The sequence below is a fragment of the Phenylobacterium sp. genome, from assembly GCF_037968635.1.
Lineage (GTDB): Bacteria > Pseudomonadota > Alphaproteobacteria > Caulobacterales > Caulobacteraceae > Phenylobacterium.
In genome coordinates, this window is the sequence record NZ_JBBKVV010000093.1 from 1 (window position 1) to 105,144 (window position 105,144).

The 105,144-nt window shown below is 66.3% G+C and carries 102 protein-coding genes, 1 tRNA gene and 1 other annotated feature; of the genes, 68 read left to right on the forward strand and 35 right to left on the reverse strand.

Annotation, left to right across the window (positions count from 1 at the left end; all coding sequences use genetic code 11):
* The 14 genes from AAC997_RS11215 to AAC997_RS11280 all read left to right on the forward strand — a co-directional run.
* Window positions 1–240 (forward strand): NADH-quinone oxidoreductase subunit J (locus AAC997_RS11215; protein ID WP_340645785.1); only part of this gene is annotated, 240 nt, incomplete at its 5' end.
* Window positions 240–548 (forward strand): NADH-quinone oxidoreductase subunit NuoK, encoded by a 309-nt coding sequence (nuoK, locus tag AAC997_RS11220; RefSeq protein ID WP_304930304.1) that lies wholly within the window; start codon window positions 240–242, stop codon window positions 546–548. The genes AAC997_RS11215 and nuoK, both read left to right, overlap by 1 nt.
* 2 nt (window positions 549–550) lie before the next feature.
* Window positions 551–2,632 (forward strand): NADH-quinone oxidoreductase subunit L, encoded by a 2,082-nt coding sequence (gene nuoL, locus AAC997_RS11225; RefSeq protein WP_340645786.1) that lies wholly within the window; start codon window positions 551–553, stop codon window positions 2,630–2,632.
* The gene (locus tag AAC997_RS11230) at window positions 2,629–4,134 is read left to right on the forward strand and encodes an NADH-quinone oxidoreductase subunit M (RefSeq protein ID WP_340645879.1); all 1,506 of its coding nucleotides are present in this window, start codon (window positions 2,629–2,631) and stop codon (window positions 4,132–4,134) included. The genes nuoL and AAC997_RS11230 overlap by 4 nt, the downstream gene beginning before the upstream one ends.
* Window positions 4,135–4,144: 10 nt before the next feature.
* Entirely contained in the window at window positions 4,145–5,575 is a 1,431-nt protein-coding gene (nuoN, locus tag AAC997_RS11235; RefSeq protein ID WP_340645787.1) for an NADH-quinone oxidoreductase subunit NuoN, read from the forward strand.
* Window positions 5,576–6,313: a biotin--[acetyl-CoA-carboxylase] ligase gene (locus AAC997_RS11240; RefSeq protein ID WP_340645788.1), complete on the forward strand. Its 738-nt coding sequence runs from the start codon at window positions 5,576–5,578 to the stop codon at window positions 6,311–6,313.
* A gap of 1 nt (window position 6,314) precedes the next feature.
* Window positions 6,315–7,094 carry a type III pantothenate kinase gene (locus tag AAC997_RS11245; protein ID WP_340645789.1) on the forward strand — a complete coding sequence of 260 codons (780 nt, stop codon included), beginning with the start codon at window positions 6,315–6,317 and terminating at the stop codon, window positions 7,092–7,094.
* Complete coding sequence (locus tag AAC997_RS11250; protein WP_340645790.1) at window positions 7,091–8,770, forward strand: ribonuclease J; 1,680 nt, start codon at window positions 7,091–7,093, stop codon at window positions 8,768–8,770. Before AAC997_RS11245 ends, AAC997_RS11250 begins: the two co-directional genes overlap by 4 nt.
* Before the next feature lie 122 nt (window positions 8,771–8,892).
* Window positions 8,893–11,181, forward strand: coding sequence for a CoA transferase (locus tag AAC997_RS11255; RefSeq protein WP_340645791.1), 2,289 nt, complete (start codon window positions 8,893–8,895; stop codon window positions 11,179–11,181).
* Window positions 11,182–11,262: 81 nt separating this feature from the next.
* Entirely contained in the window at window positions 11,263–11,685 is a 423-nt protein-coding gene (gene mce / locus AAC997_RS11260) for a methylmalonyl-CoA epimerase (protein ID WP_340645792.1), read from the forward strand.
* Window positions 11,685–11,948, forward strand: coding sequence for a DUF1467 family protein (locus AAC997_RS11265; protein ID WP_340645793.1), 264 nt, complete (start codon window positions 11,685–11,687; stop codon window positions 11,946–11,948). The genes mce and AAC997_RS11265 overlap by 1 nt, the downstream gene beginning before the upstream one ends.
* Window positions 11,949–12,229: 281 nt before the next feature.
* A complete protein-coding gene (gene proS, locus AAC997_RS11270; RefSeq protein ID WP_340645794.1) occupies window positions 12,230–13,543 on the forward strand; it encodes a proline--tRNA ligase in 1,314 nt (437 codons plus the stop codon).
* On the forward strand, window positions 13,540–14,829 hold the full coding sequence (locus tag AAC997_RS11275) for a lipoprotein-releasing ABC transporter permease subunit (protein WP_340645795.1): 1,290 nt from the start codon (window positions 13,540–13,542) through the stop codon (window positions 14,827–14,829). The genes proS and AAC997_RS11275 overlap by 4 nt, the downstream gene beginning before the upstream one ends.
* Window positions 14,822–15,526: an ABC transporter ATP-binding protein gene (locus AAC997_RS11280; RefSeq protein ID WP_340645796.1), complete on the forward strand. Its 705-nt coding sequence runs from the start codon at window positions 14,822–14,824 to the stop codon at window positions 15,524–15,526. Before AAC997_RS11275 ends, AAC997_RS11280 begins: the two co-directional genes overlap by 8 nt.
* Window positions 15,527–15,571: 45 nt before the next feature.
* Here the strand turns inward: AAC997_RS11280 and AAC997_RS11285 are convergent, their stop codons facing one another.
* Complete coding sequence (locus AAC997_RS11285) at window positions 15,572–15,781, reverse strand: hypothetical protein (protein WP_340645797.1); 210 nt, start codon at window positions 15,779–15,781, stop codon at window positions 15,572–15,574.
* Between the two features lie 698 nt (window positions 15,782–16,479).
* Here AAC997_RS11285 and dnaE point away from each other — a divergent pair.
* The 17 genes from dnaE (at window position 16,480) to lpxB (ending at window position 35,273) form a co-directional block, all read left to right on the forward strand.
* Window positions 16,480–19,920 (forward strand): DNA polymerase III subunit alpha, encoded by a 3,441-nt coding sequence (dnaE, locus tag AAC997_RS11290; RefSeq protein WP_340645798.1) that lies wholly within the window; start codon window positions 16,480–16,482, stop codon window positions 19,918–19,920.
* 3 nt (window positions 19,921–19,923) lie between these two features.
* Window positions 19,924–20,295 carry a VOC family protein gene (locus AAC997_RS11295; protein WP_340645799.1) on the forward strand — a complete coding sequence of 124 codons (372 nt, stop codon included), beginning with the start codon at window positions 19,924–19,926 and terminating at the stop codon, window positions 20,293–20,295.
* 187 nt (window positions 20,296–20,482) lie between these two features.
* Window positions 20,483–21,412, forward strand: coding sequence for a 30S ribosomal protein S2 (rpsB, locus tag AAC997_RS11300; protein WP_340645800.1), 930 nt, complete (start codon window positions 20,483–20,485; stop codon window positions 21,410–21,412).
* Between the two features lie 99 nt (window positions 21,413–21,511).
* On the forward strand, window positions 21,512–22,450 hold the full coding sequence (gene tsf / locus AAC997_RS11305; protein ID WP_340645801.1) for a translation elongation factor Ts: 939 nt from the start codon (window positions 21,512–21,514) through the stop codon (window positions 22,448–22,450).
* Between the two features lie 99 nt (window positions 22,451–22,549).
* Window positions 22,550–23,269: a UMP kinase gene (pyrH, locus tag AAC997_RS11310; RefSeq protein ID WP_304828350.1), complete on the forward strand. Its 720-nt coding sequence runs from the start codon at window positions 22,550–22,552 to the stop codon at window positions 23,267–23,269.
* A 36-nt stretch (window positions 23,270–23,305) separates the two neighbouring features.
* Window positions 23,306–23,872 (forward strand): ribosome recycling factor, encoded by a 567-nt coding sequence (frr, locus tag AAC997_RS11315; protein WP_340645802.1) that lies wholly within the window; start codon window positions 23,306–23,308, stop codon window positions 23,870–23,872.
* Window positions 23,873–23,910: 38 nt separating this feature from the next.
* Window positions 23,911–24,663 (forward strand): polyprenyl diphosphate synthase, encoded by a 753-nt coding sequence (gene uppS, locus AAC997_RS11320; RefSeq protein WP_340645803.1) that lies wholly within the window; start codon window positions 23,911–23,913, stop codon window positions 24,661–24,663.
* Complete coding sequence (locus AAC997_RS11325; RefSeq protein ID WP_340645804.1) at window positions 24,644–25,486, forward strand: phosphatidate cytidylyltransferase; 843 nt, start codon at window positions 24,644–24,646, stop codon at window positions 25,484–25,486. The genes uppS and AAC997_RS11325 overlap by 20 nt, the downstream gene beginning before the upstream one ends.
* The gene (dxr, locus tag AAC997_RS11330; protein ID WP_340645805.1) at window positions 25,474–26,673 is read left to right on the forward strand and encodes a 1-deoxy-D-xylulose-5-phosphate reductoisomerase; all 1,200 of its coding nucleotides are present in this window, start codon (window positions 25,474–25,476) and stop codon (window positions 26,671–26,673) included. Before AAC997_RS11325 ends, dxr begins: the two co-directional genes overlap by 13 nt.
* Before the next feature lie 14 nt (window positions 26,674–26,687).
* On the forward strand, window positions 26,688–27,893 hold the full coding sequence (gene rseP / locus AAC997_RS11335) for an RIP metalloprotease RseP (RefSeq protein ID WP_340645806.1): 1,206 nt from the start codon (window positions 26,688–26,690) through the stop codon (window positions 27,891–27,893).
* A gap of 29 nt (window positions 27,894–27,922) precedes the next feature.
* A complete protein-coding gene (gene bamA / locus AAC997_RS11340; protein ID WP_340645807.1) occupies window positions 27,923–30,322 on the forward strand; it encodes an outer membrane protein assembly factor BamA in 2,400 nt (799 codons plus the stop codon).
* Between the two features lie 5 nt (window positions 30,323–30,327).
* Complete coding sequence (locus tag AAC997_RS11345) at window positions 30,328–30,954, forward strand: OmpH family outer membrane protein (protein ID WP_340645808.1); 627 nt, start codon at window positions 30,328–30,330, stop codon at window positions 30,952–30,954.
* Window positions 30,955–30,994: 40 nt separating this feature from the next.
* A complete protein-coding gene (lpxD, locus tag AAC997_RS11350) occupies window positions 30,995–32,017 on the forward strand; it encodes a UDP-3-O-(3-hydroxymyristoyl)glucosamine N-acyltransferase (RefSeq protein ID WP_340645809.1) in 1,023 nt (340 codons plus the stop codon).
* Window positions 32,014–32,487 (forward strand): 3-hydroxyacyl-ACP dehydratase FabZ, encoded by a 474-nt coding sequence (fabZ, locus tag AAC997_RS11355; protein ID WP_293493195.1) that lies wholly within the window; start codon window positions 32,014–32,016, stop codon window positions 32,485–32,487. The genes lpxD and fabZ overlap by 4 nt, the downstream gene beginning before the upstream one ends.
* Window positions 32,484–33,281 carry an acyl-ACP--UDP-N-acetylglucosamine O-acyltransferase gene (gene lpxA, locus AAC997_RS11360; protein WP_340645810.1) on the forward strand — a complete coding sequence of 266 codons (798 nt, stop codon included), beginning with the start codon at window positions 32,484–32,486 and terminating at the stop codon, window positions 33,279–33,281. Before fabZ ends, lpxA begins: the two co-directional genes overlap by 4 nt.
* Before the next feature lie 7 nt (window positions 33,282–33,288).
* Window positions 33,289–34,122 carry a UDP-2,3-diacylglucosamine diphosphatase LpxI gene (gene lpxI / locus AAC997_RS11365; RefSeq protein ID WP_340645811.1) on the forward strand — a complete coding sequence of 278 codons (834 nt, stop codon included), beginning with the start codon at window positions 33,289–33,291 and terminating at the stop codon, window positions 34,120–34,122.
* The gene (gene lpxB / locus AAC997_RS11370; RefSeq protein ID WP_340645812.1) at window positions 34,119–35,273 is read left to right on the forward strand and encodes a lipid-A-disaccharide synthase; all 1,155 of its coding nucleotides are present in this window, start codon (window positions 34,119–34,121) and stop codon (window positions 35,271–35,273) included. The genes lpxI and lpxB overlap by 4 nt, the downstream gene beginning before the upstream one ends.
* Window positions 35,274–35,339: 66 nt before the next feature.
* Here lpxB and gltA read toward each other — a convergent pair whose 3' ends face one another.
* Together gltA and gltX are read right to left on the reverse strand one after the other, a co-directional pair.
* Window positions 35,340–36,620, reverse strand: a complete 1,281-nt coding sequence (gene gltA / locus AAC997_RS11375) for a citrate synthase (protein WP_340645813.1) — start codon at window positions 36,618–36,620, stop codon at window positions 35,340–35,342.
* 56 nt (window positions 36,621–36,676) lie between these two features.
* Window positions 36,677–38,089: a glutamate--tRNA ligase gene (gene gltX / locus AAC997_RS11380; protein WP_340645814.1), complete on the reverse strand. Its 1,413-nt coding sequence runs from the start codon at window positions 38,087–38,089 to the stop codon at window positions 36,677–36,679.
* On the opposite strand from gltX, the gene AAC997_RS11385 reads away from it, so the two are divergent.
* Window positions 38,058–40,289 carry a ComEC/Rec2 family competence protein gene (locus tag AAC997_RS11385; protein ID WP_340645815.1) on the forward strand — a complete coding sequence of 744 codons (2,232 nt, stop codon included), beginning with the start codon at window positions 38,058–38,060 and terminating at the stop codon, window positions 40,287–40,289. The genes gltX and AAC997_RS11385 overlap by 32 nt on opposite strands.
* A 71-nt stretch (window positions 40,290–40,360) precedes the next feature.
* Here the strand turns inward: AAC997_RS11385 and lexA are convergent, their stop codons facing one another.
* From lexA to AAC997_RS11405, 4 genes are all read right to left on the reverse strand, one after another.
* Window positions 40,361–41,056, reverse strand: a complete 696-nt coding sequence (gene lexA / locus AAC997_RS11390) for a transcriptional repressor LexA (RefSeq protein ID WP_340645816.1) — start codon at window positions 41,054–41,056, stop codon at window positions 40,361–40,363.
* Between the two features lie 84 nt (window positions 41,057–41,140).
* Window positions 41,141–41,929 (reverse strand): indole-3-glycerol phosphate synthase TrpC, encoded by a 789-nt coding sequence (gene trpC, locus AAC997_RS11395; protein ID WP_340645817.1) that lies wholly within the window; start codon window positions 41,927–41,929, stop codon window positions 41,141–41,143.
* Entirely contained in the window at window positions 41,926–42,942 is a 1,017-nt protein-coding gene (gene trpD, locus AAC997_RS11400) for an anthranilate phosphoribosyltransferase (protein WP_340645818.1), read from the reverse strand. Before trpD ends, trpC begins: the two co-directional genes overlap by 4 nt.
* Entirely contained in the window at window positions 42,942–43,532 is a 591-nt protein-coding gene (locus tag AAC997_RS11405; RefSeq protein ID WP_340645819.1) for an aminodeoxychorismate/anthranilate synthase component II, read from the reverse strand. The genes trpD and AAC997_RS11405 overlap by 1 nt, the downstream gene beginning before the upstream one ends.
* Window positions 43,533–43,612: 80 nt before the next feature.
* On the opposite strand from AAC997_RS11405, the gene AAC997_RS11410 reads away from it, so the two are divergent.
* Window positions 43,613–43,816 (forward strand): hypothetical protein, encoded by a 204-nt coding sequence (locus AAC997_RS11410; RefSeq protein ID WP_340645820.1) that lies wholly within the window; start codon window positions 43,613–43,615, stop codon window positions 43,814–43,816.
* A 9-nt stretch (window positions 43,817–43,825) separates the two neighbouring features.
* Here AAC997_RS11410 and trpE read toward each other — a convergent pair whose 3' ends face one another.
* Together trpE and AAC997_RS11420 are read right to left on the reverse strand one after the other, a co-directional pair.
* The gene (gene trpE, locus AAC997_RS11415) at window positions 43,826–45,358 is read right to left on the reverse strand and encodes an anthranilate synthase component I (RefSeq protein ID WP_340645821.1); all 1,533 of its coding nucleotides are present in this window, start codon (window positions 45,356–45,358) and stop codon (window positions 43,826–43,828) included.
* Window positions 45,355–47,286: a SurA N-terminal domain-containing protein gene (locus AAC997_RS11420; RefSeq protein ID WP_340645822.1), complete on the reverse strand. Its 1,932-nt coding sequence runs from the start codon at window positions 47,284–47,286 to the stop codon at window positions 45,355–45,357. Before AAC997_RS11420 ends, trpE begins: the two co-directional genes overlap by 4 nt.
* A 137-nt stretch (window positions 47,287–47,423) precedes the next feature.
* Here AAC997_RS11420 and tpiA point away from each other — a divergent pair, with 137 nt between their 5' ends.
* Together tpiA and AAC997_RS11430 are read left to right on the forward strand one after the other, a co-directional pair.
* Window positions 47,424–48,167: a triose-phosphate isomerase gene (gene tpiA / locus AAC997_RS11425; RefSeq protein WP_340645823.1), complete on the forward strand. Its 744-nt coding sequence runs from the start codon at window positions 47,424–47,426 to the stop codon at window positions 48,165–48,167.
* A 66-nt stretch (window positions 48,168–48,233) separates the two neighbouring features.
* Window positions 48,234–48,286 (forward strand) — a sequence feature (sul1 is cis-regulatory element that is thought to sense ions involved in sulfur or methionine metabolism; They are found in Alphaproteobacteria).
* A 66-nt stretch (window positions 48,287–48,352) separates the two neighbouring features.
* Window positions 48,353–49,834: a SulP family inorganic anion transporter gene (locus tag AAC997_RS11430; protein ID WP_340645824.1), complete on the forward strand. Its 1,482-nt coding sequence runs from the start codon at window positions 48,353–48,355 to the stop codon at window positions 49,832–49,834.
* 33 nt (window positions 49,835–49,867) lie between these two features.
* Here AAC997_RS11430 and AAC997_RS11435 read toward each other — a convergent pair whose 3' ends face one another.
* Both AAC997_RS11435 and AAC997_RS11440 read right to left on the reverse strand, forming a co-directional pair.
* Window positions 49,868–50,275 carry a VOC family protein gene (locus AAC997_RS11435; RefSeq protein WP_340645825.1) on the reverse strand — a complete coding sequence of 136 codons (408 nt, stop codon included), beginning with the start codon at window positions 50,273–50,275 and terminating at the stop codon, window positions 49,868–49,870.
* A 22-nt stretch (window positions 50,276–50,297) separates the two neighbouring features.
* Window positions 50,298–50,813 (reverse strand): GNAT family N-acetyltransferase, encoded by a 516-nt coding sequence (locus AAC997_RS11440; RefSeq protein WP_340645826.1) that lies wholly within the window; start codon window positions 50,811–50,813, stop codon window positions 50,298–50,300.
* A 112-nt stretch (window positions 50,814–50,925) separates the two neighbouring features.
* On the opposite strand from AAC997_RS11440, the gene secG reads away from it, so the two are divergent.
* From secG to rpmF, 4 genes are all read left to right on the forward strand, one after another.
* Window positions 50,926–51,354, forward strand: coding sequence for a preprotein translocase subunit SecG (secG, locus tag AAC997_RS11445; RefSeq protein ID WP_340645827.1), 429 nt, complete (start codon window positions 50,926–50,928; stop codon window positions 51,352–51,354).
* Window positions 51,355–51,503: 149 nt separating this feature from the next.
* Complete coding sequence (locus AAC997_RS11450) at window positions 51,504–53,144, forward strand: CTP synthase (protein WP_340645828.1); 1,641 nt, start codon at window positions 51,504–51,506, stop codon at window positions 53,142–53,144.
* A gap of 27 nt (window positions 53,145–53,171) precedes the next feature.
* The gene (locus AAC997_RS11455; RefSeq protein WP_340645829.1) at window positions 53,172–53,513 is read left to right on the forward strand and encodes an MmcQ/YjbR family DNA-binding protein; all 342 of its coding nucleotides are present in this window, start codon (window positions 53,172–53,174) and stop codon (window positions 53,511–53,513) included.
* Window positions 53,514–53,601: 88 nt separating this feature from the next.
* On the forward strand, window positions 53,602–53,784 hold the full coding sequence (gene rpmF, locus AAC997_RS11460) for a 50S ribosomal protein L32 (protein WP_215340463.1): 183 nt from the start codon (window positions 53,602–53,604) through the stop codon (window positions 53,782–53,784).
* Between the two features lie 165 nt (window positions 53,785–53,949).
* On the opposite strand, the gene AAC997_RS11465 is transcribed toward rpmF, so the two are convergent.
* Window positions 53,950–54,198, reverse strand: a complete 249-nt coding sequence (locus AAC997_RS11465) for a hypothetical protein (RefSeq protein ID WP_340645830.1) — start codon at window positions 54,196–54,198, stop codon at window positions 53,950–53,952.
* Window positions 54,199–54,368: 170 nt separating this feature from the next.
* On the opposite strand from AAC997_RS11465, the gene eno reads away from it, so the two are divergent.
* The 9 genes from eno (at window position 54,369) to AAC997_RS11510 (ending at window position 63,654) form a co-directional block, all read left to right on the forward strand.
* Window positions 54,369–55,649 (forward strand): phosphopyruvate hydratase, encoded by a 1,281-nt coding sequence (gene eno / locus AAC997_RS11470; RefSeq protein WP_340645831.1) that lies wholly within the window; start codon window positions 54,369–54,371, stop codon window positions 55,647–55,649.
* A gap of 179 nt (window positions 55,650–55,828) precedes the next feature.
* Entirely contained in the window at window positions 55,829–56,125 is a 297-nt protein-coding gene (locus tag AAC997_RS11475) for a septum formation initiator family protein (protein WP_340645832.1), read from the forward strand.
* A gap of 171 nt (window positions 56,126–56,296) precedes the next feature.
* On the forward strand, window positions 56,297–57,343 hold the full coding sequence (pdhA, locus tag AAC997_RS11480; RefSeq protein WP_340645833.1) for a pyruvate dehydrogenase (acetyl-transferring) E1 component subunit alpha: 1,047 nt from the start codon (window positions 56,297–56,299) through the stop codon (window positions 57,341–57,343).
* A complete protein-coding gene (locus AAC997_RS11485; RefSeq protein ID WP_340645834.1) occupies window positions 57,340–58,749 on the forward strand; it encodes a pyruvate dehydrogenase complex E1 component subunit beta in 1,410 nt (469 codons plus the stop codon). Before pdhA ends, AAC997_RS11485 begins: the two co-directional genes overlap by 4 nt.
* A complete protein-coding gene (locus AAC997_RS11490; protein ID WP_340645835.1) occupies window positions 58,746–59,147 on the forward strand; it encodes a GFA family protein in 402 nt (133 codons plus the stop codon). Before AAC997_RS11485 ends, AAC997_RS11490 begins: the two co-directional genes overlap by 4 nt.
* Window positions 59,148–59,193: 46 nt before the next feature.
* A complete protein-coding gene (locus AAC997_RS11495) occupies window positions 59,194–60,486 on the forward strand; it encodes a pyruvate dehydrogenase complex dihydrolipoamide acetyltransferase (protein ID WP_340645836.1) in 1,293 nt (430 codons plus the stop codon).
* A 9-nt stretch (window positions 60,487–60,495) separates the two neighbouring features.
* Window positions 60,496–60,972 (forward strand): glutathione peroxidase, encoded by a 477-nt coding sequence (locus AAC997_RS11500; RefSeq protein ID WP_340645837.1) that lies wholly within the window; start codon window positions 60,496–60,498, stop codon window positions 60,970–60,972.
* Complete coding sequence (gene lpdA, locus AAC997_RS11505) at window positions 60,972–62,381, forward strand: dihydrolipoyl dehydrogenase (protein WP_340645838.1); 1,410 nt, start codon at window positions 60,972–60,974, stop codon at window positions 62,379–62,381. Before AAC997_RS11500 ends, lpdA begins: the two co-directional genes overlap by 1 nt.
* Before the next feature lie 19 nt (window positions 62,382–62,400).
* Window positions 62,401–63,654, forward strand: coding sequence for a DUF4010 domain-containing protein (locus AAC997_RS11510; RefSeq protein WP_340645839.1), 1,254 nt, complete (start codon window positions 62,401–62,403; stop codon window positions 63,652–63,654).
* 6 nt (window positions 63,655–63,660) lie between these two features.
* Here the strand turns inward: AAC997_RS11510 and AAC997_RS11515 are convergent, their stop codons facing one another.
* The 4 genes from AAC997_RS11515 to AAC997_RS11530 all read right to left on the reverse strand — a co-directional run bounded on the left by AAC997_RS11515 (window position 63,661) and on the right by AAC997_RS11530 (window position 68,159).
* On the reverse strand, window positions 63,661–64,896 hold the full coding sequence (locus tag AAC997_RS11515) for an acetyl-CoA C-acetyltransferase (RefSeq protein WP_340645840.1): 1,236 nt from the start codon (window positions 64,894–64,896) through the stop codon (window positions 63,661–63,663).
* A gap of 79 nt (window positions 64,897–64,975) precedes the next feature.
* Entirely contained in the window at window positions 64,976–65,371 is a 396-nt protein-coding gene (locus tag AAC997_RS11520; protein ID WP_340645841.1) for a DoxX family protein, read from the reverse strand.
* Window positions 65,372–65,418: 47 nt separating this feature from the next.
* The gene (locus tag AAC997_RS11525; protein ID WP_340645842.1) at window positions 65,419–66,975 is read right to left on the reverse strand and encodes an AMP-binding protein; all 1,557 of its coding nucleotides are present in this window, start codon (window positions 66,973–66,975) and stop codon (window positions 65,419–65,421) included.
* A gap of 98 nt (window positions 66,976–67,073) precedes the next feature.
* On the reverse strand, window positions 67,074–68,159 hold the full coding sequence (locus AAC997_RS11530; protein ID WP_340645843.1) for an alpha/beta hydrolase: 1,086 nt from the start codon (window positions 68,157–68,159) through the stop codon (window positions 67,074–67,076).
* An 87-nt stretch (window positions 68,160–68,246) separates the two neighbouring features.
* Between AAC997_RS11530 and lipA the strand changes: the two genes are divergently transcribed.
* Both lipA and AAC997_RS11540 read left to right on the forward strand, forming a co-directional pair.
* Window positions 68,247–69,206 (forward strand): lipoyl synthase, encoded by a 960-nt coding sequence (lipA, locus tag AAC997_RS11535; protein ID WP_340645844.1) that lies wholly within the window; start codon window positions 68,247–68,249, stop codon window positions 69,204–69,206.
* A 3-nt stretch (window positions 69,207–69,209) separates the two neighbouring features.
* Entirely contained in the window at window positions 69,210–69,653 is a 444-nt protein-coding gene (locus AAC997_RS11540; protein ID WP_340645845.1) for a type II toxin-antitoxin system RatA family toxin, read from the forward strand.
* Here the strand turns inward: AAC997_RS11540 and AAC997_RS11545 are convergent.
* Window positions 69,650–70,141, reverse strand: coding sequence for a CinA family protein (locus tag AAC997_RS11545; protein WP_340645846.1), 492 nt, complete (start codon window positions 70,139–70,141; stop codon window positions 69,650–69,652). The genes AAC997_RS11540 and AAC997_RS11545 overlap by 4 nt on opposite strands.
* An 84-nt stretch (window positions 70,142–70,225) precedes the next feature.
* On the opposite strand from AAC997_RS11545, the gene AAC997_RS11550 reads away from it, so the two are divergent.
* On the forward strand, window positions 70,226–72,520 hold the full coding sequence (locus tag AAC997_RS11550) for a fused MFS/spermidine synthase (protein WP_340645847.1): 2,295 nt from the start codon (window positions 70,226–70,228) through the stop codon (window positions 72,518–72,520).
* Between the two features lies 1 nt (window position 72,521).
* Here AAC997_RS11550 and AAC997_RS11555 read toward each other — a convergent pair whose 3' ends face one another.
* Window positions 72,522–73,667, reverse strand: a complete 1,146-nt coding sequence (locus tag AAC997_RS11555; RefSeq protein WP_340645848.1) for a bifunctional 2-C-methyl-D-erythritol 4-phosphate cytidylyltransferase/2-C-methyl-D-erythritol 2,4-cyclodiphosphate synthase — start codon at window positions 73,665–73,667, stop codon at window positions 72,522–72,524.
* Window positions 73,668–73,759: 92 nt separating this feature from the next.
* Here AAC997_RS11555 and dusB point away from each other — a divergent pair, with 92 nt between their 5' ends.
* The 9 genes from dusB to AAC997_RS11600 all read left to right on the forward strand — a co-directional run bounded on the left by dusB (window position 73,760) and on the right by AAC997_RS11600 (window position 83,867).
* Window positions 73,760–74,770 carry a tRNA dihydrouridine synthase DusB gene (gene dusB, locus AAC997_RS11560; RefSeq protein WP_340645849.1) on the forward strand — a complete coding sequence of 337 codons (1,011 nt, stop codon included), beginning with the start codon at window positions 73,760–73,762 and terminating at the stop codon, window positions 74,768–74,770.
* Window positions 74,767–75,888 (forward strand): ATP-binding protein, encoded by a 1,122-nt coding sequence (locus tag AAC997_RS11565; protein ID WP_340645850.1) that lies wholly within the window; start codon window positions 74,767–74,769, stop codon window positions 75,886–75,888. Before dusB ends, AAC997_RS11565 begins: the two co-directional genes overlap by 4 nt.
* Window positions 75,885–77,318, forward strand: a complete 1,434-nt coding sequence (locus AAC997_RS11570) for a sigma 54-interacting transcriptional regulator (RefSeq protein WP_340645851.1) — start codon at window positions 75,885–75,887, stop codon at window positions 77,316–77,318. The genes AAC997_RS11565 and AAC997_RS11570 overlap by 4 nt, the downstream gene beginning before the upstream one ends.
* Window positions 77,319–77,397: 79 nt before the next feature.
* Window positions 77,398–79,641 carry a PAS domain-containing sensor histidine kinase gene (locus AAC997_RS11575; protein WP_340645852.1) on the forward strand — a complete coding sequence of 748 codons (2,244 nt, stop codon included), beginning with the start codon at window positions 77,398–77,400 and terminating at the stop codon, window positions 79,639–79,641.
* Window positions 79,631–81,022: a sigma-54 dependent transcriptional regulator gene (locus tag AAC997_RS11580; RefSeq protein WP_340645853.1), complete on the forward strand. Its 1,392-nt coding sequence runs from the start codon at window positions 79,631–79,633 to the stop codon at window positions 81,020–81,022. Before AAC997_RS11575 ends, AAC997_RS11580 begins: the two co-directional genes overlap by 11 nt.
* Window positions 81,022–81,885, forward strand: coding sequence for a D-amino-acid transaminase (locus AAC997_RS11585; RefSeq protein ID WP_340645854.1), 864 nt, complete (start codon window positions 81,022–81,024; stop codon window positions 81,883–81,885). Before AAC997_RS11580 ends, AAC997_RS11585 begins: the two co-directional genes overlap by 1 nt.
* A 103-nt stretch (window positions 81,886–81,988) precedes the next feature.
* The gene (gene hfq / locus AAC997_RS11590) at window positions 81,989–82,237 is read left to right on the forward strand and encodes an RNA chaperone Hfq (protein ID WP_215340521.1); all 249 of its coding nucleotides are present in this window, start codon (window positions 81,989–81,991) and stop codon (window positions 82,235–82,237) included.
* Complete coding sequence (hflX, locus tag AAC997_RS11595) at window positions 82,234–83,547, forward strand: GTPase HflX (protein ID WP_340645855.1); 1,314 nt, start codon at window positions 82,234–82,236, stop codon at window positions 83,545–83,547. The genes hfq and hflX overlap by 4 nt, the downstream gene beginning before the upstream one ends.
* 14 nt (window positions 83,548–83,561) lie before the next feature.
* A complete protein-coding gene (locus tag AAC997_RS11600; protein WP_340645856.1) occupies window positions 83,562–83,867 on the forward strand; it encodes a hypothetical protein in 306 nt (101 codons plus the stop codon).
* A gap of 154 nt (window positions 83,868–84,021) precedes the next feature.
* Here the strand turns inward: AAC997_RS11600 and AAC997_RS11605 are convergent, their stop codons facing one another.
* From AAC997_RS11605 to AAC997_RS11645, 9 genes are all read right to left on the reverse strand, one after another.
* Complete coding sequence (locus AAC997_RS11605; RefSeq protein WP_340645857.1) at window positions 84,022–84,888, reverse strand: hypothetical protein; 867 nt, start codon at window positions 84,886–84,888, stop codon at window positions 84,022–84,024.
* Window positions 84,885–85,688, reverse strand: a complete 804-nt coding sequence (gene mazG, locus AAC997_RS11610) for a nucleoside triphosphate pyrophosphohydrolase (protein WP_340645858.1) — start codon at window positions 85,686–85,688, stop codon at window positions 84,885–84,887. Before mazG ends, AAC997_RS11605 begins: the two co-directional genes overlap by 4 nt.
* 96 nt (window positions 85,689–85,784) lie before the next feature.
* Window positions 85,785–86,282, reverse strand: coding sequence for a hypothetical protein (locus AAC997_RS11615; protein WP_340645859.1), 498 nt, complete (start codon window positions 86,280–86,282; stop codon window positions 85,785–85,787).
* Window positions 86,283–86,386: 104 nt separating this feature from the next.
* A complete protein-coding gene (locus AAC997_RS11620) occupies window positions 86,387–86,749 on the reverse strand; it encodes a hypothetical protein (protein WP_340645860.1) in 363 nt (120 codons plus the stop codon).
* 232 nt (window positions 86,750–86,981) lie between these two features.
* The gene (locus AAC997_RS11625) at window positions 86,982–87,191 is read right to left on the reverse strand and encodes a cold-shock protein (RefSeq protein ID WP_215340550.1); all 210 of its coding nucleotides are present in this window, start codon (window positions 87,189–87,191) and stop codon (window positions 86,982–86,984) included.
* A gap of 235 nt (window positions 87,192–87,426) precedes the next feature.
* Window positions 87,427–88,512 (reverse strand): carotenoid 1,2-hydratase, encoded by a 1,086-nt coding sequence (locus tag AAC997_RS11630; protein WP_340645861.1) that lies wholly within the window; start codon window positions 88,510–88,512, stop codon window positions 87,427–87,429.
* Entirely contained in the window at window positions 88,512–91,088 is a 2,577-nt protein-coding gene (locus AAC997_RS11635; RefSeq protein WP_340645862.1) for an ABC transporter permease, read from the reverse strand. The genes AAC997_RS11630 and AAC997_RS11635 overlap by 1 nt, the downstream gene beginning before the upstream one ends.
* Window positions 91,078–91,752 carry an ABC transporter ATP-binding protein gene (locus tag AAC997_RS11640; RefSeq protein ID WP_340645863.1) on the reverse strand — a complete coding sequence of 225 codons (675 nt, stop codon included), beginning with the start codon at window positions 91,750–91,752 and terminating at the stop codon, window positions 91,078–91,080. Before AAC997_RS11640 ends, AAC997_RS11635 begins: the two co-directional genes overlap by 11 nt.
* A 64-nt stretch (window positions 91,753–91,816) precedes the next feature.
* Window positions 91,817–92,470 carry a glutathione S-transferase family protein gene (locus AAC997_RS11645; RefSeq protein ID WP_340645864.1) on the reverse strand — a complete coding sequence of 218 codons (654 nt, stop codon included), beginning with the start codon at window positions 92,468–92,470 and terminating at the stop codon, window positions 91,817–91,819.
* 85 nt (window positions 92,471–92,555) lie between these two features.
* Here AAC997_RS11645 and AAC997_RS11650 point away from each other — a divergent pair, with 85 nt between their 5' ends.
* The 3 genes from AAC997_RS11650 to AAC997_RS11660 all read left to right on the forward strand — a co-directional run bounded on the left by AAC997_RS11650 (window position 92,556) and on the right by AAC997_RS11660 (window position 95,140).
* Window positions 92,556–93,047, forward strand: a complete 492-nt coding sequence (locus tag AAC997_RS11650; protein WP_340645865.1) for a helix-turn-helix domain-containing protein — start codon at window positions 92,556–92,558, stop codon at window positions 93,045–93,047.
* Window positions 93,048–93,219: 172 nt separating this feature from the next.
* Window positions 93,220–94,575 carry an NAD(P)-binding domain-containing protein gene (locus tag AAC997_RS11655; RefSeq protein WP_340645866.1) on the forward strand — a complete coding sequence of 452 codons (1,356 nt, stop codon included), beginning with the start codon at window positions 93,220–93,222 and terminating at the stop codon, window positions 94,573–94,575.
* 103 nt (window positions 94,576–94,678) lie between these two features.
* Window positions 94,679–95,140 carry a hypothetical protein gene (locus AAC997_RS11660; RefSeq protein ID WP_340645867.1) on the forward strand — a complete coding sequence of 154 codons (462 nt, stop codon included), beginning with the start codon at window positions 94,679–94,681 and terminating at the stop codon, window positions 95,138–95,140.
* Here AAC997_RS11660 and AAC997_RS11665 read toward each other — a convergent pair.
* From AAC997_RS11665 to AAC997_RS11690, 6 genes are all read right to left on the reverse strand, one after another.
* Entirely contained in the window at window positions 95,137–95,736 is a 600-nt protein-coding gene (locus AAC997_RS11665; protein WP_340645868.1) for a phosphoribosylglycinamide formyltransferase, read from the reverse strand. The genes AAC997_RS11660 and AAC997_RS11665 overlap by 4 nt on opposite strands.
* Window positions 95,736–96,560 carry an MBL fold metallo-hydrolase gene (locus AAC997_RS11670; RefSeq protein ID WP_340645869.1) on the reverse strand — a complete coding sequence of 275 codons (825 nt, stop codon included), beginning with the start codon at window positions 96,558–96,560 and terminating at the stop codon, window positions 95,736–95,738. Before AAC997_RS11670 ends, AAC997_RS11665 begins: the two co-directional genes overlap by 1 nt.
* Entirely contained in the window at window positions 96,557–97,333 is a 777-nt protein-coding gene (locus AAC997_RS11675; protein ID WP_340645870.1) for a TatD family hydrolase, read from the reverse strand. Before AAC997_RS11675 ends, AAC997_RS11670 begins: the two co-directional genes overlap by 4 nt.
* Window positions 97,334–97,340: 7 nt before the next feature.
* Window positions 97,341–98,339: a DNA polymerase III subunit delta' gene (locus tag AAC997_RS11680; RefSeq protein WP_340645871.1), complete on the reverse strand. Its 999-nt coding sequence runs from the start codon at window positions 98,337–98,339 to the stop codon at window positions 97,341–97,343.
* The gene (tmk, locus tag AAC997_RS11685) at window positions 98,332–98,979 is read right to left on the reverse strand and encodes a dTMP kinase (RefSeq protein WP_340645872.1); all 648 of its coding nucleotides are present in this window, start codon (window positions 98,977–98,979) and stop codon (window positions 98,332–98,334) included. The genes AAC997_RS11680 and tmk overlap by 8 nt, the downstream gene beginning before the upstream one ends.
* A 112-nt stretch (window positions 98,980–99,091) precedes the next feature.
* Window positions 99,092–100,087, reverse strand: coding sequence for a septal ring lytic transglycosylase RlpA family protein (locus AAC997_RS11690; RefSeq protein ID WP_340645873.1), 996 nt, complete (start codon window positions 100,085–100,087; stop codon window positions 99,092–99,094).
* Window positions 100,088–100,297: 210 nt separating this feature from the next.
* Here AAC997_RS11690 and AAC997_RS11695 point away from each other — a divergent pair, with 210 nt between their 5' ends.
* Together AAC997_RS11695 and AAC997_RS11700 are read left to right on the forward strand one after the other, a co-directional pair.
* Complete coding sequence (locus AAC997_RS11695; protein ID WP_340645874.1) at window positions 100,298–101,893, forward strand: PAS domain S-box protein; 1,596 nt, start codon at window positions 100,298–100,300, stop codon at window positions 101,891–101,893.
* The gene (locus AAC997_RS11700) at window positions 101,890–102,264 is read left to right on the forward strand and encodes a response regulator (protein ID WP_340645875.1); all 375 of its coding nucleotides are present in this window, start codon (window positions 101,890–101,892) and stop codon (window positions 102,262–102,264) included. Before AAC997_RS11695 ends, AAC997_RS11700 begins: the two co-directional genes overlap by 4 nt.
* A 2-nt stretch (window positions 102,265–102,266) precedes the next feature.
* Here the strand turns inward: AAC997_RS11700 and AAC997_RS11705 are convergent.
* Window positions 102,267–102,356 (reverse strand) — tRNA-Ser (locus AAC997_RS11705).
* Window positions 102,357–102,368: 12 nt separating this feature from the next.
* Window positions 102,369–102,938 (reverse strand): elongation factor P, encoded by a 570-nt coding sequence (efp, locus tag AAC997_RS11710; protein ID WP_215340680.1) that lies wholly within the window; start codon window positions 102,936–102,938, stop codon window positions 102,369–102,371.
* Between the two features lie 108 nt (window positions 102,939–103,046).
* On the opposite strand from efp, the gene epmA reads away from it, so the two are divergent.
* The 3 genes from epmA to AAC997_RS11725 form a co-directional block, all read left to right on the forward strand.
* Window positions 103,047–104,093 (forward strand): EF-P lysine aminoacylase EpmA, encoded by a 1,047-nt coding sequence (gene epmA, locus AAC997_RS11715; RefSeq protein ID WP_340645876.1) that lies wholly within the window; start codon window positions 103,047–103,049, stop codon window positions 104,091–104,093.
* Window positions 104,094–104,136: 43 nt separating this feature from the next.
* Window positions 104,137–104,517: a hypothetical protein gene (locus AAC997_RS11720; RefSeq protein WP_340645877.1), complete on the forward strand. Its 381-nt coding sequence runs from the start codon at window positions 104,137–104,139 to the stop codon at window positions 104,515–104,517.
* 51 nt (window positions 104,518–104,568) lie between these two features.
* Window positions 104,569–105,144, forward strand: a 576-nt coding sequence (locus AAC997_RS11725; protein ID WP_340645878.1) for a TolC family protein, incomplete at its 3' end; no start/stop codon positions are given.

Consider the following 105,144-nt stretch of genomic DNA (forward strand, 5'->3'; position numbering starts at 1 on the left):
GAGATGTCCAATGTCGAGGCCATCGGCCGCGTGCTCTACACCGACTATGTCTACATCTTCCAGGCGGCCGGGATCGTGCTGCTGATCGCCATGATCGGGGCCATCGTCCTGACCCTGCGCCACAAGCCCAATGTCAAACGTCAGAACATCGCCCGCCAGGTCGGACGCGATGCCAAGACCGCCATGGAGGTCAAGTCTGTGACCACCGGTGCCGGCGTTACCCCTGAGGATCTGGTCTGATGGACATCACCCTGCAGCACTATCTGGCGGTGGGCGCGATCCTGTTCACCATCGGCGTCTTCGGCATCTTCGTGAACCGCAAGAACGTCATCATCATCCTGATGTCGATCGAGCTGATCCTGTTGGCCGTGAACATCAATTTCGTCGCCTTCTCGGCCTATCTCAACGACGTACAGGGGCAGATCATGGCCATGTTCGTCCTGACCGTGGCCGCGGCCGAGGCCGCCGTCGGCCTGGCCATTCTGGTGACCTTCTTCCGCAACCGCGGCGACATCGCGGTTGACGATGCGTCCGTGATGAAGGGCTGACCGTGGATCTCGCGCTACTCGTCACCCTCGGCGTCTTCGCCCCGCTGCTCGGCGCGGTCATCGTCGGCCTGAGCGGTCGCCGGCTCGGTGACCTCGTGTCCAGGTCGATCACCACCGGCCTGCTGTTCTTCTCGTGCGCCGTGGCCTGGATCGTGTTCAGCCAGTGGACCTGGGGCGGGCTCGAGGCCTTCACGGTCGAACTGTTCCCCTTCATCAACGTCGGCGATTTCCAGTCGGTCTGGTCGATCCGCATCGACGCCCTGTCGGCGACCATGCTGGTCGTGGTCACCAGCGTGTCGTCGCTCGTGCACCTGTATTCCTGGGGCTATATGGCCGAGGACCCCGACAAGCCGCGGTTCTTCGCCTACCTCTCGCTGTTCACCTTCGCCATGCTGGCGCTGGTCACCGCCGCCGACTTCATGCAGCTGTTCTTCGGCTGGGAAGGGGTGGGTCTCGCCAGCTACCTGTTGATCGGCTTCTGGTACCACAAGCCCACGGCCAACGCGGCCTCCATCAAGGCCTTCGTGGTCAACCGGGTGGGGGACTTCGGTTTCGCCCTGGGCATCATGACCGTCTACTGGATGTTCGGCACGATCCAGTTCGCCGAGATTTTCCCGCGGGTCACGGAATTCGCGACCACGGGCTGGTTCTTCGCCGGCCAATGGTTCCACGCCGTCGACCTCGCCTGCGCTCTGCTGTTCGTCGGCGCCATGGGCAAGTCGGCCCAGTTCTTCCTGCACACCTGGCTTCCGGACGCCATGGAAGGCCCGACCCCGGTCTCGGCCCTGATCCACGCCGCCACCATGGTGACGGCCGGGGTCTACATGGTCTGCCTGCTGTCGCCGATGTTCGAATACGCTCCGGTGACCAAGCAGATCGTCACGCTGGTCGGCGCCATCACCGCGCTGTTCGCGGCCACGGTGGGTCTCGCTCAGAACGACATCAAGCGGGTCATCGCCTATTCGACCTGTTCCCAGCTCGGCTACATGTTCTTCGCCGCCGGCGTGGGCGCCTATCAGGCGGCGATGTTCCACCTCTTCACCCACGCCTTCTTCAAGGCGCTGCTGTTCCTGGGCGCGGGTTCGGTGATCCACGGCATGCACCACGAGCAGGACATGCGGAAGATGGGCGGTCTTTGGAAGTATCTGCCGGTCACCTACGCCGTGATGACCATCGGGACCCTGGCCATCACCGGTTTCGGCATCCCCGGCACCGACCTGGGCTTCGCGGGCTTCTTCTCCAAGGACACCATCATCGAGGCGGCTTACGCCGCGGGCGAGAACAACCCGGTGGCCTTCTTCGCATTCCTGGTCAGCCTCAGCGCGGCGGGCCTCACGGCCTTCTATTCCTGGCGCCTGGCCTTCATGACCTTCCATGGCAAGCCGAAGTGGGCGCATGACGACCACGCCCATGCTGATGCGCATGGCGCCGACGACCATGCCAGCCACGCCCAGATCGAGACCCACAGCGAGCCGCTGCCGGACGATCATCACGACGCCCATGGCCATGGGGACCACAAGCCCCACGAGAGCCCGCTGGTGATGCTGGTTCCGCTGGTGCTTCTGGCGGTCGGCGCCCTCTTTGCGGGCTACGCCTTCGTGGAATCCTTCGTCGGCGAGGAACGCAACGCCTTCTGGCGCGGGGCCATCTTCAACGCCCCCACCAACCATATCCTCGAGCACGCCCACCACTCGCCGACGTGGCTGCATTGGGCGCCGCTGGTGGTCTCGGCGATCGGCTTCGGCGCGGCCTGGTTCTACTATATCGCCAACGAGGGCATGGGCGCGCGGATCGCCGCCAAGAAGGGCCCGCTGTGGAGCTTCCTCTACAACAAGTGGTACTTCGACGAGATCTATGAAGCGACCTTCGTGCGCGCCACGAGACTGTTGGGCGACCTGTTCTGGAAGGTCGGCGACCAGAAGATCATCGACGGCCTGGGCCCCGACGGGGTCTCGGCGGTGTCCTACGACATCGGTCGCAGGGCGGGTCTCGCGCAGACTGGCTACGTCTATCACTACGCCTTCGTCATGCTGTTGGGCGTGCTGGGTCTGCTGACCTTCGCCGTCTTCCAGTGGCAGGCCTGAGGGGGAGTGAGATCATGACTGGCCTGCTTTCCCTGATCACCTTCGCGCCGCTCATTGGCGTGGCCGCGATCCTGGTCCTGCGCTTCTTCGCCAAGACCGAGGACGAGAAGACCGTCAGCGCCGGCAAGTGGATCGCCTTCGTCACCACCCTGGCGACCCTGGCGCTCGCCATTCTGCTGGTGGCCGAGTTCGACCCCGCCAATCCGGGCTTCCAGTTCGTCGAAGACGCCAACTGGTTCGCCGGCATTCATTATCGGATGGGTGTGGACGGGATATCGATCCTGTTCGTGCTGCTCACCGCCTTCCTGATGCCGATCTGTATCGCGGCGTCGTGGAAGTCGATCGAGACGCGCGTGCTCGAATACATGATCGCCTTCCTGGTCCTGGAGGCCCTGGTGATCGGCGTGTTCTGCGCGCTGGATCTGGTGCTGTTCTACGTCTTCTTCGAATTCGGCCTGGTGCCGATGTTCCTGATCCTCGGCATCTGGGGCGGCAAGCGCAGGGTCTACGCGGCCTTCAAGTTCTTCCTCTACACCCTGCTGGGCTCCGTCCTCATGCTGGCGGCCATCCTCGGCATGATCGGGATCGCCGGGACCTCCTCGATTCCGGCATTGATGGTCTACAAGTTCGACCCGGCTCTGCAGACCTGGCTGTGGTTGGCCTTCTTCGCGTCCTTCGCGGTGAAGATGCCCATGTGGCCGGTCCACACCTGGCTGCCCGACGCCCACGTCGAGGCGCCCACCGCGGGCTCGGTGATCCTGGCCGGCATCCTATTGAAGATGGGCGGTTACGGCTTCCTGCGCTTCAGCCTGCCGATGTTCCCCCAGGCCTCGGAGTACTTCACGCCGCTGGTCTTCGCGATGAGCGTCATCGCGATCGTCTACACCTCGCTCGTGGCTTTCCGTCAGACCGACATCAAGAAGCTGATCGCCTATTCGTCGGTCGCCCACATGGGCTTCGTGACCATGGGAATCTTCTCGGGCAATGACGCCGGCGTTCAGGGCGCGATATTCCAGATGCTGAGCCACGGGGTGATCTCCGGCGCGCTCTTCCTCTGTGTCGGCGTGGTGTACGACCGGATGCACACGCGTGAGATCGCCTTCTACGGCGGGCTCGTGAACCGCATGCCCTGGTACGCGGCGGTCTTCATGCTCTTCACCATGGGCAATGTCGGCCTGCCGGGCACCTCGGGCTTTGTCGGCGAGATCCTGACCATGACGGGCGCCTATGGCGTCTCCACCTGGACCGCGATCTTCGCCACCACCGGCGTGATCCTCTCGGCGGTCTATGCGCTGAGCCTCTATCGCCGCGTCATCTTCGGGGAACTGACCAATCCGGCCCTGGCTGAGATCGGCGATCTCGACTGGCGGGAGGTGGCGATCTTCGCGCCGCTGATCGCCTCGACCCTCTATCTCGGTATCTATCCGGCCGCCGTCTTCGACCTGACCCAGGCGTCGGTCGACAACCTCGTCGCGCTCTACAGCGCGGCCACCGGCGCCTAGGGGCCTGTCCATGACCTTCTCCGCCGATCTCGCCCTCGCCGGTCCCCAGCTCACCCTGGCCATCGCCGCCCTTGTGCTGCTGGTCTTCGGGGCCTTCGCGCCCCGCGCCACGAATCTGATGACCCTCGGCTCGATCGGGGCCCTGGCGATCGCCGCCTACTACGCGGCCTTCGGGACCCAGGGCCGCGGCTTCGCGGGCGGACTGGTGGCTGATGACGCCTCGGCCTTCAGCCAGGTGGCGATCTTCATCGCCAGCGCCATCGCCATTCCTCTGGGCCAGAAATGGTTCGCGCAGCGCGGCATCCGTAACTTCGAGTTCCCGGTCCTGATCCTGCTGGCCGCGCTCGGGATGGCCATGATGGTCTCGGCTGGCGATCTGATCTCGCTCTATATCGGGGTCGAGTTGCAGTCCCTGGCCCTCTACGTCCTGGCCGCCATGCACCGAGACGACGCCAAGGCGTCGGAAGCGGGCCTTAAATACTTCGTGCTGGGGGCGCTTTCCTCGGGCCTGCTGCTGTATGGCGCCTCGCTGATCTACGGCTTCGCCGGCTCCACAAAGTTCGACGACATCGCGGTTGCGGTCCAGGCCGGGGCGGGGACCGGCGTGCTGTTCGGCCTGGTCTTCCTGATCTGCGGCCTGGCCTTCAAGGTCTCGGCCGCCCCGTTCCACATGTGGACCCCGGACGTCTATGAAGGCGCGCCCACCCCGGTCGTGGCCTTCTTCGCTGGCGCGCCCAAGCTCGCCGCCATGGTGCTGTTCGCGCGCGCCTTGAGCGAAGGCTTCCACGGCGCCTCGGCCCAGTGGAGCCAGGTGCTGGTGATCATCGCCCTGCTGTCCATCGGTGTCGGCGCCTTCGCCGGTCTGGCCCAGAGCAACCTCAAGCGCCTCTGGGCCTATTCCTCCATCGCCAATGTCGGCTACGCGGTCCTGGGCCTGGCCTCGGGCACCGCCGAGGGCGTGCAGGCCATGTTCGTCTTCATGGTCCTCTACATGGTCGACGTGACCGGCTTCTTCGCCTGCCTGGCCGCCCTTTCCCGGTCCGGCAAACCGATGGAGACCATTGAGGACATGGCCGGCCTGATGAAGGAACGTCCGGGCATCGCGCTCGCCATGACCGCGTTTGCGCTGTCGGCCCTGGGGCTGCCGCCGTTCTCCGGCTTCTGGGCCAAGTTCTACGTCTTCAAGGCCGCGATTGACTCCGGTCTTGGCGTCGCCGCCGTGCTCGGTCTGGTGGGCAGCGTCGTGGCCGCCTTCTACTACCTGCGGCTGATCAAGGTGATGTGGTTCGACGGCGGCGTCGGCGGCACGGACGCCCCCCCGGCCGAGGCCAGGACCATCGCCATCGCCGCGGCCCTATTCTCCTTCCCCCTGGTGCTGGGCGCCCTGGTCTTCATCGACCCGCTGGCCAAGGCCGCCGCGGCCGCCTTCGGCCTGGTCTAGGTGCCGGTCCCGCCGATCGAGTCCTACGACGAGATTGACTCCACCAATGCCGAGGCGCGTCGCCGCGCCGAGGCCGGCGAAACCGGTCCGGTCTGGATCACGGCGCTCACCCAGACCGCCGGCCGTGGCCGCCGCGGCCGTGACTGGCAGACCAAGGTCGGCAACCTCGCCGCCACGCTGCTCTTCTCCACCGACAAGCCGGCGGGGGAGGCGGCCCAGATCTCCTTCGTCGCCGCCCTGGCCGCCGCCGATCTCGCCGAGACCTGCCTTGGTCCCGGCGCGGCCACGGTGAAATGGCCTAATGACCTGCTGATCCATGGCCGAAAGGCCGTCGGCATCCTGGTGGAGTCCGGTCCGCTGCCGAATGGCGGTCTCTGGCTGGCGGTCGGCATCGGGGTCAACCTCGCCCACGCCCCGCAGGATGTCGAACGCCCGGCCGCCGCCTTCGGCGAGTTCATGTCGGGTCCGCCCCCGTCGCCGCGCGCGGCGCTGGACGTGCTCGCCCAAGCCTTCGAGCGCTGGCGCTCGGCCTGGGAGCGGGAAGGCTTCGGCGCCATCGCCAAAGGCTGGACCGCGCGCGCCCACGGCCTTGGACAAGCTTGTGAGGCGCGCCTGCCAAACCAGACCCATCGCGGTGTCGCCGAGGGACTGGATCTGGATGGAGCGTTGCGCCTGCGACTGGACGACGGCGTGGTTCTGCGCATAACGGCCGGCGACGTTTTCTTTGGAGAGGCCTGAGATGCTGTTGGCCATCGAGCAGGGCAACACCAACACGTTGTTCGCCGTGCATGACGGCGCGACCTGGATCGCCCAGTGGCGCGCCGCCACCGACTCCAGCCGTACCGCGGACGAGTATGCTGTCTGGCTGTCGCAACTCCTGAACATGGCGGGGCTGCAGTTTGGCGTGCTGGACGCCTGCATCATCTCCAGCGTGGTGCCGCAGTCGATCTTCAACCTGCGTAATCTCTCACGCCGCTACTTCCACGTTGAGCCCCTGGTGATCGGCGAGAACGCCGAATTGGGTATTCCCGTGCGCATCACCAAACCCGCAGAGGCCGGGGCAGACCGTCTTGTGAACGCAATTGGCGCGCATATCGTCTATCCGGGCGACCTCATCGTCATCGACTCCGGCACCGCCACCACCTTCGACGTGGTCGCCGCAGACGGAGGCCTGGAGGGCTGCGCCATCGCACCTGGGATTAACCTCTCCATGGAGGCGCTGCATGCCGCGGCGGCGAAACTGCCTCGGGTGGCCATCCAGCGCCCTGAGCATGTCGTCGGCAAGGATACGGTTGAAGCCATGCAGGCTGGCGTGTTCTGGGGGTATATCGGTCTCATAGAAGGTCTCATCGCCCGCATCAAAGCCGAGTGGGCCCGTCCCATGACCGTCATCGGCACCGGCGGCGTCGCCTCGCTCTTTCACGGCGCCACCAGCGCCATCGATCATTTTGATCCCGATCTCACCATTCGTGGGATGCTTGAAATTCACCGCCGGAATCCGGCGAAGGCTAGTCTGTGAAACCCAAATCCGACGACGAACTCGTTTTCCTGCCGCTCGGCGGCTCGAACGAGATCGGCATGAACTTCAATCTCTACGGCTACGGCCCACCCCATGCGCGCAAGTGGATCGTGGTGGACCTTGGCATCACCTTCGGCGATCAGACGACGCCGGGCGTCGAGATCATCCTGCCCGACCCGACTTTCCTGGAGGCGCACAAGAAGGACATCCTCGGGATCGTCCTGACTCACGCCCACGAAGATCACATCGGCGCGGTTGCGCGTCTGTGGCCACGCCTGCGGGGGCCGCTCTACGCCACGCCTTTCACTGCCTTCCTCTTGCGCGAGAAGCTGCGGGAAAACCCGGCCGCCGCCGATGCGGTGATCACCGAGGTGCCGCTCGGCGGCAAGGTGACGCTCGGTCCTTTCGAGATCGACCTGATCACCCTGACCCATTCGATCCCCGAGCCGAATGGTCTGGCGATCCGCACGCCGCTGGGCACGATCCTGCACACCGGCGACTGGAAGATTGATCCGGACCCGGTCCTGGGCAGCGTCACCGATGAGGACGCCATCAAGAAGCTGGGCGACGAAGGCGTCCTGGCCATGGTCTGCGACTCGACCAACGTCTTCGTGGACGGGACAGCCGGCTCAGAGGCCGATGTCCGCGACGCTCTAGGCGATTTGATCAAGGGCCTACACCACAAGGTGGCGGTGGCCTGCTTCGCCTCCAACGTGGCGCGCATGGACTCCGTGATCCGCGCCGCCGAGGCCGCCGGCCGTCGTGTCTGTCTTGTCGGCCGCTCCATGCACCGCATGTCGGCGGCGGCGAAGTCCGTCGGCATGATGGCCGACCTGAAGCCCTTCATCGCCGATAACGAGGCCCGCGACTTCGCTGAAGACCGCATCCTCTATCTCTGCACCGGCAGCCAGGGCGAGGCCCGCGCGGCCCTGTTCCGTATCGCCGACGGTTCCCACCCCTTCGTGAAGCTGGGTCAGGGCGACGCCTGCATCTTCTCCTCCCGCGTGATCCCGGGGAACGAGGTGCCGATCCGCGCCCTGCAGAACCGCCTCGCCGACCGTGGCGTGCGCCTCTACACCGAACGCGACCACCCAGGCATCCACGTCTCCGGCCACCCGTGCCGCGACGAGCTGGCCCAGATGTACGCCTGGGCCCGGCCCGAGATCGCCGTCCCCACCCATGGTGAGCGCCGTCATTTGCTGGAACACGCCGCCTTCGCCAAGGACCTGCAGGTCCCGCAGACGGTCTCGCCCCGCAACGGCGACATGGTCCGCCTAGCCCCCGGCCGCGCCGAGATCATCGATGAAGTCCAGGCTGGTCGCATCTATGTCGATGGCGGCATGCTGACTCCGGAGAACGGCGACGCTCTGCGCGAACGCCGCCACGCCGCCTTCAACGGCATGCTGGCCGTCTCCGTCGCCCTCGACCCACGCGGCAAGATCGTCTCCGGCCCACAGGTCCGGGCCCTGGGCCTTCCCGCCGAGGACGACTATCCGATGGAGGACATGATGGACGACCTGGCCGACGAGGCCGAGCGCGCCATGGATCGTCTGAAGGGCAATGAGCGCGACGACGACGAGGCCATCGAGAAGGCCATCTCGCGCGCAGTGAAGAAGGCCAGCCAGCGCGTCTGGGGGCGGCGTCCCGTGGTCGAGACCACGGTGCTGAGGATCTAACTTCCCGACCGCCCGGACTTGTTTCGAGGCTCGGCTATGGTTTGATGTCTCCCGGCTTGCCGCCTCGCGAGCCTCGCGAGGGCGCGCGTCACGACGCGCCCCGCGCCAGGGAGGGCGTCCAAATGTCCGCATTCGCCGGCGTCCGCATCGTCGACTTCACCCAAGGCCTGGCCGGACCCATGGCCGCCATGCTGCTAGGGGACTTCGAGGCCGACATCATCAAGGTCGAGCCGCCGGAGGGTGACCGGATGAGGGATCACCCGGGCTACCTCACCTGGAACCGCAACAAGCACCTGCTGACCCTGGACCTGGCGACCGAGGAAGGGATCGCCAAGGCCCGCGAGCTGATCGCCAAGGCGGATGTCGCGATCTTCGACCATGCGCCCGGCAAGCTCGAGGCCCTGGGCCTGGACGCGCGGACCATCACCGAAGCTCACCCCCATCTGATCCACGCCTGGATGCCGCCCTATGGGACCACGGGGTCCTGGAGCCAGCTGCCGTCGCATCACAGCCTGTTGACGGCGCTGAGCGGCGTGGCCTTCCGGCAGGGCAGCTATTCCGACCAGCCGATCCATCTGATCCTGCCGCTCTGTCACTACGGGCAGGCGGTGATGGGCGCGGCCGCCATCAGCGCCGCCCTGCTGGAGCGCCACCGCAGCGGCAGGGGCCAGGCGGTCACGGTCAGCGGCCTGCACGGCGTGTCCGAGGTGACAGGACCTGTGCGCGTGCTGGCCGACCCGCCCCTTCCACGTGGCGCGCCGCTGGGAGCCTCGCCCAGCTACCGGCTCTATGAGTGCGGCGATGGACATTGGTTCTTCCTAGCGACCCTGTTCGTGGCCTTCTACCACCGCGCCATCCAGGCGCTGGGGCTCGGTGATCATTGGGAGACCTTCGCCTCCGATCCGCTGCTTGCCCGCGAGGCCCTGAAGGCGGTGTTCAAGACCCGGCCCCGCGCCGAGTGGCTGGAGCTCCTCCAAGCCAACGGCGTGCCCTGCGCCCCTGTGGGCCCGCGTGAGCCCTGGTTCGCCGGCGACGCCGTGGCCGCGGCCGAGGCTCGCGTGACTCTCGAGCATCCCGACTTGGGGCCGGTCCATATGCCCAATGTGCCCTCGCGCCTGTCAGTGACGCCCGGCTCGGTCCGCCACCTGGCCAAGCCGCTCGACGGCCATGCGTGGCCTGAACGCCCGAAGCCAGCGCCCACGGGCGTCAATGAGGGCCCGCAGCCGTTGTCGGGGATCAGGGTGTTGGACCTGGGCACGGTGATCGCAGGAGCCCATGCCGGAGGCGTTCTGGCCAATCTTGGCGCCGACGTTATCAAGGTCGAACCCATTGAGGGCGACCCCTTCCGCAGCAACGGCGGCGGCTTCATGGCCTATAGCCGGGGCAAGCGCGGACTGGGCATCGACCTGAAGCAGTCCGCCGCCCGGGAGATGTTCTTCGACATGGTGCGCGGCGCCGACGTGATCCTGGACAACTACCGTTTCGGGGTTCGCGAGCGCCTGGGGATCCACTACGCCGCCGTGAAGGCCATCAATCCGCGTATCGTCTCCTGCTCGATCAACGCCTATGGCGACAAGGGCGCGCGCGCCGTTCTGCCGGGCTTCGATCCTCTGCTGCAGGCGGAGGGCGGGATGATGGCCGCGCAAGGCGGGGAGGGCGAGCCCGTCCTCCACACCATCCCGGTCAATGACGTGGCCACCGCCGCTGTGGTCGCCTTCTCGATCATCGCCGCGTTGAACGCCCGGGAGAAAACCGGAGAAGGGCAGGAGATTTCCACCAGCCTGATGGCTCAGAGTCTCACCTTCCAGCTTGGCGAAGTCACCACCTATGTAGGTCGGCCGGCCAACGATGTCGGGGCCCAGGACTGCCTCGGCGTCCGCGCCCTGCACCGCTATTACCAATGCGCCGACGGCTGGATCGCCGTGGTCTGCGAGACCGAGGCCGAGGCCGACAGCGTCTGCGGGGTGCTGCGCATTCCCCTTCCGGACAATGCGCTCGTCGCCTCGCGGGACGGCCATCTTGCCCGCGCCCTGGAACTCGCCTTCGCGACGCGCATGCGCGACAGCGTCATTGAGGAACTACTGGCCCAGCACGTGCCCTGTGCGCCGGTCTTGCGTGGTTACGAGGCCTTCGACAGCGAATGGCTGTGGGAGAACGACGTCTTCGAGGTCTGGCGGCACCCGCGCCTGGGGGACATGCTCAGCGTGCGCGCCTATGCCGACTTCGCCCGCGGCTCCAGTGGCTTCCAGCGCCCGACCCCGGACCTTGGCCAGCACAGCGGCGAGCTGTTGGAGGAGATGGGCTATTCGCCGGCCCGAATCGCAGAGCTGCTGGCCGCCGGCGCCATCTTCGGCCCCGCCGCCAACCTGGCCCACCTGCGCGATGGAGGGACGGCGCTCTTTACGCAATAGGCGACGCCGCGTCGCACAGACCGTTCCCCTAACCCGGCGGAAGTCGTCTATACCGCCCTCGCAAATCGCGAGGCGGACGGCATGATTGGAAAACTGAACCATGTGGGGGTCGCCACGCCCTCGATCGACGAAGCGGTGAAGGTCTATCGCGACCTGCTGGGCGCGACCTCCATCGGAGAGAAATTCGCCCTGCCCGAACAGGGCGTCTGGGTCTGTTTCGTCGACACCCCCAACAGCCAGATCGAACTGATCGAGCCCTATGGGGAAGCCTCGCCCATCCACGGATTCCTGGCCAAGAACCCGTCGGGTGGCCAGCACCACATCTGCTTTGAAGTACCCGACATCCTCGTGGCGCGTGACGACATGCGCGCCAAGGGCGCGACGGTCCTCGGAACCGGCGAGCCCCGCATGGGCGCTCACGGCGTGCCAGTGATCTTCATCCATCCCAAGAACATGGGCGGCGTCCTGGTCGAGCTCATGGAAACCCCCAAGGAAGCCCATTGATGACCTGGTTCACCGGCATCGCGATCTATTTCACCATCTGGTGGACCGTGCTGTTCGCGGTTCTGCCCATCGGCGTCGTCAGCCACGCAGAAGCCGGCATCGACAAGGGTGACGGAGGCGATCCGGGTGCGCCCGTCGATCCGAAGATCAAGAAGAAGTTCATCACCACCACCTGGATCTCGGCGATCGTCTTCTCGGGGCTGTGGCTGCTGCTCCACTTCCGGGTGATTCCGCTGCCGAACCTGCCGTCTGGCCTGGGCTGATTGCTCAGCGGGGCAGCGCCGCGCGTCGCGCGCGCTTAAAGATTGGGCGAAACCTATGGGGCGGCCCAGGTCACGCGTAACGCCTTCGCCGGGCGGCGTAACGCAGGTTACCAAGAGTCACATCGCGGGCAGCCAAAAGCCGCTCGTGGCGTTTTCCCCGAAGACGAGAAGGCCGCCCGCCTCCCTGGGCGGCCTTCTTTTCATCCAGCTTCGTTGCCAAGGTCCAAGCGCAGCGGCTATCACGGCCGTTGATCTGAACCTCGTCCGGGAATCTCCGCCAGATGCGTCTTTCGCGTTACTTCATGCCGACGCTTCGGGAAGCTCCCTCCGACGCCCAGGTGGTCAGCCACCAACTCATGTTGCGCGCCGGCATGATCCGCCAGGAAGCGGCGGGCATTTATGCTTGGCTGCCGCTCGGCCTGCGGGTTCTGAAGAAGATCGAACAGATCGTCCGCGAGGAAATGGACCGGGCGGGCGCCATCGAGGTGCTGATGCCCACCCTGCAACTCGCCGACCTGTGGCGCGAGAGCGGTCGCTATGAAGACTACGGCGACGAGATGCTGCGCATCACCGACCGCCACAAGCGCGACCTGCTCTACGGTCCCACGGCCGAGGAGGTGATCACCGAGATCTTCCGCGCCTATGTGAAGAGCTACAAGGACCTGCCCAAGAACCTCTACAACATTCAGTGGAAGTTCCGCGACGAGCGCCGCCCCCGGTTCGGCGTCATGCGTGGCCGCGAGTTTCTGATGAAGGACGCCTATTCCTTCGACGTCGACGAGGCCGCCGCGCGCAAGTCCTACAACCGCATGTTCATCGCCTATCTGAACACCTATGCGCGGATGGGCCTGAACGTGGTGCCCATGAAGGCTGACCCCGGCCCCATCGGGGGCGACCTGTCCCACGAGTTCATCATCCTGGCCGACACCGGCGAGAGCCAGGTCTTCTGCCACAAGGACCTGGTGGAGATGGGGGCGCCCGGCGATGTCGACTGGGACGGCGACCTCCAGCCCCTGGTGGAGCAGCGCACCAATCTCTACGCCGCCACCGAGGAGATGCATGACGAGGCCGCGTTCGCCTTGGTGCCCGAGGACAAGCGCCTGTCGGCCCGCGGTATCGAGGTGGGGCATATCTTCTACTTCGGCGAGAAGTACTCCAAGCCCATGAAGGCCGAGGTGGCCGGGCCCGACGGTCAGAACCACCCCATCCACGGCGGATCCTATGGCGTCGGCGTCTCCCGGTTGACCGGGGCGATCATCGAGGCCAGTCACGACGAGGCTGGCATCATCTGGCCCGACGCCGTGGCGCCCTTCGGCGCGGCGGTGATCAACCTGCGGCCCGGTGACGCCGGGACCGACGAGGTGTCCGAGAAGGCCTACCAGGCCCTGATCGCAGCGGGCAAGGACCCGCTGCTGGACGACAGCGACCAGCGCCCCGGCGCCAAGTTCGCGGCCATCGACCTGGTGGGCATTCCTTGGCAGTTGGTGGTCGGGCCCAAGGGCGTGGCTGACGGCACCGTCGAGATCAAACGCCGCGCCACCGGCGAGAAGCAGACCCTGCCGTTGGAGCAGGCCCTGAAGGTGATCACCGCGTGAGCCAGCAGGCGCTCGGCGGCCGCGGACAACCCTTCGGCCTCTGGGAACGGACCGTCGCGGGCCGTTATCTGCGCGCCAAGAAGAGCCAGGGCGGCGTCGCCCTGATCTCCATCATCTCCTTCATCGGCATCACCCTGGCCGTCGCTGTTCTGATCATCGTGATGAGCGTGATGAACGGCTTCCGCTCCGAGCTGCTCAGCCGGATCCTCGGCTTCAACGGCCACGTCTACGTGGCCGGCGGCGTGCTGCAGACCCCGGCCCGCGACCCGATGGTTATGCGCCTGCGGGCCCTGCCGGGCGTGACTCAGGCCGCTCCGGTCATCGAGGCCCAGGCCATGGCTCTGGGCATGGGCCAGATCAGCGGCGCGATCGTGCGCGGCCTCAGCCCCCCAGACCTCAAGGCCACCAAGATCATCGCCGACAACATCGTCTCCGGATCCCTGGAGGGGTTCGGCGAGGGGGAATACGGCGGCGACCTGATCCTTGTGGGCGACGATCTGGCCAAGACCCTGGGCGTCCAGGCCGGCGATGCGCTCACCCTGATATCCCCCACCGGTGGGGCCACGGCCTTTGGCGCCACGCCGCAGCGCAAGTCCTACACCGTGGGCGGCACCTTCAAGGTTGGGATGAGCCAGTACGACCAGGCCTTCATCTACATGCCTCTGGCTCAGGCTCAGCTGTTCTTCGGCCGCGACGCCGGCGTCGACTTCGTGGAGATGAAGCTGGCCGATCCCGACAAGGCCATGGACATGAAGCCCGAGGTGGCCGCCATCGCCGGCCCGGCCTCCATCGTCACGGACTGGACCCAGAAGAACGCCTCCTACTGGGGCGCCCTGCAGGTCGAGCGGAACGTCATGTTCCTGATCCTGATGATGCTGCTGTTCATCGCGGCGATGAACATCATCTCCGGCCTTGTCATGCTGGTGAAGAACAAGAGCCGCGACATCGCCATCCTGCGCACCATGGGGGCGGGGCAGGGGAGCATCCTGCGCATCTTCTTCATGACCGGCGCCACCATCGGCCTGCTGGGCACGCTCACGGGCCTCGGGATCGGGGTGCTGTTCTGCACCTTCATCGGCGAGATCCAGCAGTTCGTGGAGTGGGCCACCGGCGCCCAGGTGTTCAATTCAGACGTCTATTTCCTGACCCGTGTGCCGGCCAAGATCGACTGGATCGAGGTCGCGGGCATCACCGGCGGCGCCCTGGTCATGACCTTCGTGGCCAGCCTGCCGTCTGCCTGGCGCGCCTCGCGCCTCGATCCCGTGGAGGCGCTTCGCTATGAGTGATCCCTCCAGCCCCAACCAGGTCCTGGCCATCCGTGGCCTGACCCGCACCTACCAGACCGGCGACAAAACCCTGACGGTGCTGGACCAGGCCGATATCGACATCATGCCGGGCGAGGTCGTGGGTCTCATCGGCCCGTCGGGCTCGGGCAAGTCGTCGCTTTTGCACGCGGCAGGCCTCTTGGAACGCCCAACGGCCGGCCAGATCTTCATCGAGGGCCGCGACTGTTCCAACCTCAGCGACCGGGTCCGCACGCGCGTGCGCCTGCACACCATCGGCTTCGTCTACCAGGCCCACCACCTGCTGCCGGAGTTCTCGGCCCTGGACAACGTGGTCCTGCCGCAGATGATCGCCGGGACCCCGCGCAAGGCGGCCCGCGAGCGCGCCTTCTTCCTGTTGGAACAGCTGGGCCTCGCCGAACGGGTCAAGCACCAGCCGGCGCAGCTCTCCGGCGGCGAACAGCAGCGCGTCGCCATCGCCCGGGCGCTCGCCAACTCACCCCGCCTCCTGCTGGCCGACGAACCCACCGGCAACCTCGACCCGCACACGTCAGCAGCCGTGTTCGAGAACCTCTACGCGCTCGCCCGCGCCACCGGCGTCGCGGCCCTGGTGGCGACCCACAACCTCGAACTCGCCCGGCACATGGACCGGGTGCTGGGGCTCAAGGACGGGAAGCTGGAGACGCAGGCGGGGTTTTAGGGGCCACTTGCCGCTATGGCCCCCGTCTATCAACGCTCCGGCTTCCTAGAGTAGCGTGGCGTCGGTCAATTCAGGTGGTGTGCCTTCAGACAACATCGCGTCAAAGGAAATGCGCGTTCCGGTGTTTAGCCCGGAGAGTTGAGCAGACCATTGGCTGTCAAAATAAGCGAAAAAACTGTCACCGCCGGAAGGCGGGTTAATCTGCACCCACAAATTATCGCCACGCATTTCCGCGCCTACCAGCGTACCCGCCAAGCGTATCCGTTTTCCGACGTAGGGACGTACTAGCAGGTCAATCTGGAGACGGGTGCTGTGCTGGCTACGAAGGGCCAGGTACTTATCGGCGACACTCTGGGGCACGTACTCGCCTGAGTTTGGCGGTACGGGAGCTCGCTCCGGTGCCCGACCGGCCATCTCCTTCTGAAGAGGGCCTGGCTCAGCAGTCGAAGTTGGGGCAGATGTGCCTGAAGAGGTTTCGCCCTGGGCCTTATACAAATCTCGCTCTGCCTTGAGCGTTTCAGTCTGATGACTGAAGAGCAACGAAGCAAACCCAAAACCACCAGCGAAGCACAAACTTGCAATGGTCGCTGCTGACCAAGGAGCGGCTCTTACGAGAGGCCATTCCCTTTGAAATTGCCCAAGCATTCGTGCCCCAGCTCGATTCGATCAGCAACCAAGACAAGTCAGTTGGCCTTCTAACGCAAGTCCCGAAGCAGCCGAAGGGGTGGAGTGAGCGCACGGCGGTTTCGCCCCAATGCGAATAGCTGCTGGCTCTTGCCATGAGAACAAAACCAGAATAGGAACATACGCAGAACATTCACAGGGGTGACGTTATGGTTGTTCGTTTGGCGCGGGAATCGCTGGCCTTTGTGTCGGTGGCGGGGTTTGTCTGGATGATGTGTCAGGTCGCGCAACTGGCCGCCTGAGGCTGAGGTTTTAGAGCGGAGGACGGCGTGAGCGGGCAGGGCGAACAAGACGGTTTCGTCCATCTCCGGGTCCGTTCGGCCTATTCGCTGCTGGAAGGCGCCATCAAGGCCGACGCGGTCGGCAAGCTGGCGGCCAAGGCCCACATGCCGGCCGTGGCCCTGACCGACCGGGCCAATCTGTTCGGGGCGCTGGAGTTCTCCGTCGCCACCAAGGAGACCGGCGTCCAGCCCATCGTCGGCGTCGCGCTGCCGGTGCGCGGCATCGGCGAAGGCCCGCCTGAGCGCTGGGCCAAGATCCCTACCATCGTGCTGCTGGCCCAGAGCGAGCAGGGCTATCTGCACCTCTCCGAACTCTCCTCGATGGCCTATCTGGACATCGAGCCCACCGACGAGCCCCAGGTGCCCTGGAGTGCTGTCGTGGAGCGGGCCGAGGGCCTGCTGCTGCTGTCGGGCGGGGTGGACGGTCCCGTCGATCCGCTGATGGCCGCGGGCAAGACCGAGGAGGGCAAGGCGGCCCTGGCGGAAATGCACAGGGTGTTCGGCGACCGCTTCTATATCGAGCTGCAGCGTCATGGCATGGCCGCCCAGGCCGCCGCCGAGCCGGAACTGGTGAGCTACGCCTACGAATTCGACATTCCGCTGGTGGCCACCAACGACGTCTATTTCGGCCCGGCCGAGCTCTACACGGCCCACGAGGCCCTGCTGTGCATCGCCGACGGCGCCTATATCAGCCAGGAGGACCGCCGCCGGGTGACGCCCGAGCACTGGTTCAAGCCGGCCGCCGACATGCGCAAGCTGTTCGCTGACCTGCCCGAGGCCTGCGACAACACCCTCGATATCGCCCGGCGCTGCGCCTTCATGGTCAAGAAGCGCGACCCGATCCTGCCCCGCTTCCCCACGGTCGCCGGCCGCACCGAGGCCGAGGAGCTGGCCGAGCAGGCCCGCGAGGGTCTGCGCAAGCGCCTGCAGGGCCACACCCTCTCCGGCACCGAGCAGGACTACTGGGACCGGCTGGAGCGCGAGATCGGCGTCATCCAGGCCATGGGCTTCCCGGGCTACTTCCTGATCGTGTCGGACTTCATGAAATGGGCCGTGGCCCACGACATCCCGGTCGGTCCGGGCCGGGGTTCCGGCGCGGGCTCCCTGGTGGCCTGGTCGCTGCTGATCACGGGCCTCGACCCCCTGCGTTACGGCCTGCTGTTCGAGCGGTTCCTGAACCCCGAACGCGTGTCCATGCCCGACTTCGACATCGACTTCTGCCAGGAGCGGCGGGAAGAGGTGATCTCCTACGTCCAGCAACGCTATGGCCGCGACCGGGTGGCCCAGATCATCACCTTCGGCACCCTGCAGGCCCGCGCCGTCCTGCGCGACGTCGGCCGGGTGCTGCAGCTCCCGCTCGGCCAGGTGGACCGGCTGGCCAAGATGGTGCCGGCCAACCCCGCCAATCCGGTGACGCTGGCCCGCGCCATCGAGATCGAACCGCGCCTGCGCCAGGCCAAGGACGACGACGAGGCCGTGGCCCAACTGCTGGAGACCGCTCTCCAGCTGGAGGGTCTCTACCGCAACGCCTCCACCCACGCCGCCGGCGTGGTGATCGGTGACCGCCCGCTCACCGAACTGACCCCGCTCTACCGCGACCCACGCTCGGACCTGCCCGCAACGCAGTTCAACATGAAGTGGGTGGAGAGTGCGGGGCTGGTGAAGTTCGACTTCCTGGGCCTCAAGACACTGACGGTCATCGACCGGGCGCTGAAGTACCTGGACAAGCGTGGCGCCCGCGTCGACATGGCCGAACTGCCCCTGGACGACGCCAAGACCTACGAACTGATGAGCGCGGCTCAGACCGTGGGCGTGTTCCAGCTTGAAGGGCAGGGCATGCGCGACACCCTGCGTCAGCTCCGTCCCGGCTCCATTGAGGACGTCACCGCCGTCGGCGCGCTGTACCGGCCCGGGCCCATGGACAACATCCCGTTGTTCATCGACTGCAAGTTCGGCCGCAAACCCGTTGATTACCTTCACCCTTCTCTCGAGGTGGTGCTGAAGGAGACCTATGGCGTCATCGTCTACCAGGAACAGGTGATGCAGATCGCCCAGATCCTGGCGGGCTATTCGCTGGGGGAAGCCGACCTGCTTCGCCGGGCCATGGGCAAGAAGAAGAAGGAGGAGATGGACCAGCAGCGGGCGCGGTTCATTTCCGGCGCGGCGGAAAAGGGCGTCTCGGCCGAGCAGTCGGGCAGCATCTTCGACCTGGTGGACAAGTTCGCGGGCTATGGCTTCAACAAGAGCCACGCGGCCGCCTACGCCCTGATCTCGTACCAAACCGGCTGGTTGAAGGCCAATGCGCCGGCGGAGTTCTTCGCGGCCTCCATGAGCCTCGACATCTCCACGACCGACAAGCTCGCGGTCTTCTACCAGGACGCCAAGAAGTTCGGGGTCAAGATCAGAGCGCCCGACGTCAACCTGTCGGCCGCTGACTTCGATGTGGCGGACGGCGAAGTGCTCTATGCCCTGGGGGGCATCCGCAATGTGGGCCTGCAGGCCATGGAGCATGTGGTGGCCATTCGCGCCGAGGGCGGGCCGTTCAAGGATCTGTTCGACTTCGTCGAGCGCGTGGACCCCAAACAGGTCAACAAGCGCTCGTTCGAGACCCTGGCCCGCGCCGGGGCCTTCGACTCGCTGCATGCCAACCGCGCGCAGATCGTCGGGGCCGCAGATGTCCTGGTGGGCTATGGCCAGTCGGTGGCCGCCGAGCGCGCGTCGTCGCAAGGCTCGTTGTTCGGCGGCGACCAGGTGGAGGCGCAGCGGCCGCGGCTGCCCAAGATCGACACCTGGTCCTCCACCCAGCGCCTGGACGAGGAACTGGCCGCCGTCGGCTTCTACCTCTCCGGCCACCCCATGGATGACATGGTGCCCGCCCTGCGCCGCAAGCGCGTCGACCTTCTGGCCGATGTCCTGCCCAAGGCCATGGCAGGCGCCGAGGCCTTCCGCATGGCCGGCGTCGTGCGCCGCAAGCAGGAGCGGGCCTCAGCCTCCAGCGGCGAGAAGTTCGCCTTCGTCACCTTCTCCGACCCTACCGGCGAGTTCGAGGTGCTATTTCCCCCAGAATCCCTGCGCAACGCCCGCGAGCTGTTGGAGCCTGGCAAGTGCGTCGGTCTGCGCATCCGCGCGAAGGCCAGGGATGGGGAGGTGCGCTTCTTCGGCGACGGCTGCGAGCCCATTGACCGGGCCATAGAGAATGCGGTGGCGGGCCTGCGCGTCCACATCGCTCCGCGCAGCGCAGAGATCGACGCCTTGAAGAAACGCCTCGAAGGTTCGGTGAACGCCCGTGGCGGTGAGGTCATCCTGGTGGCGCCGGTCGAGGGCGGCCGCGAGGTGGAGGTCAAGCTGCCGGGCCGCTTCACCTTGGACAACGCGGTCCGCGGCGCCCTGAAGACCGCGCCCGGCGTGGTCTTCGTCGAGGATCTCTAGGCCTTGCTGGGCCACCTCTCCTTCGGCGTCGCCAACCTGGAGCGCGCCGCGGCCTTCTATGACGCCATCCTCGCACCCCTGGGCTGCGTTCGGGTGTGGTCCCACGCCAAGGGCGCCGGCTTCGGCGCGCTCAACGGTGGCGACAAACTGGCCCTCTTTTCGCAGACTGGCCCCATCACCCCACCTGGCCCTGGATTCCACCTGGCTTTCGACGCTCCCGATCAGGCCGCCGTCGACGCCTTCCATGCCGCCGCCATGGCGCTTGGCGCGGCGGATCGCGGCGCGCCCGGCCTTCGCCCGCATTATGGCGCGACCTATTATGCGGCCTTCATCACCGACCTCGATGGCTACCGTCTTGAGGCGGTTCACCAGTAGGACCGGGCCCGCCTGGCCCCAACCGGCCCTGGCTCTTGTATTTTCAGCCGCTTGGCCCTATATCCGCGCCCATTCCACACGCAGGCGTTTGGCGGTTGGCGGGGAGACATCCCGTCGGTTTCCATTCCGGTCCTCCATCAGGAGGGTTTGTCTGCGGAGGCTAACCGGAAAAAGAGGACCATACGACATGGCGCTTCCCGACTTCTCTATGCGTCAGCTCCTGGAAGCTGGCGCTCACTTCGGCCACCAGACCCACCGCTGGAATCCGAAGATGGACCGCTACATCTTCGGTAGCCGTTCCAACATCCACATCATCGACCTGAGCCAATCGATCCCGCTCCTTCACCAGGCCCTGGTGAAGGTGCGTGAGGTCGCCGCCTCGGGCGGCCGCGTGCTGTTCGTCGGCACCAAGCGTCAGGCGTCCGATCCCGTCGCCACCGCCGCCAAGCGCAGCGCCCAGTATTATGTGAACCACCGTTGGCTGGGCGGCACGCTCACCAACTGGCGCACCGTCTCGGGCTCGATTTCGCGCCTGCGCGAGCTGGAAGGCCTCCTGGAAGGCGGCTCGGAAGGCCGCGCCAAGAAGGAACTGTTGAAGCTGACGCGCGAGCGCGACAAGCTTGAACTGTCCCTGGGCGGCATCAAGGACATGGGCGGCATCCCCGACATCATGTTCGTGATCGACACCAACAAGGAAGCGATCGCGATCCAGGAAGCCCGCAAGCTGAACATCCCGGTTGTCGCCATCCTGGACACCAACTGCAATCCGGACGGCATCACCTATCCGATCCCGGGCAACGATGACGCCGCGCGCGCCATCCAGCTCTATTGCGACCTGATGGCTGACTCGATCCTCGACGGTTTGGCCGCCGGCCAATCGGCCGCCGGTGTGGACCTGGGCGCCTCCGTGGCCCCGATCGAGCCGACCCTGGCCCGCGAGCTGACCCCGGAGCCGGTCGTGACCGAAGCCGAGATGGCCGCGCCTGCCGCTCCGGCGCCTGCCGAGGCTCCGGCCCCGGTCGCTGCTGAACCGACTGCCGTCGAGGCCGCCCCGGCCGCGGCCGAACCGGAGACCACCGCGGCGGAAGCCCCGGCGGCTGAACCGACCGCGACCTAAGAGTAAGTCGGAGGCTCGCCTCTGGCGAGCCGACAACCCTACGACGTGGCGAGGCCCTAGGTGGGTCTCGCCGATCCACTTGATCTGAAGGAGCTCACCATGGCGGAAATCACCGCTGCGCTGGTCAAGGACCTGCGCGAGAAATCCGGCGCGGGTATGATGGACTGCAAGAAGGCCTTGCAGGAAAACGGCGGCGACGTCGAAGCCTCCATCGACTGGCTGCGCACCAAGGGCCTGTCCAAGGCCGCCAAGAAGTCCGACCGCGCCGCCGCTGAAGGCCTCGTGGCTGGCAAGCTGAGCGACGACGGCAAGACCGGCGTGCTCGTCGAACTCAACGCCGAGACCGACTTCGTGTCCAAGAACGACAAGTTCCAGGACGCGGCGCGCGATTGCGCCCTTGTGGCCTTGGAGGTCGACGGCGACGTGGACGCCATCACCGCGGCCAAGACGGCCAAGGGCGAAGTCGTCAGCGATGTGATCACCAACCTGATCGCGACCATCGGTGAGAACATGCGTCTGCGCCGTTCGGCTCGCCTGAGCGTCGCTCAGGGCGCCGTGGCCCTCTACCTGCACAATGCGCAGGGCGATGGCGTCGGCCGCCTCGGCGTGCTCGTCGCGCTGGAAGGCGCTGGCGACCAGGCTGTGCTGAAGGACGTGGGCCGCAAGATCGCCCTGCACGTGGCCGGCACCCCGACCCCGCCGCTGGCGCTCACGGAGGCCGACCTGGACCCCGCCGCCGTCGAGAAGGAAAAGAAGTTCCTCACCGACCAGGCGCTGGAATCGGGCAAGCCCATCGGCGTCGTCGAGAAGATGATCGAAGGCCGGATCCGCAAGTGGCAGGAAGAAGTGGTGCTGCTGAAGCAACCCTTCGTCATGAACCCCGATGTGACGATCGAGCAGCTGATCGCCGACACCGCCAAGGAAACCGGCTCGCCGGTGACCGTGAAGGGCTTCGTGCGCTTCGCTCTGGGTGAAGGCGTGGAGAAGAAGGTCGACGATTTCGCCGCTGAGGTGGCGTCGATGACCGGCCAAGCCTAGCTCAGGGCTTATAAAAAGACGGCCCTGGGGCGCCGTGCGTTCGACGCGCACGGCGCCCTTGGTTTATGTAGATACGCCCAAGATTCTCGAGAGCGCCCCATGTCCGACGCCAAGCCGCGCTACAAGAAGATCCTCTTGAAGATGTCGGGCGAGGTCCTGATGGGCGACGCCTTGTTCGGCATCGACACCAAGACCATTGAGGCGGTGGCCGCGGACATCAAGGAAGTGGTCGACGCCGGGGTCGAGCTTTGTCTGGTGGTGGGCGGCGGCAACATCTTCCGCGGCGTCTCGCTGGCCGGAAAGGGCATGGACCGCGCCAGCGCCGACTATATGGGCATGCTGGCCACTGTGATGAACGCGCTGGCCCTGCAGGGCGCCCTGGAGAAGGCCGGCGTTGACACCCGCGTGCAGTCGGCCATCCCCATGGACGCGGTCTGCGAGCCCTATATCCGTAGGCGAGCTCAGCGCCATATCGAAAAGGGCAGGGTGGTGATCTTCGCCGCGGGCCTCGGCGCCCCGTTCTTCACTACAGACACCCCTGCGGCCCTGCGGACCGCCGAGATGGGCTGCGACGCGCTCTTCAAGGGCACCAGCGTGGACGGCGTCTATACCGCCGACCCCAAGAAAGACCCCAGCGCGCGCCGCTACGAGACCCTCAGTTATCAGGACGTGCTGGCGCAGGACCTGCGGGTCATGGACGCCTCGGCCATCGCCCTGATGCGCGACAACAACGTCCCGATCGTGGTGTTCTCGATCCGCGAGCGGGGGAACTTCATGAAGGTGCTGCAGGGCGAAGGCGTCTTCACCACCATCGCCTGATCACGCCGATAACCTTTGACTTAGGGAGACGCAGCCATGGCCGACGCAGAGAAGCCTGTGCTTTCGAGCTACCGGGACCGCATGGACAAGGCGATCTCCGCCTTGAAGGACGAATTCGCCAGCCTGCGCACAGGCCGAGCGTCGTCCGGCCTGCTCGATCAGGTGATGGTGGAGGCCTACGGTTCGACCGTGCCCTTGAACCAGGTCGCCGCCGTCAGCGTCCCCGAGCCCCGCTCCATCACGGTCAGCGTCTGGGACAAGGGTATGGTGGTGTCGGTGGAAAAAGCGATCCGCTCGTCGGGCCTCGGCTTCAATCCGGTCAACGAAGGCACGAACCTGCGCATTCCGATTCCGCCCCTCACCGAGGAGCGTCGCAAGGACCTGGCCAAGATCGCCGGCAAGTACGCCGAGCAGCAGAAGATCGCGGTCCGCAACGTCCGTCGTGACGCCAACGACGACCTGAAGAAGGCCGAGAAGAACGGGGCCATCAATCAGGACGAGCAGAAGCGCATGGAGACCGAGGTTCAGAAGATGACCGACGAGGCCATCAAGCGCATGGACGAAGCCTTGAAAACCAAAGAGCAAGAGATCATGCAGGTTTAGTCGTCCACACTGACCTGAAGGACGAAACGGAAAACCTCATGGCCTCCGCTCCCACAGAGCCACCCGCCAAGGACGCGCCACTTCACGTGGCGATCGTCATGGACGGCAATGGCCGCTGGGCAAAGCGCCGGGGCCTGCCACGCAAGCTGGGGCACCCAAAGGGCGTGGAGGCGATCCGCCGGGTGGTGGAAGCCGCCCCCGAACTGGGCGTTCGCTGGCTTACTCTCTACGCCTTTTCCACCGAGAACTGGGGCCGCCCGGCCGGCGAGGTGGCCGAGGTCATGCGGCTGCTGAAGCACTATGTGAACAGCGACCTGGACAAGCTGACCCGTGAGGGCGTGAAGGTCCGCATCCTGGGGCGCCGCGAGGGTCTGCCGCCGGACGTCGCCGAGATCGTCGAGCGCGCCGAAGCCCGTACCGCCCACAACGATAAATTCTTCCTGCAGGTGGCCTTCAACTACGGCGGGCGGGCCGACATCGTCGATGCGGCCCGCGCCCTGGTGGTCGAAGCCCTCGCCGGCAAGATCGACGCCGCCTCCGTGACCGACGCGTCCTTCGAGGCCCGGCTGTCCACCGGCGGCCTGCCGCCGCCCGATCTGGTGGTGCGCACCAGCGGCGAGCAGCGCCTCTCCAACTTCCTGCTGTGGGAATCGGCCTATTCGGAGTTCGTCTTCCCCGACGTGCTCTGGCCCGATTTCACGCCCGACCACCTGCAGTCGGCGATTGATGAATTCCACCGGCGCGAGCGCAGGTACGGCGCTGTCGCGGACGATGTCCTTGCCGCCGGTTAAGCGTTTCAACTGGACCAATCTGGGGGTTCGGGTGGCCTCGGCCACCGTGCTGGTCCCGACCGCCTTGGCCGCGGTCTGGTTCGACACGGGCCTGGCCGTCGGAGGGTGGCCCTTCCTGGTGCTGGTCGCCGTGGCGGTCGCTCTGCTCTCCATCGAGTGGGGCGGAATGAGCGCGCCCTATGCGCCGGTCCGCGTCTCCACGGCCGTCACCGTCGCCATCCTGGCCGGGGTCTTCCTGGCCCACCGCGACCACATGTGGCTGGCGTGGGCGGGACTGCTGCTGGGGGGCGTGGCTTCGGCCCTGGTTGCCCGCGGGGTGGCCGAACGGCCGGCGGACGCGGCGTTCGGCGTCTTCTATATCGGCATCGCCTGCATCTGCCTGATCTGGCTGCGCGCCATGCCCCAGGGCCAGTGGTGGACGCTGATGCTGTTCGCCATCACCTGGACCGCCGACATCGCGGCCTTCGCAGTCGGCAGCGCCTTGAAGGGCCCCAAGCTCTGGCCGCGTTTCTCGCCCAACAAGACCTGGTCGGGCTTTGTGGGCGGCCTGGTCTTCGCCATGGCTGTCGGCGCCCTGATGACCCTCATCCCGGCCTTCGAGCTCAACATGGCCGCCGGCGCTCTGGTGGGCCTGCTGGGCGGCCTGGCCACCATGGCCGGAGACCTTTGGGAATCAGCGTTGAAGCGGCGGTTTGGGGTCAAGGATTCCGGCGATCTGATCCCGGGTCACGGCGGTCTGCTGGACCGGGTTGATGGCCTGTTGTTCGCCGTCGTGATCATCGCGCTGGCCCGCCTGGTGAACCATTTGGGATGGGGCCATTGAGTCTTCCGCGTCGTCTCAGCGTCCTGGGCTGCACGGGGTCGGTGGGGGTCTCCACCCTGGACCTCATCGAGAAGTCCGGCGCCGAGGTCGAGATCATCGCCCTGACAGCGGGCCGCAATGTCGAACGCTTGGCCGAACAGGCCCGCCAGTGGCGGCCGAGGCTGGCGGTGATCGAGGACGAAACCAAACTTGCCGAACTGCGCGATCGCCTGGCGGGGACGGGTATCGCCTCGGCGGCAGGCGCAAACGCCGTGGTCGAGGCCGCGGGCATGGACGCCCAGTGGGTGATGTCGGCGATTGTCGGTTTCGCAGGACTGGGGCCGACCCTGGCCGCCGCGCAGGCAGGAGCCATCGTCGCCCTGGCCAATAAGGAGAGCCTCGTCTGTTCCGGGCCACAACTGCTGCGCATAGCCAAGCTGGCGGGCGGGGTGGTGATTCCAGTCGATTCCGAGCACTCGGCGATCTTTCAGGTCTTCGACCCGATGGTCGCCCAACACGTCTCGCGTCTGGTGCTCACCGCGTCGGGTGGCCCGTTCCGGGGCTGGACCCGTGATCAGATGCGACTAGCCAGCGTCGAGCAGGCGGTTGCCCATCCGATGTGGGACATGGGGGTCAAGATCTCCATCGACTCGGCCACCATGATGAACAAGGGCCTTGAAATGGTCGAGGCGGCCTATCTGTTCGCCATGCCGCCTGAACGAGTCGACGTGATCGTCCATCCGCAATCCATCGTCCATTCCATGGTGGAATATGTCGACGGCTCGACCCTGGCCCAACTCGGCGCGCCCGACATGCGTACGCCGATCGCCTGCGCGCTCGCCTGGCCCGACCGGCTGCCCTGGCCTGCGCCCAAGCTGGACTTGGCTCAGGTCGCCCAGCTCACCTTCGAGGCGCCCGACTACGACCGATTCCCCGCGCTTCAAATCGCCAAGGACGCGCTGGCGGCGGGCGGCGCGGCGCCGGCGGTGATGAACGCCGCCAATGAGGTCGCCGTGGCCGCTTTTCTTGACCGGCGCATTGGCTTTCTCGATATTGCCGCAATCGTAGCCGACACACTCGAACGTGTTGAGGCCCAGGGCCTCGCGGGGGAACCCAACAGCGATGTTCTCGAGGGTGCAAAGGCGACAGATGCGATGGCGCGTCGCGTTGCGTGCGATGTCGTCGCCGGGCTTCGTCCGGCGTCGTAGGGAGTAGCCTCGCCATGCTTTCGATTCTTCAGACCGCTGTGGCCTTCGTTCTGGTGCTGACCCTTGTGGTCACCGTCCATGAGCTGGGCCACTTCTGGGCCGCCAAGAGTTTCGGCGTGGCGATCGACCGGTTCTCCATCGGCTTCGGCAAGGCGATCGCCTCCTGGACCGACAAGTCCGGCGTGCAATGGCGGATCGGCTGGGCGCCTGTGGGCGGGTACGTGGCCTTCTCCGGCGACGACAACGCCGCCAGCGTCCCCGACCAGGACGACCTGGAGACCATGCGCCAGGCCATCGTCGCGCGGGAAGGGGAGGGGGCGCTGTCGCGCTATTTCCACTTCAAGCCGACCTGGCAGCGCGCGGTGATCGCCGCGGCGGGCCCGATGGCCAATTTCGTCCTCGCCGTCGTCATCTTCGCCGTCCTGATCCTCGCCCTGGGAGAAAACCTGCTGCCGGCCAAGGTGGCCTCCGTCACCCCGGGCAGTCCTGCGGCGGCGGCGGGCTTCCGGCCCGGGGACCTGATCGCCGAGGCGGATGGCCGCCCGGTCAAGAGCTTCATGGATCTGGCCGAGGTCGCCCAACTGCGGGTGAACCTGCCGACGGAGTTTGTCGTGCGGCGCGGGACCCAGGAGGTTTCGCTGACCGCCACCTCCAAGCTGCAGATGCGCTCGGATGGTCTCGGTGGCGAGCGGATGCAGGGCACCCTGGGCATCGTCCCGGTGCAGGCCCGCGAGGACTATGTCCATGTCCGCTACAACCCCATCGAGGCGCTCGGCAAGGGCGTCGAGCGCACCTGGCGCGTGCTGAGCACCACGGTCTATTACCTGGGCCGGATGGTGACCGGCCAGGTCTCGGCTGACCAGTTGAGCGGTCCGTTGGGGATCGCCCGCGTCTCGGGCCAGGTCGCCCAGGCCGGGGCGGTTGGCGCGCCGGATCTCGGCTCGCAGATTCTTGGCTCCGGCGTCGCCCTCCTGGGGCTCGCCGCCGTGCTCTCGGTCGGGATCGGGTTCATGAACCTGCTGCCGGTGCCCGTGCTGGACGGGGGCCACCTGCTGTTCTACGCCTACGAAGCTGTGGCCCGCAGGCCTCTCGCGGCCAAGGTTCAGGCCGCCGGCTATCGTGTGGGCCTTGCGCTGTTGCTGGGATTGATGTTGTTCGCGACCTGGAACGATCTGCAGCAACTGCGTGTGTTCAAAATCCTCGGCGGTCTGCTTTCCTGACCTCCCCATTTCCGTTGACGGCAGAAACGATGCAAAGAACCCGCGCCCACAGCGCCGCGCTCGCCTCCGGTCTCGCCCTGCTTCTGGGCTCGACCGCGCTTGCCCTGCCGAGTCTCGCCTTTGCGCAGGCTGCGGAGCAGGGCGGTGTGGTGCAAAGGATCATTGTCGAAGGCAATGAGCGGATCGAGCAGTCGACCGTACTCTCGTATCTACCGATTCAGCCTGGGGAGAGCGCCGATCCGGCCAAGCTCGACCTGGCGCTGAAGGCGTTGTTCCGAACGGATTTGTTCTCGGACGTGAAGATCAACCTGACGAACGGTGACCTGACCATCACGGTCGTGGAAAACCCGATCATCAACAAGGTGGTCTTCGAGGGCAACTCCGGCCTCAAGGAAGAGAAGCTTCGCGACGAGGTCACCGTGCGCCCGCGCGGCATCTTCACGCGCGCCAAGGTCCAGTCCGATGTCCAGCGGATCGTCGAGCTCTATCGCCGGTCGGGCCGCATCTCGGCGACGGTGTCGCCGAAGATCGTCGAGTTGCCCCAGAAGCGCGTCGATCTGATCTTCGAGATCGATGAGGGGCCCAAGAGCGGCGTGTTGCGCGTCAACTTCCTGGGGAACAAGGAGTTCTCCGACAACGACCTGCGCGACGTGGTCGTGACCGAGCAGACCAGCTGGTATAAATTCTTCTCGTCCAACGCCAACTACGACCCTGACCGCCTTGAGTACGACAAGGAGCAGCTGCGTAAGCATTACCGAAATCGCGGCTTCTACGACTTCCGCGTGATTTCGGCGGTGGCCGAACTGTCCACGGACAAGAACGGCTTCGTCATCACCTATACCCTCGACGAAGGCCCGGAATACAAGTTCGGCAAAATCTCCGTGGAGACTGAACTACAGAAGCTGGACAAGAACCTGCTGCTGCAGTTGGTGCCGATCCGCTCGGGTGAGCTCTATGAAGACGAGAAGATCGAGAACGCGACCGACTCGCTGACCTTCGCTGCCGGCGCCGCAGGCTTCGCCTCGGTGGATGTGCGGCCGCGCTATGTCGCCAACAAGGACACCAAGACCGTCGATGTGGTCTTCCAGGTCCGTGAGGGGCCGCGCGTCTATGTCGAGCGTATCGATATCGTCGGCAACAGCCAGACCCTCGACTCCGTCATCCGCCGCGAGCTGAATTTGGTCGAAGGCGATGCCTACAATCGCGCCCTCGTGGACCGGTCGAAGAACAACATCCGTGCGCTCGGCTTCTTCAAGGACGTCAACATCACCGAGATTCCGGGCTCGGCGCCGGACCGGACAACCCTGCAGGTAAAGGTCGAGGAGCAGCCGACCGGTGAGCTCTCGTTCAGCGCCGGCTACTCGTCCGTCGACCAACTGGTTCTCGATCTGGGCATCACCCAACGCAACTTCCGTGGACGTGGTCAGGATGTCCGCGCCCGCATATCGGTGGGCTCCCTACGGCAGCAGGTGGACTTCTCCTTCACCGAGCCGCGCTTCCTGGGCCGTAATCTTCGGGCCGGGGTGGACATCTACTCGTACCGCTACGACTTGACTGACTATTCGGCCTATCAGACCAGCACGCTCGGCATGAACCTGCGCGCCGGCTTCCCGCTGACGCTGAACTCGTCGATGAGCACCCGGTATGTGATCCGCCAGGACGAGGTGGAGATCGACGACACCTACTGCGACGTGACCTCGCCGATCGTTTCGCTATCACTTTGCGCCCAGCGCGGGGCGTTCCTGACCTCCCTCGTTGGCTACGGCTTGCGCCTGGATCGACGGAACAATCCGATCAATCCGACCCGCGGCTTCTACGTTGATGTCAGCCAGGATCTGGCCGGCGTCGGCGGCGACGTGAACTACATCAAGACCGACCTTTCCGGCGGCTGGTATCACGGCTTCAACAAGAACTTCATCCTCAGCGTCACTGGCCAGGGGGGCTATATCGCCGGCTGGAGCGGTGACACGATCCGGATCAACGATCGCTCCTACAAGGGCGGTAACAGCTTCCGGGGCTTCGAGACCGCGGGCCTCGGGCCGCGCGACACCAACTTCGCCCGCAGCGACGCCTTGGGTGGCCGCGCCTATGCCATTGGTTCGGTGGAAATGACCATTCCCACCTTCGTGCCCGAGCAATACGGCATCAAGGCCGCCCTCTTCACCGACTTCGGCACCGTCGGCCTGCTCGACGACGTGGACAAGGAATACCAGCCTGGCTCGATCAACCCGGTCACTGGTCTTCCCTATCCCGCGGGCACGCGTGATCCGCTGATCTTCGATGACCTGTCGCTGCGCGCAACGGCTGGTCTGTCGGTGTTCTGGAAGTCTCCGATGGGCCCCATTCGTTTCGACTTCAGCCAAGTTTTGGCCAAAGAAGACTACGACAAGACCGAAACCTTCCGCTTCTCCACTTCAACGAAGTTCTGACCCTCATGACGATCAAAAACATTGTTGCGGCGACCTGCGTCGCCGCGCTCTCGCTAACCGCCAGCTCGGCCTTCGCCCAGGCGGCTTCGGCGCCGGTCACCTCTCACGGGCCGGCGATCCCTGGCGTCTGCGTCATGTCGATCGAAGGCGTCATCGGCGGGTCAACCGTCGGCAAGTACGTCCAGACTCGCCTGCAGCAGATCGCGGCCCAGGTCGGCGCGGAAATGAAGTCGGAGGAAACCACCCTCCAGAACGACGCCAAGACCTTGGATGGTCAAAAGGCGACGCTGGATCAGGGGGCGTTCGAGAAGCGCGCGGCCGACCTTCAGGTCCGCGCCAACGCCTACCAGCGCAAGTCGCAGCTGCGCGAGCGGGAGTTGCAGGCCACCCAGCAAAAGGCTCTTGGCAGGGTCGGCCAGGAACTGGACCCGATCATTCGCCAAGTCTATCAGCAGCGTCAGTGCAGCATCCTGCTGCAGCGTGACGCCTTGGTGATCGCCAATCCCGCCATGGACATCAGCCCGTCCATGACCACGGCCTTGAACGCGAAGATCACCCAGTTCGCCTTCGACCGCGAACGGCTGGACCAACAGGCTGCGGCCCCTCAAGCTGCGGCTCCCGCCCGCAAGTAGAACGACTCGGGCTATGCGCGGGTCGAGCAGAGAGTGCTTGATGCCTGACCCGCGCTTTTTCGAAGATTTGGGGCCCGTTTCACTGACGGAGCTCGCCGCGCTGACTGGGGCCGAGCTGTCGAACCCGCAGGCCGGGTCGGTGCAGGTCGCCCGCGTCGCCATCCTGGCGCGGGCCTCCGCTGACAGCATCACCTATTTCTCGGATCGTAAGTTGGCCGCCGAGCTGGCGGACACCCGCGCCGCGGCCTGTTTCGTCTCCGAGCGAGACGCGGGCCTCGTGCCGCCAGGGTGTGTCGCCCTTGTCACCCGCCAGCCGACGGCCGCCTACGCCATTTCGGGCCAACACCTCCATCGTCAGCGGCTGCATGCCGGCCCGGCTGTCTCTCCCGAGGCCACCTTGGAGGGGGGGACGGTCATTGGGCCCGGCGCCGCGATAGGCCAGGGCGCGCAGATCGGCCGTGGGACCGTTATCGGACCTAACAGCGTCGTCGGTCCCGGCGTCACGATCGGCCGGGACTGCATCATCGGCCCCAATGTCAGTATCCACTGCGCCCTACTGGGCGACCGCGTGAAAATCCTGGCGGGCGCGGCCATCGGCGAGGCGGGATTCGGCGCTACGGCCGGCCCCACCGGAGTCATCGACATCCCACAACTAGGTCGCGTGATCCTGCAGGACGGCGTCACCGTCGGGGCCAATAGTTGCATCGACCGGGGGGCCTATGAAGACACCGTCCTTGGCGAGAACACCAAGATCGACAATCTGGTGCAGATCGCCCACAACGTCCGCGTGGGCCGCAACTGCGTGATGGCCGCCCATACAGGCATCTCGGGGAGCGTCACCATCGGCGACGGTTCGGCCTTCGGCGGCCGAGCCGGGGTGGCTGACCACGTCATCATCGGCGAGGGCGCTCAGATCGGCGCGGCCGCGGGCGTCTTGCGGGACGTGCCGCCCAAGGCCGTCGTGGGGGGCTATCCAGCCATGCCCATGCGACAATGGCTGCGCGAAGTCGCCTGGCTCAGCAAAGCGGCGGCCGTACGCCGTCGGGAGGAAACTGATCAATGAGCCGCAAGGCCCCCGTCAACGAGTCTCCCACCGAGATCGACATCACCGAGATCGTGAAGCGGATACCGCATCGCTATCCCTTCCTGCTGGTCGACCGCTGCGAGGACTACAAGCCCAGCGAGTCGATCGTCGGCATCAAGTGCGTGACGATCAACGAGCCCTTTTTCCAGGGCCATTTTCCCGATTACCCCGTCATGCCCGGCGTGCTGATCATCGAGGCCCTCGCCCAAACCGGCGCGGTTCTGATGTCCAAGTCCCTCGAGGTGGACGTGGCCGGCAAGACCATCTTCTTTGTCTCGGTGGACAATGGCCGCTTCCGTCAGCCTGTTCGGCCCGGCGACGTCCTGCGCCTGAACGTCAAGGTGATCCGTGCGCGGGGCGATCTCTTCAAGTTCCAGGGGCAGGCCATGGTGGGCGACAAGGTCGCGGCCGAATGCGAGTTCGCCGCAATGGTTGTGGCCACCCAATGAGCGCTCACGTCCATGCCAGTTCCATCGTCTCCGACGGTGCGGTGCTCGGCGACGGCGTCGTCATCGGCCCGTTCTGCACGGTTGGTCCCAATGTCCGTCTGGGCGCGGGCACCAAACTTGTCTCCCACATCGTCGTGGATGGCCATACTGAGCTCGGGGAGGGAAACACTGTCTATCCCTTCGCCATGTTGGGCGGCCCCCCGCAGCACACGGCCTACAACGGCGAGCCCACCAGGTTGGTGATCGGCGACCGCAACACCATCCGCGAACACGCCACCATGAACATCGGCACCGTCAACGGAGGCGGCCTGACCAGCGTGGGGTCGGACGGATTCTATATGATCGAGAGCCACGTCGGCCACGATTGCAAGGTTGGCGACCACGTCATCCTGACCAAACAGGCGACGCTGGGCGGCCATTGCCAGATCGGGGACTTCGTCATCGTCGGCGGCCTGGCCGCTGTGCATCAGTTTACGCGGGTGGGTCGCCACGCGATGATCGGCGGCCTCGCGGCCGTCGTAAAGGACGTCATTCCCTATGGCTCGGTCTGGGGCAACCACGCCCACCTTGAGGGCCTCAACCTGGTGGGCCTGAAACGCCGCGGCTTTAGCCGGGAGACCATCAACACCATGCGGGCGGCCTATCGCATGTTGTTCGCCGACGAGGGCACCTTCCAGGAGCGCCTCGACGATACAATCGAGACCTATGAGAGCTCCGACGAAGTCCGGGAGATCATCGACTTCATCCGCGCCGACGGCAATCGCCCACTTTGCCTGCCCGAACGGGAGGTCTAGCCTTCACATGCGCAAGCTCGGCCTGATCGCCGGCGGCGGCACCCTGCCCTTGGAGATCGCCGAGCACTGCGAACAGGCGGGCCGCGCCGTCTTCATCGCTCGCCTGAAGGGCTTCGCCGACCCCGAGCTCAACCGCTTCCCTGGCGCCGATGTCGGCTTGGCGGAGATCGGCAAGACCATCAAGGCGCTCAAGCGCGCCGGTTGCCAGGCCGTCTGCCTGGTTGGCAACGTCAGCCGGCCGGACTTCAAGACCCTGAAGCCTGACCTGCGTGGCCTCGCCCTCCTGCCGGCTGTCATGGCCGCAGCGCGAAAGGGCGATGACGCCCTGCTGCGGGTCGTGCTGAATGAGTTCGCCAAGGAGGGCTTCGTGATAGAAGGCGCCCACGAGGCCAAGAGCGACCTGACCCTCGCCAAGGGACCGCTGGGCGCGGTGGCTCCCCGCCCCGAACACCAGGGCGACATCGACCGCGCCCTGCTGGTGGCCCGAGAGATCGGTCGCCTGGATGTAGGGCAAGGGGCCGTGGTCTGTGACGGCCTGGTGCTGGCCGTAGAAGCCCAGGAGGGCACCGACGCCATGCTGCGTCGCGTGGCCCACGAAATCCCCGCCGCGATCCGAGGAACCCCTGGCGCCTATCGCGGTGTGCTGGCCAAGGCGCCGAAACCCATCCAGGAGACCCGCATCGATCTGCCCACCATCGGGCTGGCCACCGTTCAGCGCGTCGCCGCCGCTGGCTTGGCGGGCATTGTTGGGGAGGCGGGGCGTCTCCTGGTTCTCGACCGTGAGGCGGTGATCGAGTTGGCTGACGAACTCGGCCTCTTCATTCTGGGCGTCGAACCGTGAGCAAGCCGCTCTGCGTCATGCTGGTGGCCACCGAAGCCTCCGGCGACGACCGGGGCGCGGGCCTGGCCAAGGCCCTTCGCGCGCGGCTGGGCGACAATGTGCGCTTCATCGGCGCCGGAGGCGCCCAGATGGCCGCCCAGGGCGTGGAGAGCCTGTTCGACATCGCCCAACTCTCGATTCTCGGCGTCGTGGACGCGCTCGCCGTCTATCCCCGCGCCATGAAGCTGGTGGACCAGACGGTCGCACTCGCCGCCCGCGAGAAGCCCGACGTGGTCGTGTTGATCGACTCCTGGGCCTTCAGCCTGCGCGTCGCCCATCGGTTGCGAAAGATCGACCCTTCCATCCCGCTGGTGAAGTACGTCGCGCCCCAGGTGTGGGCCTGGCGAAAGGGGCGCGCCAAGGTCTTGGCCGGCGCCGTCGATCACCTGCTGTCGATCCATTCCTTCGACGCCCCGTATTTCGAGGCCGAGGGTCTGGCCACCACCTTCGTTGGCAATGCGGCGCTGAAGGTCGACTTCTCCAAGGCCGACCCGGCCCGTCTGCGCAAAGACCTTGGCATTGCCCCTGAGGCCCCGATCCTGCTGGTCTTGCCCGGCAGTCGCCCCAGCGAAATCACCCGCGTCCTGCCGTCGTTCGCCGCCGCCGCCTTGCTGTTGAAGGCAAGTCACCCGGACCTGGAGATCGTCATCCCGGCGGCGCCGACCGTGGCCGCGGCGGTCAAGGCGCAGGTCGCCGGCTGGCCTCGCCGCGCCCACGTGGTCGAAGGCGAGCAGGCCAAGCTCGACGCCATGAAGGCGGCCACCGCCGCCCTGGCCTGTTCTGGCACCGTCACCATCGAGTTGGCCCTTGCCGGCTGTCCCATGGTGATCGGCTACCGGATCGACAAGCTTACCTACGCCTTGGTCAACCGGCTGGTGAAGCGGCCCATCACGCTCTTCAACATCGCCGCCGGCACGATGGTGGCCCCGGAACTGATCCAGGACGATTGCACGCCGGAAAACCTTACCCGCGAGGCCGCCCTGCGGCTGGATAACGCCGACATCGCCGGCCGCCAGATCGCAGCCCAATACGGCGCTCTGGAAAAGATGGGCCGGGGCGGTCCCGACCCGTCAGACGCCGCCGCTGAGGCCATCCTCAGGCTCATCGCCTGACGCGCGAAGAAAATCCGCCGAACCCGAGGGCGCGGCGGATGATCTCAAGTCCGGGACTCCAAGCGCCTAGCGCTTGCTGATCGCGGTGTAGTCCCGTTGCGGGGAGCCTGTGTAGATCTGGCGCGGCCGGCCGATCTTCTGCAACGGATCCTCGATCATTTCCTTCCACTGCGCGATCCAACCGACCGTACGCGCCACGGCGAACAGCACGGTGAACATCTCCGGCGGGAAGCCCAGAGCGCGTAGGGTGATGCCGGAATAGAAGTCGACGTTCGGGTAGAGCTTGCGCTCGATGAAGTAGGGATCGGACAGAGCGATGCGCTCAAGCTCGATGGCCACCTTCAGCAGCGGGTCGTCGGAATTGCCGACCTCGGCGAGGACCTCATGGCAGGTCTTCTGCATCACGGTCGCGCGGGGGTCGTAGTTTTTGTAAACGCGGTGACCGAAGCCCATCAGGCGGTAGCGGCGGTCCTTCACGCCCTGAACGTACTCGGGGATGCGATCGACGGTGCCGATCTCCTTGAGCATGTTCAGCGCTTCTTCGTTCGCGCCGCCGTGGCTGGGGCCCCAGAGGCAGGCGATCCCGGCCGCGATGCAGGCGAACGGGTTGGCGCCCGAAGACCCCGCGAGGCGAACCGTCGAGGTCGAGGCGTTCTGCTCGTGGTCGGCGTGCAGGATGAAGATGCGATCCATGGCGCGCGTCAGCACCGGGTTCGGGACCCAATCCTCGGCGGGCACGGAGAAGCACATACGCAGGAAATTCTCGGCGTAGGACAGGTCATTGCGCGGGTGCACGAAGGGCTGGCCGCGGAAGTACTTGAAGGCGCGCGCGGCGATCGTCGGCATCTTGGCGATCAGCCGGTGCGACGAGATCATCCGCTGCTCGGGATCCTCGACGTTGGTGCTGTCATGGTAGAAGGCCGAGAGCGCGCCGACGGCGCCGACCATGATCGCCATCGGGTGAGCATCTCGACGGAAGCCCAGGAAAAAGCGATCGAACTGCTCGTGCAGCATCGTGTGGTAGGTGATCGTCTTCTCGAATTCCTCGGCTGCGGCGGCATTGGGCAATTCGCCGTGCAGCAACAGGTAGCAGACTTCGAGGAAGCTCGATTTTTCTGCCAGCTGGTCGATCGGATAGCCGCGGTGCAGCAAGATACCCGCGTCGCCGTCGATGAAGGTGATCTTGCTCTCGCAGGACGCCGTGGAGGTGAAGCCCGGGTCATAGGTGAAGACGTCGGCCTCGGCGTAGAGCTTGCGGATATCGACGACATCCGGGCCGTCGACGCCCTTCAGAATCGGGAGTTCAACGGTCTTTTGACCGATGCTCATTTTCGCCGTGTCGGCCATGCCATCCCCTTCGCATGTCTGGAACAAAACGTCTGTTTGGCGAGCCTTATACCGCCTTACGCAGCGGGTGAAAGGGCATCGTCTAGTCGACCGAGACTTTCCGCTTTTCCGAGGCTTACCAAGGCGCCGGCCAGATCGGGCGCGGGCGCCTCACCCGACAGGACGCCGCGTAAGGCTGGACCAATCTTTCCAAGGCCTACGCCCTCGCTTTCAGCGAAGCTGCGCAGGGCGGCTTCGAGCGCCGGGACCTCCCAATCGCCCTGGTCGACGAGGTTGTCGCGCAACCGCGTTAGCCGAGCTCGGGTCTCATCATTGAGCATCCCGGCCACTTTTTCGGGCAGCTCGAGCGGGCGCTGCTTCAGCGCGAACACCACGGCATCGGCCAGTTCCAGCAAGGTCTTGGCCCCGTCGCGGACCAGGGGAATGGTGCGCTGCAGAATAACCGCGTCGCCGTCGTGGGAGGGCTCCCCCCGGCTTTTCAGCACCCGCTCTGTCAGACTGACCAGCCGGTCGATGTCCGCCAGCCGCAGGTAGTGGTTGTTGATGTGGTTCAGCTTAGCCCAATCCAGACGGGCGGGGGCGCTCACCACGTCCGTGACGTCGAACCACGCCTGGGCCTGTTCGTCACTGAAGATCTCGTCGTCGCCGTGGCCCCAGCCTAGTCGCGCCAGATAGTTGCGCATGGCCTCGGGCAGGTAGCCCATGTCGTCGAACTCGCTGACCGCCTGGGCGCCGTGGCGTTTGGAGAGTTTGGCGCCGTCGGGGCCGTGGATCATCGGCAGGTGCGCCCAGATCGGAACTTCCCAATCCAAAGCCTCGTAGATCAGGGTCTGACGGGCGGCGTTGTTCAGATGGTCGTCCCCGCGGATCACGTGGGTGATCCCCATCTCATGGTCGTCGACGATCACGGCGAGGTTGTAGGTCGGCGTCCCATCGGTCCTCAGGATGATCAGGTCATCCAGGTCCTTGTTCTTGAAGGTGACGTCGCCCTTAACTCGATCGTGAATCACGGTTTCGCCGTCGCGGGGGCCTTTGAATCGGACGACATGGGGGCGGTCGTTGAAATTTGCCTCCTGATCGCGCCAGGGTGACTGCACCGCGCGGCCTTCGGCGCGAGCTATCTCGCGCTCAGCAGTGAGCTCTTCGGCGGTCATGTAGCAGCGATAGGCGCGGCCCTTGGCCAGCAGTTCCTGCGCGGCGATCACATGCCGGTCGGCGCGGGCTGCCTGGAACACCGGCTCCTCGTCGGGAACCAGGCCCAACCAGGCCATCCCGTCGAAGATCGCCTGGACGGCGGGCAGGGTGGAACGCTCGCGGTCGGTGTCTTCGATCCGCAACAGGAATTTGCCGCCGGTGTGCTTGGCGTAAAGCCAGTTGAACAAGGCCGTGCGGGCCGTGCCAATATGCATGTAGCCGGTGGGCGAGGGGGCGATACGGGTGACGACGGGACGGTCGGACATCGAGCTCAAGACTGTGGGTGGGGCGGCGACGGCGGAGGCCGACGCGATCGCGGCGCCTATTAACACGCCCATCCGCAAGCTTCCTAGCGCCGCTGAGGCGATGATGTGGCTGCGCGCCCAGGCGGTGGCGCAGGCCGACCGGCTCGGTTTGTGGACACCCGTGGCGTTTGGTTGTGGCGCAGCCGCCTATTTCGCCCTGCCGCGTGAGCCCGTCGCGGCGCTCGCGATCGCCATCCTGGGCCTGGCCGGAGCGATGTTGTGGGCCCGGGTTCGATGGAGCAGCGGCCGGATTCTCGCCGTCGCCCTGACCTTGACCGCCTTCGCCCTGGCCGGGTTCGCGGTCGGAAAGCTGCGCACCGAGCACGTCCGCGCGCCTATCGCGCCCAGCGGCGAGGGGATGCAGACGGTGGACGCCCTTGTCGTGGATATCGCCAATCCGGGACAGGGCGGTCCTCGACTGCTGCTGGCGCCCATTCGGGTGAGCGGCCTGGCGCCCGACGCGACTCCGATCCGTGCCCGCATGACCCTGCAACCCGGCACGCCCTTGCCGGCGCCGGGAACAGCCATCCGCGTGCGCGGCATGCTCAACCCGCCGCCGCCGCCCGCCAGTCCGGGCTCCTATGATTTCGCCCGCGACGCCTTCTTCGACGGGATCGGCGGTGTGGGATTCGCGCTGACCCCGCCGCGCGAGATCTTCGCCGAGGCCCCGCCCTGGCGGCTGGCGCTGGAGATGCGTGTTAACGCCGCCCGGTGGGCCTTGGCGCGCAAGATCGTCGATGAGATGGGTGTGGAGAGCGGTGGCCTGGGCGCGGCGATGGTCACCGGGCATGAGGCCTTTGTCCCTCGCGAACAGGTAGACGCGCTCCGCGCCTCCGGCCTGGCACACATCGTCTCGATCTCCGGCCTGCACATGGCCATCGTCGGTGGGTTCGCCTTCGCCGGCATAAGGTTGCTGATCGCCGCCTGGCCTTGGCTGGCCCTGCGGGTCTCCAGCAAGAAGACCGCGGCGCTGTTCGCGCTAACGGCCGTCCTCAGCTACCTCGTACTCTCCGGCGCTCCGGCCCCCGCCGAGCGGGCGGCGATCACCGCGGCGGCGGCCTTCGGGGCCATCCTGGTGGATCGCCGCGCCATCAGCCTGCACACCTTGGCCATCGCCGCGCTCGTGATCCTGGCCATTCAGCCGGAGGCCGTGACGGCGCCCGGCTTCCAGATGTCGTTTGCCGCCACCACCGCGCTCGTCGCGATGGCCGAGTTGTGGCCACGCCCTATCCGGGAGATCAACGCCCCCTGGCCGATCCGCGCCGTCCAGGGCGCGGGAACCTGGCTCGGCGCCAGCCTGGCGGCCAGTTTCGTGGCGGGCATGGCCACAGGGCCGTTCGCAATGCAGCACTTCAATCGGGTCTCCACCTTCGGGCTGATCTCCAACCTGCTGGTGGCGCCGATTTCCTCATTCTTGATGATGCCAGCCCTGGCCTTGGGGGCGATCCTGGCGCCTTTCGGCGTGGGAGACTGGCCGCTGAGGGCCGCCGGCTTCGCCATCGACACCATGAACCTGATCGCCGCCAAGGCCTCGAGCCTGCCCAACGCCCAGCTCATCGTCGCCAGCGCCCCGGGCTGGACCCTGACGGCGGCCTTCCTGGGCATTCTCTGGCTATGCCTGTGGAAGGGGCCGCTGCGCTGGGCGGGCCTGCCCTTTGCGCTCGCCGTCAGCCTGACGCCCCGACCACCGACCCCGGACCTCTGGATCGCCGCCGATGGTTCGACTCTGGCGGTGCGGGAGGGCAAGCAGGCCATCCTCTTTCGCCCCGACGTGAAGCTGTTCGGGGCCGAGCTCTGGGCCCGTCGCCGCGGCCTGACGCCCGCCGCAGAAGGTCAGGCCGCCCGCGACGCCCTCTACGATTGCGATCGTTGGTCCTGTGCCCCGCGGTCGGGATCGTCGCCGCGTGTCGCAGCAATTTTCACGCGCCGGGCCTCGACCATCGAGAAGACCCTCCCGTTGTCCTGCCAAGCTGCGGAAATCGTCGTGGTGCGGGGTGCGGCAAGCGAAGCGGACTGTCCCGACGTCCTCCTGCTCACCGAGGACGATTTCGCGCGGGGCGGCTCAGCCGAACTCTACCGAACGGTGTCGGGCTGGCGGGTCGTGTGGGCGCAGACCTTGCGGGGTCAGCGTCCCTGGACCGGCGGCGTGATCCTCGAGGACGCCCCCTGACAGGCCGCGACAAGCCTGCCGGTAGCAGGAACGGCGCGTCCACATCTGCTGAGGACGCGCCGCCTCAGCAGCTAGTGGTATTTGCGGATGAGGCCGACGAGGCGGCCCTGGACCTGGACCTGGTCCGGGCCGAAGATGCGGGTCTCGTAGGCCGGGTTGGCGGCTTCAAGGGCGATGGAGGCGCCCTTCTTGCGAAGGCGCTTGAGGGTGGCTTCCTCACCCATCACCAGGGCCACGACGATCTCGCCGGAGGTGGCGGTGTCGGTTTTTCGGATCACAACATAGTCGCCATCCAGAATGCCGGCGTTGATCATAGAGTCGCCCTGGACCTCCAGCGCGTAGTGCTCACCCGCGCCCAGCATGCTCTCGGGCACGTGCATGCGGTCACGTTCCTGCTGGATCGCCTCGATGGGTGTGCCGGCGGCGATCTTGCCGAGCACAGAGATCTCGCGAGTGTCATTCGCGGCGTTCATCGCCTGCTGGGCGACGCCGGCCTCGACGAGCTGGGGCTTGAACGGTGCGCGGCCCTTGGGCGGCGATGAGGTGGTGGCCTGCTGCGGCAGCTTCACCACTTCCAGGGCGCGGGCCCGGTGCGGCAGTCGGCGCAGGAAGCCGCGTTCCTCCAGCGCCGTGATCAGGCGGTGGATGCCGGACTTGGAGGCCAGGTCCAACGCCTCCTTCATCTCGTCGAAGGAGGGCGAGACGCCGCTCTCCTTGATCCGCTCATGGATGAACATGAGCAATTCGTGCTGTTTACGAGTGAGCATTGGACGACGAGCCCTTGAAGAACAAAGCAGAAACCTTGCAAATGTTCTCTAGGCGTTCTTCGTTAATGTCAAGTTGACCGCCGGTTAGGCCACCAGCGCCCGTGCCGCGGCGGCGACATCGGGCTGCCGCATCAAACTCTCACCCACCAGCATGGCCGACGCCCCGGAGCGCTCCAGCCGGGCGGCGTCGGCGGCGGTGAAGATGCCGCTTTCCGTTACCAGCAAGGCGTTTTCGGGCGCCAGGGCCGCCAGCCGCTCGGTGATGGCCAGGTCGATGCTGAAACTGCGCAGATCGCGGTTGTTCACGCCCACTAGGGTCGCGCCGAGCGCCCCGGCGCGCGCCATCTCGGCTTCGTTGTGCACCTCGACCAAGGCGTCCATGCCGAATCGGGCGGCCTCGGACATCAGGTCACGGGCCACCGAGTCGTCGACCATGGCCATGATCACCAGGATGGCGTCAGCCCCGAGGGCTCGGGATTCGGCCACTTGCCAGGGGTCCACGAGGAACTCCTTGCGAAGGGCGGGGAGGGCGCAGGCATCCCGCGCGGCGATCAGGAAGCTGTCTGCGCCCTGGAAACTGGGCGTGTCGGTCAGCACCGACAGGCAGGCCGCGCCTCCTGTCTCATAGGCGCGAGCCAGGGAGGGCGGATCGAAGTCCTCGCGGATCAGCCCCTTGGACGGAGAGGCCTTCTTGATCTCGGCGATCAGGGCCAGGCGGCCGGGCGCATGGGCCCGTTCCAGGGCGACGCGGAACCCGCGCGGCGCGGAGGCCTGGGCGGCGGAGGCCTCGACCTGGGCCGCCGTGCGCAGCGTCTTCCGCTCGGCCACTTCGTCACGCTTGTAGGCGGCGATCTTGTCGAGGATGTCGCTCATGGCGCGCTCGTGATGGCCGCCAGGTTGGTCAAGGCGGTCTTGGCGCGGCCGTCGTCGATCACCACGCGCGCCAAGTCGATGCCGTCGCGCAGGGTCTCCACCCTCTCGCCCACCAGGAAGGCCGCCGCCGCGTTCAGCAGCACGATGTCGCGATAGGCGCCGGTCTCGCCGTCCAGCAGGGCGCGCAGGGCCACCGCGTTCTCGGCGGGACTGCCGCCCGTGAGGTCGGCCAGGGCCGCGCGGGGCAGGCCCACGGCTTCCGGTGTGATGGTGAAGATCCGCGCCTGGCCCTCGCGCCACTCGGCCACGACGGTCTCGCCCGTGGTGGTCATCTCGTCCATGCCGCCGCCGTGCACCACCCAGGCGCGCTCGGAGCCCAGGGCGCCCAACACGCGGGCCAGGGGCTCGACCCAACGTTCGGCGAAGACCCCCATCACCTGGCGCTTGGCGTTGGCGGGATTGGTCAGCGGCCCCAGCAGGTTGAACACCGTGCGGAAGCCGAGCTCGGCCCGGATCGGCGAAACGTGGCGCATGGCGCCGTGGTGGGCCTGCGCGAACATGAAGCAGATGCCCGCTTCGTCGAGCGCCTTCATCTGCCGCTCGACCGGGGCATTGATGTCGACGCCGAGCTCGGTGAGAACGTCGGCGGTGCCGGACCGCGAGGATAGGGCGCGGTTGCCATGCTTGGCGACCTTCAGCCCGCCGCCCGCCGCCACAAAGCCGACGGCGGTCGAGATGTTCAGGGTATGCAGGCCGTCGCCGCCGGTGCCGCAAACGTCCATCACCTCATAGGGCGGATCCAGAGTCACGGCGGCGCGGCGCATGGCCTTGGCGCAGGCGGTGATCTCGCCGATCGTCTCGCCGCGCAGGCGCATGGCGGTGATGGCGGCGGCCACCTGGGCGGGGGAGGGCTCGCCCCTCAGACAGGCGGCGAAGAATTCGCCGGCGTCCTCGTCCGAAAGGGTCTGACCGTCGGCCAGGCGGCCCAGCAGCGGCTTGAAAGCGTCCGACATCAGGCAGGCACGTTTCGTGGCACGCCAGCCAGTTCCAGGAAGTTGGCCAGCAGGTGATGGCCGCCCTCGGTGGCGATGGATTCGGGGTGGAACTGCACGCCGTGGATCGGGCGGGTCTTATGCTGGAAGCCCATGACCTCGCCGTCCTCCGTCCAGGCGGTGACCTCCAGGACCTCAGGCATCGTCTCCCTGGCCACCGACAGGCTGTGGTAGCGGGTGGCGGTGAAGTCCTGCGGCATACCCGCGAACACACCCTTCTCGGTGTGGTGCATGGGGCTGGTCTTGCCGTGCATGGTGGCCTTGGCGCGCACCACCTCGCCGCCGAAGGCCTGGCCGATGGACTGGTGACCCAGGCAGACCCCCAGGATCGGCAGGCCCTCAGGCGCCTTCTCGATCAGCTCCAGGCAGATGCCAGCCTCGTTGGGGGTGCAAGGACCAGGCGACAGCAGCACGCCGTCGGGCTTGAGGCCCAACGCCTCTTCGACCGTGATGGCGTCGTTGCGATAGACGAGTGTCTCCGCGCCCAGCTCGTTCAGATAGTGGACGAGGTTGTAGGTGAAGCTGTCGTAGTTATCGATGACCAGGATCATGGGTGTCCATCTAGGCTGTGGGCGCGGATGCGCCAAGTCCGCGCATTGCGCTCCGTGCAAGTTGGGCGGAACGTGTGGCCATGACGACCGCTGATTCCGCCCTCGACGCCGACCAGATCACCCGTGCGCGGCTGCTGCTCATGACCCCCGTCGCCAAGGAATCCATGTGGCCGGTGCTGTGTGCGGCCGCGTTCGCGGCTTCGACGGCGCTGATGCTGGCCACCGCCATGATCATGGCGCCGCCGGTGATCACCCAGCACGTGGTGCAGAGCGAGCAACGCTAGCCTTCAGGCTCAGACGAAACGCCAGCTTTCCTCGGCCGCCCGGCGCAGGGCGCGGGCCTTGTGCAGGGTCTCGTCATACTCGGCGTCGGCGTCACTATCGACCACCACCCCGCCGCCGGCCTGGACGTACATGGTCCCGTCCTTGAAGCAGGCGGTGCGCAGGACGATGCAGGTGTCCACCGAGCCGTCGGCGCCGAAATAGCCCACCGCGCCGGCATAGGCGATGCCGCGCTTTTCCAGCTCCAGCTCGTCGATAATCTGCATGGCCCGCACCTTGGGCGCGCCCGACAGCGTGCCGGCGGGCAGGGCGGCCATCAGCACGTCAACGGGATCCAGGCCTTCGGGGGCGTCGCCCTCGACGTTGGAGACCAGGTGCATGACGTGGCTGTAGCGTTCGACGAAGAAGCTCGCCGTAACCCGCACGTGCGAGCCCTTCGACGGCTTGGGCGGTTCATTTGAGCCGGCCTTGTTCAGCATCGCCACCCGGCCCACATCGTTGCGGCCCAGGTCCAAGAGCATCAGGTGCTCCGCCCGCTCCTTGGGATCGGCGATCAGCTCCGCCTCCAGGGCGCGATCCTCCTCCGGCGTCGCGCCGCGGGGACGGGTGCCGGCGATGGGGCGGATGGTGATCTTGCCGTCGCGCAGCCGCACCAGGATTTCAGGCGAGGAGCCGGCCAACTGGAAGTCACCGAAGTTCAGGTAGAACAGGAAGGGCGAGGGGTTCATCCGCCGAAGCGAGCGATAGAGGGCGAAGGGGTCGCGGCTGAAGGGCGCGCGGAACCGATGGCTGGGCACCACCTGGAAGATGTCCCCGGCGCGAATGTAGTCCTTCGCCTTGCCGACGATGGCCCGGTAGTCCTCGCGGCTCACCGGTGTGGTGAAGGCGTCCGGCTCCGGGACGCCGTTCCCGGCCAGGGGTGGGGCGGGCTTGCGGAAGTCGGCCATCACCCCCGCCAGCCGGGCTTGGGCCGCGTCGAACGCGGCTTTCGCCGCCAGGCCGTCGGGCCGTACGGTCGTCACCAGGATGATCTCCTGGGCGATGGCGTCGAAGATGGCGACGATGGACGGCCGGATCATCAGGCCGTCGGGCAGGTCCAGGGGATCCGGATTGATGTCGGGCAGCTTCTCCACCAGGCGGATCATGTCGTAGCCGATAGCCCCGAACACTCCGGCCGACATTGGTGGCAGACCCGTCGGCAAGTCGAGACGGGAAGCCGCCACCAGGTCGCGCAGGGAATCCAGCGCGCCGCCGGTCTGGGTGATGAACTGGCCGGACTCGATGCCGGCGCCTTGGGCGATCTCCGCCACGTCGCCCCGGCACCTCCAGACCAAGTCCGGTTTCATGGCGATCACCGAGTAGCGCCCTCTCCAGGCGCCGCCCTCGACGCTCTCGAACAGGAAGGCGTAGGGGCGGCCGTGGGCGATCTTCAGATAGGCCGAGACAGGGGTCTCAAGGTCGTCGATCAGGCGAGTCCACACGACCTGCGGCGCGCCTTGGGCATACTTCTGCTCAAAGTCCGCAAACGCAGGTTCGATCGTCACTTGGCCTTCTCCGTCTCGGCGCCCTTGGCGTCCTTCTTGGGATCGAGGGGCTCCAGGCCCAGCGCGACCCGAGCGTTGTTGGCGTTGGTTTTCACCTTCACCAGGGTGGCGGCGGCCTTCTGGGCGTCCGCCTGGATCTCACCGAAGAGCGCTTCGGTCATCTGAGGACGGCTCTCTTCGGTGATGCGGGCCAGGGTAGGGCCAGACGGCGCGCGGATGGCCTCCAGCTTGGCGACCACCAGGCCAAAGGTGGCGGCTTCGGCGGTGTAGACCTCGCCGGACTTCGCCCCAAAGGTCTTGATCAAGGCGTCGCGAGACAGGGTCTTGTTCTGGCCGGCGTTCTGGCGGTCGATGTTGGTGGCGTGGCCGACCTTCGCGCCGATGCTGGCGGCGACGGCTTCCAGGGTCTCGCCCTTTTTCACTCGGGCGGCCAGCTCATCGGCCTTGGTCTGCAGGCGCTTGACCATTTCGCGCATCATCCAGACGCGGACCAGCTGGGGCTTTACCTCGGCCAGCGGCGGGAGGCTCTTGGGAATGATTTTCTCGACACGGAGAGCGTAGTACTCGCCGTTTCCGGCTTCCTCGACCTCACTCTCGCCACCCTGGGGCAAGCCGAAGGCGCTGGTGAGCAGCTTGGGGTTGACGCCGGAGACAGGCTGCCCGTCCGGGCCGGCGCCTTGCGCCGTGACCGGTCCAATGGTGAAGACGGGCACATTGGCCTTCTTGGCGGACTCGGCCAGGTTGGCGCCGCCGCCGTGGGCGTCATCATAGGTCTGAGTCATCTCGTAGACCTTCTCGGCGGCGGCGTCCTTGCGAAGCTCAGCCTCGAGCTGCGGCCGGATCTGTTCCAGGGTCACGGCCTGGCCAGGGGTGATCTTGCTGACCCGGATGACGGCGAACCCCAGGTCACCCTTCACCGGCGAGATCTGGCCGGCGGGCAGCGCGAAAGCAGCCTGGCCCACCTTGGGGTCGGCGATGGCGGTGCGCGGCTTGTCGGCGTAGCTGATGGCGTCGACGCCGAGGGACTTGGCGATGGCGGTGGGTTCCTCGCCCTTGGCCAGGCGGGCGGCCACGGCCTGGGCGCTGGCGGCGTCCTTCACCGGAATCTGCACCAGGCTGCGGGTTTCGGGCCGCGACAGCGTGTCCTTGCGGAATTCGTAGCGCTTCTGCAGTTCGGCCGGGTCGATGGGCAGGTTGGCGCTGACCATGGCCGGGCTGAAATGCACCACGGTCAGGACGCGGAACTCCGGGCGGGTCAGGGCCGCGGCGTTCTCATTCAACAGGGCCGTAAGTTGCGCGTCTGTGGGCAAGCCGGGGGGTGTCACGTTCCGCGGCTCGACGATGAAATAGCCGACGTCGCGGCTCTCCAGCCCATAGATCGCGCCCAGGGCAGTGTAGGCGCGCGGCACGCGCAGGCCGTTGGCCATGGCCGAGGCCAGGTGGCTATCGGCGATCTGGTCGCGCATGATCTTCTCGAAGGCCGGGGGCGTCAGGCCGTTTTCGTTCAGGCGCTGGGCGTAGAGGTTCTTGTCGAAGCGACCGGAGACTTGGTCGAAGAAGGCCGGAATTTTCTGCAGTTCGCGGGTGATCAGGTTGTCGGAGGGCTTGAGGCCGATCCTGTCCAGCATCTCCCCGAAAGCCTCGCGCGTGGCGACCTCATTCAAGACCCGGGTGTCCAGGCCGTTCGCTGCGGCCATCTCGTTGGTGATCGGTTGACCGACCTGCTGCTCGGCGCCCTTCCGGAAATTATCGAACTCCCGCCGGAAGTCGGCCGCTGAGACCTTGCGCGATCCCGCCGTTACAACAGCGTTGGAACTCCCGCCTGTGAACACGTCGTTGATCCCGAAGACGGCGAAGCTGATGATCAGCAGGCCGATAAGCACGGCGGCGACCCAGGATTTTGCGAACTTGCGGACGGCGAGAAGCATGGTGACGGTCTTCCTGGCCCCACGGGGCGAGCATTGGAATGGGCGGTATAGTGGAGGGCGCTTAGGGGCCGCAAGCGCGTGACAGAATTCTCAAGGCGCCTTACTCGCCCAAGGAACACGACAATAGCGAGGCCTTGATGACCGCCCCCATCCCTCTGATCGCCGGAAACTGGAAGATGAACGGTGATTCCGCGTCCCTGGGGGAGGCTCTCGCCACCGCCGCGGGACTCGGTTCGACCAAGGTCCGCGTGGCGATCTGCCCGCCAGCGACCCTGGTTTCGCGAATGGCGGACGCCCTGAAGGCCACCAATGTGCTGGTGGGTGGCCAGGACTGCCGCGCAGAGGTCTCGGGCGCCTATACCGGTGACGTCGCCGCCGAGCAGTTGGCCGACGCCGGCGCCGACCTGGTGATCCTCGGCCACTCCGAACGCCGCGCCGGCTACGGCGAGACCGACGCCCTGGTGGCCGCCAAGACCCAGGCCGCCCTGCGCGCCGGCCTGGAACCCATCGTCTGCGTCGGCGAGACCCTGGCGGAACGCCAGGCCGGGCAGGCTCTGGCTATCGTAACCGGGCAGGTGAGGGGCTCGCTCCCCGCCGAACTGGCCGGGAAGGCCTTCGCGGTCGCCTATGAGCCCGTCTGGGCCATCGGGACCGGCCTGACCCCCTCCACGGAGGAGATCGTCGAGGTTCACCGCGCAATCCGCGAGACTCTCATGGCTATCTTCGGCCCACACGGGGCGAGCGTCGCGATCCTCTACGGCGGCTCGGTCAAGCCCTCGAACGCCGCGGAAATCCTCCACGCTGACGAGGTGGGCGGCGCCTTGGTGGGCGGCGCGTCCCTGAAGGCCGCCGACTTCCTGGGGATCATCGCGGCGGCCTGACCTCCCGGCGCCGCGACCACACGCCACTTGCCTTGCCGCCACGGGTCCCGCACAGAGGGGGCCTCCATCGGACCCGGCTTGCCGGGTGGCTCGGCCGGGCGCCTATCCCCCGGAAACTTGAAGCGACAGATATCTGGGTCACGCGCCCAAGCGGTGCGGCCACGCTTTCCACCCCGAAGGTTTTCATGACAAAGCTCGCCACCTTGCGGCGCGATTGGTTCGCCAATCCGCGCAATGACCTCCTGGCGGGCACCGTTGTCGCGCTGGCCTTGATTCCGGAAGCTATCGCCTTCTCGATCATCGCAGGCGTCGATCCGGCAGTCGGGCTCTACGCCTCCTTCGTCATCGCTGTGACCATCGCCTTCGTGGGCGGACGGCCGGCCATGATTTCCGCGGCGACAGGGGCGATGGCGTTGCTGATGGGGGGGATCGTGCGCGAGCACGGCCTGGAGTATCTGTTTGCGGCAAGCTTGCTCACCGGCGTGCTCCAGGTCGTGATCGGCCTCCTGCGGCTGGGTCGGTATGTGAAATTCGTCTCCCGTTCGGTGATGACCGGGTTCGTCAACGCCCTGGCCATCCTGATCTTCCTGGCCCAGATGCCCGAGTTGATCGGGGCCAACTGGCAGACCTGGGCCATGGTCGCCGGGGGGCTGGCGATCATTTACGGCTTCCCGCGCCTGACCCGCGCCGTGCCCTCGCCCCTGGTGGCGATCCTGGTGCTCAGCGCCCTGGCCATGGTCCTGCACATCGATGTCCGCACGGTGGGGGACATGGGGTCCATGCCCAGCGCTCTGCCGGTGTTCCACCTGCCGGCCGTGCCGCTCACCTGGGAGACCCTGTCGATCATCGGCCCCGTGGCGGCCACCCTGGCGTTCGTCGGCCTTCTGGAGAGCCTGCTGACCTCCAACATTATCGACGACATGACCGACACTCCCTCGGACAAGGACCGGGAGACCCGCGGCCAGGGCATCGCCAATATCCTGTCGCCGCTGTTCGGCGGCATGGCGGGGTGCGCCATGATCGGTCAGTCGATCATCAACGTGAAGTCGGGCGGACGGGGGCGGTTGTCGACCCTCTGGGCCGGGCTCTTCCTGCTATTTCTGATCCTTGTGCTGCAGGACTGGGTCGCTCGGATTCCCATGGCCGCCCTTGTGGCGGTGATGATCATGGTCTCGGTGGGCACCTTCGACTGGGGTTCGATCCTGCGCCTGCGGAGCACCCCCGTGGTATCCTCAATCGTCATGGTGGCCACGACCGGGACCGTGGTGGTCACCCATGACCTCTCCAAGGGCGTCGTCCTGGGGGTTCTGCTCAGCGCCCTCTTCTTCGTTCGCAAAGTCTCAAAGGTGGTGGTGGTGCGGGCTGTCGGCGAGACCGACGACGAGTTCCGCCGGTACGCGGTGAGCGGGCACCTGTTCTTCGCCTCCGCCGACGTGTTCCTCGCTGAGTTCGAGTTCCACGGGCATCCGCTCCGGGTGGAGATCGACATGACGGAGGCACATCTATGGGATCTCACCGCGGCGGCGGCCGTTGACCGGGTGGTGTTCCGCTACCGCCGGCAGGGCGCCGAGGTTGTGGTGCTGGGCCTGAACGAGGCCAGCGCCACCCTGACGGAACGGGTCGGGCTTCACGACAAGAGCCATCTACCGACGGGGGCCGCCCACTGAAGGCGCGGCGAGAATGTGCTAGCCGAGAATGTTCTAGCCCTTGAGTTCGACCGTGTTCCCCTCAGGGTCCTGCAGGTAGAGCGACAGTCCATCGCCGTGCGCCCCGTAACGGTCGCCCTCGTCGTTGATCGCCACTCCATGCGCGGTGAGGTGCGCTCGGATCGCAGCGGCGTCGAATGGCGTGACGGTTAGGCAGAAGTGGTCGAGGTTGCGGCCCTCGGCGCCTGGACCCGCGCCGCCCACCACGCCCAACGGTCCGTCCAGGGTCACCAGGTCGATCAGATTTACGCCCGCCCGCAGGTGCGTCAGGCCCAGCTCCGGGCGATCCCGGTCCACCGAACAGCCCAGCACCCGGGTGTAGAATCCCACCATCGCGGCCTTGTCGCGGATGCGCAGCACGATGTGGTCGAAGCCGGCGAGTTGAAGCGGATGGTCGTTCATGGGTCTCAGATAGTCTCCCCGGCTACAGCAGCAAGCCGAACAGCCGGCAGTCTCGGCGATCCCCGTCACGCAGGACGTGGCCGCGTAGCAGCCCCTCCTCGGTGAACCCGAGCTTCTCCAGCAGGGCGTCGGAGCGCCGATTGCCCAGGTGGGTTCGCGCCGTGAGCCGGCGAACGCCACTCGAGGCGGCGTGCGCGATCACCGCTCGCATGGCTTCCAGACCATATCCCTGGCCCCACGATCCGCGCCCCAGCATGAAGCCGATCTCGGCCCGCTTATGCCAACGGTCGATGTCCGACAGGTCGCAGAGGCCCAGGAAGGTCTCGTCCTGCAAGGTTCGTATCGCCCAGAACACCGCGCGACCGGCCGACATATCTTCGATCTGACCGGCGACGATGGCTCGGATCAGGTCGGGATCGTCGATCTCGGGCACGTCCCAGTGCGCCATGACCTCGGCATCGCTCATCATTGGAAACAGCAGGTCAGCGTCCGAAACCTCGAGAGGGCGGAGGTTTAGGCGTTCGGTTTCCAGAATCATGGCCTTGCCCGCGACGTGCGACGCCCTAGCTATGGCCTTGCGCTCGTCTCAGTGGTAGAGCGCGCGCTTCATTTCGGCTCCGTTCCTCCGGCCGACGCTATCGGACGTACACATGCTGCTTGGCATCTTGCTCACCATCCACATCATCGTCTGTGTCTGCCTCATCGGCGTTGTGCTGATGCAGCGGTCGGAAGGTGGAGCCCTTGGCATGGGCGGCGGACCGTCCGGCTTCATGAGCGCGCGCGGCGCCGGTGACCTGCTCACCCGCGTCACCTGGATCCTTGGATCGATCTTCTTCATCCTGAGCCTGGCGCTCACCCTGTTGTCGGGGCGCGAAGGGGGTTCGGAATCGATCGTCGATCGGATGAAGATCGACGCCATCGACCCCAACAAGCTGAACCAGCCGGCGCAACCGGGCCCGGTCAGCCCGAGCTCGGCTCCGGCGCCGCTGACCGCGCCCACCCCGCAGGTCCGCAATCCCTTCAATGGCGGCGCCGAAGGAACCGCTTCGCCGGCCGCTCCCGCGCCGACCAACCCCTGATCTAAGGTTTTCATGGGCAAGCCGACCTCATCGCCGCATCTGCGGCGCGATCTCCCGTGGCTTGCGGGGTGCGGCCTTTACGCTTCTCAACAGGTTTTCGCGAATCAGCTGAGGGCCAACGCCCCGAATCACCGCTACTCTGAACGCCCATGACCCGGTACATTTTCATCACCGGCGGCGTGGTCTCCTCCCTGGGAAAAGGTCTCGCCTCCGCCGCGCTTGGCGCGCTCCTGCAGGCGCGGGGCTACAAGGTCCGCCTTCGTAAGCTCGACCCCTACCTGAATGTCGATCCCGGCACGATGAGCCCCTATCAGCACGGCGAGGTCTTCGTGACCGACGACGGCGCCGAGACCGACCTCGACCTGGGTCACTACGAGCGCTTCACCGGCGTGAACGCGACCCGGGCCGACAACATCACCACAGGTCAGATCTACAAGACGATCATCGAGAAGGAGCGGCGCGGCGACTACAACGGCGCTACGGTCCAGGTGATCCCGCACGTCACCGACCAGATCCGCGAGTTCGTGCTGTCGGACCCGGGGGAGGGCGTTGATTTCGTCCTGGTGGAGATCGGAGGCACGGTCGGCGACATCGAGGGCCTGCCGTTCTTCGAGGCGATACGCCAACTGGGTCAGGAACTGCCCCGCGGCCACGCCTGCTACATCCACCTGACGCTGCTGCCCTATATCAAGACCGCGGGCGAGATGAAGACCAAGCCGACCCAGCACTCCGTCAAGGAGCTGCGGTCCATCGGCATCCAGCCCGACATCCTGCTCTGCCGCTGCGAGAAGCCTATTCCCGACGGCGAGCGCCGCAAGATCGGCCAGTTCTGCAATGTCCGCGAGAGCGCGGTCATCCAGGCGATGGATTCGACCAATATCTACCACGTGCCCCTCGACTATCATGCGCAGGGCCTGGACCGGGAAGTGCTGGACGTCTTCGGCATGGCCGACACCGCGCCGGCTCCCGACCTTTCGCGCTGGCAGTCGATCTCCGACACCCTGACCAACCCCGACGGCGAGGTGAATATCGCCATCGTCGGCAAGTACACCGGCCTCACCGACGCCTACAAATCCCTGGTGGAGGCGCTGATCCATGGCGGCGTCGCGCAGAACGTGCGGGTGAAGTTCGACTGGATCGAGGGCGAGGCCTTCGAGCGGGAAGAGGGCCTGATCGCCGAACGTCTGACCGAGGTCCACGGCGTCCTGGTCCCCGGCGCCTTCGGCGAGCGGGGCTCGGAGGGTATGATCCGCGCCGTCCAGTTCGCCCGCGAGCACATGGTCCCCTATTTCGGGGTCTGTTTCGGCATGCAGATGGCGATGATCGAGGCGGCCAGGAACCTGGCCGGCATCAACCAGGCCTCTTCCACAGAATTCGGCCCTACCGCCGAGCCCGTGGTGGGTCTCATGACCGAATGGACGAAGGGCAATGAGCGGCAGGTCCGCAAGGAAGGCGACAACCTGGGCGGCACCATGCGTCTGGGGGCCTATGACGCCATCCTGACGCCAGGCTCCAAGGTCAGCGAGATCTATGGCGACGTGACCATCAGCGAGCGCCACAGGCACCGCTACGAGGTCAATATCGACTACCGAGACCGTATCGAGCAGACGGGCCTGGCCTTCTCCGGCCTTTCGCCCGACGGCGTCCTGCCCGAGATCTGCGAACGCAGCGACCACCCTTGGTTTATCGGCGTCCAGTTTCACCCGGAGCTCAAGAGCCGCCCCTTCGAACCTCATCCCCTGTTCGCCAGCTTCATCGGCGCGGCGAAAGACCGTTCGCGGCTGGTCTAACGATGTTTTCCGAGTCAGGCTCAGCTTATGCTGACCTGCGACGACATCCGGTCCATCGCGCTGACCTTGCCGGAGGCGGAAGAACTGCCGCACTTCGACTCCACCTCCTTCCGGGTGAAGGGCAAGATCTTCGCCACCATGGGCGATGAGCCGCGTGCGACCCTGAAGCTCGACCCTGAGGACCAGCGCAACCTCGTAGAGGCCCATCCGGGGGTGGTGAGCGCTGTGGAAGGGTATTGGGGCCGCAACGGCTGGACCAAGGTGCACTTCGCCGCCATGGACCCCGAGACCCTGTCGGGACTGATGAGGATGGCCTGGGTCAATGTGGCGCCCAAGCGGCTCGTAAAAGCTTTCGCCCAGGACGCTTGAAACGAAGCGGGGATTGCGTCATACACCCGCGCTCACGTCGGCGGCCCGCAGGCCGCCGCTTCCATTTCCACGCCTGAGAGATTCTCCCATGGCCGTTCCGAAACGCAAAGTTTCCCCCTCGCGTCGCAACATGCGCCGCAGCCACGACGCCCTGGGCGCCAACTCCTATGTCGAAGACAAGGAAACCGGCGAACTGAAGCGCCCGCACCACGTCGATCTGAAGACCGGCATGTACAAGGGCCGCCAGGTCATCACGCCGAAGGAAGACTAGCTCTTCCGCGCTGCGCCTTCGGGCGCGCGAACCTTCGAGCTCGTAGACTAGAAAAGCCACCCGCTGCGGGATCCGCGGCGGGTGGCTTTGCCTTGGGCGTCGGCCGAGCGTGACGCCCGGAAATGGAAGCCGATTCCGGCGACCGTCACGCGACCGCTGAGAGACTCAGTAGCCGGCGTAGCGCATCCCCGCGCGGGTCTCGGCGATGGCGCTATCCACGGCGCGGATGGCGTTGCCGCGATGGCCGCCCTTGTCGTTGTTGGCCGCCACTAGGTGCGAGCGTGCGCCTTGCAGAGCGTCCAGCGCCGCCTCCATCTGCGGCTGCGCGGCCGTGGCGTGGCCGATCAGGGCGCCCAGCGCCAAGGCGCTGGCGAAGCCCGCAATGTTCAGTCCAACTCTGATCTTCGGTGTCATATGGGTTCTCCCTGACATCCCCCCGGCCAAGGTGCGCCGATCGCCCCAAACTGGGGACTGGCGAATTTTAGGCCTGTCGCGGCGACCGAAGATCTCCACGGGATTTGCCCCGCGCGCCGAAGCTGGCTAAGGGTCGCGCGCCTTTTCTCAATGCCCACCCGGGGACTGCCATGACCGAGATCGTCGACATCACCGCCCGCGAAATCCTCGACAGCCGTGGCAACCCGACGGTCGAAGTCGACGTGGTGCTGGAGGACGGCTCCATCGGCCGCGCCGCCGTGCCGTCGGGGGCCTCCACGGGCGCTCACGAGGCGGTGGAGAAGCGGGACGGGGACAAGAGCCGCTACGGCGGCAAGGGCGTTCTGCAGGCGGTCGACGCCGTCAACGGCGAGATCTACGACGCGCTCTCCGGCTTCGAGGCCGAGGACCAGCGCCGCCTCGACACCCTGCTGATCGAACTGGACGGCACCCCCAACAAGTCGCGCCTGGGCGCCAACGCCATCCTGGGCGTCAGCTTGGCCGTCGCCAAGGCCGCGGCCACGGCCGCCGACCTGCCGCTCTACAAATATGTCGGGGGCGTCTCGGCCCGCGTTCTGCCGGTGCCGATGATGAACATCATCAACGGCGGCGCCCACGCCGACAATCCCATTGATATCCAGGAGTTCATGATCCTGCCCACCGGCGCGGTCACCTTCGCCGAGGGTCTGCGCATGGGCGCCGAGATCTTCCACGGCCTGAAGAGCGCTCTGAAGGCCGCCGGCCACAACACCAATGTCGGCGACGAGGGCGGCTTCGCCCCCAACATCGCCACCGCCGAGGAGGCCCTGGCCTTCATCGTCAAGTCGGGCGAGGCCGCGGGCTACAAGGCCGGCCGTGATTTCGTTCTAGGCCTGGACGTGGCCGCCACCGAGTTCTTCAAGGACGGCAAGTACGTCATGGCCGGGGAGGGCAAGACCCTCGATCCCGCCGGCATGGTCGACTACCTAGCCAATCTGGTCTCCCAGTTCCCCATCGTCACCATTGAAGACGGCTGCAGCGAGGATGATCTCGATGGCTGGAAGCTGCTGACCGACAAGCTGGGGGCCAAGGTCCAAATCGTTGGGGACGACCTGTTCGTCACCAACCCCAAGCGGCTGGCCATGGGCATCGACAAGGGGCTGGCCAATTCGATCCTGGTAAAGGTCAACCAGATCGGGACCTTGTCGGAAACGCTTGACGCCGTGGAGATGGCGCACCGCGCAGGCCACACCTCGGTGATGAGCCACCGTTCGGGCGAGACCGAGGACTTCACCATCGCCGATCTGGCGGTCGCCACCAACTGCGGTCAGATCAAGACCGGCTCGCTCGCTCGCTCCGACCGCACCGCCAAGTACAACCAGCTCCTGCGCATTGAGGAAGAGCTGGGGGACCAGGCCGTCTATCTCGGCCGCGCGGCGCTCAAGGGGCGATAGGCTCGCCGCAGGCGCCATGCATCCCGGCATCCGTCGCGCGGAAGCCGGGATGACAGCCTTGATGAATTTTCCAAGCCCGCGCCGCAGCTTGACGCCCGCCCCTCAAGCTTGACCGCAACGCAATATTAAACATGAAGCGCGACATTGGCGGGGTCAGAAACGCTTTTGATTCCAGGCCCGTGCTCGCAAGAATTCGCCCCTATCTGCCGACCACTGCCCTGGCCTTCCTGATCTTCTATTTCGGGTTCCATGCCTTCACGGGTGATCGGGGATTGCTGACTTCAGACGCCCGCGACGCCGCCCTGGCCGCCAAGATTTCCGAACTGCACACGGTGCGCATCGAGAGGCAGGACCTTGAGGCCCGCGCCCGGCTTTTGCGCGACACCAGTCTTTCGGCTGATCTGCTGGAAGAGCGGGCCCGTTCCCTGCTAGGTTTCGCAGACCCGAGAGACTATGTGATCCGGGTGAAGCCGTAGGGCGGATTCGTTCGTTCTAGAGCGCGACAGCCGAACTCAGATACCGGTTTTGGCGACTGTCGGGCTCTAATCCAAGGTCTGAAGCGTTGTCGCTTGGGCCAGGACGCGAAGACGCGCTTAGAACGACCGACTCGGGAACGAGGCCAAGTGGCGAACTCCACGGAGAAACGAATGACGCGCGGGCAGGCAAGCTCGACTTCCAAGCGGAAGAAGAATGACACCGGTGTCATAGGTGATAATACGGACCCCATGACCAAGGATTCCCTGCTCAAGTTCTATCGCGACATGCTGCTGATCCGCCGCTTCGAGGAGCGGGCGGGCCAGCTCTACGGCATGGGTCTGATCGGCGGCTTCTGCCATCTCTATATCGGCCAGGAAGCCATCGCCGTCGGCGTGCAGTCCATCAAGGAAGCCGGCGACCAGGTGATCACCGGCTACCGCGACCATGGCCATATGCTGGCCTGCGGCATGGATCCCAAGGAAGTCATGGCCGAACTCACCGGCCGCTTCACCGGTTCGTCCAAGGGCAAGGGCGGGTCGATGCACATGTTCTCGACGGAAGCCGACTTCTACGGCGGCCACGGCATCGTCGGGGGCCAGGTGTCACTGGGCACCGGCCTGGCGCTCGCCAACCACTACAAGGGCAACAAGAAGGTCGCCTTCACCTACTTCGGCGACGGTGCGGCCAACCAGGGCCAGGTCTATGAGAGCTTCAACATGGCCACGATCTGGAAACTCCCGGTCGTCTATGTGATTGAGAACAACCAGTACGCCATGGGCACTTCTATCGAGAGGTCGTCCTCCGAAACTCACCTCTACAAGCGTGGCGCTTCGTTCCGGATTCCGGGTGAGGAAGTCGACGGCATGGACGTTATCGCCGTGCAGGAGGCCGCGAAGAAGGCCGCGGCCCACGCCCGTTCGGGCGAAGGCCCCTACATTCTCGAGATGAAGACGTACCGCTACCGCGGCCACTCCATGAGCGACCCGGCCAAGTACCGAACCCGCGAAGAGGTCGATGAGGTCCGCAAGACCCGCGACCCCATCGACCACCTGCAGGAACTGCTGGCGAAGAAGGGCTGGGCCGACGAGGCCGCGCTGAAGGCCATCGACGCCGAGGTGAAGAAGATCGTCGCCGACGCCGCCGAGTTCGCCCGCACGTCCCCCGAGCCAGAGCCTTCAGAACTCTATACCGACGTCTACCTGGAGGCCGCTCAGTGACCGACGTACTGATGCCGGCCCTCTCTCCCACCATGGAAGAGGGCACACTGGCCAAATGGCACGTGAAGGTGGGCGACACCGTCCGGTCCGGCGACGTCATCGCCGAGATCGAGACCGACAAGGCGACCATGGAGGTCGAGGCCGTCGACGAGGGCGTGGTCGAGGAAATCCTGGTGCCGGAAGGCTCCGAGGAGGTGAAGGTCAACACCCCCATCGCCCGTCTGTCGGGGGAGGGCGCCGCCGCCGCGCCGGCTCCCAAGGATGCGCCGGCTGACAAGGCCGAGACCAAGCCCGAGCCCGCCGCCAGCGGCGATCCGGAAAAGCAGCCCGCCGAGGCCGCCGAGCCTCAGCCCGAGGGCGAGGGCGCCACCCCGGTGACGCCGAAGCCTGCCCTGCGCGATCCGGAACTCCCCGAAGGCGTGAAACTGGTGAAGACCACCATCCGCGACGCTCTGCGCGACGCGATGGCTGAGGAGATGCGGGCCGACGAGAACGTCTTCCTGATGGGCGAGGAAGTCGCCCAGTACCAAGGCGCCTACAAGGTCTCCCGCGGCCTGCTGGAGGAGTTCGGCGAGCGCCGGGTGATCGATACGCCGATCACCGAGTATGGCTTCGCCGGCCTCGGCGTCGGGGCGGCGATGGCGGGCCTGAAGCCCATCATCGAGTTCATGACCTTCAACTTCGCCATGCAGGCGATCGATCACATCATCAACTCCGCCGCCAAGACGCTCTACATGTCCGGCGGCCAGATCAAATGCTCGGTCGTGTTCCGCGGCCCCAATGGCGCCGCGGCCCGCGTAGGCGCCCAGCACAGCCAGGACTATTCGGCCTGGTACGCTCAGGTGCCCGGCCTGAAGGTGGTGGCGCCCTATGACGCCGCAGACGCCAAGGGCCTGCTCAAGGCCGCCATCCGCGACCCCAACCCCGTGGTCTTCCTGGAACACGAGATGCTCTACGGCGTCGAGTTCGACGTGCCGGCCGACGTCGACTGGGTCGTGCCCATCGGCAAGGCCAGGATCCGCCGCGAAGGGGCCGACGTCACCATCACCGCCCACTCGCGCGCCGTGGGATTGGCCCTGGAAGCCGCTGAGAAGCTGGCCGGCATGGGCATCGAGGCCGAGGTCATCGACCTGCGCACCCTGCGTCCCCTGGACCACGACACCGTCGTCGAGAGCGTGAAGAAGACCAACCGCCTCGTCACCGTCGAGGAAGGCTGGGGCCCCATGGGGGTCGGCGCCGAGGTGATCGCCCGCGTCCTGGAGCACGCCTTCGACTACCTGGACGCGCCTCCGGGCCGTGTTCACCAGGAAGACGTGCCCATGCCCTACGCGGCCAACCTGGAGGCGCTGTCGCTGCCCTCGGTCGACAAGATCGTGAAGGCGGTGAGGGCGGTCACCTACAAATGAGCCCCGACCCCTTCACCTGGCGGGCGGGGGGCTGCCACTGCGGCGGCGTGCGGTTTGAAGTGGCCTTGCCCGAGGTCGTGGAGGCCCAGAGCTGCAATTGCTCCATGTGCGCCAAGACCGGCTATATCCACGTCATCGTCCCCGAGAGCCGCTTCCGCGTGACCAAGGGTATGGAGCGGCTGGCCGAGTACACCTTCAACAGCCGGGTGGCCAAGCACCTGTTCTGCTCGGAATGCGGCATCAAGAGCTTCTACCGCCCCAGGTCCAACCCCGACGGCTGGTCGATCAACGCCCGCTGCCTGGACGAGGCGCTGAACCTCGACCTTACCGCCTTCGACGGCCAGAACTGGGAAGCCAACGCCGACCAGCTCGCCCACCTGTCGCTGGAGCCGTCATGACCATCTTGCGCGCCTGCGCCCCCCACAACCGCCCGAGCGCCTGACCATGTCGATCGAGATCCTGATGCCCGCGCTGTCGCCTACGATGGAGGAGGGGACCCTCGCCAAGTGGCACGTGAAGAAGGGCGACGTGGTGAAGTCCGGAGACGTGATCGCCGAGATCGAGACCGACAAGGCGACCATGGAGGTCGAGGCCGTCGACGAGGGGACCATCGAGGACATCCTGGTCCCCGAGGGCACGGAGAACGTGAAGGTCAATTCGCCGATCGCCAAGCTGTCGGGGGAGGGCGAGGCCGCTACGCCGGCCGCCAGCCCCAAGGCTGAAGCCGCGCCGGCCCCGACGAAGGCGGAGCAACCCGCAGCCGCGACTGCCCGCGCCTCGGCTGCGCCCAACGTCGCGCCTGTCGCCAAGTCGGTCCAGTCCGCCGAGGGCCAGCGCGTCTTCGCCTCGCCGCTCGCCCGCAGGATCGCCGCGCAAAAGAACCTCGATCTCTCGGCCCTCAAGGGCTCCGGTCCTCACGGCCGCATCATCAAACGCGACGTGGAGGGCGCGCCCCCCGGCGCCGCCAAGGCTCCGGCCGGCGCAGGCGGCGCGGCGGCGTCGGCCCCGCGTCAAGTCCAGAGCCTGGCCCAGATGGGTATCCCGGACGGGTCATACGACCTCGTCCCCCTGGATGGGATGCGCAAGACCGTGGCCCGCAGGCTCACCGAGAGCTTCCGCGACGTGCCGCACTTCCCGCTCACCATCGACCTGGAGATCGACGCCCTGCTGGCCGGTCGGAGCAAGATCAACGCCTTGCTGGAGAAGCAGGGCGTGAAGGTCAGCGTCAACGACCTGGTGATCAAGGCCGCGGCCCTCGCCCTGAAGCAGGTGCCGGAGGCCAACGCCTCCTACTCGCCGGAAGGTATCGCCATGCACCACCACGCCGACATCGCCATGGCCGTGGCCATCGACGGTGGCCTGATCACCCCGATCATCCGGGCGGCCGAGACCAAGGGCCTCGGCACGATCGCAACCGAGGCCAAGGATCTGGCGGCCCGAGCCCGCACCCGTAAGCTCAAACCCGAGGAGTTCCAGGGCGGCACCTTCTCGGTCTCCAACCTGGGCATGTTCGGGATCAAGGCCTTCTCGTCGATCCTCAACGAACCGCAGGGCGCCATTCTCTCGGTGGGCGCCGGCGAGCAGCGCCCGGTCGTCAAGAACGGCCAACTCGCCATCGCCACGGTGATGACCGTGACCCTGACCTGCGATCACCGCGTGGTGGACGGCGCCATCGGCGCCCGCTGGCTGCAGGCTTTCAAGATCCTGATCGAAGATCCCATCACGATGATCGTCTAGGGCCTGACCATGAGCATCTATGATTTCAGCGCCGAGACCCTCGACGGGAAGGCGACGCCGCTTTCCACCTATCGCGAGAAGGTGGTCCTGATCGTCAACACTGCGTCGAAGTGCGGGTTCACCCCGCAGTACGAAGGACTGGAGGCGCTCTATAGCAAGTACAAGGCCCGCGGCCTCGTGGTGCTGGGCTTCCCCTGCAATCAGTTCGGCGCCCAGGAGCCGGGGAACGCCGAGGAGATCGCCAGCTTCTGCGCGCTGACCTATGAAGTCGACTTCCCGATGATGAGCAAGATCGACGTCAACGGCCCCAAGACCCATCCGCTGTTCGCCTATCTGAAGAAGCAGAAGAAGGGCGTGCTGGGCACGGCCAACCTGAAGTGGAACTTCACCAAGTTCCTGGTGGATCGAAAGGGAGAGGTGGTGGGCCGCTTCGCCCCGACGGTTGAACCCAAGTCGCTGGAAGGCGCCATCGAGGCCCTGCTGTGATGGCCGACACCTTCGACGTCATCGTCATCGGCTCGGGTCCGGGCGGCTATGTCACCGCCATCCGCGCCAGCCAACTGGGTCTGAAGACCGCGATCATCGAGAAGGAAGCCCTGGGCGGGGTCTGCCTGAACTGGGGCTGCATCCCCACCAAGGCTCTGCTCAAGACGGGCGAGGCCTATGAGCAGCTCTCCCACTTGGCCGACTACGGCATCAAGGTGGAGAAGGCGTCTTTCGACTTCACGGGCATCATCAAGCGCTCGCGCAAGGTGGCGGCCCAGCTGAATTCCGGCGTCGCCTTCCTGATGAAGAAGCACAAGATCGAGGTGGTGGAAGGCTCCGCCAAGCTCGAGAAGGGCTCGCCCGCGCCCAAGGTCGTCGTGGCCCTGAAGACCGGCGGCGCGCGGACCCTCACCGGCAAACACGTCATCCTGGCCACCGGCGCTCGGGCCCGCACGATCCCGGCCGTGGGCCTGGAGCCGGACGGCGACCGCATCTGGACCTATCGGGAGGCCATGGCGCCCAAGGCCGCGCCCAAGTCGATCATCGTCATCGGCTCCGGCGCCATCGGCATCGAATTCGCCAGCTTTTACAGGGCGCTGGGGGCGGATGTGACGGTCATCGAGACCCTCCCGCGCATCCTGCCCGTCGAAGATGAGGAAGTCTCTACAACCGCCCGGAAAGCCTTCGAAAAACGCGGTATGAAGTTCCGCGTGGGCGCCCAGGTGGAGAAGGTGGAGAAGCCTAAGTCCGGCGGCGTCGGAGTCACCACCAGCAGCGGCGGAAAATCCGAAACCCTGGAGGCCGAGGTGGCAATCGTCGCCGTCGGCATCGTCGGCAATGTCGAGGACATGGGCCTGGAAGCCCTGGGCGTGAAGATCGACAGGACGCACATCGTCACCGACAGCCACGGCGGCACGGGCGTGCCCGGCCTCTACGCCATCGGCGATGTCGCGGGCCCGCCATGGCTCGCCCACAAGGCCAGCCATGAGGGCGTCCACTGCATCGAATACATCGCGGGCCTCGCACCGTCGAACCTCAGCGCCCCCATCCCCGGCTGCACCTATTCCACCCCACAGATCGCCTCGGTGGGGATCACGGAGGCCGGAGCCAAGGAGAAGGGGATCGCCGTCAAGGTCGGCCGCTTCCCGTTCCGGGTGAACGGCAAGGCCATCGCCTCAGGCGAGACGGAGGGATTCGTGAAGACGATCTTCGACGAGAAGACCGGCGCCCTGCTCGGCGCGCACCTGATCGGCGGCGAGGTCACCGAGATGATCCAAGGCTTCGCCCTGGCCATGACCCTGGAGGCGACAGAGGCGGAACTGATCGCCACCGTCTTCCCGCACCCGACGATGAGCGAGGCGATGCACGAAGCCTCGCTCGACGCCTATGGTCGGGTCCTGCACATCTAGGGCGGTCAGAGCGGATCGGATGCTAGCTCGCCCGGAATGGACCTTGCTGATCGCCCTGGCGATCGGGCTGCTAATTGGTCTTGAGCGGGAACGGCACAAGGGCGATGGCCCCACGCGGGCGCCTGCGGGCCTGCGCACATTCGCCATCGTCGGCCTGTTAGGCGGCCTGACCGCGACATTCGGCGACAGTGGTCTGGTCCTGGTCGTCGGGGCGCTGGTTGGAGTTGGTATCCTGATCGCCTATGCCCTGGGCGACCGTAGCGATCCCGGGCTGACTGGAGAGGTCGCGCTGATCGCGACCTATGTGCTGGGCGTCCTGGCGCCTACCAAGCCGATCCTCGCGCTGGAGGTCGGGATCGTCGTGGCGGCTCTGCTGGCGTTCCGTGTCCAATTGCACCACGTCGTCCGGGAGCGGATAACCGACCAGGACCTGCGGGACGGCCTGACCTTCGCGATCGCGGCGGTCGTCATCCTGCCGCTGTTGCCCAACCGCGCCATTGATCCCTACGGCTTGCTCAACCCTTTCGCGCTGGGCCGGCTTGCCGTGGTCGCCATGGGGCTCAGCGCTGTCGGCTACATCGCCCAGCGGCTGGTGGGCGCGAGATACGGTCTCCTGGTCGCCGGTCTGGCGTCCGGCCTCGTGTCGAGCACCGCCGCCGTGGTGGCCATGGGCGGGCGCTCGCGCGCCTCCCCGACCGCAGGCTCCGCCAGCGCAGCAGGCGCGGTCGCCTCCCTGGTGGGCAGCCTGGGTTACCTCACCGCGCTGATCGGAGCTGTCAGTCCGAACTTGCTGGCGGTTCTGGCGCTTCCGTTGGGTTTGGCGGCGGGGCTCATCCTGCTCTACGCGGCTTGGCTTGTCCGCGGCACGCCTCGCGACACCGAAGACGTGACGCCGACTGGCCGCGCCTTCAATGGTCTGGTGGTTGCGTGGTTCGTCGTGCTGGTGGGTGGCTTCAGCCTGCTGTCAGAACAACTGGTCATCTGGCTGGGGACGCCCGGCGCTCTCGTGGGAGCCGGGGTGCTGGGCCTTGCCGACGCCCACGCCGCCGCGATCTCCATGGCGACTCTCAATGCCAACGGCAGCCTGGCCTCTGGTCCCGCGGCGATCGCCGTGCTTCTGACCTTCACAACCAACATGGCGATCAAGGTTCCGGCCGCCTTCATGTCAGGGAGCCGGCCCTATGGAATCAAGGTCGTTTGGGGCGTCCTACTGCTGCTGGTCGGACTGTGGGCCGGGGAGGCTATCATGCTCCTCTCCGGCCCAAGCCTTTAGAGCAGTTTAGATCCGCTCGATGATCGCGGCCGGAGCCATACCGCCGGCGGCGCACAGGGTGGCCATGCCGACAGACAGGTCGCGGCGTTCCATCTCGTCCAGCAGGGTCCCCAGGATCATGGCGCCCGTCGCCCCGATGGGGTGACCGAGCGCGATGGCGCCGCCGTTGACGTTGACGATGGCCGGATCGACGTCCAGGTCGCGCATGAACTTCAGTGGCACCACGGCGAACGCCTCGTTGATCTCGACGAGTTGGATGTCCTTCATGGTCATGCCAGCCTTCGCCAGGGCCTTTCGGGCCGCAGGGCCGGGTGCATTCAGCATCAGCTCGGGCGAATCGCCCGCAGTGGAGACCGAGCGGATCTTGGCTCGGGGCTTCAGGCCGTGGGCGCGGGCATATTCCGGGGAGGCGATGACCACAGCGCCGGCGCCGTCCACCACGCCCGATGAATTGCCGGCATGGTGCACGTGGTTGATCTTCAGGTCGGGATAGGTGGCTTCAACCAACCTGCGGAAGCTGAGGCCCTGTTCGTCCAGCGGCACGTCATAGAGACTCGCGAATGCGGCCTTCAGGGCGGCAAGCCCCTCTGCGGTCGTGCCGGCGCGGGGATATTCCTCCCGGTCCAGGGCGACACTGCCGTCGTCGTTGTAGACGGTGATCAGGCTGCGGTCGAAATACCCGTTGGCGATGGCGTGGGCCGCCCGGCGTTGGCTTTCCAGAGCCAGGGCATCCACGTCCTCTCGGGTGAAGCCCTCCAGTGTCGCCACTACGTCACCGCAGACGCCCTGGTGCGGCTGCGGGTGAAGGCCGCGCAGGTGCTCGTTGCCGGAGTCCAGGGTGGGGCCGACCGGGCGCTTCAGGGTCGAGCCGTAGGACATGGACTCCACACCGCCGGCCACCACCAGGTCCTGGGCCCCAGACATCACGCCCATGGCCGCCAGGTTCACGGCCGTCAGGCCCGAGCCGCAGAAGCGGTCCAGGGACATGCCGGCCGCTTCGTTGGCGTAGCCTGCGTCCAGCGCCGCCATGCGGGCGATGCAAGAGCCCTGTTTGCCGAACTGGGTGCCGCAGCCGGCGATCACGTCGTCGATGTCGGCGGTGTTGAGGTTGTTGCGCTCGGCCAGGGCCTTGAGGACCGTGGACAGGATGCGCTGCGGGTGGACGCCGGACAGAGCGCCCTTCTCGGGCTTACCGACGCCGCGCGGCGTGCGGGCGACATCGATGATCCAGGCCTCGGCCATAGCGTGTTCCTCTCAAGGATAGGTTTGCTGTTGTTGGACCGAGGATGAACCCGGCTCCCCCACGGCAACCAAGCCCTCATTAGGGCCGCTTGCGAACCAGGGCGTCGAGGCTCCAGATTCCACCACCGGCGACTGCGAGGTAGAGGAAGATGAAGCTGTAGAGGATCGCCGGTTCACCGTGGTTCAGAGCTGGGAAGAAACTCGCGGGAGCATGCGCCATGAAATAGGCGACCGCCATTTGCCCTGACAACACCAAGGCGACCGGTCGCGTGAACAGGCCCAGAGCCACTAGGCCACCACCCACGATCTCAAGCCACGCGGCGACCACTAGCAGCAAGGGGAGGGGGTCTGGCGCGCCCTCCTGCGGGCCGGGGAATCCGAAGACCTTCATCAGGCCATGCTGCATGAACATCAGGGCGGCGATGATGCGCAGCAGACTCAGGACGCGCGGCGCCCAGACATCGAGGTTCGGCATGGTGTGTGCTCCGCGCGCCGGTCAGGCGTCTGCTTCTATCCCAAGCATTAGGCGGCGCGGCGGCCCTCGGCCTCGACCATGCGCTGGATGACCACATAGTCGGTCTTGCCGGTGCCCAGGACGGGCACTTCCGGCACCTTAATGATCTTCTTGGGCACGTTGAGCTCCGAAGCGCCTATGGCCTTGGCGTGGGCCACCAGCGCCGTGGAGTCGGCGTCCAGGCGGTCGGTGACCAGCACCAGCCGCTCCCCCTTGCGGGCGTCCGGCATGGCGATCACCGCGTGCCGATTGTCGGGCCAGACGGCGACGGCCAAGTCCTCGGCGGCGGTGAGAGACACCATCTCGCCTCCGACCTTGGCGAAACGCTTTACCCGACCGCGAATGGTCACCCAGTCGTCGGCCGTAATGTCCACCACGTCGCCGGTGTCATGCCAACCGTCGGCCAAAGGCTCAATCGTGCCGTCCGGGCGCAGGTAACCGCTCATCACGTTGGGGCCGCGAACGTAGAACCGCCCACCGCCCGGAATGCCCTCCACCGGCTCGAGGCGAGTCTGGATTCCCGGCAGCAGGCCGCCGACCGTACCGCGACGGTTGTCGACGGGTTTGTTGACCGCGATCACCGGGGCGGCCTCGGTCGCGCCGTATCCCTCCAGCACCGGCACGTCGCCGAACCTGTCGCGGATCAGGTTGTGGGTCTCTTCCCGCACCTTCTCCGCGCCGCAGACGATGAATTTCAAGCCCGCCAGCTCGTCATACTCGGCGACCCTGGCGTACTGATTCAGGAAGGTGTCGGTCGCCAGGAGGATGGAGGCTTTCGAATCCTTCAGCAGCGGGGGGATCACCTTGGTGTGCAGGGGCGAAGGGTACTGGAACGCCTTCATGCCGGTGAGGATCGGGAGCAGGGCGCCCCCGGTCAGACCGAAGCAATGGAAGGTGGGCAACGGATTGAACATCACCCAATCCGGATCCAGCGGGATGTGAGCGGCGATCTGGTAGACGTTGGCCACAAGGTTCGCCTGGCTCAACACAACGCCCTTTGGCACGCCGAAACTGCCCGAGGTGAACAGGATCACCCCCGGATCATCCGGCCGGGTCTCAGCCACGAAGCGCTTGGGGAAAGCCGCGGCGGTCGCGGCGAAAATCTTGTCGGCCAGGCCCACCTTCTCGCGCACGTCCTCCAGGTAAGTCACGGTGGAGACGTCATCCAGGGCGTCGATCAGATCATGAAGCTGGCCCTGCTCGATGAAGCGATGCGAGGTCAGCACCCGCTTCACCCCGGCCAGCTTGCAGGCGCCCTTCAGGTTCCGGATGCCGGACGTGAAGTTCAGCATCGTGGGAATGCGCCCGAAGGCATGCAGGGCGAAGAAGGTGACGATGGCGCCCGAGCTGGCGGGCAGCATGACCCCGACCCGCTCACCCTTTTCGGTCAGGGCCGCGATCTTCCGACCCAGCGCGAAGGCGGCGCGGATCATATCCGTATAGGATAAGGGGTTGCGCTCCTGGTCCTCCAGGATCGGTTTCTTGGCGCCGAACCTGGCGCGCGCCTCAAGCAGGGCGCCGAACAGGGTCTGCTGGCTCTCAAGCGGATCAAATGTACGCGACAAAGGCGAAGACCTCCCCGAGCGGATCGCCGTTTCTTGGAGCGCAAGCGTATCGTTCGAGGTCGCCATTGCAAGGATACGTTACAAGCCGTGAGGTGGTTTCACGGAGCAGGCGGAGAAATTTCCTCAGGAATCGGGGCCGGGTCAGGGATTTCGGCCCTTGGGGGGGCTGCCTCAGCTTCGCGCTCGGCATCCACCTTTGCCGCCACATACCCTGTGATCTGGTCCATCCATGGCTGGCGGAAGCGATCCTCCTCCAGGTGCAAGGCCGCCAACGCGCCGGGAACCGCCACCGAACGGCACTGGGGAAGCGCCTTGCAGAGCGTCAGCGCCTCCTCGGTGGTTTTGTCGGGCAGCAGCATCAGGACATCGGCCTTCACCGCCGCAGCATTGGCCTCTGCCGCACGGCTGGCGGCCTGGTGCGCACCGCGCCAGCCGAGGCTGGCCGAGGACATCCTCAGATCGGGATTGGCGGTCTGCCAGGCCTGCTGCACCCGGCCGCGCCAGGCGTCGTGGGTCAGGCCAGCGCCCCGGGCGTCGGGCGAGGATCGGCTCCAGGGCCGCCAATCGGTGGAGGGCAGGCGACCCAGACCCACGCGGCCGGCAAGCGCCTGAGCTGAATCCGGGCTGACCGCCTTGGACGCCACATCGGGCGAGGAGATGATCACGCCATCCACCTTCAGGCCGGTCTCCACGGCCCTTAGGGCCACCACAGCGCCGTCCGCGTGGGCCAACAGGATAAGGGGAGAGGTTTCGGGCGGTCGGATCACCACCCGCACCAGGGCGCGGACATTGGCCACGTCGGGCTCGAAGCTGGGGACGAACCCCAGGTCCCGAGGCAAGGTATAGCGACCTGATCCGCCCTGACCCGCGCGTTCCAGAATCCAGACGGTGTAGCCGCGCCGGATCAGGCCGCTTGCGGTCTCGAACCAAGCCTCGGCCGATTCCCCGTAGCCCGGCAGGATCACGACGGTCGCCCTCGGCGTCCGCCAGCCGGCCGCGACGCCATAGCGCTGCGCAGGTTTTTCGCCGGTCTCGATGAAGCCCCAGGCCCAGCCTTCCGGCGGATAGAAGCGCGGACTCAGCGCCGGCGGCGCCTGGGTCTGGGCGAACGGCCCCATCAGGTCGCCGCGGCCGCACGCCGCGAGCAACAGGAGCAAAGCGGCGACTGCCAGCGTGCGGACCATGCCGTCTTTGAACCCAGATCGCCGCTGTGGCGCAAGGCCGCTCAATCGTGGCTTGATCCAGAGGCCCCGAACGCCGATCTAGGGGGCATGGCGACCGTTATCGACACCGTCACCGGCGCAAGGCCGCGGCATCCCGAAAAGCAATCGCGGCCAGACACCCCGATGCTGCGCAAACCCGAGTGGCTGCGGGTCCGCGCGCCCGGCTCGCCGGGGTATTCCGCCACCAAGGCCATCGTGAAGGAACACGGCCTCACCACGGTCTGTGAGGAAGCTGCCTGCCCAAACATCGGCGAGTGCTGGAGCATCAGCCACGCCACGATGATGATCATGGGCGACACCTGCACCCGGGCCTGCGCGTTTTGCAACGTCATCACCGGCAAGCCCCAGGCGCTGGACCCCACCGAACCGGCCCGCGTGGCCGACGCCGTGGTGAAGATGGGTCTGAAACACGTGGTCATCACCTCGGTGGACCGCGACGATCTCGCCGATGGCGGCGCCGCCCATTTCGCCGAAGTGGTCCGAGCGATCCGCGCCCAGGCGGTGGGCACGACGATTGAGATCCTGACGCCCGATTTCCTGCGCAAACCGGCCGCAGCCGCCGAGTTGGTGATCGACGCCAAGCCCGACGTCTTCAACCATAACCTGGAGACCGTGCCGCGCCTCTACCTGTCGATCCGGCCCGGCGCTCGCTATTTCCACTCCCTGCGGCTGCTGGAGCGGGTGAAGGAGCGTGACCCCGAGCAGTTCACCAAGTCGGGCCTGATGGTGGGCCTAGGCGAGACCAAGGAGGAGGTCATGCAGGTGATGGACGACATGCGTTCGGCCGGCATCGACTTCCTGACCATCGGCCAGTACCTGCAGCCGACCCGCAAGCACGCCGCCGTTGACCGGTTCGTGACCCCCGACGAATTCCACGCCTATGAGGAGATCGCGCGGGCCAAGGGTTTCCTGATGGTCTCGGCTAGTCCGTTGACCCGATCGTCGCACCATGCGGGCGAGGATTTCGCCAAGCTGCAGGCCGCCCGCCGGGCCAAGGACGCAGCTTAAGTCTTGCGCCACCACGTCACCAGGACACTGCCCTATAGTCCCGACCAACTGTTCGCTCTGGTGGGCGACGTGGACGCTTATCCGCAGTTCGTGCCCTGGATCGTGGGCATGCGGACCTGGAACGCGCGAACCGACAGCTGGGGCATGAACTGGATCGATGCCGAGGCCAAGGTGGGCTTCGCCTTCCTGAAGGAAAAATTCTCCACCCGCGTCCGCCGCGATCCAACGGGCCGCCAGATTGATGTCGGCCTGATCTCAGGGCCCTTCAAGTCTCTGCGCAACCAGTGGAAGTTCGAGCCCGAAGGTGACGGGACCCGCGTCGAGTTCGACATCGACTTCGCGTTCAAGTCGAAGATTTTGGAGGCCGTGCTTACCTCCAACTTCAGCCATGCGGTCGACAAGCTCATGGAATGCTTCGAGGCGCGGGCGAAGGCGCTCTACGGCTAGGTCATGCGGTCGCGCAGAGCCTGCAAGGCCACCTGAACAGCGGCGAGCTGGATTTCCGATCGAGTCTCGTACTGGAAGAATTCCTGGCGGTGCATCAAACCGTGATTGGTGCGCGCCGTGGCGATATGGACCGTGCCCACCGGCTTGAAGGACGTGCCGCCGTGCGGACCCGCTACCCCCGTGATCGCCACTGAGATGTGGGCGTTGGAGGCCTCCAAGGCGCCCTCCGCCATCATGCGCGCCACCGGCTCTGAGACCGCACCCAGGTCGGCCAGCAGGTCGCCCGGGATGCCCAGCAGTTCCTGCTTGGCGCGGTTGGTGTAGGTGACAAAGCCCCGCTCGAAGACCTCAGAGGCGCCAGAGATGGAACAGATCGCCCCGGCGACCAAGCCACCGGTGCAGCTCTCGGCGGTCACGATGCGCAGGTTGCGTTCCCGAGCCTCGTCGATGAGCAGGCGCGCGAGGGTCTCGATCTCAAGGGAAAACATGGGCGCGCGACTCCGACACAGCTAGGCAAGGGTGAAGCAAGACCACAACATCGCCGAGACCTCGGACACAAGACGATTCGAAACATGACCACACAGGACGCCCGCGCAACCTCCGCTGCGGGGCGCTCGTCGGCGCTCTTTGCGGTCACCATCTTCGCCAGCGCCAGCCTGGTCTTCCTGGTCGAGCCGATGATCGCCAAGCTGGTTCTGCCCATGTTGGGCGGTGGGCCTTCGATCTGGAACACCAGCCTGGCCTTCTTCCAGACCGCCCTGCTTGCGGGCTACGGCTACGCCCACCTGCTCCAGAGGGTGGGGTCGATCCGCATGCAGGCGGGCATCCACCTCGTGGCTCTGGTCCTGGCGGCCCTGGCCCTTCCCCTGCACGTCACGGGTGTCTTCGGGGCGCCGAGTTCTCAGCATCCGGCCTTGTGGTTGCTGGGGGTGATGACCGTTTCCATCGGCGCGCCCTTCGCCGTGCTGTCGGCGACGGCGCCGCTGGTTCAAGCGTGGCACGCCCGCACCCTGCACGCCGGCAGCGGTTCGGAACCCTACGTCCTTTACGCCGCCAGCAATCTGGGCAGCCTGATCGCCCTGTTGGCCTATCCGATCCTTGTGGAGCCGCTGTTCAGCCTAAGGGGACAGGCTCTCGGCTGGAGCCTCGGCTATGGAGGCTTCATCCTGCTGATGGGCGCCCTGATGTATTTCGTGACCCGCACGGCGGGACAGTCGGCCGTGGTCGCGGACGCGCCTCAGGACCTCGCGGCAGTTCCGACCTGGCGCAATCGCCTGACCTGGGTGGCCCTGGCGGCCATTCCCTCCAGCTTGATGATGGGGGTGACCACCCATCTGACGACGGACGTGGCCTCGGCGCCGTTCATCTGGGTTGTGCCGCTGGCCCTCTATCTGGTCACCTTCATCATCGCCTTCTCCGCAAAACCGGCCATGTCGGAGGCGACGACGCTGATCCTGCAGGCCGCGGCGGTCGCCGCCTGCGCCTCCATCCTGCCGTTCAAGTCCAGCAGCCTCTTGCTGCAGCTCTTCATCCACCTGTCGGCCTTTTTCCTGACGGCGCTGATGTGCCACCAGGCCCTGGTGGCGCGCCGGCCGACGCCGACCCATCTGACGCAGTTCTATCTGTGGATGTCGTTCGGCGGCGTGGTTGGGGGAGGGTTCAACGCCTTCCTGGCGCCCGTGATCTTCAACAATGTCTGGGAGTACCCTCTCGTCCTGGCCCTGGCCTGCCTGGTGCGGCCTTGGGGTGAGGGGCCTGTGGAGCGTTGGCGCTGGGTGACCTTCGCCCTCGGCTGCGTGGCCGCCGTCGCCGCGCCCCTGGCGACCTTCGCGGCCTACAGCGGCGAGATCGGCCGCGCCCAAGTGCTGGGCATGACGGGCCACGACCTCATGCTGATGCTTGTGAAGGTCGCGCTCGCCGCAGCCGTGATCTGCGCCTTTCTCGTCCGCCGCCGCGGCATCGTCTTCTTCGGGATCATCACGATCATTTCGCTGGCCGCCGAAGGGGCGGGAGACAAGGTCGATGTGCTGAAGAGCTGGCGCAGCTTCTTCGGCGTGGTCAGGCAGTCGGAACTGCAGTTGCCGCGACTGGGCGGAACCGTTCGGATGCTATCGCACGGCACAACGCTGCACGGCGCCCAGGCGCAGGATCGGCGGTGGCGCTGCCGACCTCTGGTCTATTACGCGCCAGAGACCCCGATCGGCCAGGTGTTCAGCCAGCGGCTCGGCGGGAAACCACCCCAGCGCATTGGCGCCGTGGGCCTGGGGACAGGGGCCGTGGCGGCGTACACCCGGCCGGGCGACCACCTGACATTCTTCGAAATCGATCCCCTGGTGATCCGCGTCGCCACTGATCCCGCCAACTTCAGCTACACGACCGAGTGCGCCAAGGGGCAGGTGGACTATGTGCTTGGCGACGCACGCATGACTCTGGCCAAGCAGCCGAGGGATCAGTTTGACGTCCTGCTGATCGACGCCTTTTCCTCCGACAGCGTGCCGGCCCACTTGCTGACCGTGGAGGCGATGCGAGGCTATCTTACCCGTATCAAGCCGGACGGCGTGCTGGTCCTGCACCTCTCGAACCGCAACCTGGAACTTCTGAACCCGGCGATGGCCGTGGCCTATGCCGCCGGCGGCGAGGCCCTGCAACAACGGCATGACGCGGCCAAGAACTCGCCCATGCTGTGGGAGTCCTCGGAGGATGTCCTGATCGTGGGGCGCAACGAGAAAGCGCTCGCCGCCTTCGCCGCCGATCCGCGCTGGAAGCCGACGGAGCCGGTGCTCGTCAAGCCCTGGACTGACGACTATACAAACCTCGTCGGCGCCCTCTATGGCCGAATGAAGGAGCGTTGGCGTTGGCTGCCCTAGGTTAGGCAGGCGTCTCCACAGTGGCCACCGCCTGAGCCATGAGGCCTTCGCCACGGCCGGTGAAGCCCATACCTTCCGTCGTGGTGGCCTTTACGCTCACGCGGTCGAGGGGAAGGGTCAGCAGTTCGGCCAGCCGGGCGCGCATGGCGTCGCGATGCGGACGAATTCTCGGGCGTTCGCAGATCAGGGTGACGTCGACATTTAGAATGACGCCGCCCCTGGCCGTCACCAGGCTTGCGGCATGGACAAGGAAGCGATCAGAGGACGCCCCCCTCCACTGCGGATCGGAGGGCGGGAAGTGCTCCCCGATATCGCCCTCGCCGATGGCGCCCAGGATGGCGTCGGTGAGCGCGTGCAGACCGGCGTCAGCGTCGGAGTGGCCGATCAGCGTCTGGTCGTGGCCGATCTCAACGCCACAAAGCCACACCGCCTCGCCGGGCCCCCAGCGGTGGGCGTCGACCCCAAAGCCCGTGCGGACGATCCGCTGACCACCCGCCAGTCGTTCGGCCATGGCGAAATCCTCCGGGTAGGTCAGCTTCATCAGCAAGGGATCGCCTGCGACCAGGGCGATCTTGCCCCCCGCGCGCTCGACAACGGCGGCGTCGTCCGTGGGTTCGCCGTCAACTGGCCAGACAGCATAGGCGTCAAGCAGGGTGCGGAGCCGGAAGGCCTGGGGGGTTTGGGCGCGCCAGAGGCCATCGCGGGGGACGGTCTTGGCCACGATGCCAACGCCGCGTTTAAGGGTGTCAGCCACGGGAAGAGCGGGGATCGCGCCGTCAGCCTTAACCAGGGCGGTCAGGAGGGTCTGAACGTGCGCGGAGGTCACAAAGGGGCGGGCGGCGTCGTGGATCAGGACCGCCTCGCCGTCGTCGGCCGAGAGGGCAGCGAGGCCCTTCCGGACCGACTCAGCTCGCGTGGCGCCGCCCGCGACCGCCTTCCAGCTGGCCACCCCGGCCAAGGCTTCGCCTGCATCCGCCACGCGTTCGGGGGCGACGACAACGATGATTTCCCCGGCTCCGGCGCGGCTCAGCGCCTCCACCGACCAGCGCAGAATCGGCCGCCCATTGAGGCTGCGCCATGGCTTGGGCGCCCCTGGTCCGGCCCTGGTGCTAGAGCCTGCGGCGACAACGACGGCAGAAAAGTTCATGGCGACGTTGTTTAGAGGGCGATCGTGTCGTGTCTAGGCTTTACGGCGCTGCACAATATGCCTAAAAAGGCGGCGATGGGGTTGATTACAAAATGAGCAACAAGCTCGCAGTCGGGGATATCGAGGTGTTGGGCCGGGCGTGGATCGCGCCCATGACCGGCGTTTCCGACCTGCCGTTCCGCAGAGCCGCCAGCAAGCTGGGCGCCGCCTATGTGGCGACCGAGATGGTCGCCTGCGCCGAGTTCTCCAGGGGCCGTCCCGACGTGGTGCGACGCGCCGCGGTGGGCGAGGGCCTGCCGTTGATGGTGGTCCAGCTCGTCGGCCGCGATCCCGCTCACATGGCGCGCGGCGCCGTCCTGGCCGCCCAAGCGGGCGCGCAGATCATCGACCTGAATTTCGGCTGCCCGGCCAAAGAGGTAACCGGTGGCGCCCAGTCCGGCTCGGCCCTGATGCGTGAGCCCGATCTGGCCGAGGCCCTGATCGCCGCAACCGTGGACGCCGTCGATGTGCCGGTCACCGTCAAGATGCGCCTCGGCTGGGACGACGCCTCCCGCAACGCCCCCGAGATCGCCGCCATGGCGCAACGCCGCGGCGCCAAGGCCGTCACGATCCACGGCCGCACGCGGAGCCAGTTCTACAAGGGCGTCGCCGATTGGGCCGCTGTCCGCGCCGTGAAGGATGCGGTCTCCATTCCGGTGATCGTCAATGGGGACATCGTCGATGGCGCCACAGCCCGCGAGGCGCTGACCCAGTCCGGCGCCGACGGCGTGATGGTCGGCCGCGGCGTCTACGGGCGCCCCTGGGTCGCGACCCAGATCGAGACCGAATTGAACGGCGGAACCTTCGTCGAACCCGATGCGGAGACCCGTCTGGGCATCGCCCTGGAACACTTCCGGGACAGCTTGAACTTCTACGGCGACCGCCTGGGGCTGCGGATCTTCCGCAAGCACCTGGCGTCCTATGTCGATAACGCGCCCTGGCCCATGCAGGTCGAGGCCAGGCAAAGCGCACGTTCCGCGCTTTGCCGCCTGGAGGATCCCGCCCTGGTCGAGGAAGGCCTGATCGCGCTCTGGCGCGATCCCCAAACGAGATTGGCGGCATGAACACTCGAACACGGGCCGCAAACAGCGGCGTAAATCTGGATGTCCTGAAGGCCGCGGCCTTTGACCTCTCCCCTGAACCGGCCCTGGTGGTGAACGGCGACGGCGCTCTGGTCGCCGTCAATGAGGCTGCTGAGGCCCTGTTTGGTCAGGGCCTCAGCCTCCTGACCCGGGGCCGCTTCGGCGCGGCTCTACCGGAGGGGTCGGCTCTGGTCTCGCTCCTCAATCGGGCCTTGGAAGAGGATGCCCCGGTCCGCGAGCGCGGGGTCGAGATCAGCCTGTTTGGCCACCCCTCCTTCGAAGCCGATGGCGCGGCCGCCCCTCTAGGGGATGGCTCAGTCCTGCTGACCCTGCACGTCAAGGGCGGCGCCTTGGGCGGTGAGCGCACCGGGGCCGAGGCCGCGGGTTTGCGGACTATCGTAGGCTTGGGCCGCATGCTGGCCCATGAGATCAAGAACCCACTGATGGGCATCCGCGGCGCGGCCCAACTGCTCAAAGCCGGCGCCAAGGCCGAGGACACCCCACTCGCCCAGCTCATCGTCGACGAAACCGACCGCGTCCGCCGGCTGGTGGATCGCATGGAGGCCTTCTCCGACGACGCCCTGCCAGTCTGCACCCCGATCAACATCCACCAGGTCCTGGACCGCGTCCGGGCGCTGGCGGTCAACGGCTTCGCCGACGGCCTGGTGCTCAAGGACCTCTACGACCCCTCACTGCCGCTTACCTATGGCGACGAGGACCAGCTGATCCAGATTTTCCTGAACCTGGTGAAGAACGCCTCGGAGGCCGCCCACAGCCGGGGTGACAACCGTGGCGAGGTGACCATTCACACCGCCTATCGTCACGGCGTCCGGGTCCGGGCCGCCAAGGGCCAGGCCCTGCGCGGCGCGCCCCTGGAAATCCGCATCCAAGACAATGGCCCGGGGATCCCGCAGCATCTGCGCGACAGCCTGTTCCAGCCCTTCGTCACCACCAAGGTCAACGGGGCGGGCCTCGGCCTGGCCCTGGTCTCCAAGCTCGTGTCCGGCCACGGCGGCTTGATCGATTTCGAATCCGAGCCTGGCCGCACGACATTCCGCGTGCTGCTCCCCATCGCATCTGAAGAGGACGTCTCGGCATGAACGCGATCGCCGCTAACGCCAATAAGAAGATCCTGATCGCCGACGACGACTCCTCGATCCGCCTGGTGCTCAGCCAAGCCTTCACCCGCCTTGGGTATCAGGTGCGCGCCACCGGCAACGCCACGACTCTATTGAAGTGGGTGTCGGACGGGGAAGGGGACCTTGTGGTCACCGACGTCATGATGCCCGACGAGAACGTCTTCGACGTGCTGCCGCGCATCCGCAAGGATCGCCCTAAGCTGCCGGTTATCGTGATGAGCGCCCAGAACACCCTGCTGACGGCGGTCAACGCCGCCGAGGTGGGCGCCTTCGACTACATCTCCAAACCCTTCGACCTGGACGACATGACCTCGGCCGCGCGGCGGGCCCTGGCTAAGCCGGCGGACTCCGAAGCCTCCAAGGCCCAGGCCCGCGCGGTGCGCGACGAACGCTTGCCGCTGATCGGCCGCTCGGGCCCGATGCAGGACGTCTATCGCACCATCGCCCGACTGGTGGGCGCTGACCTCACCGTGCTGATCCTCGGGGAATCCGGCACCGGCAAGGAGCTGGTGGCCCGGGCCCTGCATGATATGGGACGTCGCAAGGACGGCAAGTTCGTGGTCATCAACTTGGCCGCCGTCCCTCGTGAAAGGGTCGAGACCGAACTGTTCGGCCGCGAGGACGGTGACCACGGAAAGCTCGTGGAGGCCGACGGCGGCACGCTGTTCCTGGACGAGATCGGGGACATGCCGCTGGACGCGCAGACCCGCCTGCTACGCGTCATCGACGGCTCCGAGCCAGCGCTGAATCCCAAGACCGGCCGCCGTCCCAATGTGCGGATCATCGCCGCCACCAACCGTGACCTGCGCGGTCTGATCCAGCAGGGCCTGTTCCGCGAGGACCTGTTCTTCCGCCTTAACGTCGCGCCATTGCGCCTGCCGCCGCTGCGCGATCGGGTGGAGGATATCCCAGACCTCGCGCGAGCCTTCCTGCTGCGCGCCAACCGCGAGGGCCTACCGTCAAAGACCATCGACGCCGCGGCCCTTGAGCGCCTGAAACTGCATTTCTGGCCCGGCAATGTCCGCGAGCTGGAGAACCTGATCCGCCGCATCTGCGCCCTCTATGCCGAGGAGCTGATCAGCGCCCGGATCGTGGAGCGCGAGCTGGCCGACCAGCAGCCGCAGGTCCAGGGGCAGGAGGGGCCGGTCACTCTGGCCACCCTGGTGGAGCGACACCTCGGTGGCTACTTCGCCGAGCAGCCGGACGGCCTGCCGCCCGCGGGGCTCTATGATCGGGTGCTGGAGGAAATTGAACGGCCGTTGATCCAGCTCACCTTGACCGCGACGCGCGGCAACCAGGTGCGGGCCGCCGAGATTCTTGGTCTCAACCGCAACACCCTGCGCAAGAAGATCCAGGACCTGGGCGTGGAGATGGCGCGGGGACGGCGCTGAGCGTCCTGACGCGGATGTGAAGCATTCTCGCAACAACCTGTTGAGTCTCAGGCACAGTTCCGCCTAGGGTCGCCGCGTTATGGCGTCCCTGACCCACGACGGCGAGAATCCTCGAGCGCCGGCCGCGCGGCTGTGGCGGGCTATACAGTCACGCTATGTGCTCGGCGGCGGCTACGCCCTGGCCCTGCTGCTCACCGGCGTCGCCATCCTGCTGGCCGCCTCGCCGCCGGAAACCGGCCCCCTCGCGCCGGCCAGTAAGAACATCCTGGTGCTGCTAGGCTTCAACCTCGTGCTGATCCTCGGCCTGGCCGGGATCATGGGCGCGCGGCTGGTGGCCCTGCTGGACGCCCGATCCATGGACGCCGGCGCCCGCCTGCACCTGAGATTCGTGGCGCTGTTCGCGCTGGCCGCCGTCGCCCCGGCTGTCGTCGTGGCGCTATTCTACGGGGTGCTGGTCAACCGAGGCGTGGAGAACTGGTTCTCCGAGCGGGTGCAGACCGTCGTTGAAAATTCCGCGACGGTGGCCCGGTCCTATGTCGAAGACCAGAAGCGCTACATCGGCGACCACGTGACCCTGATGGCCGTGGACCTGAACCGCGCTGCGCCGGCCCTGCAGTCCAGTCCCATCACTTTCAGCCACTTCCTGGCCTATCAAGCTTCATATCACGCCTTTCCGGCCGCCTATCTGATCGATCGCGAGGGTCGGGTGCTGGCGCGCGCCGAGGCGGGAGACGCGCCCGCCTTTGTCACGCCGCCGGAGAGCAGTTTCCAGGCGGCCGACGAAGGCGACATCTCTGTACCGGCCTTTGACTCCGCCGACCTGATGCGGGCGGTGTTCAAACTGGCGGCCTATCCGGACGCCTACCTCTACGTGGCTCGCCCCGTGGAGAAGGGGATCATCAACCACCTTACGGATGCGGACGCCTCGCTGGTTTCCTACCGCGAGGCGGCCCAAAGCCGACAGCGAATCCAGGTTGTATTCGCGCTCTCCTACATGGAAACCGCCCTGTTGGTGTTGGTGGGCGCCGTGTGGTTGGGCATGGCGGCGGCCAATGCGATCTCCGGTCCCGTCGGGCGTCTGGTGCAAGCCGCCGGCCGGGTCGCGGGCGGCGATCTTACGGCGCGCGTGGATGCTGAGAAGGACTCGGATGAGATTGCCGTGTTATCTCGCGCTTTCAATAGCATGACGCATGATCTTCAGGCTCAACAGGCGGCGTTGCAACGCGCTCGTGACGAAGCCGAACAGGACCGACAGTTCATCGAGACTGTGCTTGCGGAGGTTTCGGCCGGGGTTATTGGCCTGGACTCCGAGGGTAGGATCTCCGCCGCCAATAGGCAGGCGACCGAACTGCTTGGCCTGGATGCCTCTCCGGCGCGCGGGCGCCAGTTGGCCGAGGTTGCGCCGGAATTCGTGCCGATCGCCGAGAACGCCCGGATCGCCGGTGAGGCCGAGGAGGAGGTAGACGTCGATCGCAACCGCGAAACCCGCCGCCTGCGGGTCCGCGCCAGCCGCAGCGAAAGCGGTCTGGTGCTGACCTTCGACGATATCACCCGACTGGTTTCGGCCCAGAGGAACGCCGCCTGGCGCGACGTGGCGCGGCGCATCGCTCACGAAATCAAGAACCCCCTGACGCCGATCCAACTCTCGGCCGAACGCCTGCAACGCAAGTTCCGCAAGGGCGTGCCGGCGGAGGATCTCGAGATCTTCGACCGTTGCACCGACACGATCGTGCGTCAGGTCGGTGACATCGGCCGCATGGTGGACGAGTTCTCCGCCTTCGCCCGGATGCCAGCGCCCAAGTTCGCCGAGCAGGACCTTGTGGAACTACTTCGCGCCGGGGTGTTCGCCCAGCGGGTCGCCAGTCCCGATATCGAGATCGAACTGGTGGAGCCGCTGCCGGCGACGGTGCTGATGGCGGATGGTCGCATGCTGGCCCAAGGCCTGACCAACATCTTGAAGAACGCCGCCGAGGCGGTGACCGCCCGTCTAGCCGAAGATCCCGAGCCAAAAGGCAGGATTGTCGCCGAGCTGACCTCAGACCGGTCCGAGGTTTGCATAAGCGTCGAGGACAACGGGGTGGGGTTGCCAGACAAGGACCGCGACCGATTGACCGAGCCCTATGTAACGACCCGGGAGAAGGGGACAGGCCTTGGTCTGGCCATCGTCAAACGGATTCTTGAAGACCACGGCGGCGAACTGATTCTCACAGATGCGACGCGCGGCAAGGGCGCCCGCGTCCTGCTGAAACTACCGACGACGGCGCGGGTGAAGATCCCCGGCGTTACCGACGATCACGGACTAGAGGTGACCAATGGCGGCTGATGTTCTGGTTGTGGATGATGAGGCTGACATCCGCGAACTCGTGGCCGGCATCCTGTCGGATGAGGGTTATGCGGTGCGGACCGCCAACGACTCCGAATCGGCGCTCGCCGCCATCCGGGCCCGCAAACCGGCCCTGCTGGTGCTCGACATCTGGATGCAGGGCGGAGGTATGGACGGCCTGGAGCTGCTGGACATGCTCCGCACGCTGGACGCCGACTTCCCGGTGATCATGATCTCGGGCCACGGCAATATCGAAACCGCCGTCAGCGCCATCAAGCGAGGCGCCTACGAGTTTCTGGAAAAGCCCTTCAAGTCCGACAAGCTGCTGCTCATCGTCGAGCGCGCCCTGGAGGCCACCAGCCTGAAGCGCGAAAATAGGCGGCTGCGCACCCAGGCCCTCATGCCTGACGGCCTGGTGGGAAAGTCGATGGCGACCCAGCAACTTCGGACACTCATTCCCAAATTGGCGGGCGCCAACAGCCGCGTGCTCATCGCCGGGCCGCCCGGAGCCGGCAAGGAGACCGTCGCGCGGATGATCCATTCGGCCAGCGCGCGGGCCAAGGCCGAGTTTGTGGTGATCAGCGCCGCCGGCATGACGCCAGAGCGGATGGATGTCGAACTGTTTGGCGAGGAAGCTGAAACCGGCCGCCCCGCCAAGATCGGCGTCTTTGAACGCGCCCATGGCGGCACGCTCTACCTGGACGAGGTGGCCGACATGCCCTTCGAGACCCAGAGCCGGATTTTGCGGGTGCTGGTGGAGCAGCGTTTCCGACGTGTGGGCGGCGATAGCGATGTGCAGGTGGACGTGCGCGTGGTCTCTTCCACCTCTCGCGACCTGCGGGAGGAAATCGCCGGCGGCCGTTTCCGCGAGGACCTCTTCCACCGGCTGAATGTGGTGCCGGTGACGGTGCCCGGCCTGGCCGAGCATCGAGAGGATATCCCGGAGCTCGTGGACTACTTCATCCAGCGCATCTGCGACGCCACCGGCATGCCGCGCCGGCGACTGGCCGATGACGCGCTGGCCACACTCCAGGTCAAGGCGTGGCCCGGAAATCTGCGCCAGCTCCGCAATAACGTGGAGCGCACGCTGATCCTGGCCTCGGGCGACCCAAGCGAGGCGATCAGCGCCGAGATGTTGCCGGGCGACTCTTCACCGTCGGACCAGGGCTCGTCACTGGGCGCCGACCGGATCATCGCTCTGCCGCTGCGTGAGGCCCGGGAAGTGTTCGAGCGGGAGTATCTGAACGCTCAGATGCTGCGCTTCTCCGGCAATATCTCCCGCACCGCGGCCTTCATCGGCATGGAGCGCTCGGCTCTGCACCGCAAGCTGAAGTCGCTGGGCCTGTCGGGCGCGCGTCCGGTGGAAGAAGAGGACGCCTGATGGGCCGCATCGCCTATGTGAACGGGCGCTTCTCGCGTCATGACCAGGCCGTCGTCCACATCGAAGACCGCGGCTACCAGCTGGCCGACGCGGTGTACGAGGTCTGGTCGCTGTTCGACGGCAAGCTGGCCGACCCGGAGGGGCACTTCGCGCGCCTGGAACGCAGCCTGGGTGAGCTGAAGATCGCCATGCCCATGGGCCGCAGGGCGCTGACCATGGTGCTGAAGGAGACTGTGCGTCAGAACCGCATCCGCGAGGGCCTAGTCTATCTGCAGGTGGGCCGAGGCGTTGCGCCGCGCGATCACGCCTTTCCCCACCCCGACACTCCGCCCAGCATCGTCATCACGGTGAAGCCCATCGATCGCGCCGCCACCGAGGCCAAGGCCGCCAAGGGCGTCTCGGTGATCACCACGCCCGAGAACCGCTGGGGCCGGTGCGACATCAAGACGGTGGGCCTGCTGCCCAACGCCATGGCCAAGCAGGCGGCCAAGGAGCGCGGCGCAGCCGAGGCCTGGTTCGTCGACGAGATGGGTCTGGTTACGGAGGGCTCGTCCTCCAACGCCTGGATCATCGATGCTGACGGCACGGTGCGCACTCGTGCCACCAACGCCAATATCCTGCGCGGCGTCACCCGCTACAGCCTGCTGGATATCCTGAAGGAACAGGGAATGAAGGTGGACGAACGCCCCTTCACTCCGGAGGAGGCCCGGGCCGCCAAGGAGGCCTTCATCACCGGCGCGGGCACGCTTGTCCTGCCCGTGGTGGCGGTGGATGGACAGCCGGTGGGGGATGGAACCGTCGGACCGGTGGCGATGAAGCTGCGAAGCCTCTATATCGAGCGTGCGCGAGCAACTGCGATCTGACACCAACGGCGCGATTGCGCCGGCCATCAAGAGCGGTCTAGCGTCCAACTTGTGTGTGGCGACCGGTTTGCGGACGCCGATCTAGAAAAAAGGGCGAAAAGCCATGTCGAACGAAAAGAAACAAAACCTGCAGGACACGTTCCTGAACAGCGTGCGCAAGTCAAAGACGCCGCTGACGATCTTCCTGGTGAACGGCGTGAAGCTGCAGGGTGTGGTCAGCTGGTTCGACAATTTCTGCGTGCTTCTCCGACGTGATGGCCAGTCGCAACTGGTCTACAAGCACGCCATCTCGACCATCATGCCGGCCCAGCCCGTGCAACTGTACGAGCCGGCGGAAGACGAGGCCGATTGAACTCTAAACTCATAGATCGCGAAGTCCCCCCTCAGGGGGCCGTCGTCATCCACCCCGTCCGTGACGAACGGGGCCAGTCCCGGAGCGCCGAAGGGCGGCTGGAGGAAGCCATTGGGCTTGCTCTAGCCCTGGATCTCGAGATCACCGACGCCTTCATCGCGCCGTTGCGCAAACGCGTGCCTGCGACCCTGTTCGGCAAGGGCAAGGTCGAGGAGATCGGCAAGATCATCGAGGCCGCCGAGGCCGACGTAGCGGTCGTCGACGACCAGCTGACACCGGTGCAGCAGCGCAATCTGGAGAAGACCTGGAAGGTCAAGGTCATCGACCGGACCGGCCTGATCCTGGAGATCTTCGCTCGCCGGGCGCGGACCAAGGAAGGCCGCCTGCAGGTCGAGCTGGCGCGCCTGTCATATGAGAAGTCGCGCCTGGTCCGCACCTGGACCCACCTGGAGCGGCAACGCGGCGGGGCAGGGGTGATGGGCGGTCCTGGGGAAACCCAGATCGAGACCGACCGCCGGCTGATCGCCGACAAGATCGTCAAGCTGAAGAAGGACCTGCTGGAGGTCCGCCGCACGCGCGACCTGCAGCGTGGCGCGCGGCAGCGGCATCCGTACCCGGCCGTCGCCCTGGTGGGCTACACCAACGCCGGCAAGTCGACCCTGTTCAACCGCCTGACCAAGGCCGAGGTGGTGGCCGAGGACATGCTGTTCGCCACCCTGGATCCGACGATCCGCATGCTGGACCTGCCCGATGGGCGTCCGGCGATCCTGTCCGACACCGTGGGCTTCATCTCCGAGCTGCCGCACGAACTGGTGGAGGCCTTCCGCGCCACCCTGGAGGAGGTGAAGGAGGCTGACGTCATCCTGCACGTCCGCGACATCTCCAGCGACGAGACCGACGCCCAGGCCCAGGACGTCCGCACCGTACTGTCACGCCTCGGCGTGGAGATCGAGGAGCGGCGGCTGATCGAGGTCTGGAACAAGCTCGACATGGTCGATCCCGAGGCCCGCGACCGGGTCATCGGCGACGCCCGCCGGGCCAATCCTCCGGCCATCACGGTCTCGGCCGTCACCGGCGAAGGCTGTGATGAGTTGCTGGCCTTGGTGGCCGAGATGGTGGACGAGGCGCCCGCCGTCGAGATCACCGCCACGGCGGCGCAGGGCGCGGCGGTGGCCTGGCTCTATCGCCACGGTCGGGTTCTGGAGCGCGAGACCCAGGACGACGGTGGCACGCGCCTTGCGGTGAAGCTGAGCGCCCAGGCCCTGGGCCAGTTCGAGCAACTTTTCCCGCAGGCCCGCCTGCGGGCCTGACGCCGGAGCGTTCCGTGGACTACGTCCCTATCCAGCCGGGTCCGCGCCATGTGCCTGGCCACTTGATCCTGATGTTCGGCCTGGAGGTGTCGTTGGCTCTGGCCGCCGCCTGGGTGTCACTAATCCGGGCTCCACCGACGGAGATCATGAACCATCGCGAGTTGATCGTGACGGCGGCAGGCAACACCTTGCCGTTCGCTCTCCTGGCCTGTCCGCTATTGGCCTTCGTCGCCTTCGTGCGTCGCGCCGACGGTGCGGTCTGGCCGCTCCTCTGGTCTCCAGCCATCTGGGCTCTGCTGATCCTCGCGGGCGCCCTCTAGCGCCCTTCGCGGCCGGACGATCATTTTTCTACAGAATTGACCCTACCTGCGGTGAACGAAATAGTCTGGCCGTTCCGGGGCTTAGCCTCGGACGTACTCCGCGATCCACGGCATCACTCGCTCCAGAGTGGTCCGCGATGCTGGCCCGGGGGGGTTAGTCTCGCGCTGCGGGCCGGCTCGCCATGTATTGCGCGATGCCGGTCCGCAAACCGAGGAAGATCGCGGCGGTGTGCAGTTCCAACACTTCCGACAGCCGCGGAGAAAACACCACGGCGCACCCGTCATCCTCAAGCGTCAGCAGGCCCGCTACCCCTGCGTCGGCGAGCAGCTTGTTGATGTGCGCCCGGGAGACGCCGTAGTCTCGAGCCAGGCCGTAGCGCGACAGCGGCGCCCGTTCCAGCGGCTGTGCTCTGCCCGCCGGCTGGGTCAACATCAGGTCCATCAGGATCAACATTCCGCAGTCCCGTTCTAAGAACAGGCCCAGGCCGTCAGCATAGATCTGGCGTGCCAATTCGGAATTGTCTCCGTTCGCCCCGGCTAGGGTAAGGCACAGGGGAAGGAACTCGTCGGTCTCGATCAGTTCCAGGACCGGCGCCACAGTGGGATCGAACAGTCGCATCGCCTCGAGCATCGCACGGAAACGCGCCCGATAGTGCCCGATCAGAATTGGACCGAGGATCAGGCCGTGAGTCGTCCAGCGGCCATCGCCCGGTTCCGCGCTGACCAGGCCATAGCGCAGCAGGTGTTCGACATACTTCAGCGCCCGGCCCGCGCTCCCGATGCCGCGGGCCTTGGACATTTGGCTGAGATTTTGAGCCGTGAGCGTACCGCTGCCCGCCAGGAGCAAGGCGATCAGCCCCATGTTGAATCGCCCCCGATCTCCCAGCAGCCATCGGTGCCCTTCCGGCAAGGCGTGGTAGGCGTCCCGCGCCAGCTTGGCCTCAAGGTCGATGGCTGCGTGGAACCGCGGATTGGCCCGGGCTTGGGCAAGGCCGTCCCAGGTTGCGGGATCGGTGCTCACCCGCGGGCTTTCTCGGCCGCCTTGGCGGAGTCCCAAAGGGCGTCCATTTCGGCCAGATTCGACTGTTCCGGTGTCTTGCCGCGGGCCTTCAACTCGGTCTCGATATGGCGGAACCGCCGCGTGAACTTGGCGTTGGTGGCGCGCAGGGCGTCCTCCGGGTCGATGTCCAGGGCGCGCGCGATATTGGCCACGACGAACAGTACGTCACCCAGTTCGGCACGCGCCTTGGCGCGGTCATTGGCGGCGATCTCGACCTTCAGCTCGGCGACCTCCTCGTCGAGCTTGGCCACCACCTCACCTATTGTTGGCCAGACGAAGCCCACGGTGGCCGCTCGACGCGACAACTTCACGGCGCGGGTGAGAGCCGGAAAGCTCGCAGGCACGTCATCAAGGAGGCTGTCACTGAGGCCTTTTCCGGCGCGTTCCTGGGCCTTGATGACTTCCCAGGCCTGGGTCTGTTCGGCCGCTGTGCGCTGGGCCTCAGCGCCGAAGACGTGGGGGTGGCGCCGGATCATCTTCTCCGAGATCGCGAGGACCACGTCGTCGAAGCCGAAAACGCCTTGCTCCTGCGCCATGCGTGAATGGAAAACCACCTGGAACAGCAGGTCTCCAAGTTCGTCCCGCAGATCGGTCAGGTTCTTGCGTTCGATGGCGTCGGCCACCTCATAGGCTTCCTCCACCGTGTAGGGCGCTATGGTCGCGAAGGTCTGCTCGAGGTCCCACTCGCAGCCGCCGGCGGGATCGCGCAGCCGAGCCATGATGGCCAGGAGCCGATCTATCGGGCGTTCGGCCGGAACCATCTGTGGAAAATCCTGGTGTGAAAGCGAGACGGCCGACTCCGGCGCGCACTGATCTGACCGCGCGGCCCCAGGCCAGGCAAGCCCGATTCCGTCGGTTCAGCGTGCAGCGTACGACTCGCCGCGACCGTAGCGGTAGGCGAAGCGGTCGAAGGCATAGTTGGCGTCAGACCAGGTGGACTTGGTCCAGGCCTCGCGGATGTCGCTCCCGTACCATCGAAAATGGATGGGCGTGACCTCGCCGTTCACCGAGACCGCCTGGCCGTCGATGGTGGCCCCGCCAATCCCGAAGCTCTCATGGGACAGGCTTGGTTGGTTTCCGAGCTGCCGGAAGGTGGGCCGATTGGGCCGCACATCAGTGAGCACCAGCTCCAATCGGCCACCGGCCAGGACCCCGGTGCGCTCCAGCTCTCGAGTGACGTCCCGCCGCAGTTCGGCAGCTAGCCGGTCCACGTCCTTCAAGCCCAGCTCGTCGGCGGCCTTCTTCTGGAGCTCCGGAGAGATCGTGACCTCGACGCTGCCTACAGTGGAAAGCGGCGCAGCCGTGGCCGTGCCCGCGGCCAGGATGGCGAGGGAGGTCAGGACAAGATGGCGCATGAGACGGCTCCGGCGGGATGAAGCGATGTCAGGCGGATATGGGGTTCAGCCGCCAGGGCGCCATGGAGGCGCCCAAGCGTGGCCTTACTGTGGCGACGCTCGCCTTAAGCGGCGGTGGCTTCGGCTGCGACCTTGGGCTTGGCCTTGGCGCGGGTCTTCTTGACCTTCACCGGCGGCGCGACCGGCTCGGGATCGGGCTGCGGGTCGAGATCCAGCAGGCTGAGGGGGATGTTGCCCACCTTCACGCGGACGCCGACGAAACGCATTTCGCCGTCGACGAAACTGACCTCATCAAGGCCGACTTCCGGGCTGCGCTTGATCAGCGATTCGTCACGGAAGGTCAGGCGAAGCAGCATGGTGTCGCGTGACACGCCATCGGCCTCGGCCTTGGTCACCGCAGCGCGAAGGTCTTCAATGGTCGGACCGCGGGTGCTGGTGGCTGCAACCTTGTAGGACTTGATCATCATTCGCCTTTCTTCCCCGAGGGATCCCAACCATGGGACGCGTCGGGCAGGTCGGCGGGGTGGGCGGCGCGCCGACAGGGCTCTTAGGAGCGGCCTGAACCATAGCACAAACCCGGCCCGCCGGGGGTCTTTCATGGGGCTGTCTCAAAACAGACAGACAAAACGAAAACGGGCCGGCGCAAGGCCGGCCCGTCTGGACGTTCAGGACTCCGCGCTTGCGGACGTCCGGTTCGTCTTAAGCCGCAGTCAGTTGGCCAGCCGACATCTTGCCGCTTCGCTGATCGCGTTCGAGTTCGTAGTTGAGCTTTTGACCTTCGTGGATCGAGCCCAGGGTCGAACGTTCAACAGCCGAAATGTGGACGAACACGTCGCCGCCGCCATTTTCAGGCTCGATGAAACCGAAGCCCTTGGTCGCGTTGAACCACTTAACAGTACCGGTAGCCATAGTCGTTTAGTCCTAGCAATAGTGTATTCGGCTGACAAAGCGCCGCCGCAGAATCAAAATTCATGATGGTAGGGAGGGTAACTTCGGGGCCTCACCGGGGTGAGCCGAAATCGCATGCCGCGCCAAGTCGAAATTCGATGCGGGATGTTTCTCACGAATATCGCCCAAGGGCAAGGCGTTGTTGGCTTGTGGTTAATGTTCAGGCGTCGAAATTCTGCCGAGCGGGGCCGCTATTTTACATCTTCAGCGGCGAGACGTAGCCCGTCAGTTCCAAATAGCCATGCCCACCAGGAGCGCGAACCGCGCCCTCCCAATAGACCGGGCCGCCCGTGCGCCGGCTGTCGAGTTCCTGGTCGTCGAACAGCGGGGACAGGCGCCAGCGCCGCGCGCCGGTCGGGGTTCTGACCACCAGTTCGCGCTGAACCGGATAGCGGCCGCCGGTCCGAGGCGAGCGCCAGATGCGCTCGGTCGTGAACCCCACGTCGTTCGGTCCGAGGCGTGAAGTCACACCATCGGGGGAACGCAACGAGCCCCCCGACCAGAGGGGTTTCCCAGCTGCGTCCCGCACCTGGAACGCTGTGAGCGCTCCACCGTCGTCCAGGTTCAACCCCACCCAATCCCAACCCACGGCTTTTGGGTCCAGCAGGGTGGAAGACCATTCGTGGTCCAGCCAGGCTTGGCCGGTCACCTTCATCTGCTTGCGCCCTTGAAGCACGGAGCCCGACACCCTGAGGTGGGGGATGCTGTAGTAATGGCTGGCCTGAGCGGGCAGGGGACCTTTGCGGCTGAACCCCCGCTCGCCCTGCAGCAAGACCGGTTGACTGGGGGTGAAGGCGAGATCGAGGGTGAAGTCGGCGCCCACCGCCTTGGCGACGAACCGCCCGTCGGAACGGCGTTTTAGGCGCCAGCCGTCAATCATGATGTCTGCGTCGGTGGTAGAGGCTTCCGCCAGTCCCAGGCCCTGGCGGGCCATTCGACCGTCATGGAGGAGCTCGCCAACCTTGGGGTCTGAAAGCCCGGCGTGGGCGAACAGAATCTGCTTGGGGGCGAAGGCGCTGGGATTGCGCTGGTCTACCGAAAGGCGACTGCGGAAAAAGGTGACCTGAAAGCCGAGATCGCGGCCATCCTCGGTCTTCAACCATCCCGTGACATACCACCACTCGGTTCGATAGTCGGGGTGGGCGCCGTGGTCGGCGGGAAAGCTCAAGGCCTGTCCGGCGCGGACCTCCGGGAAGACCGGCAGCACTGGCTTGTCCGGAGCACCAGCCGTGAGCATCCAGGCGATCAGCCCCAGACCTGCGAGTTTGAAGGCGCGGGGCATCACCAATCCTCTCGCACGGCCCGAACCGCATCGGCCGAAAGCGCTCTACGTCCGGCCAGCACCGCTGTCCCCGCGCCGGCCGCCACCAGGGCTATGGCAAGGCTAGCGAACAGCGGCAGCGGCAGCCGGGTCTCCATGGTCCAGTGGAAGGATTGGGGGTTCACGACGTGGATCAGCACCTGGCTCATGGCCAGCCCCAGGGCCAGGCCCGAGACCACCCCGACAGCGCCCAGCAAGGCGCCCTCGGTGGCGAGCATCAGGATGATCTGGCGACGCAGGACCCCCACATGACGCAGCATCCCGAACTCCTTGGTCCGCGCCAGGGTCTGGGCCGAGAACGTCGCAGCCACACCCGCAAGGCCGACCACGATGGCGATGGCTTCGAGGGCGTAGGTCAGGGCGAAGCTGGAGTCGAACAATCTCAGCGCGATGGCGCGCATCTGCCGAGTCTCGAAGAACTGCACCTGCGCCGCCATTTCCGGAGGTAGGGCGGCCCGGATAGCCTGAGCGGCGCTGACGGAGGTCGTCCCGGGCTTCAAATCCAGGGAGGCCTCGGTGCGGCGATCATCACCGGTGAGCCGGGTATAGTCGGCCTGATCTATGGCGATGGCGCCAGACTGACGAGCATAGTCGCGCCAGATGCCGGCCACGAAGACCTGGGGATTACCACCCCCCATGGGCAGGACCATCTGCTCGCCGACCTTGTGGCCGTATAGCCGTGCGGCGGGCTCGGAGAGCCAGACCGGCGTCACGCCCTCTGGGGCCTCCGCGCTACGTCCGATCATCGGCAGACTGGCCATGGGTTTCGCCTTGTCCACGGGACGGACCAGCAGGATCAACGGAGGCATATCGGAGGCGAGCCGTAGGGGCAGCGTTCTCTGAAACAGGATATCGCCCACGCCGGGCGCGCGGGCGATTCGCGCCCTGGCTTCCGCGTCGAAACCGCCGCTCTCCACCCGAAACAGCAGGTCTGACGGCAGGATTTCAGTCAGCCAGTCGTCCACCGAGCCCCGCAGGCTCGCCACCATCACCGCCATGGCCACCATCAGACTGGTGCTGGCGACGATCCCGCAGAGCGCCACCGCCGCCTGGTCCGGCGCACCCCACAACCGCTTGACGGCCAGGTCGATGGAGACGTTTCGGCGGCCCACCCGCTGCAACGGTGTTATCAGCACGCGGGCCAGCCAGGGCATCGCCGCCACGCCGCCGGCCAGCATCAGGCCAATGGACAGATAGCCGAACAGCGGCAGTCCCCGGACCGCCGGAAGAATGGCCGCTCCGCCGCCGGCCGCCAGTAGGGCGAGCCCCAACCACGCCGCGGGCTTGGCGTTCGGGTCGTTCTTGTCGCCGAGGTCCTTGAGCGCGATGCCGGGCTGGGCGCGCGCGGCTTCCAGCGCCGGCAGCAGGCTGCCCAGAAGGGCCGCCACCAGGCCCAAGGCGAAGAACACCAGGACGGGCAGGGGCGTGACCACAAGGTCCGGGGTTGTCCCTCTGAAATAGCCGCCGCCGAGATCCCCGCCGAGAAACTGAAGGGTTCCGACCGCGACGCCGAGGCCAAGCGCCAGGCCCAACGCGGCCCCCACCCCACCCACCAGAGCGCCCTCGACAAAGACCTGGGCCAGCAGTCCGCGCCGCTCCAGGCCCAAGACCCTCAGCAGGGCGAACTGCGGCCGCCGGCGCGCCACCGACAGCGACTGAGCCGAATAGACCAGGAAACCGCCCGTCAGCAGGGCCATCAGGGCCAGCATCTCCAGGTTCGCCCGATAGGCCCTGGTGAGGTTATCGCCGCGCCTAGCTTCAGACTGGGCGGTGACGATCTGGGCGTCGGCCGGCAACCGGTCGCGCAGGCTGGCCTCGACGGTGGCCGGATTTGCGCCGGGCGAGAACTTCAGGTCAACGCGCTGTAGGCGTCCCAGGCTGCCGAACAGCCACTGGGCTGTGGCGATATCCAGGACCGCGATCTGCTGCTCCGACGCCGCGCCGGACAGGACCCCGGCCACCACGAAATCCACACTGCGGCCGGCGGCCGTGATGGTTACGGCCTCGCCCACCTTGCGCCCGCTTGCCGCGAGCGCCGCCTGCGACAGCATGATGGCGCGGGGATCGAACAGGCTCTCGGGCACGAAACCGCCCGCGCCCTCTATGGGGGGCGAGGCGCCCTGGCTCAACAGGGTCGGGGTGACCGACGCAGCGCGTAACGGGTCGATCCCCAACAGGGTGAGGCCGCCACCTTCCAGCGAACGCGACGGTCCCGTCCCAAATCGCGCCGACAGTTCCACCACAGGGCTGGCCGCTACGATCCCCGGCGCCCGCGCCAAGGCCGGATAGAGCGTCTCGTCGAACCCTAGCGGCGTCGTGGCATGGACCTGCAGATCGGCGTCGGCGTTCACCGTTCGCACCGCCTGGGCCAGTTCATTCTGGGCCGAGCCGTTGATGATGTGGACCGCGAAACCCAGAGCCACACCGATGGCGATGGCCAGCGCCGCCGTGATCACCCGGCCTGGGTGGGCCCGCCACTCGCCGACCATCATCCAGGTGAGCGCGGTACGGCTCAGGGGCCGCCGCTCAGCCGGCATGGACCAGGCCTGCTGCGGTTAGGTTCAGAATGCGGTCGGCCACAGCGGCGGCGCGCTCGGAGTGAGTCACCAGGATCGCCGCCGCGCCCGACCCACGCACCTCAGCGACGAACAGATCCAAAATCCGCGCGGCGGTCTCCGGATCGAGGTTGCCCGTCGGCTCGTCGGCCAGGACCAGGGCAGGGCGGTGGACCAGGGCGCGAGCCAGCGCCACTCTTTGCAGTTCCCCACCTGAAAGCTGCGAGGGCCGATCTCCGGCCCGGTTCGGCAGGCCGATGGACGCCAGGATCGCGGTGGCCCGCGCGGTCGCCGCCGCGCCATCAATGTTCTGCAACACCAAGGGCAGGGCGACGTTCTGGGCCAGGGTCAGGTGGGGCAGGATGTGGAAGGCCTGGAAGACGAAGCCGATCCGGTCTCGGCGCATCCGGGTGCGTCCGTCGTCGTCGAGGCTCTCCAGTCGCACGCCGTCAATGGCCACGCCGCCGCTGTCGGCCTGGTCCAGCCCGGCGATCAGATTGAGCAGGGTGGACTTGCCAACCCCGGACTCGCCCATGATGGCGACGATCTCGCCCGGCGCGACGTCGAGGTTGAGCCCCTCGAACAACACACGGCCTCCCGGAACGGATTTGCGCAGGGTGGCGAGGGACAGCACCGGAGGACTCATGGCGCCAACCTATCCCAATCGGTCCCAGACCGATCCTGCCGTGTTGATGCGTGACGCGCCCGCCTCAATCGCGGTCGGGAGCGCCCAGCGGGAAGTAGGACCGATAGGGCCGCGCCTCCTCCACAGCGCGCGCGAAGGACGGGCGCGCCAGCAGCCGCGACCGATAGGCTCGGAGCACCGGGAAATGCGGGCCGATCTGGTGAACCCAATCGGCGTAGAATAGGGAAGGCGCTGCGGCGCAGTCGGCCATGGTGAAGCTGTCTCCTGTCGCCCAGGCGCGTCCTTCCAGACGCTTTTCCAGCCAACCATAGGCCGTCTCAAGCTCCTGGCTGGCCTCCGCCATCGCTTCCTGCTTCCGCGAGCCGTCGGCTCGCAACGACTCAAACACCGGCTTCTGCATCGACGTCATGATGTAGTGGTCGAAAAAGCGGTCCATGAAGCGGACCTCCAGGGCCGCATCTCGGTCCTCGGGCAGCCATCGGGTGGGTCCGGGATGATGCAGGTCGAGGTGCTCGATGATGATACTGGATTCAGCCACCGTCCGGCCGTCGTCCACCAGCACCGGAAAGCGGCCCAACGGCCAAAGCGCCGCGCGTTCATCACCCGCGCCGGCGTCTTCCAGGTGCCGATAGGTGAAGGGGATATCGTTCTCCCAAAGCGCGATCAGCACCTTCTGGCAGTAGGATGAGAACGGGTGGGAATAGAGCGTCAACGACATCGGGGGCGCCTCCGGCCTGCGGTGGATCACGAGCCATTGCGGATTAGATCGACTGATCCTATTTTGCAAGCAGTAGGAGCCGCCATTGACGGACACACATCGCTCGGGCTGCCCGATCAACCTGACCCTCGAGGTTCTGGGAGATCGCTGGAGCCTGATCGTCATCCGCGACGTCATCTTCGGCGACCGGCGCCGTTATCGCGAACTCCTGACCCGGTCGGAGGAGGGCATCGCCTCCAACGTCCTGGCCGACCGGCTCAAGCGGCTGGTGGCGGCTGGCCTGCTGACCCGGGCCGATGACCCGCGGCATCGCCAGAGCGTGATCTACAGCCTGACCGAGCCCGCGATCCAGCTCGTGCCGCTGCTCGCCCAGATGGGCGCCTGGGGCCGACGGCATGCGCCGGCGTCCGAGGAACTGTCGATCCGCGCCCAGCTTCTCGAGGAAGGCGGCCATGCGATGTGGGACGAGCTGATGGCCGAGCTTCGCGCACGCCACCTGAACGCTTCGGCCAGCAGCTCAGCCGTCCTGGAACGACTGCAGGCCGCCTATGAAGAGATCTGCGCATCGAAGAGGTAGGGAAGCCCGTCGGCTGGAGCCAATTTCGCGATACTCTTTCTTCGCCTAAGGAATATTATCAGAAATTATGCCCTGGCGCTGGGGAATGCCGTCGGGTGACCTTTGACGCTAACTCGTGGCTCTGGCTAGGCTCACGCAACAGCGATCCTCCAGGAGCTACGCCAGGAGCCCGTTGCCAAGGGCCTGCATCATCGGCGCTGGCTGTTCCGGTTTCACGACGGCGAAACGCCTCAAGGATTTCGGGATCGAGTACGACTGCTTCGAGATGTCCGATGACGTCGGCGGCAACTGGTACTTCAAGAATCCCAACGGCCTGTCGGCCTGCTACGAGAGCCTGCACATCGACACCTCGAAATGGCGCCTGGCTTTCGAGGACTTCCCGGTCCCGGCCGACTGGCCCGACTTCCCGCATCACGCCCAGCTCCTGCAGTACTTCAAGGACTACGTCGATCACTTCGGCCTGCGCGAGACCATCACCTTCAACACAGGTGTGAAATTGGCGCGCCGCACCCCCGGCGGCCTGTGGGATGTGACTCTTTCCACTGGCGAAACAAGAACCTACGACGTGCTGTTCGTCTGCAACGGTCACCACTGGAGTCCGCGCATACCGGAATATCCGGGCACGTTCGACGGCGCGGCCTTGCACAGCCACGCCTATTCCGACCCCTTCGACCCCGTCGACATGCGCGGCAAGAATGTCGTCGTGGTCGGCATGGGCAATTCGGCGATGGATATCGCCTCGGAACTCGCCCAGCGGCCCATCGCCAAGACTCTCTGGGTCTCCGCCCGCCGGGGCGTTTGGGTGCTGCCCAAGTACGTCAACGGCAAGCCCTCGGACAAATCGGCCATGCCCGCCTGGATGCCGCGCAAGCTCGGCCTCTCTATGGCCCGCAAGATGATCAAGAAAACCATTGGAAACATGGAGGATTATGGTCTTCCGAAGCCAGACCACGAACCTCTGGAGGCCCACCCCTCGGTGAGCGGCGAGTTCCTGACCCGCGCCGGCTGTGGCGACATCAAGTTCAAGCCGGCTATCAAGGCTCTGGAGGGCAGGCGCGTGCGCTTCGCCGACGACACCGTGGAGGATGTCGACGCCATTGTCTTCGCAACCGGCTACGACATGCGCTTCCCGTTCTTCGACGATGCCGATCTGGTCCCCGACGCAGATCACCGCCTGCCGCTGTTCAAGCGGATGATGAAGCCCGGTGTGCCGAACCTGTTCTACATGGCGCTGGCGCAGCCCCTGCCGACGCTGGTGAATTTCGCCGAACAACAGAGCAAGCTAGCCGCGGCCTATCTGGCCGGCCGATACATGCCGCCGCCGCCCGCCGAGATGGAGCGGCTCATCATCAAGGATGAGGAAACCCATCTGGGCCAATACTACCAAGCTAAACGCCACACCATTCAGGTGGACTTCGGCATCTATGTGGAAGACCTGCGTCGCGAAATCGCGCGTGGCGAAAAGCGCGCCAAGGCGGCAGGCAATCCCCTGCCCGTTCCCGGCCGCGCCAAGGCTGCGGTTGCCTGATCCCGGTTCGCCCGCGCACTATACCCGAAACGGGCATAACATTGACAGTGACATCTCGCGTGCCACAAGACGCGAAGCTTCACTGTGTCAGGGGGACTTAAGGATGAACGTCGGCGAGCAAACCCTTGAGCCTAACGAGAAGATCGCCGCGATCATCACCGCCGAGCTGCTGCTGCGCATCGCCTGCAACATGAACAAGGAATTCGGCGCCGACTACAACGGCTTGGTTGTCTATCTGACCATTCTGGCCACCAGTCTTGGCCGGGTATTCCGCGCGGGCGGTTTCGATTCGGCGGTGGATCCGGACCTGATGGGCCTTGTGAACGCTCAGGGCATTTCCCGCGCCGGGGTCTCGCGAACGACCGGCATTCCCAAGGAAACAGTGCGGCGCAAGGTCGAGGACCTGATCGCCCGGGGGCTGGTGCGAGAAAGCAGCAAGGACGGATCTCTCAAGCCGAACTTCGACGCCCCGGCTCCGAACTTCACCGATCACATCATTCGCAACACCATCTCAATCCGGCGGTTCGGCCGTGAGTTGCGGCGCCACGCCGGGATGGAACTCTAGGGCAGCTGAAGCCGGCCGGTGGCGACCGCCAGAAGGGTCTCCACAAAGAACAGCGGCTCGAGGGCGGTGATCCGCGCCTCCAGGCTGTCGACCGTCTCACCGGGATCAAGGGGCAGGTCGCGCTGGGCCAGGACCGGCCCGCGATCGTACTCCTCGTCGACAAGGTGGATGGTGGCGCCGCTCACCCGGACTCCGGCGGCGATCACCGCTTCGTGGACGCGGCGGCCATACATGCCCTCTCCGCCAAACTCCGGCAGGCGACCCGGATGGATGTTGATGACCCTGTTGCGGTAGCGCGACAGGGTGGCGGGTCCCAGCTTGCGCAGATAGCCGGAGAGCACGATCAGCTCGACGCCCGCTGACGTCATGGCGTCTCGCAGAGCCAGGTCGGCTGCGGCCGGATCGCGCTCGGTGGGGAGCCACAGGTGAGGCACGCCCACCGCTGCGGCGAACTCAAGCGCGCCGCTCTTGCGGTTGTTGCTGACGACAAGTCGGGGCTCAGCAGGCAGCCGCCCGTCTCGGATAGCCCCCACGATGGCGCGGAAGGACGAGCCATTCTTCGACGCGAGAAAACCAAGCTTAAGCGACGAAGACATCAGAAGAATGTGCCGTTGAGTTGATGTTCAAACCGCAACCCGTCGAAGGCCGGTTCGACGCCTGGCGGCAGCTTGGATTTCAGGTGCTCATAGTCGAGGTCTATATGCATATTGGTCAGGATCGTGCGGCGCGGTTTCAGACGCGAAACCCACTCCAGAGTCCGCGCCACGTGCGCGTGTGTGGGGTGGGGCGTCCAGCGCAGGGCGTCGACGATCCAGACATCCAGGTCCGAGAGGGCCGCGAAGGCCGCCTCGTCCAGGTTCACCACGTCGCTGGAATAGGCCACGTCACCGAACCGATAGCCAACCGATCGGACCCCGCCATGGTCCTGGTCGAAGGTGACGACCGGAATTGCGCCGGATGGCCCGGGCACATCCCAGGCCTGACCATGCGGCGGGATCAGCCGCAGGTCGGCGATGCCGGGGTAGCCACCCTCCCCTTCGAAGATGTAGCCGAACCGGCGCTTGGCCGAGACCGCCGTGGCCTCGTCGGCATGGCAGGGGATACGCGCCCGCTGGCGTATGAAAAAGGCGCGGATATCGTCGATGCCGTGGATCTGGTCGGCGTGGTCGTGGGTCAACAGCACGGCGTCCATCCGCCTTGCGCCCGCGTCCGAGGTCTGGCTGACCAGGTCGGGCGACGTGTCGACGATCAAGGTGGTGGCGGCCTCCGGAGGCTCGGCGGTGCGTCGTACCAGCAGCGAGCACCGGCGGCGGCGATTCTTTGGATTCTCCGGATCGCACGCACCCCAGTCGCCATCGGCCCTTGGGACACCCCCGGAAGAGCCGCAGCCCAGGATCGTGAACTCCAGGGCCCCACTCATGGCCGCGGAATTCTCTGGAAAAGGCTGAAGAAGGCATCCTCGGTTCGCTGCTCGGCCTCCTCACGGCCCCAGCCCCGAACCTCCGCCAACTTGACGAGCACGTCGGAAATGTAGGCCGGCTCGTTGCGGCGGCCCCGGTGCGGCACCGGCGCCAGATAGGGGCAGTCGGTCTCCACGATGATCCGGTCAGCCGGCATCTCGCGGACCACGGCGCGGACGTCCTCAGCGGCCTTGAAGGTGGCGATGCCGGACACCGAGAACCAGGCGCCCAGCGCCGCGCACCGCGCCGCCAGTTCAGGCCCAGAAGTGTAGCAGTGCATCAACAGGGCGAACGGCCCTCTCGCATGCTCTTCCTCGAGGATGTCGCCCATCAGCTGGTCGGCCTCGCGGGTGTGGACCACCAGGGGTAGGCCGGTCTCGCGGGCCGCGATGATGTGCTGACGGAAGACGTCGGCCTGCAGGTCGCGGGGGCTGAGGTCGTAGTGGAAATCCAGGCCACACTCGCCGATCCCCACCACGCGTGGATCGGCGGCATGGTCGATCAGGGTTTGAGCCGTCAGGTCGGTGTGGTCCTTGGCCTCATGGGGATGGGCGCCGACCGTACACCAGATGTCGGGATGATCGGCGAGCGCCCGCACCGCCGGATAGTTCGGAATCCTGTCGCAGATATTGACCATCAGACCGACCCCGGCGGCGCGCGCACGTTCAATCACCGCGTCGCGGTCCTCGTCGAATTGCGGGGCGTGCAGGTTGACGTGACTGTCGATCAGCATGACGGGCTCAGGCGCGCGCGGCGTCACGCAGTTCGGAAAGCGCCGTGAACAGGGCGTCCGCGCGATCAAGGTTCACGGCTTCAACCTCGCGCGGCAGGCGCTGCAGCGTCTCCCATGCCGAGGCCCAGCGATCAAGGCCGGTGAAGCCGTCATGGGCCTGGGCGAGGACGCGGGCATGGACCCGTTCGGCCAGTCGCTCAAACAGCAGATTGAACTGGTTGGCGCCCTCCCCGCCCCGGAACTTGTCGGCCAGAGACAGGGCCGCGGCCTCGTCCACCTGAGGCAGGTCCCGAAGCAGGTCCTTGGCCGCGTCGTCGATGGCCACGGCGCCGGCATTGGCCAGCGCCCAGGCCCGGCCCGGCGCCCCCACCGACATGCGCGCCAGGCGGATGGCGTCTTCGGCGTTGGCGCTGGTGCGCGACTGGACAAACGCGGCGGTGTCGCCCTCCGAAAGGCCGTGGAAGGTCAACCGTCGGCAGCGGGAGCGGATTGTGGGCAGCAGCCGGCCCGGCGAGTGGGAGATCAGCAGCAGAATTCCGCTGGGCGGGGGCTCCTCCAGGGTCTTCAGCACGGCGTTGGCGCTGTTGGTGTTCAGGTCGTCGGCGGCGTCGATGATCGCCACCCGATGCGGAGAGCTGGCCGGCGACTTGGAGAAGAACTCCGAGAGCTTGCGAGCCTCGTCGACCGGGATGACCTTGCGCGGCTTGCCGTCCTCGCCGACCCGCTCCAACACCAGGATATCGGGATGGGAGCGCGCCATCATCTGCCGGCTGACGGGATGGCCCGGATCAGCACCCAGGGGGCCGTACTCCAGTGCGGCAGGCGCTCCAAGAAGGCGACGTGCGGCGCGATAGGCGAAGGTGGCCTTGCCGACGCCTTCAGGCCCGGTCAGCAGCCAGGCGTGGTGCAGGCGCCCCCGGGCGCGACTGGCTTCGAAGGAGGCCTCAGCCGCCTCATGGCCCTGCAGCTGGAACACCTCGCGCGGGTGCGGAATGTTCTCAGCCATGGACTGGCAGCCGGCCGGTGACGGCCGCCCAGATGGCGGCGTCGACCCCCTCAATGCCGTCGGCGGCGTCCACGAGCACACAGCGGTCGGGCTCAATGGCCGCGATCTGCTGGAACGCGGCGCGCAGGCGTTCGTGGAAGGCCGCCCCCTTGGACTCAAACCGCGTCTCGGAGTGGCCCGACTCTGTGGCGTGGGTGTCCGCACGGGCCAGCCCCACCTCCACGGGGAGGTCAAAGACCAGGGTCAGGTCGGGACGGACCTGCGCCAGGACGTGATGCTCCAGGGCCGCGATGAGCTCCGGCGCCACGCCACCGGCCCCACCCTGATAGGCGCGGGTCGAATCGGCGAAACGGTCGCACACCACCCACGCGCCGCGCTCGAGGGCAGGTATGATTGTCCGCTCGATGTGGTCGCGCCGGGCGCCGTACATCAGTAGCGTCTCGGTTACCGGGCTCCAGCGGTCGGCGGAACCGGTGAGGACCAGGGCGCGGATGGCCTCGGCGCCCGGCGACCCGCCCGGTTCGCGGGTGGAGACGACCTCGACGCCCGCAGCCTCCAGGCGCGCGACAAGGCGTCGGACCTGGGTGGATTTCCCAGCGCCCTCCCCGCCTTCGAAGGTGATGAACTTGCCACGCGACACCGGCGCAACATGGCCGGTTCGCGCGGTTTGTCGAGGCCTAGAGAGCGCCGGGACTAAGTGAAAAACCGGCTAACTCGCCCGGCGCGCTCTCCACTTTTGAATCTGGGGCGGTTTAGAAGGGCCTCAGGACCCGAGCCTCGGCAAATCCGTAGGAGGCCACCTTGTCGCGCAGCCCCCAGGCCTCGCCTTCGTCGACTCCGCCTTGCACGACGACACGGTAGAGGGTGACGCCATCGCCCCGCTGGATCGGCTCGATCGTCGCCTGCCCGGCGGCGGAAAGCTGGTCCACGACGCGCTGCGCATTGCTCCGGTCGCTGAAGGCGCCCGCCTGGATTCGGTAGGCGTTGGCGGGGATCATCCTGGGCGCGCTGCTGTAGACGGGCGCAGCCGAGGACACCGGCGGAATCTGTGTCGAGGCGATGGCCGCGCCGGTGATCGGCGGCAGACTGGCGGCCGCCACGGAGACGGGCGCTGGTGGTAGGTAGGTCGGCAAGGGCGCGGAATAGGCTGGCGGAATGTAGTTGGGCGACGAGTAAGCAGGAGGCGGTGCGACATTGCTCGCGTCGCGCTGGGCGGCATTTGGACCGCCTAGCTGGGCGGGGCCAACGTATTTGACCCGGACATTGGCCAGACCCTTGCGGTCATAACCAAGCTGGCGCGCCGCTTCTTGGCTGAGGTCAATCACCCGACCGCCGACGAAGGGGCCACGGTCATTGACGCGGACCTGAAGCACCTTGCCGTTGTCGAGATTGGTGACCTCGACCATCGATGGCAACGGCAGGGTCGGATGAGCCGCCGACACCAGGTTCATGTCGAAGGTTTCACCGTTGGCGGTCGGCTTCAGGTGAAAGTCGTTGCCGTACCAGGAGGCCGTGCCGGTGGCGTTGTAGTGAGGATCTTCGTGCGGCACGTACCAGATGCCTGCCACTTGGTAAGGCGCACCCACCTTGTAGCGGCCGCCCGCACCGGAAGGCGGCCCGCCGGTCGTGGCGTCCGGCAGCTTGCTGGCAAGTCTGGGGTGGGGCGTGGCGCAGGCCGCGAGCGCAGCGCCGGACATCAATATGATAGCGAGAGTGCGCGCCTTGGCGTTGTAACGATGGGCGTTCATGGCCGCGAATCCTTCTTCCCACGCGCCCCCCAGCGCGCGGTTCTGGCATCGACAGTGCCTGTAAGGGTTTGAACGGCGGTTAAGGAAGAAGGTTAATCCGTTAATCCTGCGTCGAATCTCCCGGAGCCAATATACCCTTGCGGGTGGGGCGTAGACTTCGCGCATTGCGATATCCCAATCTCGCCTCCCCGATGGTTTGTGAGGTCTGGCATGTCGATCTGGGACTGGCTTCTGAACCCGTCAGGCCTGACGCCACATGGGTTTTGCCTGAGCTGGGCGCCCGGCCTGGTGGCCCTGCACGCCGGCTCCGACGTGGTGATCGGCCTGGCCTACTTCTCCATTCCGCTGGCGATCGCCACCTTCGTCCGGAGGCGTCCCGACCTGGAGTATGGCTGGGTGGCCTATCTTTTCGTGGCCTTCATCCTGGCCTGCGGCGCGACCCATCTATTCTCCATCTTCACGCTGTGGGTGCCAGCCTACGGGGTGGAGGGGCTGCTGAAGCTTCTCACCGCGATCCTGTCCATCGCCACGGCGGGCATTCTGTGGCCGCTGATCCCCCGCGTCGCCGCCCTGCCCTCCACGGCGCAGCTGGAGCAGCTGAACCTGCGCCTGCGCGACAGCGAGCAGGAAGCGCGCCTCTCTAACCTCGAGCTCGAACGGCGAGTCGCTGAGCGCACGGGACAACTCGAGCGCGCGAACGCCCAGCTGACGGAAGCCTTGGCGGAACGATCCCAGGCCCAGCAGGCTCTGGCGCGGAGCGAGGCCGAGTTCCGAGCCAGCTTTGAGGCTGCCGCGGTCGGCAAGATCCAGACCGATCCCGTCACTGGGAAGTATATCCGGGTCAACCATGCCTTCGCCCAGATGCTGGGCTATGAGCCCGAGGAGCTTATCGGCCAGGACGGTTGGAGCTTCACTTGGCCTGAAGATCGCGATGAGGGACGAGAGGGATACGCCCGCCTGCTCTCGGGCGAGGTGAGCACCTATCACCGTGAGAAACGCTATCTGAGGCGCGACGGACAGCCGGTCTGGGGACGGCTGTCCGGCTCCATCGTGCGCGATCCGGACACCAACCAGCCGCTGCTTTCCATTGGCGTGGTGGAGGACGTCGATGACCGCCACAAGGCGCAGGCGGCCCTGGAAGCGGCGAAGCAGGATTTGGAGGCCATGGTCGCGGCGCGGACCGCCGCCCTGGCCCAGCGCGACCTGCTGCTGCGCGAGGTCTATCACCGGGTGAAGAACAATCTCCAGGTAGTCGACAGTCTGCTGGTCATGCAGGCCCGCCAGACCTCCGATCCTGCGGCCAAGGAGGCCCTGCTGAGCCTGCGCAGCCGGGTCTACGCCCTGGGCCTGGTGCACCACCAGTTGATGGGATCGGCCAATCTCAACACCTTCGATGTCGCTCCCTTCCTGCAGGAACTTGCCACCAATGTGGTGGAGGGCGGAGCGGACCAAGACATCGAACTCAATGTCGAGGCCATTCCTCTCGAGGTCGGCCTCGACTTCGCCATTCCCCTGGGCCTGCTGGTGACCGAGCTGGTGACCAACGCGCTCAAGCACGCCTTCCCCGACGGCCCTGGGATAATCGAAGTGGTTTTGGAACGTGGCGAAGATGGCGGCATTGCGCTTATCGTCTCAGACAACGGCGCCGGTTATCCTGCGGGGGGGGCGTCTGGCGACAGCGCGGGGGCGGGTTTGGGCATGAGTATTATCAAGGGCTTGGTGGCGCAGATGCGAGGCGCGATGTCGGTGCGGACGGAGAATGGGACCCGGTGCGAGATTCGCCTGGCCGCGCCGGTGGCTCCTTGAGCGACCTGGCCGATTGCGTCCTGATCGTCGAAGACGAATTCCTGATCGCCGAGGGCCTGCGGTTTCAGGTCGAGGAAATGGGAAAGGTGGTCTGCGCGATCGCCGCTACCGCCGATGACGCCATCGCCGAGGCTCAGGCGCACCGGCCCAGGATCGTCCTGATGGACATGCGCCTGCGGGGCGAGAAGGACGGCGTCGACGCCGCCCTGGCGATCTACGACACCGTGGGCTCGAAGGTGATCTTCATCACCGGGTCGCGGGAGCCGGCGACCATGGCGCGCATCGACAGCGATCATCCTGCAGCGGTTCTCTTCAAGCCGCTTTCAGACCGCCAGTTGCGCAACACCATCGAGGATGTGCTGGCGCGCTAGGTTGGCGGACGGGGTGGGATTCGAACCCACGGTGGGCTCTCACCCACGGCGGTTTTCAAGACCGCTGCCTTAAACCACTCGGCCACCCGTCCAGGTCAGAAATCCTAGTCCTTGGCGCGTTCCACGTAGGAGCCGTCTTCGGTCAGGATCACCACGCGGGTGCCGGGCGCGATATAGGGCGGGACCATGGTGCGCAGGCCGTTGGAGAGCACGGCGGGCTTGTAGGACGACGAGGCGGTCTGGCCCTTCACCGACGGCTCGGTGTCGACGATCTCGAAGGTGGCCAGGCGCGGCAGGGCCAGGGCGATGGGCACGTCGTTATGGGTCGAGAGCTGGACGATCATGCCCTCCTGCAGGTAGGGCGCGGCGTCGCCGATCACGTCCTCAGGAGCGGTCAGCTGGTCGAAGTTCTCGGGGTTCATGAAGTGGAACCCGTCGCCGTCCTGGTAGAGGAAGGTGTGGTCGCGCTCGTCGACGAAGGCCTTCTCCACCGATTCCGTGGTGCGGTAGCGTTCCGACACCTTCACGCCGTCAGAGATGCGCCGCATGTTGAGCTGGGTCACCGGGGTGCCCTTGCCGGGGTGGATGTTCTCGGCGCTGAGCACCACGTAGAGCTTGTTGTCCATATCGACGACGGCGCCCTTGCGGAGCGAGCTGGCGGCTACCTTTGGCAAGTCATTCGTCCTTTGGTCGCGGCGGGCCATCGGCCGGCGCGTTGTGCTAGGTTCCTGCGCTCCTATAGCGATCCGGGCCAGGATCGCCAGCGTCTTGGAGCCGCGATCTTGACCTCTCCCCTGCCCTCGCCCTGGTGGCGGCCCGAGAACCATCAGGATCGCAGGCCGTTCCTGATGGGGCGCAACGCCATCCAGAGGGCCGTCCGGGGCTGGTTCGAGGGCCAGGGATTCACCGAGGTCGATGCGGCCGCCCTGGCGATTTCGCCGGGCAACGAGGCCCATCTGCACGCCTTCGCCACCGAGGCGATCACGACCGATGGCGAGCGCTCGCCGCTTTATCTGCACACCTCACCGGAGTTCGCCTGCAAGAAGCTGCTGGCGGCGGGGGAGACGAAGATCTTTGATTTCGCAAAGGTTTGGCGCAACCGCGAGCGCGGCGCCCTGCACCATCCTGAGTTCACGATGCTGGAGTGGTATCGGGCCGAGGCGCCCTATGAGCGCCTGATGGACGACTGCCAGAGCCTGTTGGCGCTGGCGGCCGAGGCGGTGGGGGCCGAGGCCCTGCGGTTCCGGGGCCATGCCTGCGACCCCTTCGCCGAGGCGGAGCGCGTAACGGTGGCCGAGGCCTTCGAGCGGTGGGCGGGGGTCGACCTGCTCATGTCGGTGGCCACGGATGGAACAGTCGACCGTTCGGCGCTGGCGGATCAGGCGCCCGTCCGGGTGGCCGACGACGACACCTGGTCCGATATCGTGTCCCGGATTCTGGTGGAGAAGATCGAACCGCACCTCGGAATGGGCCGACCGACGTTGCTCACCGAGTACCCGATCGCCCAAGCGGCCCTGGCGCGGCCGAAACCCGGAAACCCCAAGGTGGCCGAGCGTTTCGAGCTCTATGCGTGCGGCGTGGAGCTGGCGAACGCCTTCGGCGAACTGACCGATGTTGACCAACAAGTGCGTCGTCTGACCGTCGAAATGGATGAGAAGCAGCGCATCTATGGTGAGCGCTATCCCATCGATGAGGACTTCCTGGCCGCGCTGGCGGTGATGCCGCAGGCCAGCGGGTCGGCGCTGGGCTTCGACCGGCTGGTGATGCTGGCGACGGGCGCGGCGCGGATCGACCAAGTGATCTGGACGCCGGTTCCGGGCCCGACTTGAGACTCAGCCTCAGACGCCGTAGTCCTGCGGTGTGAGCCGGTTGATGACCTCTTCGTTCAAGACGCTTGTCACGATGTTCTGCATCGCGCTGGCGCTGCTCTACGCCACCGCCTCGGCCGCCAGCGTGCTGGACGGGGTGCAGCACCAGGGCCAGGCGTCGCATCATCATGAGCACGGCGGCTTCAACGAGCTGTCCTTCGACGATCACCATCAGGACGGCGACACCGAGACGAACCATGATCCCGGCAGCGGCCACCATCATCACGCCGATGGCCCGCAGGGCCTCGTCGTGGGTGTCGAGGGGCGGCGCGTGCTCGGGGCGAGCGCCGGAGACCGTCTGGCCATACTGTCGGACCACCTGATCGTCAGTCCGGGCTCACCGGGTCCGGAACGTCCTCCCAAAGGCCTTGCCGTCCGCGTCTGAGCCCCCGCGTCGCCCGACGTGGGCCGATCCACGTCTGCTGAGTGACCCTTCATGCCAAAGCCTTTCGACGTGCGCCCAGGGGCGCCGTCCCGCCGTCTGCTGACGGCCTGCGCCTTCCTGTTCGCGACGGTCAGTTTCGACGCGCTCGCCGAGCCCCTGACCCTGCCCGAGGCCCTGACGCGGGCCGCGGCCTTTGACCCATCCCGCCCCGCCGCCGCCGCGCGCATGCAGGCCGCGCAGGCCGGAATTCGACAGGCCGGGGTTCGACCCAACCCCAGCCTGGGCGCCGACCTGGAGAACTTCGCCGGAAGCGGCGACATCGGCCTGGCGGACCGCTCCGAAGCCACGCTCTTTTACGAGCAGACCTGGGAGCGCGGCGGAAAACGGGAGGCCCGCGTGGACGTGGCCCGAGCCGAACTGGCGGTGGCGCGCAGCCGGGCCTCGGTCCGCGCGCTGGATCTGCTGGCCGAGGTGCAGGCGGCGTGGATTGAGGCCCTGGCCGCAGAGGCCGCCATCGCGGTGGCCGAGGAGCGGCTGGCCGTCGCCCGGCGCCTGGAGGGCGAGGTGGAACGCCGGGTGCGCGCGGCGCGCGACCCGCTGTTTTCCGGCGAGCGCGCCCGCGCCGCC

Excerpts from the sequence above, each read along its gene's own strand:
- nuoK (WP_304930304.1), top strand. The coding sequence starts at position 240 with ATGGACATCACCCTGCAGCACTATCTGGCGGTGGGCGCGATCCTGTTC.
- nuoN (WP_340645787.1), top strand. The coding sequence starts at position 4,145 with ATGACCTTCTCCGCCGATCTCGCCCTCGCCGGTCCCCAGCTCACCCTG.
- AAC997_RS11245 (WP_340645789.1), top strand. The coding sequence starts at position 6,315 with ATGCTGTTGGCCATCGAGCAGGGCAACACCAACACGTTGTTCGCCGTG.
- AAC997_RS11255 (WP_340645791.1), top strand. The coding sequence starts at position 8,893 with ATGTCCGCATTCGCCGGCGTCCGCATCGTCGACTTCACCCAAGGCCTG.
- mce (WP_340645792.1), top strand. The coding sequence starts at position 11,263 with ATGATTGGAAAACTGAACCATGTGGGGGTCGCCACGCCCTCGATCGAC.
- AAC997_RS11265 (WP_340645793.1), top strand. The coding sequence starts at position 11,685 with ATGACCTGGTTCACCGGCATCGCGATCTATTTCACCATCTGGTGGACC.
- proS (WP_340645794.1), top strand. The coding sequence starts at position 12,230 with ATGCGTCTTTCGCGTTACTTCATGCCGACGCTTCGGGAAGCTCCCTCC.
- AAC997_RS11280 (WP_340645796.1), top strand. The coding sequence starts at position 14,822 with ATGAGTGATCCCTCCAGCCCCAACCAGGTCCTGGCCATCCGTGGCCTG.
- rpsB (WP_340645800.1), top strand. The coding sequence starts at position 20,483 with ATGGCGCTTCCCGACTTCTCTATGCGTCAGCTCCTGGAAGCTGGCGCT.
- tsf (WP_340645801.1), top strand. The coding sequence starts at position 21,512 with ATGGCGGAAATCACCGCTGCGCTGGTCAAGGACCTGCGCGAGAAATCC.
- pyrH (WP_304828350.1), top strand. The coding sequence starts at position 22,550 with ATGTCCGACGCCAAGCCGCGCTACAAGAAGATCCTCTTGAAGATGTCG.
- frr (WP_340645802.1), top strand. The coding sequence starts at position 23,306 with ATGGCCGACGCAGAGAAGCCTGTGCTTTCGAGCTACCGGGACCGCATG.
- uppS (WP_340645803.1), top strand. The coding sequence starts at position 23,911 with ATGGCCTCCGCTCCCACAGAGCCACCCGCCAAGGACGCGCCACTTCAC.
- AAC997_RS11325 (WP_340645804.1), top strand. The coding sequence starts at position 24,644 with ATGTCCTTGCCGCCGGTTAAGCGTTTCAACTGGACCAATCTGGGGGTT.
- dxr (WP_340645805.1), top strand. The coding sequence starts at position 25,474 with ATGGGGCCATTGAGTCTTCCGCGTCGTCTCAGCGTCCTGGGCTGCACG.
- rseP (WP_340645806.1), top strand. The coding sequence starts at position 26,688 with ATGCTTTCGATTCTTCAGACCGCTGTGGCCTTCGTTCTGGTGCTGACC.
- bamA (WP_340645807.1), top strand. The coding sequence starts at position 27,923 with ATGCAAAGAACCCGCGCCCACAGCGCCGCGCTCGCCTCCGGTCTCGCC.
- AAC997_RS11345 (WP_340645808.1), top strand. The coding sequence starts at position 30,328 with ATGACGATCAAAAACATTGTTGCGGCGACCTGCGTCGCCGCGCTCTCG.
- lpxD (WP_340645809.1), top strand. The coding sequence starts at position 30,995 with ATGCCTGACCCGCGCTTTTTCGAAGATTTGGGGCCCGTTTCACTGACG.
- fabZ (WP_293493195.1), top strand. The coding sequence starts at position 32,014 with ATGAGCCGCAAGGCCCCCGTCAACGAGTCTCCCACCGAGATCGACATC.
- lpxA (WP_340645810.1), top strand. The coding sequence starts at position 32,484 with ATGAGCGCTCACGTCCATGCCAGTTCCATCGTCTCCGACGGTGCGGTG.
- lpxI (WP_340645811.1), top strand. The coding sequence starts at position 33,289 with ATGCGCAAGCTCGGCCTGATCGCCGGCGGCGGCACCCTGCCCTTGGAG.
- gltA (WP_340645813.1), bottom strand. The coding sequence starts at position 36,620 with ATGGCCGACACGGCGAAAATGAGCATCGGTCAAAAGACCGTTGAACTC.
- lexA (WP_340645816.1), bottom strand. The coding sequence starts at position 41,056 with ATGCTCACTCGTAAACAGCACGAATTGCTCATGTTCATCCATGAGCGG.
- trpC (WP_340645817.1), bottom strand. The coding sequence starts at position 41,929 with ATGAGCGACATCCTCGACAAGATCGCCGCCTACAAGCGTGACGAAGTG.
- trpD (WP_340645818.1), bottom strand. The coding sequence starts at position 42,942 with ATGTCGGACGCTTTCAAGCCGCTGCTGGGCCGCCTGGCCGACGGTCAG.
- AAC997_RS11405 (WP_340645819.1), bottom strand. The coding sequence starts at position 43,532 with ATGATCCTGGTCATCGATAACTACGACAGCTTCACCTACAACCTCGTC.
- AAC997_RS11410 (WP_340645820.1), top strand. The coding sequence starts at position 43,613 with ATGACGACCGCTGATTCCGCCCTCGACGCCGACCAGATCACCCGTGCG.
- AAC997_RS11420 (WP_340645822.1), bottom strand. The coding sequence starts at position 47,286 with ATGCTTCTCGCCGTCCGCAAGTTCGCAAAATCCTGGGTCGCCGCCGTG.
- tpiA (WP_340645823.1), top strand. The coding sequence starts at position 47,424 with ATGACCGCCCCCATCCCTCTGATCGCCGGAAACTGGAAGATGAACGGT.
- AAC997_RS11430 (WP_340645824.1), top strand. The coding sequence starts at position 48,353 with ATGACAAAGCTCGCCACCTTGCGGCGCGATTGGTTCGCCAATCCGCGC.
- AAC997_RS11435 (WP_340645825.1), bottom strand. The coding sequence starts at position 50,275 with ATGAACGACCATCCGCTTCAACTCGCCGGCTTCGACCACATCGTGCTG.
- AAC997_RS11440 (WP_340645826.1), bottom strand. The coding sequence starts at position 50,813 with ATGATTCTGGAAACCGAACGCCTAAACCTCCGCCCTCTCGAGGTTTCG.
- secG (WP_340645827.1), top strand. The coding sequence starts at position 50,926 with ATGCTGCTTGGCATCTTGCTCACCATCCACATCATCGTCTGTGTCTGC.
- AAC997_RS11450 (WP_340645828.1), top strand. The coding sequence starts at position 51,504 with ATGACCCGGTACATTTTCATCACCGGCGGCGTGGTCTCCTCCCTGGGA.
- AAC997_RS11455 (WP_340645829.1), top strand. The coding sequence starts at position 53,172 with ATGCTGACCTGCGACGACATCCGGTCCATCGCGCTGACCTTGCCGGAG.
- rpmF (WP_215340463.1), top strand. The coding sequence starts at position 53,602 with ATGGCCGTTCCGAAACGCAAAGTTTCCCCCTCGCGTCGCAACATGCGC.
- AAC997_RS11465 (WP_340645830.1), bottom strand. The coding sequence starts at position 54,198 with ATGACACCGAAGATCAGAGTTGGACTGAACATTGCGGGCTTCGCCAGC.
- eno (WP_340645831.1), top strand. The coding sequence starts at position 54,369 with ATGACCGAGATCGTCGACATCACCGCCCGCGAAATCCTCGACAGCCGT.
- pdhA (WP_340645833.1), top strand. The coding sequence starts at position 56,297 with ATGACGCGCGGGCAGGCAAGCTCGACTTCCAAGCGGAAGAAGAATGAC.
- AAC997_RS11490 (WP_340645835.1), top strand. The coding sequence starts at position 58,746 with ATGAGCCCCGACCCCTTCACCTGGCGGGCGGGGGGCTGCCACTGCGGC.
- AAC997_RS11495 (WP_340645836.1), top strand. The coding sequence starts at position 59,194 with ATGTCGATCGAGATCCTGATGCCCGCGCTGTCGCCTACGATGGAGGAG.
- AAC997_RS11500 (WP_340645837.1), top strand. The coding sequence starts at position 60,496 with ATGAGCATCTATGATTTCAGCGCCGAGACCCTCGACGGGAAGGCGACG.
- lpdA (WP_340645838.1), top strand. The coding sequence starts at position 60,972 with ATGGCCGACACCTTCGACGTCATCGTCATCGGCTCGGGTCCGGGCGGC.
- AAC997_RS11510 (WP_340645839.1), top strand. The coding sequence starts at position 62,401 with ATGCTAGCTCGCCCGGAATGGACCTTGCTGATCGCCCTGGCGATCGGG.
- AAC997_RS11515 (WP_340645840.1), bottom strand. The coding sequence starts at position 64,896 with ATGGCCGAGGCCTGGATCATCGATGTCGCCCGCACGCCGCGCGGCGTC.
- AAC997_RS11520 (WP_340645841.1), bottom strand. The coding sequence starts at position 65,371 with ATGCCGAACCTCGATGTCTGGGCGCCGCGCGTCCTGAGTCTGCTGCGC.
- AAC997_RS11530 (WP_340645843.1), bottom strand. The coding sequence starts at position 68,159 with ATGGTCCGCACGCTGGCAGTCGCCGCTTTGCTCCTGTTGCTCGCGGCG.
- lipA (WP_340645844.1), top strand. The coding sequence starts at position 68,247 with ATGGCGACCGTTATCGACACCGTCACCGGCGCAAGGCCGCGGCATCCC.
- AAC997_RS11545 (WP_340645846.1), bottom strand. The coding sequence starts at position 70,141 with ATGTTTTCCCTTGAGATCGAGACCCTCGCGCGCCTGCTCATCGACGAG.
- AAC997_RS11550 (WP_340645847.1), top strand. The coding sequence starts at position 70,226 with ATGACCACACAGGACGCCCGCGCAACCTCCGCTGCGGGGCGCTCGTCG.
- AAC997_RS11555 (WP_340645848.1), bottom strand. The coding sequence starts at position 73,667 with ATGAACTTTTCTGCCGTCGTTGTCGCCGCAGGCTCTAGCACCAGGGCC.
- dusB (WP_340645849.1), top strand. The coding sequence starts at position 73,760 with ATGAGCAACAAGCTCGCAGTCGGGGATATCGAGGTGTTGGGCCGGGCG.
- AAC997_RS11565 (WP_340645850.1), top strand. The coding sequence starts at position 74,767 with ATGAACACTCGAACACGGGCCGCAAACAGCGGCGTAAATCTGGATGTC.
- AAC997_RS11570 (WP_340645851.1), top strand. The coding sequence starts at position 75,885 with ATGAACGCGATCGCCGCTAACGCCAATAAGAAGATCCTGATCGCCGAC.
- AAC997_RS11575 (WP_340645852.1), top strand. The coding sequence starts at position 77,398 with ATGGCGTCCCTGACCCACGACGGCGAGAATCCTCGAGCGCCGGCCGCG.
- AAC997_RS11580 (WP_340645853.1), top strand. The coding sequence starts at position 79,631 with ATGGCGGCTGATGTTCTGGTTGTGGATGATGAGGCTGACATCCGCGAA.
- AAC997_RS11585 (WP_340645854.1), top strand. The coding sequence starts at position 81,022 with ATGGGCCGCATCGCCTATGTGAACGGGCGCTTCTCGCGTCATGACCAG.
- hfq (WP_215340521.1), top strand. The coding sequence starts at position 81,989 with ATGTCGAACGAAAAGAAACAAAACCTGCAGGACACGTTCCTGAACAGC.
- mazG (WP_340645858.1), bottom strand. The coding sequence starts at position 85,688 with ATGGTTCCGGCCGAACGCCCGATAGATCGGCTCCTGGCCATCATGGCT.
- AAC997_RS11615 (WP_340645859.1), bottom strand. The coding sequence starts at position 86,282 with ATGCGCCATCTTGTCCTGACCTCCCTCGCCATCCTGGCCGCGGGCACG.
- AAC997_RS11620 (WP_340645860.1), bottom strand. The coding sequence starts at position 86,749 with ATGATGATCAAGTCCTACAAGGTTGCAGCCACCAGCACCCGCGGTCCG.
- AAC997_RS11625 (WP_215340550.1), bottom strand. The coding sequence starts at position 87,191 with ATGGCTACCGGTACTGTTAAGTGGTTCAACGCGACCAAGGGCTTCGGT.
- AAC997_RS11630 (WP_340645861.1), bottom strand. The coding sequence starts at position 88,512 with ATGCCCCGCGCCTTCAAACTCGCAGGTCTGGGGCTGATCGCCTGGATG.
- AAC997_RS11635 (WP_340645862.1), bottom strand. The coding sequence starts at position 91,088 with ATGCCGGCTGAGCGGCGGCCCCTGAGCCGTACCGCGCTCACCTGGATG.
- AAC997_RS11640 (WP_340645863.1), bottom strand. The coding sequence starts at position 91,752 with ATGAGTCCTCCGGTGCTGTCCCTCGCCACCCTGCGCAAATCCGTTCCG.
- AAC997_RS11645 (WP_340645864.1), bottom strand. The coding sequence starts at position 92,470 with ATGTCGTTGACGCTCTATTCCCACCCGTTCTCATCCTACTGCCAGAAG.
- AAC997_RS11660 (WP_340645867.1), top strand. The coding sequence starts at position 94,679 with ATGAACGTCGGCGAGCAAACCCTTGAGCCTAACGAGAAGATCGCCGCG.
- AAC997_RS11665 (WP_340645868.1), bottom strand. The coding sequence starts at position 95,736 with ATGTCTTCGTCGCTTAAGCTTGGTTTTCTCGCGTCGAAGAATGGCTCG.
- AAC997_RS11670 (WP_340645869.1), bottom strand. The coding sequence starts at position 96,560 with ATGAGTGGGGCCCTGGAGTTCACGATCCTGGGCTGCGGCTCTTCCGGG.
- AAC997_RS11675 (WP_340645870.1), bottom strand. The coding sequence starts at position 97,333 with ATGCTGATCGACAGTCACGTCAACCTGCACGCCCCGCAATTCGACGAG.
- AAC997_RS11680 (WP_340645871.1), bottom strand. The coding sequence starts at position 98,339 with ATGGCTGAGAACATTCCGCACCCGCGCGAGGTGTTCCAGCTGCAGGGC.
- AAC997_RS11690 (WP_340645873.1), bottom strand. The coding sequence starts at position 100,087 with ATGAACGCCCATCGTTACAACGCCAAGGCGCGCACTCTCGCTATCATA.
- AAC997_RS11695 (WP_340645874.1), top strand. The coding sequence starts at position 100,298 with ATGTCGATCTGGGACTGGCTTCTGAACCCGTCAGGCCTGACGCCACAT.
- AAC997_RS11720 (WP_340645877.1), top strand. The coding sequence starts at position 104,137 with ATGACCTCTTCGTTCAAGACGCTTGTCACGATGTTCTGCATCGCGCTG.